103 protein-coding genes, 1 tRNA gene and 2 pseudogenes (1 of these 106 running past the window's edge) are annotated in these 111221 nt (G+C 66.4%); 30 read left to right on the forward strand and 76 right to left on the reverse strand.

The genetic code is table 11. The annotated features are described in order from the left end of the window. Positions 1-144 precede the first annotated feature (144 nt). From QSJ95_RS10810 to QSJ95_RS10825, 4 genes are all read right to left on the reverse strand, one after another. Positions 145-1059 carry a LysR substrate-binding domain-containing protein gene (locus QSJ95_RS10810; RefSeq protein ID WP_128709974.1) on the reverse strand — a complete coding sequence of 305 codons (915 nt, stop codon included), beginning with the start codon at positions 1057-1059 and terminating at the stop codon, positions 145-147. Between the two features lie 156 nt (positions 1060-1215). Further along, positions 1216-2208 (reverse strand): YagK/YfjJ domain-containing protein, encoded by a 993-nt coding sequence (locus QSJ95_RS10815; RefSeq protein WP_285642309.1) that lies wholly within the window; start codon positions 2206-2208, stop codon positions 1216-1218. Between the two features lie 598 nt (positions 2209-2806). After that, positions 2807-3034 (reverse strand): helix-turn-helix transcriptional regulator, encoded by a 228-nt coding sequence (locus tag QSJ95_RS10820; RefSeq protein ID WP_263115631.1) that lies wholly within the window; start codon positions 3032-3034, stop codon positions 2807-2809. A 69-nt stretch (positions 3035-3103) separates the two neighbouring features. After that, positions 3104-4396, reverse strand: coding sequence for a hypothetical protein (locus QSJ95_RS10825; protein WP_285642312.1), 1293 nt, complete (start codon positions 4394-4396; stop codon positions 3104-3106). A gap of 273 nt (positions 4397-4669) precedes the next feature. Here QSJ95_RS10825 and QSJ95_RS10830 point away from each other — a divergent pair, with 273 nt between their 5' ends. Then, positions 4670-5341, forward strand: a complete 672-nt coding sequence (locus tag QSJ95_RS10830; RefSeq protein ID WP_285642313.1) for a hypothetical protein — start codon at positions 4670-4672, stop codon at positions 5339-5341. A gap of 178 nt (positions 5342-5519) precedes the next feature. On the opposite strand, the gene QSJ95_RS10835 is transcribed toward QSJ95_RS10830, so the two are convergent. Beyond that, positions 5520-5882 (reverse strand): DDE-type integrase/transposase/recombinase, encoded by a 363-nt coding sequence (locus QSJ95_RS10835; protein WP_285642315.1) that lies wholly within the window; start codon positions 5880-5882, stop codon positions 5520-5522. 148 nt (positions 5883-6030) lie between these two features. Here QSJ95_RS10835 and QSJ95_RS10840 point away from each other — a divergent pair. Further along, positions 6031-6253 (forward strand): annotated as a pseudogene (locus QSJ95_RS10840) (transposase domain-containing protein); the annotation flags it as partial. 245 nt (positions 6254-6498) lie between these two features. Here the strand turns inward: QSJ95_RS10840 and QSJ95_RS10845 are convergent. The 5 genes from QSJ95_RS10845 to dapA form a co-directional block, all read right to left on the reverse strand. Further along, a tRNA-Ser gene (locus QSJ95_RS10845) sits at positions 6499-6588 on the reverse strand. A 95-nt stretch (positions 6589-6683) separates the two neighbouring features. Continuing rightward, positions 6684-7394, reverse strand: a complete 711-nt coding sequence (gene purC / locus QSJ95_RS10850) for a phosphoribosylaminoimidazolesuccinocarboxamide synthase (RefSeq protein ID WP_009620599.1) — start codon at positions 7392-7394, stop codon at positions 6684-6686. Positions 7395-7425: 31 nt separating this feature from the next. After that, on the reverse strand, positions 7426-8184 hold the full coding sequence (locus QSJ95_RS10855) for an MBL fold metallo-hydrolase (RefSeq protein ID WP_285642318.1): 759 nt from the start codon (positions 8182-8184) through the stop codon (positions 7426-7428). Next, positions 8123-9319 (reverse strand): NlpB/DapX family lipoprotein, encoded by a 1197-nt coding sequence (bamC, locus tag QSJ95_RS10860; protein WP_285642319.1) that lies wholly within the window; start codon positions 9317-9319, stop codon positions 8123-8125. Before bamC ends, QSJ95_RS10855 begins: the two co-directional genes overlap by 62 nt. 12 nt (positions 9320-9331) lie before the next feature. Next, positions 9332-10210 (reverse strand): 4-hydroxy-tetrahydrodipicolinate synthase, encoded by an 879-nt coding sequence (dapA, locus tag QSJ95_RS10865; protein ID WP_043271110.1) that lies wholly within the window; start codon positions 10208-10210, stop codon positions 9332-9334. A gap of 171 nt (positions 10211-10381) precedes the next feature. Here dapA and QSJ95_RS10870 point away from each other — a divergent pair, with 171 nt between their 5' ends. Together QSJ95_RS10870 and QSJ95_RS10875 are read left to right on the forward strand one after the other, a co-directional pair. Next, a complete protein-coding gene (locus QSJ95_RS10870; RefSeq protein WP_043271112.1) occupies positions 10382-10939 on the forward strand; it encodes a glycine cleavage system transcriptional repressor in 558 nt (185 codons plus the stop codon). Positions 10940-10981: 42 nt separating this feature from the next. Beyond that, positions 10982-11455 carry a peroxiredoxin gene (locus QSJ95_RS10875; protein WP_009620610.1) on the forward strand — a complete coding sequence of 158 codons (474 nt, stop codon included), beginning with the start codon at positions 10982-10984 and terminating at the stop codon, positions 11453-11455. Between the two features lie 180 nt (positions 11456-11635). Here the strand turns inward: QSJ95_RS10875 and QSJ95_RS10880 are convergent, their stop codons facing one another. Together QSJ95_RS10880 and QSJ95_RS10885 are read right to left on the reverse strand one after the other, a co-directional pair. After that, positions 11636-12715, reverse strand: coding sequence for an AI-2E family transporter (locus QSJ95_RS10880; protein WP_285642323.1), 1080 nt, complete (start codon positions 12713-12715; stop codon positions 11636-11638). A 50-nt stretch (positions 12716-12765) separates the two neighbouring features. Then, complete coding sequence (locus tag QSJ95_RS10885) at positions 12766-13017, reverse strand: sulfurtransferase TusA family protein (RefSeq protein WP_009620615.1); 252 nt, start codon at positions 13015-13017, stop codon at positions 12766-12768. Positions 13018-13233: 216 nt separating this feature from the next. On the opposite strand from QSJ95_RS10885, the gene QSJ95_RS10890 reads away from it, so the two are divergent. Further along, entirely contained in the window at positions 13234-14670 is a 1437-nt protein-coding gene (locus tag QSJ95_RS10890; RefSeq protein WP_009620617.1) for a M48 family metalloprotease, read from the forward strand. A 553-nt stretch (positions 14671-15223) separates the two neighbouring features. On the opposite strand, the gene nadA is transcribed toward QSJ95_RS10890, so the two are convergent. Continuing rightward, a complete protein-coding gene (nadA, locus tag QSJ95_RS10895; protein WP_009616958.1) occupies positions 15224-16282 on the reverse strand; it encodes a quinolinate synthase NadA in 1059 nt (352 codons plus the stop codon). 446 nt (positions 16283-16728) lie between these two features. Between nadA and QSJ95_RS10900 the strand changes: the two genes are divergently transcribed. Genes QSJ95_RS10900 through QSJ95_RS10910 form a run of 3 tightly spaced genes read left to right on the forward strand, consistent with a single transcriptional unit; the run spans position 16729 to position 18686 of the window. Beyond that, entirely contained in the window at positions 16729-17532 is an 804-nt protein-coding gene (locus QSJ95_RS10900; protein WP_009616957.1) for an energy transducer TonB, read from the forward strand. A 31-nt stretch (positions 17533-17563) separates the two neighbouring features. Beyond that, positions 17564-18283 carry a MotA/TolQ/ExbB proton channel family protein gene (locus QSJ95_RS10905; RefSeq protein WP_285642329.1) on the forward strand — a complete coding sequence of 240 codons (720 nt, stop codon included), beginning with the start codon at positions 17564-17566 and terminating at the stop codon, positions 18281-18283. A 1-nt stretch (position 18284) separates the two neighbouring features. Next, the gene (locus QSJ95_RS10910; RefSeq protein WP_009616955.1) at positions 18285-18686 is read left to right on the forward strand and encodes an ExbD/TolR family protein; all 402 of its coding nucleotides are present in this window, start codon (positions 18285-18287) and stop codon (positions 18684-18686) included. Between the two features lie 408 nt (positions 18687-19094). Here the strand turns inward: QSJ95_RS10910 and rpsA are convergent, their stop codons facing one another. The 8 genes from rpsA to mtnA all read right to left on the reverse strand — a co-directional run bounded on the left by rpsA (position 19095) and on the right by mtnA (position 31421). Next, entirely contained in the window at positions 19095-20777 is a 1683-nt protein-coding gene (gene rpsA / locus QSJ95_RS10915) for a 30S ribosomal protein S1 (RefSeq protein ID WP_043267558.1), read from the reverse strand. 253 nt (positions 20778-21030) lie between these two features. Continuing rightward, positions 21031-21738 carry a (d)CMP kinase gene (gene cmk / locus QSJ95_RS10920; protein ID WP_285642337.1) on the reverse strand — a complete coding sequence of 236 codons (708 nt, stop codon included), beginning with the start codon at positions 21736-21738 and terminating at the stop codon, positions 21031-21033. Then, positions 21738-23963 (reverse strand): bifunctional prephenate dehydrogenase/3-phosphoshikimate 1-carboxyvinyltransferase, encoded by a 2226-nt coding sequence (locus tag QSJ95_RS10925; protein WP_285642339.1) that lies wholly within the window; start codon positions 23961-23963, stop codon positions 21738-21740. The genes cmk and QSJ95_RS10925 overlap by 1 nt, the downstream gene beginning before the upstream one ends. Continuing rightward, positions 23956-25068 (reverse strand): histidinol-phosphate transaminase, encoded by a 1113-nt coding sequence (gene hisC, locus QSJ95_RS10930; RefSeq protein WP_285642341.1) that lies wholly within the window; start codon positions 25066-25068, stop codon positions 23956-23958. The genes QSJ95_RS10925 and hisC overlap by 8 nt, the downstream gene beginning before the upstream one ends. A gap of 106 nt (positions 25069-25174) precedes the next feature. Further along, positions 25175-26272, reverse strand: coding sequence for a prephenate dehydratase (gene pheA, locus QSJ95_RS10935; protein ID WP_009620954.1), 1098 nt, complete (start codon positions 26270-26272; stop codon positions 25175-25177). Then, positions 26272-27357: a 3-phosphoserine/phosphohydroxythreonine transaminase gene (gene serC, locus QSJ95_RS10940; RefSeq protein ID WP_285642349.1), complete on the reverse strand. Its 1086-nt coding sequence runs from the start codon at positions 27355-27357 to the stop codon at positions 26272-26274. Before serC ends, pheA begins: the two co-directional genes overlap by 1 nt. Before the next feature lie 15 nt (positions 27358-27372). Further along, entirely contained in the window at positions 27373-30132 is a 2760-nt protein-coding gene (gyrA, locus tag QSJ95_RS10945; RefSeq protein WP_043313489.1) for a DNA gyrase subunit A, read from the reverse strand. Between the two features lie 212 nt (positions 30133-30344). Then, positions 30345-31421 carry an S-methyl-5-thioribose-1-phosphate isomerase gene (mtnA, locus tag QSJ95_RS10950; protein WP_249919166.1) on the reverse strand — a complete coding sequence of 359 codons (1077 nt, stop codon included), beginning with the start codon at positions 31419-31421 and terminating at the stop codon, positions 30345-30347. A 157-nt stretch (positions 31422-31578) separates the two neighbouring features. Between mtnA and QSJ95_RS10955 the strand changes: the two genes are divergently transcribed. From QSJ95_RS10955 to QSJ95_RS10975, 5 genes are all read left to right on the forward strand, one after another. Beyond that, a complete protein-coding gene (locus tag QSJ95_RS10955) occupies positions 31579-32904 on the forward strand; it encodes a TRZ/ATZ family hydrolase (protein ID WP_009620950.1) in 1326 nt (441 codons plus the stop codon). A gap of 116 nt (positions 32905-33020) precedes the next feature. Beyond that, complete coding sequence (ubiG, locus tag QSJ95_RS10960) at positions 33021-33719, forward strand: bifunctional 2-polyprenyl-6-hydroxyphenol methylase/3-demethylubiquinol 3-O-methyltransferase UbiG (protein WP_285642358.1); 699 nt, start codon at positions 33021-33023, stop codon at positions 33717-33719. After that, positions 33716-34396, forward strand: a complete 681-nt coding sequence (mupP, locus tag QSJ95_RS10965) for an N-acetylmuramic acid 6-phosphate phosphatase MupP (RefSeq protein WP_285642360.1) — start codon at positions 33716-33718, stop codon at positions 34394-34396. Before ubiG ends, mupP begins: the two co-directional genes overlap by 4 nt. Before the next feature lie 90 nt (positions 34397-34486). Further along, positions 34487-35230, forward strand: a complete 744-nt coding sequence (locus tag QSJ95_RS10970; RefSeq protein WP_009620945.1) for a YciK family oxidoreductase — start codon at positions 34487-34489, stop codon at positions 35228-35230. A 245-nt stretch (positions 35231-35475) separates the two neighbouring features. Beyond that, on the forward strand, positions 35476-36405 hold the full coding sequence (locus QSJ95_RS10975; RefSeq protein ID WP_009620943.1) for a GGDEF domain-containing protein: 930 nt from the start codon (positions 35476-35478) through the stop codon (positions 36403-36405). A 309-nt stretch (positions 36406-36714) separates the two neighbouring features. Here QSJ95_RS10975 and rluB read toward each other — a convergent pair. After that, a pseudogene (rluB, locus tag QSJ95_RS10980) lies at positions 36715-37938 on the reverse strand (23S rRNA pseudouridine(2605) synthase RluB); the annotation flags it as partial. A gap of 137 nt (positions 37939-38075) precedes the next feature. On the opposite strand from rluB, the gene QSJ95_RS10985 reads away from it, so the two are divergent. Further along, positions 38076-38510: an NUDIX hydrolase gene (locus tag QSJ95_RS10985; protein WP_069861304.1), complete on the forward strand. Its 435-nt coding sequence runs from the start codon at positions 38076-38078 to the stop codon at positions 38508-38510. Positions 38511-38851: 341 nt separating this feature from the next. Here the strand turns inward: QSJ95_RS10985 and QSJ95_RS10990 are convergent, their stop codons facing one another. Genes QSJ95_RS10990 through zwf form a run of 3 tightly spaced genes read right to left on the reverse strand, consistent with a single transcriptional unit; the run spans position 38852 to position 41694 of the window. Beyond that, positions 38852-39502 (reverse strand): bifunctional 4-hydroxy-2-oxoglutarate aldolase/2-dehydro-3-deoxy-phosphogluconate aldolase, encoded by a 651-nt coding sequence (locus QSJ95_RS10990; protein WP_285642365.1) that lies wholly within the window; start codon positions 39500-39502, stop codon positions 38852-38854. A 19-nt stretch (positions 39503-39521) separates the two neighbouring features. Then, positions 39522-40238 (reverse strand): 6-phosphogluconolactonase, encoded by a 717-nt coding sequence (gene pgl, locus QSJ95_RS10995; RefSeq protein ID WP_285642367.1) that lies wholly within the window; start codon positions 40236-40238, stop codon positions 39522-39524. Next, a complete protein-coding gene (gene zwf, locus QSJ95_RS11000) occupies positions 40225-41694 on the reverse strand; it encodes a glucose-6-phosphate dehydrogenase (RefSeq protein WP_043267599.1) in 1470 nt (489 codons plus the stop codon). The genes pgl and zwf overlap by 14 nt, the downstream gene beginning before the upstream one ends. Positions 41695-41894: 200 nt before the next feature. Here zwf and QSJ95_RS11005 point away from each other — a divergent pair, with 200 nt between their 5' ends. Then, positions 41895-42752: a MurR/RpiR family transcriptional regulator gene (locus tag QSJ95_RS11005; protein ID WP_009620931.1), complete on the forward strand. Its 858-nt coding sequence runs from the start codon at positions 41895-41897 to the stop codon at positions 42750-42752. A gap of 247 nt (positions 42753-42999) precedes the next feature. Here QSJ95_RS11005 and QSJ95_RS11010 read toward each other — a convergent pair whose 3' ends face one another. The 11 genes from QSJ95_RS11010 to edd form a co-directional block, all read right to left on the reverse strand. Further along, positions 43000-43836 (reverse strand): D-hexose-6-phosphate mutarotase, encoded by an 837-nt coding sequence (locus tag QSJ95_RS11010; RefSeq protein WP_269963776.1) that lies wholly within the window; start codon positions 43834-43836, stop codon positions 43000-43002. 357 nt (positions 43837-44193) lie between these two features. After that, entirely contained in the window at positions 44194-45543 is a 1350-nt protein-coding gene (locus tag QSJ95_RS11015) for a carbohydrate porin (protein ID WP_285642373.1), read from the reverse strand. A 36-nt stretch (positions 45544-45579) separates the two neighbouring features. Continuing rightward, positions 45580-46737: an ABC transporter ATP-binding protein gene (locus QSJ95_RS11020; protein ID WP_285642374.1), complete on the reverse strand. Its 1158-nt coding sequence runs from the start codon at positions 46735-46737 to the stop codon at positions 45580-45582. A 6-nt stretch (positions 46738-46743) separates the two neighbouring features. Continuing rightward, positions 46744-47583 (reverse strand): carbohydrate ABC transporter permease, encoded by an 840-nt coding sequence (locus QSJ95_RS11025; protein ID WP_043319323.1) that lies wholly within the window; start codon positions 47581-47583, stop codon positions 46744-46746. Beyond that, positions 47576-48502 carry a carbohydrate ABC transporter permease gene (locus QSJ95_RS11030; protein ID WP_051878441.1) on the reverse strand — a complete coding sequence of 309 codons (927 nt, stop codon included), beginning with the start codon at positions 48500-48502 and terminating at the stop codon, positions 47576-47578. The genes QSJ95_RS11025 and QSJ95_RS11030 overlap by 8 nt, the downstream gene beginning before the upstream one ends. A 100-nt stretch (positions 48503-48602) precedes the next feature. Further along, positions 48603-49862, reverse strand: a complete 1260-nt coding sequence (locus QSJ95_RS11035) for an ABC transporter substrate-binding protein (RefSeq protein ID WP_285642379.1) — start codon at positions 49860-49862, stop codon at positions 48603-48605. 297 nt (positions 49863-50159) lie between these two features. After that, the gene (locus tag QSJ95_RS11040) at positions 50160-50522 is read right to left on the reverse strand and encodes an endonuclease domain-containing protein (protein ID WP_285642381.1); all 363 of its coding nucleotides are present in this window, start codon (positions 50520-50522) and stop codon (positions 50160-50162) included. Positions 50523-50679: 157 nt separating this feature from the next. After that, positions 50680-52128, reverse strand: coding sequence for an ATP-binding protein (locus QSJ95_RS11045; protein WP_285642383.1), 1449 nt, complete (start codon positions 52126-52128; stop codon positions 50680-50682). Beyond that, positions 52128-52856, reverse strand: a complete 729-nt coding sequence (locus QSJ95_RS11050) for a response regulator (protein WP_064582375.1) — start codon at positions 52854-52856, stop codon at positions 52128-52130. The genes QSJ95_RS11045 and QSJ95_RS11050 overlap by 1 nt, the downstream gene beginning before the upstream one ends. A gap of 42 nt (positions 52857-52898) precedes the next feature. Continuing rightward, positions 52899-53897 (reverse strand): glucokinase, encoded by a 999-nt coding sequence (locus tag QSJ95_RS11055; RefSeq protein WP_285642386.1) that lies wholly within the window; start codon positions 53895-53897, stop codon positions 52899-52901. 67 nt (positions 53898-53964) lie between these two features. Beyond that, entirely contained in the window at positions 53965-55791 is a 1827-nt protein-coding gene (edd, locus tag QSJ95_RS11060) for a phosphogluconate dehydratase (RefSeq protein WP_285642388.1), read from the reverse strand. A 128-nt stretch (positions 55792-55919) separates the two neighbouring features. Here edd and gap point away from each other — a divergent pair, with 128 nt between their 5' ends. Next, a complete protein-coding gene (gene gap / locus QSJ95_RS11065; protein WP_285642390.1) occupies positions 55920-56924 on the forward strand; it encodes a type I glyceraldehyde-3-phosphate dehydrogenase in 1005 nt (334 codons plus the stop codon). A gap of 244 nt (positions 56925-57168) precedes the next feature. On the opposite strand, the gene QSJ95_RS11070 is transcribed toward gap, so the two are convergent. The 7 genes from QSJ95_RS11070 to QSJ95_RS11100 all read right to left on the reverse strand — a co-directional run bounded on the left by QSJ95_RS11070 (position 57169) and on the right by QSJ95_RS11100 (position 65174). Continuing rightward, positions 57169-57351 carry a DUF1289 domain-containing protein gene (locus QSJ95_RS11070; protein ID WP_285642391.1) on the reverse strand — a complete coding sequence of 61 codons (183 nt, stop codon included), beginning with the start codon at positions 57349-57351 and terminating at the stop codon, positions 57169-57171. Positions 57352-57499: 148 nt separating this feature from the next. Then, positions 57500-59788 carry a beta-glucosidase BglX gene (gene bglX, locus QSJ95_RS11075; RefSeq protein ID WP_285642392.1) on the reverse strand — a complete coding sequence of 763 codons (2289 nt, stop codon included), beginning with the start codon at positions 59786-59788 and terminating at the stop codon, positions 57500-57502. A 215-nt stretch (positions 59789-60003) separates the two neighbouring features. Beyond that, positions 60004-60993: an SMC-Scp complex subunit ScpB gene (gene scpB / locus QSJ95_RS11080; protein ID WP_058488826.1), complete on the reverse strand. Its 990-nt coding sequence runs from the start codon at positions 60991-60993 to the stop codon at positions 60004-60006. An 83-nt stretch (positions 60994-61076) separates the two neighbouring features. Next, positions 61077-62054 (reverse strand): segregation and condensation protein A, encoded by a 978-nt coding sequence (locus tag QSJ95_RS11085; RefSeq protein WP_502945271.1) that lies wholly within the window; start codon positions 62052-62054, stop codon positions 61077-61079. A gap of 369 nt (positions 62055-62423) precedes the next feature. After that, on the reverse strand, positions 62424-63638 hold the full coding sequence (locus tag QSJ95_RS11090; protein WP_058072072.1) for a tryptophan--tRNA ligase: 1215 nt from the start codon (positions 63636-63638) through the stop codon (positions 62424-62426). A gap of 40 nt (positions 63639-63678) precedes the next feature. After that, on the reverse strand, positions 63679-64308 hold the full coding sequence (locus tag QSJ95_RS11095) for an L-threonylcarbamoyladenylate synthase (protein WP_043319341.1): 630 nt from the start codon (positions 64306-64308) through the stop codon (positions 63679-63681). Beyond that, complete coding sequence (locus QSJ95_RS11100) at positions 64305-65174, reverse strand: PHP domain-containing protein (RefSeq protein WP_058489737.1); 870 nt, start codon at positions 65172-65174, stop codon at positions 64305-64307. Before QSJ95_RS11100 ends, QSJ95_RS11095 begins: the two co-directional genes overlap by 4 nt. Before the next feature lie 147 nt (positions 65175-65321). Here QSJ95_RS11100 and QSJ95_RS11105 point away from each other — a divergent pair, with 147 nt between their 5' ends. From QSJ95_RS11105 to QSJ95_RS11135, 7 genes are all read left to right on the forward strand, one after another. Further along, complete coding sequence (locus tag QSJ95_RS11105) at positions 65322-65918, forward strand: septation protein A (protein ID WP_043267622.1); 597 nt, start codon at positions 65322-65324, stop codon at positions 65916-65918. Position 65919: 1 nt separating this feature from the next. Then, positions 65920-66219 (forward strand): YciI family protein, encoded by a 300-nt coding sequence (locus QSJ95_RS11110; RefSeq protein ID WP_009620898.1) that lies wholly within the window; start codon positions 65920-65922, stop codon positions 66217-66219. Positions 66220-66337: 118 nt separating this feature from the next. Continuing rightward, entirely contained in the window at positions 66338-66751 is a 414-nt protein-coding gene (locus tag QSJ95_RS11115; RefSeq protein ID WP_285642401.1) for an SH3 domain-containing protein, read from the forward strand. A 14-nt stretch (positions 66752-66765) separates the two neighbouring features. Beyond that, positions 66766-67443 (forward strand): response regulator transcription factor, encoded by a 678-nt coding sequence (locus tag QSJ95_RS11120; RefSeq protein WP_043267626.1) that lies wholly within the window; start codon positions 66766-66768, stop codon positions 67441-67443. 140 nt (positions 67444-67583) lie between these two features. Next, complete coding sequence (locus QSJ95_RS11125) at positions 67584-68045, forward strand: Spy/CpxP family protein refolding chaperone (RefSeq protein ID WP_009620895.1); 462 nt, start codon at positions 67584-67586, stop codon at positions 68043-68045. Between the two features lie 94 nt (positions 68046-68139). After that, the gene (locus QSJ95_RS11130) at positions 68140-69480 is read left to right on the forward strand and encodes a sensor histidine kinase (RefSeq protein WP_285642623.1); all 1341 of its coding nucleotides are present in this window, start codon (positions 68140-68142) and stop codon (positions 69478-69480) included. 15 nt (positions 69481-69495) lie between these two features. Further along, entirely contained in the window at positions 69496-69975 is a 480-nt protein-coding gene (locus tag QSJ95_RS11135; RefSeq protein ID WP_285642405.1) for a hypothetical protein, read from the forward strand. Here the strand turns inward: QSJ95_RS11135 and QSJ95_RS11140 are convergent. Beyond that, positions 69956-70516 (reverse strand): nitroreductase family protein, encoded by a 561-nt coding sequence (locus tag QSJ95_RS11140; protein ID WP_043267628.1) that lies wholly within the window; start codon positions 70514-70516, stop codon positions 69956-69958. The two genes, QSJ95_RS11135 and QSJ95_RS11140, sit on opposite strands and share 20 nt — an antisense overlap. A 405-nt stretch (positions 70517-70921) precedes the next feature. Next, positions 70922-71299 carry a YkgJ family cysteine cluster protein gene (locus QSJ95_RS11145; protein WP_043267630.1) on the reverse strand — a complete coding sequence of 126 codons (378 nt, stop codon included), beginning with the start codon at positions 71297-71299 and terminating at the stop codon, positions 70922-70924. Between the two features lie 152 nt (positions 71300-71451). Here QSJ95_RS11145 and QSJ95_RS11150 point away from each other — a divergent pair, with 152 nt between their 5' ends. Further along, complete coding sequence (locus tag QSJ95_RS11150) at positions 71452-72906, forward strand: TrkH family potassium uptake protein (protein ID WP_043267632.1); 1455 nt, start codon at positions 71452-71454, stop codon at positions 72904-72906. 6 nt (positions 72907-72912) lie between these two features. Here the strand turns inward: QSJ95_RS11150 and QSJ95_RS11155 are convergent, their stop codons facing one another. The 16 genes from QSJ95_RS11155 to QSJ95_RS11230 all read right to left on the reverse strand — a co-directional run bounded on the left by QSJ95_RS11155 (position 72913) and on the right by QSJ95_RS11230 (position 88521). Further along, positions 72913-73563, reverse strand: a complete 651-nt coding sequence (locus QSJ95_RS11155; protein ID WP_058488820.1) for a DUF1345 domain-containing protein — start codon at positions 73561-73563, stop codon at positions 72913-72915. Between the two features lie 39 nt (positions 73564-73602). Beyond that, on the reverse strand, positions 73603-74046 hold the full coding sequence (gene fliJ, locus QSJ95_RS11160; RefSeq protein ID WP_058488819.1) for a flagellar export protein FliJ: 444 nt from the start codon (positions 74044-74046) through the stop codon (positions 73603-73605). Positions 74047-74078: 32 nt separating this feature from the next. Continuing rightward, positions 74079-75434 carry a flagellar protein export ATPase FliI gene (gene fliI, locus QSJ95_RS11165; protein ID WP_043319354.1) on the reverse strand — a complete coding sequence of 452 codons (1356 nt, stop codon included), beginning with the start codon at positions 75432-75434 and terminating at the stop codon, positions 74079-74081. Continuing rightward, the gene (gene fliH, locus QSJ95_RS11170; protein WP_285642413.1) at positions 75424-76209 is read right to left on the reverse strand and encodes a flagellar assembly protein FliH; all 786 of its coding nucleotides are present in this window, start codon (positions 76207-76209) and stop codon (positions 75424-75426) included. The genes fliI and fliH overlap by 11 nt, the downstream gene beginning before the upstream one ends. Continuing rightward, complete coding sequence (gene fliG / locus QSJ95_RS11175; RefSeq protein WP_009620873.1) at positions 76210-77226, reverse strand: flagellar motor switch protein FliG; 1017 nt, start codon at positions 77224-77226, stop codon at positions 76210-76212. A gap of 6 nt (positions 77227-77232) precedes the next feature. Beyond that, on the reverse strand, positions 77233-79023 hold the full coding sequence (gene fliF / locus QSJ95_RS11180; protein WP_058072077.1) for a flagellar basal-body MS-ring/collar protein FliF: 1791 nt from the start codon (positions 79021-79023) through the stop codon (positions 77233-77235). Positions 79024-79046: 23 nt separating this feature from the next. After that, positions 79047-79382, reverse strand: a complete 336-nt coding sequence (gene fliE, locus QSJ95_RS11185) for a flagellar hook-basal body complex protein FliE (protein ID WP_009620871.1) — start codon at positions 79380-79382, stop codon at positions 79047-79049. Positions 79383-79682: 300 nt separating this feature from the next. Beyond that, positions 79683-80084, reverse strand: a complete 402-nt coding sequence (locus QSJ95_RS11190) for an endonuclease domain-containing protein (RefSeq protein ID WP_372241055.1) — start codon at positions 80082-80084, stop codon at positions 79683-79685. Positions 80085-80171: 87 nt separating this feature from the next. Continuing rightward, entirely contained in the window at positions 80172-81587 is a 1416-nt protein-coding gene (fleR, locus tag QSJ95_RS11195; RefSeq protein WP_285642414.1) for a sigma-54-dependent response regulator transcription factor FleR, read from the reverse strand. A 4-nt stretch (positions 81588-81591) separates the two neighbouring features. Then, positions 81592-82797: a sensor histidine kinase gene (locus tag QSJ95_RS11200; RefSeq protein ID WP_281688670.1), complete on the reverse strand. Its 1206-nt coding sequence runs from the start codon at positions 82795-82797 to the stop codon at positions 81592-81594. Positions 82798-82919: 122 nt separating this feature from the next. After that, a complete protein-coding gene (locus QSJ95_RS11205) occupies positions 82920-84395 on the reverse strand; it encodes a sigma-54 dependent transcriptional regulator (protein ID WP_043319360.1) in 1476 nt (491 codons plus the stop codon). A 222-nt stretch (positions 84396-84617) separates the two neighbouring features. Next, positions 84618-84914: a flagellar protein FliT gene (fliT, locus tag QSJ95_RS11210; RefSeq protein WP_043267646.1), complete on the reverse strand. Its 297-nt coding sequence runs from the start codon at positions 84912-84914 to the stop codon at positions 84618-84620. A gap of 26 nt (positions 84915-84940) precedes the next feature. After that, a complete protein-coding gene (gene fliS, locus QSJ95_RS11215) occupies positions 84941-85321 on the reverse strand; it encodes a flagellar export chaperone FliS (RefSeq protein ID WP_285642417.1) in 381 nt (126 codons plus the stop codon). Positions 85322-85450: 129 nt separating this feature from the next. Then, positions 85451-86857 (reverse strand): flagellar filament capping protein FliD, encoded by a 1407-nt coding sequence (fliD, locus tag QSJ95_RS11220; RefSeq protein ID WP_285642419.1) that lies wholly within the window; start codon positions 86855-86857, stop codon positions 85451-85453. A gap of 85 nt (positions 86858-86942) precedes the next feature. Further along, positions 86943-87287, reverse strand: coding sequence for a flagellar protein FlaG (locus QSJ95_RS11225; protein ID WP_285642421.1), 345 nt, complete (start codon positions 87285-87287; stop codon positions 86943-86945). Between the two features lie 76 nt (positions 87288-87363). Continuing rightward, complete coding sequence (locus QSJ95_RS11230) at positions 87364-88521, reverse strand: flagellin N-terminal helical domain-containing protein (protein ID WP_285642422.1); 1158 nt, start codon at positions 88519-88521, stop codon at positions 87364-87366. Between the two features lie 209 nt (positions 88522-88730). Between QSJ95_RS11230 and QSJ95_RS11235 the strand changes: the two genes are divergently transcribed. Continuing rightward, positions 88731-90368, forward strand: a complete 1638-nt coding sequence (locus QSJ95_RS11235) for a tetratricopeptide repeat protein (RefSeq protein ID WP_285642424.1) — start codon at positions 88731-88733, stop codon at positions 90366-90368. Positions 90369-90393: 25 nt separating this feature from the next. Next, positions 90394-92256: an FkbM family methyltransferase gene (locus QSJ95_RS11240; RefSeq protein WP_285642426.1), complete on the forward strand. Its 1863-nt coding sequence runs from the start codon at positions 90394-90396 to the stop codon at positions 92254-92256. A 66-nt stretch (positions 92257-92322) separates the two neighbouring features. Here the strand turns inward: QSJ95_RS11240 and QSJ95_RS11245 are convergent, their stop codons facing one another. The 13 genes from QSJ95_RS11245 to QSJ95_RS11305 all read right to left on the reverse strand — a co-directional run bounded on the left by QSJ95_RS11245 (position 92323) and on the right by QSJ95_RS11305 (position 106284). Then, positions 92323-93912 carry a flagellar hook-associated protein 3 gene (locus tag QSJ95_RS11245; protein WP_285642429.1) on the reverse strand — a complete coding sequence of 530 codons (1590 nt, stop codon included), beginning with the start codon at positions 93910-93912 and terminating at the stop codon, positions 92323-92325. A 10-nt stretch (positions 93913-93922) separates the two neighbouring features. Continuing rightward, a complete protein-coding gene (flgK, locus tag QSJ95_RS11250; protein ID WP_285642432.1) occupies positions 93923-95929 on the reverse strand; it encodes a flagellar hook-associated protein FlgK in 2007 nt (668 codons plus the stop codon). 26 nt (positions 95930-95955) lie between these two features. Beyond that, complete coding sequence (gene flgJ / locus QSJ95_RS11255) at positions 95956-97179, reverse strand: flagellar assembly peptidoglycan hydrolase FlgJ (RefSeq protein ID WP_285642433.1); 1224 nt, start codon at positions 97177-97179, stop codon at positions 95956-95958. A 10-nt stretch (positions 97180-97189) separates the two neighbouring features. Beyond that, positions 97190-98299, reverse strand: a complete 1110-nt coding sequence (locus QSJ95_RS11260; protein ID WP_009620845.1) for a flagellar basal body P-ring protein FlgI — start codon at positions 98297-98299, stop codon at positions 97190-97192. A gap of 14 nt (positions 98300-98313) precedes the next feature. After that, entirely contained in the window at positions 98314-99006 is a 693-nt protein-coding gene (flgH, locus tag QSJ95_RS11265; RefSeq protein WP_009620840.1) for a flagellar basal body L-ring protein FlgH, read from the reverse strand. A gap of 58 nt (positions 99007-99064) precedes the next feature. Next, positions 99065-99850, reverse strand: a complete 786-nt coding sequence (gene flgG, locus QSJ95_RS11270) for a flagellar basal-body rod protein FlgG (protein ID WP_009620838.1) — start codon at positions 99848-99850, stop codon at positions 99065-99067. 46 nt (positions 99851-99896) lie between these two features. Further along, entirely contained in the window at positions 99897-100640 is a 744-nt protein-coding gene (gene flgF / locus QSJ95_RS11275) for a flagellar basal-body rod protein FlgF (RefSeq protein ID WP_058072092.1), read from the reverse strand. Positions 100641-100833: 193 nt separating this feature from the next. Next, entirely contained in the window at positions 100834-102141 is a 1308-nt protein-coding gene (gene flgE, locus QSJ95_RS11280; RefSeq protein ID WP_285642440.1) for a flagellar hook protein FlgE, read from the reverse strand. Positions 102142-102168: 27 nt separating this feature from the next. Next, positions 102169-102870: a flagellar hook assembly protein FlgD gene (gene flgD, locus QSJ95_RS11285; RefSeq protein WP_043267665.1), complete on the reverse strand. Its 702-nt coding sequence runs from the start codon at positions 102868-102870 to the stop codon at positions 102169-102171. Between the two features lie 16 nt (positions 102871-102886). After that, the gene (gene flgC, locus QSJ95_RS11290) at positions 102887-103327 is read right to left on the reverse strand and encodes a flagellar basal body rod protein FlgC (RefSeq protein ID WP_009620831.1); all 441 of its coding nucleotides are present in this window, start codon (positions 103325-103327) and stop codon (positions 102887-102889) included. 5 nt (positions 103328-103332) lie between these two features. Next, positions 103333-103740, reverse strand: coding sequence for a flagellar basal body rod protein FlgB (gene flgB, locus QSJ95_RS11295; RefSeq protein WP_009620829.1), 408 nt, complete (start codon positions 103738-103740; stop codon positions 103333-103335). Positions 103741-104434: 694 nt separating this feature from the next. Further along, positions 104435-105241 carry a protein-glutamate O-methyltransferase CheR gene (cheR, locus tag QSJ95_RS11300; protein WP_232244795.1) on the reverse strand — a complete coding sequence of 269 codons (807 nt, stop codon included), beginning with the start codon at positions 105239-105241 and terminating at the stop codon, positions 104435-104437. Positions 105242-105351: 110 nt separating this feature from the next. Beyond that, positions 105352-106284 (reverse strand): chemotaxis protein CheV, encoded by a 933-nt coding sequence (locus tag QSJ95_RS11305; RefSeq protein WP_009620824.1) that lies wholly within the window; start codon positions 106282-106284, stop codon positions 105352-105354. Between the two features lie 138 nt (positions 106285-106422). On the opposite strand from QSJ95_RS11305, the gene flgA reads away from it, so the two are divergent. From flgA to QSJ95_RS11325, 4 genes are all read left to right on the forward strand, one after another. After that, positions 106423-107112 carry a flagellar basal body P-ring formation chaperone FlgA gene (flgA, locus tag QSJ95_RS11310; RefSeq protein WP_281687484.1) on the forward strand — a complete coding sequence of 230 codons (690 nt, stop codon included), beginning with the start codon at positions 106423-106425 and terminating at the stop codon, positions 107110-107112. Positions 107113-107245: 133 nt separating this feature from the next. Then, entirely contained in the window at positions 107246-107563 is a 318-nt protein-coding gene (gene flgM, locus QSJ95_RS11315) for a flagellar biosynthesis anti-sigma factor FlgM (protein ID WP_043319388.1), read from the forward strand. Positions 107564-107603: 40 nt separating this feature from the next. Then, positions 107604-108071, forward strand: coding sequence for a flagella synthesis protein FlgN (locus QSJ95_RS11320; RefSeq protein WP_285642445.1), 468 nt, complete (start codon positions 107604-107606; stop codon positions 108069-108071). A gap of 90 nt (positions 108072-108161) precedes the next feature. Further along, positions 108162-108911, forward strand: coding sequence for a flagellar brake protein (locus tag QSJ95_RS11325; protein WP_064582341.1), 750 nt, complete (start codon positions 108162-108164; stop codon positions 108909-108911). Positions 108912-108929: 18 nt separating this feature from the next. Here QSJ95_RS11325 and QSJ95_RS11330 read toward each other — a convergent pair whose 3' ends face one another. Both QSJ95_RS11330 and QSJ95_RS11335 read right to left on the reverse strand, forming a co-directional pair. Continuing rightward, the gene (locus QSJ95_RS11330; protein WP_285642448.1) at positions 108930-110261 is read right to left on the reverse strand and encodes an MFS transporter; all 1332 of its coding nucleotides are present in this window, start codon (positions 110259-110261) and stop codon (positions 108930-108932) included. Positions 110262-110454: 193 nt separating this feature from the next. Then, positions 110455-111221, reverse strand: partial view of a glutamine synthetase family protein gene (locus QSJ95_RS11335; protein WP_285642629.1) — the 3' portion only. The gene runs 472 nt beyond the window's last position; the window shows 767 of its 1239 coding nt (coding positions 473-1239); its start codon lies off the right edge, out of view; its stop codon occupies positions 110455-110457.

A 111221-nucleotide genomic window follows, 5' to 3' on the forward strand; every position in this document is an offset into this window, starting at 1 on the left:
GATTCGGGATATTCGACCGATGGCTTTTCTGACTGGAATGCGTTCATGGGAGCCCTCGCTGCAGCAACCTGCGTGTGCAGACGACTCTAAGGACTGGCCCTGCGCATGACGAACGATGATTTCTGTCGCACGATTAAGCCCTGCTTAACCATCATGACTGGACACCGGTGTCACCTGGGAACGAATCCAGTCGAAGGCCTCCCTGAGCAGTTCAGCCTTTCCGTTGTCAGGACGGAATACGAAGTAAGCGCTGAGTGGCGTCGTCAGCGGTGGCAACACTGCCACCAGGCGGGTGTCCGGCCAGTGTTTCGAAAACGGTGTCCCCGCCGGCAGGAAGCCCAGCGCGATCCCCAGACCCCGTTCCGCCGCATGCAGGGCAGCCAGGTCGGAATCCACCAGCAGGTCCCCTTTGCTCGGGACGGTGGGAACCTTGGCGAGACTCGCCAGAGACTCCCAGCCGAACTGCTCATGCCTGCGGCGGATCAACGTGTGGTCCTCCAGGTCTTCCAGCCGGTTCACCGGATGCCGCGCCAGCAGAGAGGGGACCGCGAGCAGCACTGCCTCGCATCCGCACAGCAGCCAGGATTCCAGTCCGGGCCATTGGCCGTGGCCGACGCGGATGGCAGCATCGACCGGCTCCTTTTCGAAATCGACCAACTCCATGCTGGCTTCGAGCGAAAGACTCACTCCCGGATGGCGGGCCTGGAAAACCTCGACGTGGGGAAGCAGGAACTCATGTGCAATGAGGGGCGTCATGCTCAACCGCAGCGTCGGCCTGTCGAAACGATGGGCGAATTCGGCGTGTCCCTGTCGATATATCGCCAGCGTCTGCGAGGCCACCCGGGCAAACTGGTGGCCCGCGTCCGTGAGTTCCAGGCGCCGAGTCAAGCGCCGGAACAGTGGCAGCCCCAGCTGATTTTCCAGCTGTTTGATCTGCTGGCTGATCGCCGAAGTCGTCAGGTGCAGTTCCTGGGCGGCCTTGCTGAAACTCAGAAGTCTGGCCGAGGCTTCAAATGCCGGAAGAAGTTGAAGCGGAGGCGGACGTCGCATCGATGTCATGGAAAGCTGCTTCAGAAGGTTCGGCTATGGAATGGATGCCTTGTTCCCGCGCATCGGAAACAAGGTCAGCCTACGTTGCCATCGGAACCGCAGGCAACCAGTCAAGACCATCAACGCTGGATTGAGACTGCTCTGGGTCGCAATCCATCACTACCGTTAACGGGCCCAACGAGATGGAGTCAGAGCATGGTCAGCACGTTCCGACAAGCTGGTCAGGCGCCCCAAGCGAAGACACCTGACTCCCACAGGCTTCACCCGCATCGATTGACCATCTTCGATCAGGTAGTGGCAGGCGTCGACGACGTTCTGCCTCCCCGTATCGTCGCGATGCTTGAACATCCCTACCCCACACCGCGCCTTGTACCGTGCCTTGTCATGGTTGCAACTGTGGAAGTACCCCCAGCCATCCGTGATCCTCTCCCACAGTTTGCCAATCGCTTTAGCCTTGACGATGTCCATGAGCACCTTCCGGCCATCGAAGAAGAAGGCTGCATGGATGTGGTAGCCCATGTCCTCCCCTTGCTCCACTGCACAGATGTAGCCCGTCTCGTGCTGGAAGACCGGATCGTATTCCCGAGCCCGGATCAGCCTGTCCAGGTCCTCGAAGACGTCCTCTACCTTCAGGCGACTACGTGCTGCCTCTCGGTAGTACAGATTCACCCTCACCACCACAGTACGTGAACGGCTAGCCATCACCCGCTCTACGTACTCGGTGACTGCTTGCCGATTGCGTTTCTCCCGGCATACACGGTCATGCTTCCCACGCTTGAACCACTTGGTCTGCACGTGCTCCCGGATCCTCTCCACGAGCCAGTTGTAGGTCTGGGCCTCTGACAGGAGCCCTCCCTCGCTCTCGTCCATGCACGTCATCCCGAACATCCCGAACTCGATGCCGATGTCGTAGCACGCCTCCTTGAACGCGATCAGGTGTTCACTCAGGGCATATGTCTCGTCATGTACCAGGTGATACATCTGCCGGACATGATCGAAGTACCGAGAGAGCCTGGTCCTCTTGATGACTTCATCCCCCTGTGCGTCGTAGCTGATCCTGAATGCAGGACCGTCGTTACGGATCACTGCCTTCACGAGTCGCTCGATCTGTATAGCGATGTCGGATTGGGAGAGGTGTTTCGCTGTTTGATTGGTCATGGTGTGTACCTGGTTGGTTTAAGGCATACCAAGTACGGAGTGGGTATTTTTAAACTGGAGAGGTGGGTAGCTAGGTTCCTGTGGTAGTTAGCTATGAGTGGAGAGAGGTGGATGGATTGGATAGATTGATAGAGATGGTTAGTAGCTATTTAGTAGCTATAGCTATATCAATAAACCCCACGCCCCTATTTGCAAAACACCAAGCGCCATCGAGCATCCAGACGAAGAATGTCAAGCGTAGTCGGGAGAAATCACAGAGCCGGGCACTGGGAGTTATCTGAGAGATAGCACCAGTCCAACAGGTGCTTGCCCCCCCTCGATGCCGTCCAGAGCCCCTACAGGAAGCTCTCGGCTACGCCGTGAGCGAAGGGTATTTTTCACCGGGAACACCGGGAAACTCTTCTCCGCATCTACTCCGGAAATAAACCATCGATCATCCATCTTGGTACAGCCAGCAATCAAACTGCTTACCCTCCCGATGGTCCCGGCAATGAGGAGCAGCATTGACGGTCCACCAGGAGGGTTAAGGCGCACTGCCGCCCATTCGGCATAAACGCCATGACCAGCCGCAGCCGGTCATGGCGCCGATGCTTAATGATTAGCCGGCTACACCCAAGCGGCCAAATCGGACGGGAGGCTCATTAACCGAATCGCGCTCCTCAATCCTAGCCAAGATCCAGTCATGCACTTCGCTGTCGACCCAGCCGACACAGCGGTCCCCCAGAGAGACGGGCTTCGGGAAGGTACCCTCCCCAATGTACTTGTAGATGGTCGACCGTGCCAGGCCGGTCGAATCGATAACTTCTTTCAGGCGGATGATCCTCATGAGCGGCTCCTCTGTTAGCTCAGAGGATTTGCGGAGGCAGTTAAAAAACACCCAGCGCCCCTGGCAGCGCTAGGTCTCGGTTAATAGCCCGGCTTCGCAGCGCACGGCTAAATCAAGATCAGCCTCACTCCCGTAGCGATCGACACTCCCCTGGAACGTATCCCAAACAACGAGGCAGGTTACGCGGCTCCGCGGAGCTGGATAGACAACTAAAGAGGTGATGCTGAGGCCATCACGCCTATGCGGAGCTGGGATAAGCCTTATCTGCTGCGGCTTATAGCTCTGCCAAACCTTCCATCGACGTAGCCTCTGATGGAGCATCCCTGCCCACTCACATACTGCAGAGTGGAAGTTTTCGTGTGTCTCAGCCCAGTAGAACCCCTCATCTTTCGGAGCATCGATCCAGAGCTTCTCCAACTCGTCAGCAATTTCAGCCGCTATCGCAGCCTTGAGCTCACTATGAGCTTCATCCGGCTCAGCCCAAATGGCTGACAGTAGTCGAGATGTATGACCTGAAAGCTTGTGATACATCATATTCAGAGCAGCTGGCCCTAATGCCATCAAAGCTTGTGTCGAGGGTACACCCGTTGCAAGCCTGTCGAACGCAGCGCCGTGGGTTACATACACGACGAGCCCACGCTCTCCTCGCGTAGGGCAGAGCTGCGGATGATCGAGGTTCAAGTAGTAAATCGTCGGAACCTTCGCCTTGAAAAAAATGCCGCTCGATACCCCTGACGCCAGGGACCGTATAAACCCAAGGCTGATTAGGCGTTTCACCTGATGCTTAAGCGAGAGAGCATTCAAGCCTGTCATCTCCCGCAATCTCGCTTCGCCAACTCCCGTCACAACGCCACAGTGGTCAGCAACGCTCAGAAGAGCCGTAAGTAACACGCGAGTTGACGCTGCCAAACGCCCCTTAGCTCCAGGAGCTGCTGGACGACCGTCCTTGCGCGTTAGTTTTCGAGCTGGCCTCTCCCCCCCCTTGTCGGCGTCTCCCTTATCTGCAGGGAACGGCCCGAGGGCGTAGATCTCAGGCTCGCTGAACAGCCGCACAATAAGATCTCGATGGACCGATTCGCTCTCGCCAATCTGAGCAATTCGATCACGCAGCAATTGCGACGCCTCATATTCCTGCACAGGGTGCCCTACCTTCCCCGCCCCTTTCCTGCTGACGAACAGGTCTGCCTCAACAAGTTCCTGCATCCCGTTTCTAACCAATCGCTCTGTCAAACAAAGCTTCTTAGCGAGCGTGTTTATCCTGAGAGAGCCTGCCAAGAATTCTGACGCCCGAAAGACCATAGACTGAAGTAGAAACCGTGCATCAGCTCCTACCTTTAAATCTTCCAATAAAATCAATTTCAACCTGACATCCTCCAAATCTGGGCCATAATTAAAATGACATTTTATAGACTATAAACGCAAATCTAGAACTTCATGTCACATGACTAGTAACACATCAATTAATTTATCATGAAATACATCATTGATCATTCACGTCACGAATATTGAAAATCACATGAATCGCTTCATGTCGTTATCCGGACAAAGATTTGACAGGCCGCAACAGGAGCGGCTATCCATACGGCAGCAGCCCCCTCCCTGCAGGAAGGGCTTACTTGGAGAGGAAGAACAAGAGTGAGTAAAACCGGAGTGCCCAGTTGGATCAGCGAGCTGAACGATGAGGAGCGGGTATGGGCAACGGACTACCTAGCTAAACGCTTGCCTTACGACACCATGAGGGGGCTTCGCTTTGAGGCACGTAAAAATCCAGACTTCTTGACGCAAAGCGTCCTCAAGCTTGATGCGACGGCTGAGGGGGTGAAGCTCATCATCCAAATGAGAGCCAGCCTCCGGCAAAAGCGGAGGCGGGCATTAGGGAAAGGGCGCGTTTCGTGCTCCTTCACCCTGCCGTGCAGTACTAAAGCCAAACTAAAAAGAATGGCTAAAAGCGCAGGAACCACCGAAACAGAAATCTTAGAAAGCCTGATAGAAGGAGCTCAGCAGGCGAAGGACGTTCAGAAAGAGGAGAAGCGGCGCGAAGCTCTGGAAAAAATGATCACCCGCAACTCAAACAAGCTTGCGCAAGAACTCAATAAAATCAGACTCGAAGCGACCACGAGACACCTAGACGCCTGCCTAAAACAGCTCTCAAGCTGGCAGGTGTATCTCAATGAGCAGGCACCTGAGCTATCCCTGGAGCAGCAGGACGAAGCTATCAAACTCAGTGAAAAGCGGATGCGCGAGATCAGAGAAGCAATCGGGGCCGCCGTAGCGAAGTATGAGATGATGAGCCCGAGGCTGATCTAAGGACCAGTACCAACCGAGAGGCTTAAGATGAAGCCAGGCCAACAGCCTGAAACCCTGGATTCAAATCCAGCCACTCGGTATTCAAATTGGTATTCCACAAAAATTTAACCGAATATTTTCTATTAATTTCAAATAGATAGAATCTTGATTCAGATTAACCCGGCGAAGGTGTGGTAGCTCAGGCGGGCCAGCACCCAGCGCTGCACAATCTGCCCCTCACTTCGGCTAGCGACTTGTCTTGGGGCTTGCGTGGCCGTGCCGGCAGGACAGTGAAACCATAGTGGTCAGCCAGCTCAGCGTATGCCCGGTTCAGTTGCAGTTGTTCGCGCTGCGACGTGATGACAGCGGCCTTGAGGTTGTCCGGTACGACAAAGCGCGGCACCCCGTTGAGATGTTCGAGGACCTGCACATGGCAGTGCAGCCAGTCACGCGTGGTTTGGCTTGTTACCGCGATAGCGTACAAGTACCCGGAGGAGCCCAGCGTGGCGACGAACACCTGCGCCTGGCTGATCTGCCCCGTCGTCTGGTCGACGATAGGCATGGTGCGCCCGCAGAAGTCGACGAACAGCTTGTCTCCCGGCAAATGCACTTAGCGCATGCTGAGCTTCTGCTTCTTCAACCAGGTGCGGTAGTGGCGAGTGAATTGGGCGTACGACACGCCACTTGGCCCTTGCTCACGAAACTCTTGCCAAAGCAGCTCCTGGATCTTGGGACGCTCCAGCCGGCTGTTTACCGGCTCGCTGCACAGTGGCCCGCAGGTCGCGGCGCTGATGACGCTGATCTAGTCAGCCCGCCTGAACGGGCATGATCCGCATGCCTACTTGAAGGACGTGCCCACTCGCCTGCCGACACAGAAAGCAGCCCCTGGCTGAGCCGCTACCGAACAGTCAGGTCCCCGTCAGCAAGGTGTGATCGCTACTCGCTTACGCCACATGGACCCATCGAGCAGTTGAAGCCCCCTCCATGCCTTCTACAGCTAGCCACTCAAATCAAACGCCAGAACAACGTAGGAGAGGCTTCTGCTTCAGAGCGGGAGTCGTTCCTGAGCAGATTTCGCATGGCACAGGATAGCGTCAACAAGACATGGGTAGAAACATGGGTACAAAATAGAGCACCCACAAAAAAGCCCCTAGAATCAGGGGCTTGTTTGTTTAATGTGGCGGAGAGATAGGGATTTGAACCCTAGGAGCCATTGCTGACTCAACGGATTTCGAATCCGTCCCGTTCGACCACTCCGGCATCTCTCCGTGCGGCGCGCATCATATCAGCTTGATTGGCGAACGCGAAGCCTTCTTTTGAGAAATTTTCGCGTGCTATCAGATGCTTGCGCGCCTGGAACAGGTCAGAGCGGTACGCCCAGGCGCTGCGCCACTTCCTCGTAGGCCTCGATCACGCCGCCCAGGCCCTGGCGGAAGCGGTCCTTGTCCATCTTCTTGCGGGTTTCCTTGTCCCACAGGCGGCAGCCGTCCGGGCTGAATTCGTCGCCGAGGACGATCTGGCCGTGGAACACGCCGAACTCCAGCTTGAAGTCCACCAGCAGCAGGCCGGCGTCGTCGAACAGCTTGCTCAGCACTTCGTTGACCTTGAAGGAGTAGGCCTTCATCTGCGCCAGCTGTTCCAGGGTCGCCCAGCCGAAGGCCTGGACGTGGGATTCGTTGATGAAGGGGTCGCCCAGGGCGTCGTTCTTCAGGAACAGCTCGAAGGTCGGCGGGTTGAGCTGCAGGCCCTCTTCCACGCCCAGGCGGCGCACCAGGCTGCCGGCGGCGTAGTTGCGCACCACGCACTCGACCGGGATCATCGCCAGCTTCTTCACCAGCACTTCGTTGTCGGCCAGCAGCTTGTCGAACTGAGTGGGAATGCCCGCCGCTTCCAGCTTCTGCATGATGAAGGCGTTGAACTTGTTGTTCACCATGCCCTTGCGGTCCAGCTGTTCGATGCGCTTGCCGTCGAACGCCGAGGTGTCGTTGCGGAACAGCAGGACGAGGCGGTCGGGGTCGTCGGTGGTGTAAACCGATTTGGCCTTGCCGCGATAGAGTTCTTCGCGTTTTTCCATGATGGGCTCCGCTTGCTAGGTTGGTAGGGGGTCAGGCGATTTCGCGCCAGTCCAGCCCCGAATGCTGATCGGCTACCTGCAGCCAGTCCGGGTCGCACCCGAGGGTGTCGACGAAACATTGCCGGGCCAGTTGCGGCGTGTTGTTCTTTTCGCTGAGGTGGGCCAGCACCAGGTGCTGCAGCCCTTCCCAGCCCAGTTCCGCGACGAATTGCGCGGACTGGCGGTTGTTCAGGTGTCCCCACTGGCCGCCCACGCGGACCTTCAGCGGGTAGGGATAGGGGCCGCGCGCCAGCATCTCGCTGTCGTGGTTGGCCTCCACTACCAGGGCATCCAGGCCACGATAGCATTCCAGCACCTCGGCGGTGACGCTGCCCAGGTCGGTGAGCTGGCCGAAACGCCGCCGGCCATCGGAAATCACGTATTGCAAGGGCTCGCGGGCATCGTGGGCCACGCCCACCGCGGTCACTTCCAGGCCCTTCAGCTCCAGGCGCTGGCCGGCCTTGAGCAGGCCCGCCGGCTGCAGCGGCTTGCGCAGCCCGCGCAGGGTGCCGTCGCTGAGGTACACGGGAATGCCGTAGTGCCGGGCCAGCAGCTCGACGCCATGGACATGATCGGCATGCTCGTGGGTCACCAGGACGGCGTCCAGCTCGCCGGGGTGCATACCCAGGCGAGCCAGACGCTTGATGGTTTCACGCAGCGCAAAGCCGCAATCGATCAGTACCCGGGTGTCAGAACTGCTCACCAAGGCCGAATTGCCCCGGCTTCCGCTCCCCAGTACCGCGAAACGCATTGCGCATGCTCTCTTGAAGTTTTTCCAGGACGCTCTGCGCGACGTCGGTCGGCGCGGAGGTGTTGATGTCCTTGTCGAGGGTGACCTGCACCGTGTTGCTCACGGTGGTCAGGCGCACCTGGTAGCGCTGCGCCTTGGCGTCTTCCTCGGCCTTGGCCTTCTCTTCGCTGGCGCCGAACAGGCGGCTGAAGAAGCCGGGCTTCTTCGCTTCCTCGAGCTTCTTCGCGCCCTCGGCGACGTTCACGTAGTAAACGCCCAGGCTGCGGTTGAGGTCGTCGACACGGATGTCGGCGCGCTCCAGGGCGCGGCCGACGCTGACCCAGGCGCGGTCGAAGTCGGAGTCGAGGGTCAGCATCGGGTTGCCGTTGCCGTCCTTCTCCAGGGTCACGCTGCCGGGGGTGTCGTAGGTGGAGTGCGCGGCCAGCAGCGACACCGAACCGCCCTTCTCGGCGCTGGAGGACATGTTGGCGAGCATTTCGTCGAGCAGCGCGGCGTCCAGCGCCGGGACCACCGGCTTGCCCGGCCAGTCGGCGCTGGCGCTGCTGCCGGCCGGGCGGGTTTCACTGAGGACGTAGACTTCGCTGGTGTTGGTCTGCACGCCCGGCTCGATGCGCACGCGCACGCGCGCCTCGCTGCTGGGGTCGACGCCGGCGACGCGGCTGCCCAGGCGGCGGGCCAGGGGCGCGGAGAGCTGCGTCAGCGGCTGCCAGTTGGTGGAGAACTCGCCGGTTTGCGGGCGCTCGTCGGCGAAGGAGAAGCCGTTGTCCTGGAAGAACTGGTGGGCCACCGGCCAGACTTCCGCCGGCGGGCGCTGGGCGATCAGCCAGCGCGAGTCGCCGCTCTTCTGCAGGCTGTAGTCGCTGGAGCTGCCGGCGTTGGCCAGGGGCAGCGGGCGCGGCACTTCGAACTCGCCGGCCTTCTCGTGGCTGTCGGCGATGTTCATGGGAATCGGCAGCAGCGGGTCGAGCTGCTTGCTCTGCAGCCCTTCGGGCACCTTCATCGGCCCGGTCTGCCGGGAATCCAGATAGTCGGTGCCGCGGTCACGGAAGTAGCCGTCCTTGCCCCACAGCCAGCCGCAGCCGGAGGTGTTGCCGATGACCAGGGCGAGCGCGGTCAGTCCTGCCAGTCGCTTCATGCGCGATGCTCCTCAGGCCAGCACGCCGGTCTGGCGCATGGCCTGACGCAGCGGCTCGTGGCAACGCGGGCTGAGCCAGGTCAGGGGCAGGCGGATGCCCTCGGGGATCAGGCCCATCTCGTGCAGGGCCCATTTCACCGGAATGGGGTTGGATTCGATGAACAGCGCCTTGTGCAGCGGCATCAGGCGGTCATTGATGGCGCGCGCGGCGGCGGCGTCACCGCGCATGGCGGCGGCGCACAGCTCGCTCATGGCGCGCGGGGCGACGTTGGCGGTCACCGAGATGTTGCCCTTGCCGCCCATCAGCATCAGCTCGACGGCGGTGGCGTCGTCACCGGAGTAGACCAGGAAGTCCTTGCCGACGCGCTCGAGCACTTCCTTGCCGCGCTGCAGGTCGCCGGTGGCTTCCTTGATGCCGATGATGTTCGGCACCTTGGACAGGCGCTCGATGGTCTCCGGCAGCATGTCGCAGGCGGTGCGGCCGGGAACGTTGTAGAGGATCTGCGGGATGGCCACGGCTTCGGCGATGTGGCGGAAGTGCTGGTACAGGCCTTCCTGGGTCGGCTTGTTGTAGTACGGGGTGACCAGCAGACAGGCGTCGGCGCCGCCGCTCTTGGCCGCCTCGGTCAGCTCGACCGCCTCGCGGGTGGAGTTGGCGCCGGTACCGGCGATCACCGGGATGCGGCCCTTGACCTGGTCGACCACGCGGCGGATGACTTCCAGGTGCTCGGCGACGTCGAGGGTCGCCGATTCACCGGTGGTGCCGACGGCGACTATGGCGTTGGTGCCTTCCTGCAGGTGGAAGTCCACCAGCTTGGCGAGGCTGTCCCAGTCCAGTCGACCCTGAGCATCGAAGGGGGTGACCAGCGCCACCATACTGCCCGCAATCATGCAACCGCTCCTGCCGGAAAAAGAAAGCCGTAATGGTACTGGTGCCACCTGCCTTGCACAAGCTGAGCGCGGCGCCCGACGCACGCCGGACATTCCCCTGGCGGCCGCTTTTCGCTACCCTTTCCCCTTTGTCGACGCGGCCCTCTTGGCCGCCCATCCCAGGAAAGCTGCATGTCCGCCTCACACCCCCGTGAACAATTCCTGCTGATCAGTGCCCTGGGGCCCAACCCCATGGAGCTGACCAGCGTGCTCTGCCGCACCTGCGTGGACAACCGCTGCTCGGTCGTCAGCAGCCGCCTGACCCGCCACGGCGAGTTCAGCGCGCTGGTGCTCCAGGTGTCCGGCAGCTGGGACGCCCTGGCCCGCCTCGAGGGCGGCCTGCCGGCGCTGGCCAAGCGCCATGCCTTCACCCTCAGCCTGACCCGCAGCAACGCCCACGTCACCCGCGCCCAGGCCCTGCCCTACGTGGCGTACGTCAGCGCGGTGTACCGTCCGGACATCCTCAACGAGCTGTGCCAGTTCTTCATCGACCACAACATCGAGCTGGAGAACCTGACCTGCGACACCTACCAGGCGCCGCACACCAACACCAGCATGCTCAACGCCACCATCACCGTGACGCTGCCGGCCGGCACCCAGATCAGCTGGCTGCGCGACCAGTTCCTCGATTTCGCCGACGCCCTGAACCTGGACGCGCTGATCGAACCCTGGCGCCCGCAGCACCCGTAAGTCGCCAGTATTTCCAAGGCCGATATTTCCAAGGAGAGCTCCATGGCCGTCGAACTCGACAAACCCGTCGCCGATTTCCAGGCCCCGGCCACCAGTGGCCAGCAGGTGCAACTCTCGGCCCTGAAGGGCCAGCAGGTGGTGCTGTACTTCTACCCCAAGGACAGCACCCCGGGCTGCACCACCGAAGGCCAGGGCTTCCGCGACAAGATCGAGGCCTTCGCCAAGGCCAACACCGTGATCTTCGGCGTCTCCCGCGATGGCCTGAAGTCCCATGAGAACTTCAAGGCCAAGCAGTGCTTCCCCTTCGAGCTGATCAGCGACAAGGACGAGGCGCTGTGCCAGCTGTTCGACGTGATCAAGCTGAAGAAGCTCTACGGCAAGGAATACATGGGCGTGGACCGCAGCACCTTCCTGATCGACGCCAAGGGCGTGCTGCGCCGCGAGTGGCGCGGGGTCAAGGTGCCTGGCCATGTCGACGAGGTGCTTGCCGCTGCCCAGGAGCTGGCCAAGGCCTGAGCCCGCTGCCAGGAAATCCCTCTCACAAGCTGTTCGTGCCACCGGGGCGGCCAGCACGGCCGGAGAATCCAATCGCGGACAAAGTCCGCTCCTACGCCCGCGCTTCCCTGTAACCGTAGGAGCGGACTCCGTCCGCGATGTGGGAGGGAGCGGCCTGGGCTCCCCCGCTCAGCCAAACGCTCACATCATCGGACTAACCTGAGGCTGCGCCTCCGGCTGCCGCGGCCAGGCATCGAGCACCGCCTTGACCAGGGTGGCCAGGGGAATGGCGAAGAACACCCCCCAGAACCCCCACAGCCCGCCGAACAGCAGCACCGCGCAAATGATCGCCACCGGGTGCAGGTTCACCGCCTCGGAGAACAGCAGCGGCACCAGCACGTTGCCATCCAGCGCCTGGATGACCGCGTGGGCGGCCATCAGGTAGATGAACTGGTCGCTCCAGCCCCACTGGAACAGCGCAATCAGCGCTACCGGCACGGTCACCACCACCGCGCCTATGTAGGGCACCACCACCGACAGGCCGACCAGCAGGGCCAGCAGCGCCGCGTAGTTCAGCCCCAGGGCGACGAAGGCCACGTAGGTGACGCCGCCGGTGATGATGATCTCGATCACCTTGCCGCGGATGTAGTTGGCGATCTGCTTGTCCATCTCCGCCCACACCTGCTTCATCAGCCCGCGCTCGCGCGGCAGGTAGCTGCGGAACCAGTTGTAGAAGCGCCGGCGGTCCTTGAGGAAGAAGAACACCAGGATCGGCACCAGCACCAGGTAGATCATCACGTTGACCAGCACCGGCAGGCCCGACAGGGAGAAGGTCAGCGCCCACTGGCCGAGCTGGCCGAGTTCGTTGCGCGCGGTCTCGATCAGGCGCAGCACCTGCTCTTCGGTGACCATCGCCGGGTAGCGCTCGGGCAGCATCAGCAGCACCGACTGCCATTCGCCGAACATCCGCGGCAGCTCGTTGAGCAGGGTGAACAGTTGCTTCCAGATCAGCGGCACCAGCACCAGCAGGAACAGCGCAAGCATGCCCAGGAACAGCGCGTAGACCAGCCACAGGGCGAACAGGCGCGGCACCCGCAGGCGCTCCAGGTGGCCCTGCAGGCCCTTGATCAGGAAGGCGATGACCATGGCCGCGAGCACCGGCGCGAGCATGCTGCCGAAGGCCAGGATGACGGTGAAGCCAAGGGCCAGGATGACCGCCAGCACCACTGCTTCCTCGTCGGAAAAGTAGCGCTGCATCCAGCCTTGCAGAACTTTGAGCATCGGGGTTCCTGCGATCGATGAGGACGCCGTCCCGGGCGTCCGGGGGCGGGTTACTTCTTGCGCAACCAGTAGCGGTACAGGCCGTCTTCGACCTCTTCATGCAGCAACTGGTGCCCGGCCAGCTGGGCGAAGGCGCGGAAATCGCGCTGCGAACCGGCATCGGTGGCCGTCACCTTGAGCACCTGGCCACTGGCCAGGCGGTTGAGCTCCAGCTTGGCCTTGAGCAGGGGCAAGGGACAATTGAGACCGCTGGCGTCCAGTTCCGCGTCACAAGGAATTTCGGCGGACGAGACAGGTGGCATGGCGACGCACTCCGAGATGGGCGCCCAAGAATACCGAATCCGTTGGAAAAGCCGCCAGGGGCCGGCGCGCACGCAGCCTTAAGCGATCCTTCAGGCGCGCGGCCTACAAGGGTTGGACGGCCTTCGCACAGACGGCCGCCGGGCGCCGCCCCGACCTAGGCATGGGCGACGACCTGCGGCTAAAGTAGAGCCTTTCCCGGAACGAGCTCCCTGTACATGAAAGTACTGCGCCCCGCCCTGCTGTCGCTTGCCTGCCTGTTGGCCATGCCCACCCTGGCCGACGACCTGCCCGCCCTGGGCGACGCCAGCTCGTCCATCGTCTCGCCGGAACAGGAGTTCCAGCTCGGCCGCGCCTGGCTGAGCATGCTGCGCAACCAGGTCGACTCGATCAACGACACCCAGCTCAAGGACTTCGTCGAAAGCAGCGTCTACCGCCTGGCGGAAACCAGCGACCTGCAGGACCACCGCCTGGCCTTCATCCTGATCAAGGACCCGCAGATCAACGCCTTCGCCGCCCCCGGCGGCGTCATCGGCGTCAACGGCGGCCTGTTCCTCTACGCCCAGACCGAAGGCGAGTACGCCGCGGTGCTGGCCCACGAACTCGGCCACCTGATCCAGCGCCACTTCGCCCGCGGCCTGGAAGCGCAGAAGCAGATGCAGCTGCCGGTGATGGCGGCGATGCTCGCCGGCATCGTGGCCGCGGCGGCGGGCGCCGGGGATGCCGGCATCGCCGCCATCGCCTCGACCCAGGCGGCGGCGATCCAGAACCAGCTGCGCTTCTCCCGGCAGAACGAACAGGAAGCCGACCGCGTCGGGGTGACCAACATGGTCCGCGCCGGCTACGACCCGCGCTCCATGCCGACCATGTTCGAGCGCCTGGCGCGGCAGTACCGCTACGACGCCAGGCCGCCGGAATTCCTGCTCACCCACCCGGTGACCGACTCGCGTATCGCCGACACCCGCAACCGCGCCGAGCAGTACCCGCAGGGCGGCAAGGAAGACTCGCTGCGCTACCAGCAGATGCGCGCCCGCGTACAGCTGCTCTTCGAGGAAACCCCGGGCATCGCCGGCAAGCGCTTCCGCGCCATGCTCGACGACAACCCCAAGCTCGACGCCGCGCGCTACGGCCTGGCGCTGTCGCAGATCCGCGTCGGCCAGCTCAACGACGCCCGCGCCACCCTCCAGCCGCTGCTGGCCAAGGCACCCAACGACGTGGCCTACAACCTGGCCCAGGTCGACCTGGACATCACCTCGAACAAGCTCGGCGACGCTCTCGCCCGGGTCCAGCGCCTGCTCGGCCAGTACCCCGGCAACTACCCGCTGGTCCAGGCCCAGGCCGACATCCTGCTCAAGCAGAACAAGGCCGCCGACGCCGAGAAGATCCTGATCAAGCTGACCCAGGACCGCCCGCTGGACCCGGACGTCTGGAGCCGCCTGGCCGACGCCCGCACCATCGACGGCAACGCCATCGGCGTGCACCAGGCCCGCGCCGAGTACCTGGCGCTGACCGGCGACTACCCCTCGGCCATCGAGCAGTTGGACTTCGCCAAGCGCCGCGCCGGCGGCAACTTCACCCTGGCCGCCAAGCTGGACGCGCGCCAGCAGGCGTTCCGCGAGCAGGAGAAGATCCTCAAGGAGATGATGCGCGGTTAACCGGCCTGGCGGCCGGATCGCGGTCGTAGAAGCGATTGCGGGCTCTTCGTAGGAGGACCTTGTCCGCGATAGCCGGACGTTCCGGCGCGATTCGCGGATGAGATCCGCTTACGCTGCCCCACCCATGCCGTAAGCGCGCCCTGCGCGCGAAATCGCGGGCAGGGCCCGCTCCTACAACTCACCATGAGGCATGGCGTCCCCCGTAGGAGCGGACCTTGTCCGCGATAACCGGACGTCCCGGCGCGATTCGCGGATGAGATCCGCTCCTACGCCGCCCCACCCGCGCCATTCCCCTGTAAGAGCGCGCCCTGCGCGCGAATCGCGGGCAGGGCCCTACAACTCACCATGAGGCATGGCGTCCCCCGTAGGAGCGGACCTTGTCCGCGATAACCGGACGTTCCGGCGCGATTCGCGGATGAGATCCGCTTACGCCGCCCCACCCGCGCCATTCCCCTGTAGGAGCGCGCCCTGCCCGCGAATCGCGGGCAGGGCCCGCTCTACAGTAAAAGAAAAGCCCGGCATCGCCGGGCTTTTTTCATCTCCGCTGGAAGGCTCAGGCGTTGCCCGCCACCTTCAGCCTCGCCGCCTGGGTGAACTCCAGCATGCGCTTGAGCGGGCGGATGGCCCGCGGGATCAGCGCCGGGTCGACGAAGATCTCGCCGCTGCCTTCCTTCAGGCAGGCCAGGGTGCGCTCCAGGGTGTTCATGGCCATCCACGGGCAGTGCGCGCAGCTGCGGCAGGCTGCGCCGTTGCCGGCGGTGGGGGCCTCGATGAATTCCTTGTCCGGGCACAGCTGCTGCATCTTGTAGAAGATGCCGCGGTCGGTGGCGACGATGAAGCGCTTGTTCGGCAGGGTCTGCGCGGCCTTGATCAACTGACTGGTGGAGCCCACCGCGTCGGCCAGCTCGACCACCGCCTCGGGCGATTCCGGGTGGACCAGGATGGCCGCGTCCGGGTACAGCGCCTTGAGGTCTTCCAGCTGCTTGGCCTTGAACTCCTCGTGGACGATGCAGGCGCCGTCCCAGAGCAGCATGTCGGCGCCGGTCTCGCGCTGGATGTAGCGGCCCAGGTGCTGGTCCGGAGCCCAGAGGATCGGCTCGCCGTTGTCCATCAGGTGCTCGACGATCTCCACCGCGCAGCTGGAGGTCACCACCCAGTCGGCGCGCGCCTTCACTGCCGCCGAGGTGTTCGCGTAGACCACCACGGTACGTTCCGGGTGCTGGTCGCAGAAGGCCGAGAACTCCTCCACCGGGCAGCCCAGGTCCAGCGAGCAGGTGGCCTCGAGGGTCGGCATCAGCACGCGCTTCTCGGGGTTGAGGATCTTCGCCGTCTCGCCCATGAAGCGCACCCCGGCCACCACCACGGTCTGCGCCGGGTGCTGGTTGCCGAAGCGGGCCATCTCCAGGGAGTCGGAGACGCAACCGCCGGTCTCCTCGGCCAGGGCCTGGATCACCGGGTCGCAATAGTAGTGCGCCACCAGCACGGCGTTCTGCGCCTTCAGCTCGGCGGCGATGGCCGCGCGGTACTCGGCCTCTTCCTGCGCGCTCAGCACACGGGGCTGCTTGGCGGCGAGGTGGGCCTGGACCAGGAGGCGTTCGGATATCTGCGTCATGTCTTCACTGCACCTGCGGGGGTACGACCAGCTGTGGGGGCGATTTTACATCGCCGCGAAAGCGAGCGCGCGATCTTGCGGGGAAAGCCGCCGGGAGGCAAGCGCCAGGCGGCCGCGGGCTGGCGCGGGCCTGGGTGTGGGACTCGGCAACGGCGATGGTTTCGGGGCACCTGGCGACGCCCTGTCGCGAAGGCTCTGGAACGGGCTCCGGCGCCCAGCCCTGCGGGCATATTTTTCATGCCGCAAAGGCATGAAGGCTTCCAGCGGATCGGCCAAGCCCTAGTGCCACGCCGCCTGCAGCGATCCGCGCGAATCACTTATTCCTTAAGGAAATTTAAATAAGGCAAACAATTACTTTAATAGCTAAGGCGCTCCCTCAATCATCCAGCCCGTACCCGGCGCCTCCACGGTGCCGCGCTTTCGCTAGAAACCCGAGGAGATCGTCCATGGCCAACCCCCAGCCCGCCGTCGCGCAGGACCCGCTCCTGCGCCACGCGCCCGGTGGCGATATGGTCGAGCTGGGCCGGCCGCTGCGCCCGCCCCTGCAGCTGGTGCGCCACGTGCCGGCGAAACACAGTGTGCTGGGCCGCCGCGAAGCGCTGCTGCTCGGCCTGCTGGTCCTGACCCTGCATGGCTCCGTGGCCTACTGGCTGAGCCAGCAGCCCACGCCCAGGCTGCCCGAGGTGCCGCCGCAGGTACCGCCCATGACCATCGAATTCAGCGCCCCCACCCCGCCGGTGGTGGAACCGCCGCCACCCGAGCCGACGCCGCCGGTGGTGGAGGAACCGCCGCCGCCCGTGGTGGACGAGAACGCGGTGAAACCGCCGCCGCCCAAGCCGATCCCCAAGCCCAAGCCGAAACCGGTGGCCAAGCCCAAACCCAAGCCGGTGGAACAGCCGCCCGCGCCGCCCAAGGCGGAAACCCCGCCGGCACCGCCCGCGCCCCCGGCTCCACCGGCGCCGGCCCCGGTCACGCCGCCCTCGGCCCACGCCGGCTACCTGCACAACCCGGCGCCGGAATACCCGGCCCTGGCGCAGCGCCGCGGCTGGGAAGGCACGGTGCTGCTGCGCGTCCACGTGCTGGCCAGCGGCGGCCCGAGCGAAATCCAGGTGCAGACCTCCAGCGGCCGCGAGGCCCTCGACCAGGCGGCGATCAAGGCCGTGCAGCGCTGGAAGTTCGTACCCGCCAAACGCGGCGACGTGGCCCAGGACGGCTGGGTCAGCGTGCCCATCGACTTCAAACTGAATTGATCTGCGACCCGTTCGCACAGGAGAGAACCCCATGAGTCTGCCCCTCAACCCCGTGGAATCCGTCGAAGGCGCGGTGATCTGGCTGCTGGCCGGCTTCTCCGTCCTCACCTGGAGCCTGGCCCTGGTCAAGGGCATCCAGTTCGGCCGGCAGAAATCCCAGGACCGCCGCTTCCAGAAGCAGTTCTGGGGCGCCACCAGCCTCGAATCGGCCGGCGAGCAGTCCGCCGGCCATCCCGGCGCCGGCGCCCGCGTGGCCCAGGCCGGCTTCGCCGCCATCCAGGTGCCGGACGGCAACCCGCATGACCTGGCCCAGTCGATCAACCACCAGGACCGCCTGGAGCGCGCCCTGCGCCAGCAGATCCAGCGCGAGCGCCGCTCCCTGGAATCGGGCCTGGCGGTGCTCGCCTCGATCGGCTCCACCTCGCCCTTCATCGGCCTGTTCGGCACCGTGTGGGGCATCATGGAAGCGCTCAAGGGCATCAGCGCCGCGGGCTCGGCGAGCCTGGAAACCGTGGCCGGCCCGATCGGCTCGGCACTGATCGCCACCGGCGTGGGCATCGCCGTCGCCGTGCCCGCGGTGCTGGTCTACAACTACTTCCTGCGCCGCCTGAAGCTCACCGCGGCCGACCTCGACGACTTCGCCCACGACTTCTACAGCCTCGCCCAGAAGAGCGCCTTCCGCGTCATCGTGCACCCCGCCACGGCCCGCAAGCCGGTGGCCGGCGGCAAAAGCGTGAAGGAGGCGAGCTGACATGGCCTTCTCGACCCAGGACAGCGACGAGGTTCTTTCCGAGATCAACGTCACCCCGCTGGTGGACGTGATGCTGGTGCTGCTGGTGGTGTTCATCGTCACCGCGCCGCTGCTGACCAACGCCATCCCGATCAACCTGCCCAAGACCGAATCGGTGGCCCCGCCGGAACAGAAGGATCCGCTGGTGGTGAGCATCGACGGCGCCGGCAAGTGGTTCATCAACAAGGACGAAATCCAGCCCGAGCTGCTGCAGGGCAGCCTGGAGGCCGCCAAGGCCAAGGAACCTGAACTGCGCGTGCAGCTGCAGGCCGACGAGGGCGTGAACTACGGCCAGGTGGCCAAGGCCATGGCCTCGATCGAGAAGGCCGGGATCACCAAGCTGTCGGTGATCACGGCGCGCTGAGAGGTTCCGCGCGGATCTTCATGTAATACCCCATCGAAACATCCGTTCTTCCAGGTCGCTTTCTTCAACTCAGGCAGGGGAAAGCGGCCTTTTTTTATCTTCGCGAAAGAGCCTTGGGTATGCCGCGTTTCCCCGTAGCGGACCTTGTCCGCGATAGCCGGGCATCCCGGCGCGATTCGCGGATAAGATCCGCTCCTACGCCCCCCGGCAAACACAAGACCCATAGGATGGCGTTGAGCGAAGCGATACCCATCACCACCACCGCATGGGTTTCGCCAAGGCTCAACCCATCCTACGAAGAGCACCTCGGCGCGGCCTGCAAGACACGATCGTGCTTCCTTGGTAAGGGCTTCCTGGAAAACGAAAAAGGGCGACCGAGGTCGCCCTTTTTCTTAGAGGAATCAGGACTTAGCCCTGATTCTCCATTTGCGCACGGATCAGATCACCAATGGTGGTCGGACCGGTGTTTTCTACTTCTTGCTTGCTACGCAGCTCTTTCATCGCATCCTTCTCGTCATCGACGTCCTTGGACTTGATGGAGAGGCTGATGACGCGGCTCTTGCGGTCGATACTGATGATCTTGGCTTCGACTTCTTCGCCTTCCTTCAGCACGTTGCGGGCGTCTTCGACGCGGTCGCGGCTGATTTCGGAAGCCTTCAGAACGCCTTCGATCTCGTCGCCCAGGCTGATGACGGCGCCTTTGGCGTCAACTTCCTTGACGATGCCGCGAACGATGCTGCCCTTCTCGTGCTGGCCGGCGTAGCTGGAGAACGGATCGTCTTCCAGTTGCTTGATGCCCAGGGAGATGCGCTCGCGCTCCGGATCGACGGAGAGGATGACGGTTTCCAGCTCGTCGCCCTTCTTGAAGCGACGTACGGCTTCTTCACCGGCTTCGTTCCAGGAGATATCGGACAGGTGAACCAGGCCGTCGATGCCGCCTTCCAGACCGATGAAGATACCGAAGTCGGTGATCGACTTGATGGTGCCGGAGATCTTGTCGCCCTTGTTGAAGCGGCCGGAGAAGTCTTCCCACGGGTTGGATTTGCACTGCTTGATGCCCAGGGAGATACGACGACGCTCTTCGTCGATGTCCAGAACCTGAACTTCCACTTCGTCGCCAACCTGAACGACTTTCGACGGGTGGATGTTCTTGTTGGTCCAGTCCATTTCGGAGACGTGTACCAGGCCTTCCACGCCCTCTTCCAGCTCGGCGAAGCAGCCGTAGTCGGTGAGGTTGGTGACGCGGGCCATGACGCGGGTGCCTTCCGGGTAACGAGCCTTGATGGCAACCCACGGGTCTTCGCCCAGTTGCTTCAGGCCCAGGGATACGCGGTTGCGCTCGCGGTCGAACTTCAGAACCTTGACATCGATCTCGTCGCCGACGTTGACGATTTCCGACGGGTGCTTGATGCGCTTCCAAGCCATGTCGGTGATGTGCAGCAGGCCGTCTACGCCGCCCAGGTCCACGAATGCGCCGTAGTCGGTGAGGTTCTTGACGATACCCTTGACTTGCTGGCCTTCCTGCAGGGATTCCAGCAGGGCTTCGCGCTCGGCGCTGTTCTCGGCTTCCAGGACGCTACGACGGGAAACGACAACGTTGTTGCGCTTCTGGTCCAGCTTGATGACCTTGAACTCGAGCTCTTTGCCTTCCAGGTGAGTGGTATCACGCACCGGACGGACATCGACCAGGGAACCCGGCAGGAACGCGCGGATGCCGCTGACGTCGACGGTGAAGCCGCCCTTGACCTTGCCGTTGATTACGCCCTTGACCACTTCATCAGCGTTGAAGGCAGCTTCCAGAACCAGCCAGGATTCGGCACGCTTGGCTTTCTCGCGGGACAGCTTGGTTTCACCGAAGCCATCTTCAACCGCGTCCAGCGCAACGTGGACTTCGTCACCCACCTTGATGGTCAGCTCGCCCTGTTCGTTGTAGAACTGCTCGACCGGGATGACGCCCTCGGACTTCAGGCCGGCATGCACGGTGACCCAGTCACCGTCGATGTCGACCACGATGCCGGTGATGATGGCACCCGGCTGCATGTCGAGGGATTTCAGACTTTCTTCAAAGAGTTCTGCGAAGCTTTCGCTCATGTTTATACCTGTAGTCAAAGGCCTGTAGGCCCGGCTCCGCGCCACCAGCGAACGCGGTCAAGTGATGAAAAAGAAGCCAGCAGGATCGAGACTGGTATCCTGCCGGCCCCTGGCCGCGCCAGGCCGAAGCCGGGCACTCCACATTCAATTTTTACGGGTTGCTTCGCCAGATATGGACGAAAGCCTCCCAATACAAGGTCTGGAATGTTAGCAACCGCCGCACCAGGCGTCAAACGCCGGCGGACGACCAGACTCAATCGACATCCAGCCCCAGGCGCACCATTTCGCCAAGAATGCTGTCCACCACCGCCTCGATGCTCATGCTGGTGGAATCCACCACGATGGCGCCTTCGGCTGGTTTCAGCGGGGCCACGCTGCGCTGGCTGTCGCGTTCGTCGCGGGCGCGGATTTCCTCGGTGAGCGCGGCCATGTCGCAGTCCACGCCCTTGCCCTTGAGCTGCAGGTAGCGGCGGCGGGCGCGCTCTTCGGCCGAAGCGGTGAGGAAGATCTTCAGCGGCGCGCCGGGGAACACCACGGTGCCCATGTCGCGGCCGTCGGCCACCAGGCCCGGGGCTTCGAGGAAGGCGCGCTGGCGTTGCAGCAGGGCGTCGCGCACCGCCGGCAGCGCGGCGACCTGGGAGGCGCCGGCGCCGACCTGTTCGGTGCGGATGGTGTCGGTGACGTCTTCGCCCTCGAGGATGATGTGCTGGCCCTCGCCGCCCTTGGCGTGGGTGAACTGCACGTCCAGGTGCGCGGCCAGGACCTTGAGGGCTTCCTCGTTGGTCAGGTCGATGCCGTGGTTGCCGGCGGCGAAGGCCAGCAGGCGGTACAGCGCGCCGGAGTCCAGCAGGTTCCAGCCCAGGCGCTTGGCCAGGATGCCGGCCACGGTGCCCTTGCCGGAGCCGCTGGGGCCGTCGATGGCGACCACCGGCCAGGCCGCGGCGAAGTCGGAGGCGGCCATCAGTTGCCCTCCTCCGCCACGCGGATGCCGGCGCCCGCGGCCAGGCCGAGGAAGTTCGGGAAGGAGGTGGCGACGTTGGCGCAGTCGTGGATGCGGATCGGCGCCGAGGCGCGCAGCGAGGCCACGCTGAAGGACATGGCGATGCGGTGGTCGCCGTGGCTCCAGACTTCGCCGCCGCCGTAGGGGCCGCCGTCGATGATGATGCCGTCCGGGGTCGGCTCGCACTTCACGCCCAGGGCCAGCAGACCGTCGGCCATGACCTGGATGCGGTCGGATTCCTTCACCCGCAGTTCTTCGGCACCGCGCAGCACGGTGCGGCCTTCGGCGTTGGCGGCGGCGACGAACAGCACGGGAAACTCGTCGATGGCCAGGGGCACCAGGTCCTCGGGGATGTCGATGCCCTTCAGCCTGGCCGAGCGCACGCGCAGGTCGGCCACCGGCTCGCCGCCCACTTCACGCTGGTTCTCCAGGGTGATGTCGGCGCCCATCAGCTTGAGGATGTCGATGACGCCGGTGCGGGTCGGGTTGATGCCGACGTGTTCGAGGACGATCTCCGAACCTTCGGCGATGCTAGCCGCGACCAGGAAGAAGGCCGCGGAGGAGATGTCCGCCGGGACTTCGATATTGGTGGCGCTGAGCTTGTGGCCGCTTTCGACCTTGGCGGTGCTGCCTTCCACCTCCACCGGGTAGCCGAAGCCGCGCAGCATGCGCTCGGTGTGGTCGCGGGTAGGGGCCGGCTCGGTCACCGAGGTTTCACCGGCGGCGTAGAGGCCGGCGAGCAGCAGGCAGGACTTCACCTGGGCGCTGGCCATGGGCATGTCGTAGTGCATGCCGGTCAGCTTCTGGCCGCCCTTGATGGTCAGTGGCGGGCGCCCTTCGGCGGCGGTCTCGATCACCGCGCCCATCTCGCGCAGCGGCTTGGCCACGCGGTTCATCGGGCGTTTGGTCAGCGAGGCGTCGCCGGTCAGGGTGCTGTCGAACGGCTGCGCCGCCAGCAGGCCGCTGAGCAGGCGCATGGAGGTGCCGGAGTTGCCCAGGTAGATGGGGCCCGGCGCCGGTTTCAGGCCGTGCAGGCCGACGCCGTGGACGGTCACACGGCCGTGGTGCGGGCCTTCGATGACCACGCCCATGTCGCGGAACGCCTGAATGGTGGCCAGGGCGTCCTCGCCCTCGAGGAAGCCTTCCACCTCGGTGGTGCCTTCGGCCAGGGAGCCGAGCATGATCGAGCGGTGGGAGATGGACTTGTCGCCCGGAACGCGTACGCGCCCGGACAGGCGGCCACCCGGCTGGGCCAGGTAAATCAGGTCGTTGTTGTGCATGGCGTCCACATAGGCCCGGCGGGCCAGGATTTTGCTGAAGTGTTCACGGGCGACGCGGGCGCGGGTGAAGACGCCCATCAGTTGCTGCCCGTCCCCTGCATCGACGGCCTCGCGCAGGGCGTCGAGGTCGTCGTGGAAAACGTCGAGGATGCGCAGCACCGCCTTGCGGTTGGCAAGGAAGATGTCGTGCCACATCGTCGGGTCGCTGCCGGCGATCCGCGTGAAGTCGCGGAAGCCGCCGGCGGCATAACGGAAGATTTCCAGATTTTCGCTGCGCTTGGCCAGCGAGTCGACCAGCGTGAAGGCCAGCAGGTGCGGCAGGTGGCTGGTGGCGGCGAGCACTTCGTCGTGGTGCTCGACTTCCATCAGCTCGACGTCCGCGCCCAGCTCGCGCCACAGTGCCTCGACGCACTGGACCGCGTCCGCGTCGGCATTATCCAGCGGCGTGAGGATGACTTTATGACGGCGGAACAGTTTGCCGTTGGCCGCTTCCACCCCGCTCTGCTCGGAGCCGGCGATGGGATGGCCGGGAACGAAGCGCGCCGGCATCTCGCCGAAGGCGACCCTGGCCGCGCGCACCACGTTGCCCTTGGCGCTGCCGACGTCGGTGAGCACGGCGTGGCCGAGGTCGAAGGTGGCCAGTTCGGCCAGCACCTTCTCCATGGCCAGGATGGGTACGGCGAGCTGGATCACGTCGGCGTCGCGGCAGCCTTCGCGCAGGCTCTCCTCGCAACGGTCGACCACGCCCAGCTGCACCGCCAGGCGGCGCGTCTGCGGGTCGCGGTCGACGCCGACCACTTCCTCGAACAGGCCCTTCTCGCGCAGCCCCTTGGCGAAGGAGCCGCCGATCAGGCCCAGCCCCACCACCACCAGGCGGCGGAGCTTGCGTGGCGTCACCTCAGGCACGGGCGAGCACCTTGGCCAGCGCTTCGAGGAAACGTGCGTTCTCTTCCGGCAGGCCGATGGAGATGCGCAGGTGCTGCGGCATGCCGTAGCCGCCCACCGGGCGCACGATCACGCCTTCCGCCAGCAGGGCCTGGTAGACCGGGCCGGCGTCGCGCTGCAGGTCGACGGCGAGGAAATTGCCTTTCGACGGGATCCAGGCCAGGCCCAGGGCGCGCAGGCCATCCTGCAGCTGTTGCATGCCGGCGTCGTTGATGCGCTTGCCTTCGGCCAGGTACTCGGCGTCGTCCAGCGCGGCGCAGGCGGCGGCCAGGGCCAGGCTGTTGACGTTGAACGGCTGGCGCACGCGGTTGAGCACGTCGGCGATCTGCGCCGAGGAGATGGCGTAGCCGACGCGCAGCGAAGCCAGGCCGTAGGCCTTGGAGAAGGTGCGCGAGACCAGCAGGTTCGGGTAGCGGGCCAGGTACGTCAGGCCGTCGGGCAGTTCGTCGCCCTCGGCGTACTCGATGTAGGCCTCGTCCAGCACCACCAGGACGTTTTCCGGTACACGGGAGAGGAATTGCTCCAGCGCGTCCGGGCCGAGCCAGGTGCCGGTGGGGTTGTTCGGGTTGGCGATGAAGACCACGCGGGTGCTGGCGTCGATGGCCGCCAGCATGGCTTCCAGGTCATGCCCCCAGTCTTTCGCCGGCACCGCCCTGCCCTCGGCGCCGACGGCCTGGGTGGAGATCGGGTAGACGGCGAAGGCGTACTGGCTGAACACGGCGTTCAGGCCAGGCGCCAGGTAGGCGCGGGCGACCAGGTCGAGGATGTCGTTGGAGCCGTTGCCGAGGGTCACCTCGGCGGTGGAAACGCCGCAGCGGGCAGCCAGCTTGCTTTTCAGCTCGAAGCCGTTGCCGTCGGGATAGCGGGTCATTTCCGCCAGTTCGCCGCGGATCGCTTCCAGCACCTTGGCGCTGGGGCCAAGCGGGTTCTCGTTGCTGGCCAGCTTCACGATCTTCGCCGGGTCCAGGTTCAGTTCGCGGGCCAGTTCGTCCACCGGCTTGCCCGGCACGTAGGGCGAGAGTTTCTGTACGCCCGGCTGGGCCAGGGCGAGGAAGTCGCAAGACATTTTTTCAGCTCCGCTGGAGCCGAAAGCCGAAAGCTGGAGGCTTGAAGCTGGAAGCGACCGCGCGACTCCAACTTCCAGCTTCGGGCTTCCGGCTTCCAGCCGCTTGTTAGAGTACCGCCTTGGGATAGGAGCCCAGCACCTTCAGCGCCACGGCTTCGCTGTTGATCTTCTCCAGCACGTCCTTGATCAGCGGGTCCTTGTGGTGGCCGACGAAGTCGATGAAGAACACGTAGGTCCACTTGCCGCTGCGCGACGGGCGGGTCTCGATGCGCGTCAGGTCGATGCCGTTGGTGTGGAACGGCACCAGCAGTTCGTGCAGCGCGCCGGGCTTGTTGCGCATGGAGACGATGATCGAGGTCTTGTCGTCGCCGGTCGGCGGCACTTCCTGGTTGCCGATGATGAGGAAGCGCGTGGAGTTGTCCGGGCGGTCCTCGATCTTCTCGTGCAGCTTGTCCAGGCCGTACAGGCTGGCCGCCATGTCGCCGGCGATGGCCGCGCTGTTCCACTCGCTCTTCACCCGCTTGGCGGCGTCGGCGTTGCTCGGCACCGCCACGCGCTCGACGTTCGGGTAGTGCGCGTCCAGCCACTTGCGGCACTGGGCCAGGGACTGGGCGTGGGAATAGATGCGGGTGATGCTGTCGGTCTTGGTGTTCTCGCCCACCAGCAGGTGGTGGTGGATGCGCAGCTCGACCTCGCCGCAGATCACCATGTCGTGTTCGAGGAAGCTGTCGAGGGTGTGGTTCACCGCGCCTTCGGTGGAGTTCTCCACCGGCACCACGCCGAAGTTCACCGCGCCGGCGGCCACTTCGCGGAACACTTCGTCGATGGCCGCCATCGGCGTGCTGATCACCGCATGGCCGAAGTGCTTGAGCGCCGCAGCCTGAGTGAAGGTGCCCTCGGGGCCGAGGTAGGCGACCTTGAGCGGCTGCTCCAGGGCCAGGCAGGAGGACATTATCTCGCGGAACAGCCGCGCCACTTCCTCGTTGCCCAGCGGGCCCTTGTTCAGCTCCATGATGTGCTTGAGCACCCAGGCCTCGCGCTCGGGCCGGTAGAACACCGGCTTCTCGCCCTCGGCCAGGGACTGCATCTTCACCCGCGCCACGTCGGTGGCGCAGCGGGCGCGCTCGCTGATCAGCTCGAGGATCTTCTCGTCGAGGCTGTCGATGCGTACGCGCAAAGCCTTGAGCTGGTCAGCGTCGCTCATCAGCCGTGCTCCTTCTCGAACTCGGCCATGTAGGCCACCAGGGCCTCGATGGCGTCCAGGCCCAGGGCGTTGTAGATGGAGGCGCGCATGCCGCCCACCGAACGGTGGCCCTTGAGGTTGAGCAGGCCACGGGCGTCGGCGCCGGCGAGGAAGGCCTTGTCGAGCTTCTCGTCGGCCAGGCGGAAGGGCACGTTCATCCAGGAACGGGCGCTGGGCTGGATCGGGTTGGTGTAGAAGTCGCTGGCGTCGATGAAGGAGTACAGCAGGTCCTTCTTCGCGCGGTTGCGCTTCTCCATGGCCTCGACGCCGCCCTGCTCCTTCAGCCACTGGAAGACCAGGCCGGAGAGGTACCAGGAATAGGTGGCCGGGGTGTTGTACATGGAGCCGTTGTCGGCGGCGACCTTGTAGTTGAGCATGGTCGGGCAGATGCTGCGGGCGCGGCCGAGCAGGTCTTCGCGGACGATGACCACCACCAGGCCGGACGGGCCGATGTTCTTCTGCGCGCCGGCGTAGATCAGGCCGAACTTCGACACGTCGACCGGGCGCGAGAGGATGTCCGAGGACATGTCCACCACCAGCGGCACGTCGCCGATCTGCGGAATCCAGTCGAACTCCAGGCCGCCGATGGTCTCGTTGGACGCGTAGTGCAGGTAGGCTGCGTTCGGCGTCAGGTTCCACTCGTTCTGCCCGGGAATGGCGAAGTAGTCGTACTTGGAGGCGCTGGCGACCACGTTGACGTTGCCGAAGCGGCGTGCTTCCTCGATGGCCTTCTTCGACCAGATGCCGGTTTCCACGTAGTCCGCCACGCCGTCTTCGGGCAGCAGGTTCAGCGGGATCTCGGCGAACTGCTGGCTGGCGCCGCCCTGCAGGAACAGCACCTTGTAGTTCGACGGCACGCCCATCAGGTCGCGCAGGTCCTGCTCGGCCTTCTCGGCGATGGCCACGTAGTCGTCGCTGCGGTGGCTCATCTCCATGACCGACAGGCCCTTGCCCTGCCAGTCGAGCAGCTCTTCGCGGGCGCGCTCCAGCACCTCGGTGGGAAGCGCAGCTGGACCTGCGCAGAAGTTATAGGCTCGCTTGCTCACATCCACTCTCGCTAATCAGTCTTCGCTGGCCTGCGGCGCTTCCTCGGCCGCGGCTTCGCCTGCTTCTTGATTCTCGTCGAACGCTTCGTCGTCCACGACTTCGCCCTCGACCACGGTCGGCTCCTGCACCCGCTCCAGGCCGACCAGGGTCTCGTCGGCGGCCAGCTTGATGAGGATCACGCCCTGGGTGTTGCGGCCCGCGCCGCGGACTTCGTCGACGCGGGTGCGGACCAGGGTGCCCTGGTCGGAAATCAGCATGATCTCCTCGCCGTCCAGCACCTGCACGGCGCCCACCAGCTTGCCGTTGCGCTCGTTGATGACCATGGCGATCACGCCCTGGCCGCCACGGCCGCGGCGCGGGTAGTCGGCCAGCGGCGTGCGCTTGCCGTAGCCGCGTTCGGAGGCGGTGAGGATCTGCGCCTCGCGGCATTCGGGGATCAGCATGGAGATGATGCGCTGGTCTTCGGCCAGGCGCATGCCGCGCACGCCACGGGCGTTGCGGCCCATGATGCGCACCTTGCTTTCCTTGAAGCGGATCACCTTGCCGGCGTCGGAGAACATCATCACGTCCTTCGAGCCGTCGGTGATGGCGGCGGCGATCAGCGAGTCGCCCTCCTCCAGCTTCAGCGCGATCAGGCCGTTGGAGCGCGGCTTGGTGAACTGGATCAGCGGGGTCTTCTTCACGGTGCCTTTCATGGTGGCCATGAAGATGTACGCGCCGGTCGGCTCGTCCTGGCTGAAGTCGGCGTCGTCGCCCTCTTCGGCCTCTTCGGCTTCCACCACTTCGGCGACCTGCTCGGCGACCACGTCGTCGTCATCGCCTTCCTCACCGGCGAACTGGGCGCGCACGGCTTCCAGGTCGATCTGCAGCATGGCGGTGATGCGCTCGCCTTCGTCCAGCGGCAGCAGGTTGACCAGCGGACGGCCGCGCGCGGTGCGCGAGGCTTCCGGGATCTCGAAGGTGCGCAGCCAGTAGACCTTGCCCTTGCTGGAGAACAGCAGCAGGGTGGCGTGGCTGTTGGCCACCAGCAGGTGTTCGATGTAGTCCTCGTCCTTCACTCCGCTCGCCGACTTGCCCTTGCCGCCGCGGCGCTGGGCCTCGTAGGCGGCCAGCGGCTGCGACTTGGCGTAGCCGCCGTGGGAGATGGTCACCACGCGCTCTTCCTCGGTGATGAGGTCGGCGATGGTCAGGTCCACCTGGGAGGCGACTATCTCGGTGCGGCGGGCGTCGCCGAACTCGGCCTTGACCTTCTCCAGCTCCTCGCGGATGACTTCCATCAGACGCTGCGGGTTGGTCAGGATGCGGATCAGCTCGCCGATCAGGGCGAGGATTTCCTGATATTCGGACAGGAGCTTCTCGTGCTCCAGGCCGGTCAGGCGGTGCAGGCGCAGTTCCAGGATGGCCTGGGCCTGCTCCGGCGACAGGTAGTACTTGCCCTCGCGCAGGCCGTACTGCGGGTCCAGGTCTTCCGGACGGCAGGCATCGGCGCCGGCGCGCTCGACCATGGCTTCCACCGCGCTGGATTCCCAGGGGGTGGCGATCAGGCGTTCCTTGGCCTCGGCCGGGGTCGGCGAGGTCTTGATCAGCTCGATCACCGGATCGATGTTCGACAGGGCGACCGCCTGGCCTTCGAGGATGTGGCCGCGCTCGCGGGCCTTGCGCAGCTCGTAGACGGTCCGCCGGGTCACCACTTCGCGGCGGTGGCGGATGAAGACTTCGAGCATGTCCTTGAGGTTCAGCGTGCGCGGCTGGCCGTCGACCAGGGCCACCACGTTGATGCCGAACACGCTCTGCAGCTGGGTCTGGGCGTAGAGGTTGTTCAGCACCACCTCGCCGACTTCGCCGCGGCGCAGCTCGATGACCACGCGCATGCCGTCCTTGTCGGACTCGTCGCGCAGCTCGGTGATGCCCTCGATCTTCTTCTCTTTCACCAGCTCGGCGATCTTCTCGATCAGCCGCGCCTTGTTCAGCTGGTAGGGCAGCTCGGTGATGATGATCTGCTGGCGATTGCCGCCCTTCTCCATGTCCTCGATATCGGCGCGGGCGCGGATGTAGATGCGCCCGCGGCCGGTACGATAGGCCTCGATGATGCCGGCGCGGCCGTTGATGATGCCGGCGGTCGGGAAGTCGGGACCGGGGATGTACTGCATCAGCTCGTCGACGGACAGCTCGGGGTTGTCCATCAGCGCCAGGCAGCCGTCGATCACCTCGCCCAGGTTGTGCGGCGGGATGTTGGTCGCCATGCCCACGGCGATGCCGCTGGAGCCGTTGACCAGCAGGTTGGGGATCTTGGTCGGCATGACCGCCGGGATCTGCTCGGTGCCGTCGTAGTTGGGCACCCAGTCGACGGTTTCCTTGTCCAGGTCCGCCAGCAGCTCGTGGGCCAGCTTGGCCATGCGCACTTCGGTGTAGCGCATGGCCGCGGCGTTGTCGCCGTCCACCGAACCGAAGTTGCCCTGGCCGTCCACCAGCATGTAGCGCAGCGAGAAGGGCTGGGCCATGCGCACGATGGTGTCGTACACCGCGGTGTCGCCGTGCGGGTGGTATTTACCGATCACGTCGCCGACCACACGGGCGGATTTCTTGTAGGGCTTGTTCCAGTCGTTGCCCAGTTCGCTCATGGCGTACAGGACGCGGCGGTGCACGGGCTTGAGGCCATCGCGTGCATCGGGCAGGGCACGACCGACGATCACGCTCATGGCGTAATCGAGGTAGGACTGTCGGAGTTCGTCTTCGATGTTGACCGGGAGGATTTCTTTGGCCAGTTCGCCCATGAGAAGCCTGGTTCCTTTTGCAGATGGAACTCCGCCTCGCCCGTCCCGAGCCCGGCGGAGTGCGACAGCGCCATCAGAACGCCATCGACTCACAACAAATCAACGACTTAGGTCAATGATCCGCGCAATCGACGGGGCCAGAAAAAGGCCCCACTGAGAACCGTCGGAGCTTACCACAAGCCCGGGGGAACACCTATCCCCGCCGGGCGCCCTCAATGCAGGCGCTTGCGGCTCATCAACTGGGCCATGCGCTCGGTGTCCGGACGCTCGACCACGCCGCGCTCGGTCACGATGGCATCGATCAGGTCGGCCGGGGTCACGTCGAACACCGGATTGTAGGCATCCACCTCGGCGGCTATCCGCTTGCCGCCGATTTCCAGGAGTTCGCGGCCGTCGCGCTCTTCGATGGGGATGTCCTCGCCGCTTTCCAGGTTCATGTCGATGGTCGAACTGGGCGCCACCACCATGAAGCGCACGCCGTGGTGCATGGCGTTGATCGCCAGCTGGTAGGTGCCGATCTTGTTCGCCACGTCGCCGTTGGCGGTGATGCGGTCGGCGCCGACGATGACCCAGGTGATGCTCTGGGTCTTCATCAGGTGCGCCGCCGCGGCGTCGACGTTGAGCGTCACCGGCACGCCCTCGTTGGCCAGTTCCCAGGCGGTCAGGCGCGCGCCCTGCAGCCAGGGACGCGTCTCGTCGGCGTAGATGCGCTCGACCAGGCCCTCCAGGTGCGCCGCGCGGATCACCCCCAGGGCGGTGCCGAAGCCGCCGGTGGCCAGGGCGCCGGTATTGCAGTGGGTGAGGATCTTCTGCGGGCCGGAGTGCTGCTTGCGGATCAGCTCGACGCCGAGCTGGGCCATGGTCAGGTTGGCCTCGCGGTCGCTCTCGTGGATGGCGATGGCCTCGGCTTCCAGCACCTGCAGCGGGTCGTCGCCCGGCTTCAGGCGTTCGAGGCGCTCGCGCATGCGGTTCAGCGCCCAGAACAGGTTGACCGCGGTGGGCCGCGATTCGGCCAGCACGCGGAAGTCGTCCTCCAGGGCCTCGCGCCAGGCGCCGCCGTTGTTCAGGCGGGCCTGCAGGCCCAGCACCAGGCCGTAGGCCGCGGCGATGCCGATGGCCGGGGCGCCGCGCACCACCATCTGGCGGATGGCCTCGGCGACGCCGGCGGCGCTGTCGTAGCTCAGCCAGGTTTCCTCCAGCGGCAACAGGCGCTGGTCGAGCAGACGAAGGGTGCCCTTGCGCCAATCAATGGCCGTGACCCGCTCGGCCGCCAACAGTCGCTCACGCATGGAACACCTCGTTCTTCTATCAGGTCCGGGCGCGCCGGGCGGCGCGCCGATATCGAGCCCGGCCAGGGCCGGGAAAACCCGCGAGTATAACGAGCCGCAGGCCAAGGTGCTCGGGTATACTGCCGGCCACCCGTTCCCGCGCCGCAGGAAGCGCCCCATGCCCGACGCCAAAGCCCCTCTCGACCTGCTTCTGCTGCCGACCTGGATAGTCCCGGTGGAACCCGCCGGCGTGGTCCTGCGCGACCATGCGCTGGGCATCCGCGACGGCCGCATCGCCCTGCTCGCCCCGCGCGCCGAAGCCCTGCGCCAGCCGGCGGCGGAAACCCGCGAGCTGCCGGGCATGCTGCTCGCCCCGGGCCTGGTCAACGCCCACGGCCACGCCGCCATGAGCCTGTTCCGCGGCCTGGCCGACGACCTGCCGCTGATGACCTGGCTGCAGGAGCACATCTGGCCGGCCGAGGCGAAGTGGGTGGACGAGGACTTCGTGCGCACCGGCAGCGAGCTGGCCATCGCCGAGCAGATCAAGGGCGGCATCAGCTGCTTCTCGGACATGTACTTCCACCCGCGGGTGACCTGCGAGGCGGTGCACGACAGCGGCATCCGCGCCCAGGTGTGCGTGCCGGTGCTGGACTTCCCCATGCCCGGCGCCCGCGACGCCCAGGAGGCGATCCGCCAGGGCGTGGCGCTGCACGACGACCTCAAGCACCACCCGCGCATCCGCGTGGCCTTCGGCCCGCACGCGCCCTACACGGTCGGCGACGACAAGCTGGAGAACGTGCTGATGCTGGCCGAGGAACTCGACGCCGGCATCCAGATGCACGTCCACGAGACCGCTTTCGAGGTCCAGCAGGCCCTGGAGAAGAGCGCCGAGCGCCCGCTGGCCCGGCTGCACCGCCTGGGCCTGCTGGGGCCGCGCTTCCAGGCCGTGCACATGACCCAGGTGAGCGACGAGGACCTGGAGCTGCTGGTGGAAACCAACAGCTCGGTGATCCACTGCCCGGAATCCAACCTCAAGCTGGCCAGCGGCTTCTGCCCGGTGGAACGCCTGTGGCAGGCCGGGGTCAACGTCGCCATAGGCACCGACGGCGCGGCCAGCAACAACGACCTCGACCTGCTCGGCGAAACCCGCACCGCCGCCCTGCTGGCCAAGGCAGTGGCCGGCCAGGCCACTGCCCTGGATGCCCACCGCGCGCTGCGCATGGCCACCCTGAACGGCGCTCGCGCCCTGGGCCTGGAGCAGGAAATCGGCTCGCTGGAGCTGGGCAAGTCCGCGGACCTGGTGGCCTTCGACCTTTCCGGGCTGGCCCAGCAGCCGGTCTACGAGCCGGTTTCGCAACTGATCTACGCCAGCGGCCGCGACTGCGTGCGCCACCTGTGGGTCAGCGGCAAGCAGCTGCTGGACGCCGGCCGCCTGACGCGCCTGGACGAGGGCCGCCTGGCCGCCGAGGTCGGCGCCTGGGGCCGGCGCATCGCTGGCGCCTGAACACTGCCGGGCGCGGCTGCGACAATCTGTCATGCCGCGCCCATCCGCCGCGCGAAGCTGGCATCATAGTCGGCCTGCGCGCCACGATTTCCCATGATTTGCAACGAAGGTACGCCATGAGCAACGTCGACCACGCCGAGATCGCCAAATTCGAGGCACTGGCCCATCGCTGGTGGGACCGCGAGAGCGAGTTCAAGCCGCTGCACGACATCAACCCGCTGCGCGTCAACTGGATCGACGAGCGCGCCAGCCTGGCCGGCAAGAAGGTGCTGGACGTCGGCTGCGGCGGCGGCATCCTCAGCGAGGCCATGGCCCAGCGCGGCGCCACCGTCCTGGGCATCGACATGGGCGAGGCGCCGCTGGCAGTGGCCCAGCTGCACCAGCTGGAATCCGGGGTGCCGGTGGAATACCGGCGCATCACCGCCGAACAGCTGGCCGAGGAAATGCCCGGGCAGTTCGACGTGGTCACCTGCCTGGAGATGCTCGAGCACGTGCCCGACCCGGCCTCGGTGATCCGCGCCTGCCACAAGATGGTCAAGCCCGGCGGCCAGGTGTTCTTCTCCACCATCAACCGCAACCCCAAGGCCTACCTGTTCGCCATCGTCGGCGCCGAGTACGTCATGCGCCTGCTGCCGCGCGGCACCCACGACTTCAAGAAGTTCATCCGCCCCTCCGAGCTGGGCGCCTGGTCGCGCGATGCGGGCCTGGCGGTCAAGGACATCGTCGGCCTGACCTACAACCCGCTGACCAGGCACTACAAGCTGGCCGACGACGTCGACGTCAACTACATGATCCAGACCCTGCGCGAGGAATGACGGCGATGCAGCTCAGAGCGGTTCTCTTCGACATGGACGGCACCCTGCTGGACACCGCGCCGGACTTCATCGCCGTCTGCCAGGCCATGCTCGCCGCCCACGGCCGCCCGCCGATCGACGCCCAGCGCATCGCCGACGTGGTCTCCGGCGGCGCCCGCGCCATGGTCGCCGCGACCTTCGACATGGACCCGGAAGCCGACGGCTTCGAGACGCTGCGCCAGGAATTCCTCGACCGCTACCAGGACCACTGCGCGGTCTACAGCCGCCTGTACGACGGCATGGCCGAGCTGCTGGAAAGCATCGAGCGGGCCAACCTGATCTGGGGCGTGGTGACCAACAAGCCGGTGCGCTTCGCCGAGCCGATCATGCAGCAGCTGGGCCTGGCCGAGCGCTCGGCGGTGCTGGTCTGCCCGGACCACGTGAGCAACAGCAAGCCCGACCCGGAGCCGCTGCTGCTGGCCTGCAGCCAACTGGGCATCGACCCGGCGCAGGTGCTGTTCATCGGCGACGACCTGCGCGACATCGAGTCCGGCCGCGCCGCCGGCACCAAGACCGCGGCGGTGCGCTACGGCTACATCCACCCCGAGGACAACCCCGCGCACTGGGGCGCCGACGTGATCGTCGACCACCCGCGCGACCTGCTGGCGGTGCTCGACCGCGCGCTTTGTTCCTGTTGAGCTTGAAGCTGGAAGCCTGAAGCCGGAAGCGCTCCGCCGCTCGACTTCAAGCTTCCGGCTTCAGGCTTCCAGCGCTCCCAAGGAGTTTCCATGTTCGACTATTCCGCCCGCCCCGACCTGCTCAAGGACCGGGTGATCCTGGTCACCGGCGCCGGCCGCGGCATCGGCGCCGCCGCCGCGCGGGCCTATGCCGCCCACGGCGCCACCGTGCTGCTGCTGGGCAAGAGCGAAGAAAACCTCAACCAGACCTACGACCAGATCGAGGCCGCCGGCCACCCGCAGCCGGTGGTCATCCCCTTCAACCTGGAAACCGCCCAGCCGCACCAGTACGACGAGCTGGCGGCAACCATCGAGAAGGAATGCGGCAAGCTCGACGGCCTGCTGCACAACGCCTCCATCCTCGGCCTGCGCTCGCCCATCGAGCAGATCTCCGGGGAAAACTTCATGCGCGTCATGCAGGTCAACGTCAACGCGGTGTTCATGCTGACCCACGCCATGCTGCCGCTACTCAAGCTGGCCAGCGACGCCTCGGTGATCTTCACCTCCAGCGGCGTCGGGCGTAAGGGCCGCGCCTACTGGGGCGCCTACGCGGTGTCCAAGTTCGCCACCGAGGGCCTGATGCAGGTGATGGCCGACGAGTGCGACGGCACCAACGCCGTCCGCGCCAACAGCGTCAACCCCGGCGCCACCCGCACCAGCATGCGCGCCATGGCCTACCCCGGCGAGAACCCGGCGAACAACCCGGCGCCGGACGAGATCATGCCGGTCTACCTGTACCTGATGGGCCCGGACAGCATCGGCGTCAACGGCCAGGCCTTCGACGCCCAGGCCTGACCGGCGCGGGGCGGCGCGACAGCCGCCCCGCCGGTTTTCCGACTACGCCCAGGGAAAGAGCCTACGGCTACCCCGGAAAATTCGCCATCATTTTGACATCCCACCCTCCGGGGCACTCCCAGCCTACGGAACCAAGCCCGCGCCAGACGGTCCCTTGAGCCGTCAGAACAGAACTTTTCGCGGGTTGGCACGAAAATAGCTCAGCCCTCACTGTCGCCGTTTTGCGCCAGAGGTCGCCACGCGTCATGGCCCCGCCCAAGCAGTCCAACACCATCGATTTCGATACCGCCAAGCTCCAGCGCCTGAGCCAGGTCGAGAGCGGCCGCCCGCGCGGCCGGCGCCCGGCCAGCCTGACGGACGTGCGCCGGCAGCTCGCCGTGCAGTTGCAGACCAGCCTCGAGATCGAACGCGTCCTGGGCCTGTTCTTCCAGGAGATCCAGGCGCTGCTGCCGCTGGACTACCTGAGCTACCAGAACGGCAGCGCCGACCTGCGCCTGGAGTTCGGCGAAGCCGCCAGCCACGGCGCCACCTACAACCTCAACCATGCCGGGGAATACCTGGGCGAGCTGGCCTTCCGCCGCCGCCGCCCCTTCGACGAAACCGAGCTGGGCCAGCTGGAAAGCCTGATCGCCAGCCTGCTCTACCCGCTGCGCAACGCCCTGCTCTACCGCGCGGCCATCCAGGCCGCCCTGCGCGACGCGCTGACCGGCACCGGCAACCGCATCGCCATGGACCAGGCCCTGGGCCGCGAGGTCGAGCTGGCGCGGCGCAGCCTGCAGCCGCTGTCGGTGCTGATGCTCGACCTGGATCACTTCAAGCGCATCAACGACCAGTACGGCCACAGCCACGGCGACGAGGCCCTGCGCTGCGTGGCCAGGGCGATCAAGGCCAGCCTGCGCAACGTCGACATGGTCTTCCGCTTCGGCGGCGAGGAGTTCCTCGTGCTGCTGTCCAACACGCCCAGCAGCAGCGCCGCCCAGGTCGGCGAAAGGCTGCGGCATGCCATCCAGGAGCTGGACTTTGCCGTCGATGGCAAGCCGGTGCCGCTGTCCGTCAGCCTCGGCTGCGCCACCCTGATCGCCGGCGAGCGCGTCGACGACCTGCTGCACCGGGCCGACGCCGCGCTCTACGCGGCCAAGCGCGACGGCCGCAACCGCCTGGCCTGCGCCGGCTGAGCGGACTTTCCGGAAGACGAAAAAAAGGGCTCCGCGGAGCCCTTTTTTCATGCCTGACGCTTAGCGCTTGAAGCCCGGGCGCATGCCGTCGCCGGCCGGCTGCGGGCGGCGCTTGTTCAACGGCTTGCGCGCCACCGGCTTGGACGGGCGCTCGTCACGCTCGGCGCTCGGCTTGGCCGGACGCGAACGCGGCGCTTCGCCGGCCGGGGCCTTGCCACGGCCTTCCGGACGCGGCGCGCGGGCCGGGCGCTCGGAATCCTGGCGCGGACCATGGGCCGGACGGTCGGAGTCCTTGCGCGGACCGCGGGCCGGACGATCCGAATCCTGGCGTGGAGCACGAGCCGGACGATCAGAGTCCTGGCGCGGACCACGGGCCGGGCGATCCGAATCCTGGCGCGGACCACGAGCCGGACGGTCCGAATCCTGGCGCGGACCACGAGCCGGACGATCCGAGTCCTGGCGCGGACCACGAGCCGGACGGTCGGCATCCTGACGCGGACCACGGGCCGGGCGGTCGGCATCCTGGCGCGGACCACGAACCGGACGGTCGGAGTCCTGACGCGGCCCTCGGGCGGGACGCTCGCCGGCCACCGGACGCGGACCACGGGCCGGGCGCTCGCCGCCGAAGGATTCCTTGCGCTGGCGGTTGCCGCGACCGGCATCCGGGCGCTCGCTGCGCGCCAGCGGCTTGGCCAGCTTGCGCTGCTGGCGTTCGAGCTTGTCCTTGGCCTTGGTGGTCATCTCCGGCAGTTTCACCGGCTTCAGGCCGACCTCCTCGCTGAGGATGTCCAGTTCGCGCTGGTCCATCTCGCGGTAGCGCCCCATGGTCAGCTCGGAGGTGAGGAACACCGGGCCGAAGCGCACGCGTTTCAGGCGGCTCACCACCACGCCCTGGGATTCCCACAGGCGGCGCACTTCGCGGTTGCGGCCTTCCATCACCACCACGTGGTACCAGTGGTTGAAGCCTTCCCCGCCCGGGGCCTGCTGGATGTCGCTGAACTTGGCCGGGCCGTCTTCGAGCATCACGCCGGCTTTCAGGCGCTCGATCATCTCTTCGTCGACTTCGCCGCGCACGCGCACGGCGTACTCGCGGTCCATCTCGTAGGACGGGTGCATCAGGCGGTTGGCCAGCTCGCCGTCGGTGGTGAACAGCAGCAGGCCGGTGGTGTTGATGTCCAGGCGGCCGACGTTGATCCAGCGGCCGCTGCGCAGGCGCGGCAGGCGGTCGAACACGGTCGGGCGGCCTTCCGGGTCGTCGCGGGTGCAGACCTCGCCCTCGGGCTTGTTGTAGATCAGCACGCGGCGCACGTGCTCTTCGGCCTGCTCGCGGCGGATCAGGTGCTCGTCGACGGCGATGGCGTCGTGGCCTTCCACGCGCTGGCCGAGGCTGGCGACCACGCCGTTGACCTTGACCCGGCCTTCCTCGATCCAGGCCTCGACGTCACGGCGCGAGCCGACGCCCAGACGGGCCAGGACCTTCTGCAGCTTCTCGCCGGCGGGGGAAATTTCGGTGGTTTCGTGCGTGTCGTTCATCTGGGCACCTCCCGGTGTGTCATGCAACGAAGAAAAAGGTCGCGCATCATACGCGCTTGGGCGCGGCAAAGCACCGTCCGTGATCGGGAAAGCCTAGCCGCTTTTGCCATTCGCGCCGCTTTCAGGGGGAAACCGAGTTGAGCGACGAATCCGCCTTCACCGGCGCCAAGCTGGCGCTGTTCCACGACGGTCACCTGGTGGTCTACCTGCGCGACGAGAAACCCGGCATCCCCTTCCCCGGCTGCTGGGACTTTCCCGGCGGCGGCCGCGAAGGCCAGGAAACCCCGGCCGAATGCGCGTTGCGCGAGCTGGAGGAGGAGTTCGCCATCCGCCTGGGCCAGGAGCGCATCGAATGGCAGCGCCGCTACCGCGCCACCCACGGCCCGGCGCCCTGGGCCTGGTTCCTGGTGGCGCGGCTGCGGGCGGCGGAGTTCGCGGCGATCCGCTTCGGCGACGAGGGGCAGTATTGGCGGTTGATGGCGGTGGAGGAGTACCTCGGGCTGGATGAGGGGGAGGCGGTGCCCTATCTGCAGGAGCGGTTGCGGGATTATCTGGAAGAGGGTCTTTCGTAGGAGCGAGCTTGCTCGCGAACGGCCGTTTGCCTGAGGCGCCGGAGTGTTATTTGAGTCCGCTCCCTCTCCCTAACCCTCTCCCTGAAGGGAGAGGGGACTGTCCTCTGCCTGCTGAGGTCCCCGAGTGGTCCTGCGGTTTCCGGCTGACGCCTGACTTCCCAAGCACGCCGAACGGCCCCCTCTCCCTTCAGGGAGAGGGCTGGGGAGAGGGTGCTCTTAAACCCAGCACCTGCGCCACCGGGAAACTCCGTTCGCGAGCAAGCTCGCTCCTACGAAGAGCAGCCGCCCGCCCCCATAAAAAAGCCCGGCACAAGGCCGGGCACGTCCGATCGTGGGACAGCTCAGTGTGATTCGAGCAGCGCCAGGGCCTCGCGCGACAGGCGCTCGACCGTGGCCCAGTCACCGCTGGCGACGGCAGCCCTGGGCAGCATCCAGGTGCCCCCCACGCACATCACGTTGTCCAGGCGGTAGTAGTCGTTCAGGTTGTCCGGTCCTACCCCGCCGGTGGGGCAGAAGCGCACTTCCGGGAAGGGGCCGGCGAAGGCCTTGAGCGCTTCCACGCCGCCGCACACCTTGGCCGGGAACAGCTTGAAGCGGCGCAGGCCGTGGCGGTAGGCGGCCATGATCTCGGAGGCGGTGGCCACGCCGGGCAGCAGCGGCACCGGGCGGCTCACCGCGTGCTGCAGCAGTTCCTCGGTGCAGCCGGGGGTGACGATGAACTGCGCGCCGGCCTCTTCCGCCTGGCGGAAGGTTTGCGGGTCCAGCACGGTGCCGGCGCCCACGCACAATTCTGGGCGCTGCTCGGCCAGGGTGCGGATGGCGGTCAGGCCCAGCGGGGTGCGCAGGGTCACTTCCAGCACGGTGATGCCGCCGGCGGCCAGGGCGTCGGCCATGGGCAGGATATCCTGCTCGCGATCGATGGTGATCACCGGCAGGATGCGGGCGCGCTCGGCGAGGGCGTCGATGCGCTGGATGTGGGAATCGAGACTCATGTTGCGGTAACTCCGTGCCTCAGGGGCACCAGTGGATCGACAGGGGAGCGCGGAGGAAGGCGCTCACCGGCATGCTTGCTTCGTCTTCGGCGGCCAGCGCGGCCCTCAGGGTGGCCAGCTTGGCCTCACCCTGGATCGCCAGCAGTTGCACCCGCGAGGCGGCCAGCAGCGCACGGCTGAGGGTCAGGCGCTGGTGCGGCACGCTCGGCGCCCAGGCCGGCAGGCAATGGCGCGCGCCGGCCGGGTCGAGGGCCTCGGCCAGGCCCGGGCTGGCCGGGAACAGCGAGGCGGTGTGGCCGTCGTCGCCCATGCCCAGCACCAGCACGTCGATGGGCAGGGCCAGCTCGGCGACCTGGCGGTCGGCGATGGTCGCCGCTTCCTCCAGGCTCGGCGCCGAGTGATACAGGCCGCAGAACAGCGCCTTGGCCGCCGCGCCCTTGAGCAGGTGGCGGCGCACCAGGCCGGCATTGCTGTCCGGATGGACCTCCGGCACCCAGCGCTCGTCGGCGAGGGTCACGGTCACCTTGCCCCAGTCGAGGACTTCGCCGCTCAGGGCTTCGAGGAAGGCCACCGGGCTGCGTCCGCCGGACACCGCCAGCAGCGCGCGGCCGCGCTCGGCGATGGCCCCGCGCAGTTGTTCGGCCACATTGGCGGCCAGGCCGCGGGCCTGCGCCACCGGGCTTTCCCAGGCCGTCCAGCGCACGCCGGCCGGCAGTTTCAGATCAATGGTCGCCATACCAGTCCTTCCCGTCTCTCGCGATCAGCGCCACGGCCGCCTGGGGTCCCCAGGTGCCGGCGGCGTAGGGTTTGGGGGCGTCGCCCAGGCGTTCCCAGCCGGCGATCAGGTGGTCGCACCACTTCCAGGCGAACTCCACTTCGTCCTTGCGCACGAACAGGTACTGGTTGCCCTGCATCACTTCCAGCAGCAGCCGCTCGTAGGCGTCCGGCACGCGCGCAGCCTGGTACGCCTCGGAGAAGCTCAGCTGCAGCGGCCCGGTGCGCAGTTGCATGCCCTTGCCCAGGCCCTGGTCCTTGGTCATCACCTGCAGGGAGATGCCCTCGTCCGGCTGCAGGCGGATGATCAGGCGGTTGCTGATCAGCGAGCGCTGCTCCGGAGCGAAGATGTAGTGCGGCGGGTTCTTGAAGTGGATGACGATCTGCGACAGCTTCTGCGGCATGCGCTTGCCGGTGCGCAGGTAGAAAGGCACGCCGGACCAGCGCCAGTTGCGGATGTCCACGCGCAGGGCGACGAAGGTCTCGGCGCCGCTCATGCGGTTGGCGTGTTCCTCTTCCAGATAGCCGGGCACCGCCTTGCCGTCGATGAAGCCGGCGGTGTACTGGCCGCGCACCACGCGGCCGGCCAGTTGCTCCGGCGGGATCGGCTCCAGGGCGCGCAGCACCTTGACCTTCTCGTCGCGGATGCTGTCGGCGGAGAGGTCGCTGGGCGGGTCCATGGCGATCAGGCATAGCAGCTGCAGCAGGTGGTTCTGCACCATGTCGCGCAGTTGGCCGGCCTGGTCGAAGTAGCCCCAGCGGCCCTCGATGCCGACCTTCTCGGCCACGGTGATCTCCACGTGGGAAATGTGGTTCTGGTTCCACTGCGTCTCGAACAGGCTGTTGGCGAAGCGCAGGGCGATGAGGTTCTGCACCGTTTCCTTGCCCAGGTAGTGGTCGATCCGGTAGATGCGGTTCTCCGGGAAGAACTTCGCCACCGCCTCGTTGACCTCGCGGGAGGACGCCAGGTCGTGGCCGATGGGCTTCTCCAGCACCACCCGGGTGCGTTCGGCCAGGCCGAGGGCGGCGAGGTTCTCGCAGATGCCGCCGTAGACCGCGGCCGGGGTGGCGAAATAGGCCACCAGCGGCAGGCCGGCGGGCACCGCGTCGCGCAACGCCGGGTAGGACGCGGCATCGAGGAAGTCCATGCTCAGGTAGCTCAGGCGCTGCTGGAAGCGCGCCCAGACGGCGTCGTCCCATTCGCGCGCCGGCACGGCCAGGCGCAGGCGCTTCTCGAGGGTGGCCAGGTGGGCGGCGGGGTCGCCCTCGTCGCGGGCCAGGGCGAGGATGCGGGTGTCGCCGTGGAGCAGGCCTTCACGGTCGAGCTGGTAGAGGGCGGGGATCAGCTTGCGCAGGGCGAGGTCGCCCAGCGCGCCGAACAGCGCCAGGGTGCAAGGCAGAACGCGGACATCAGGCATTTGTTGTTACCAAACAGATTTTGAGGAACATTTGCCGAATACACCGGGCTATTAAGGCAAAAATGTAGTAATTAAACAACATATTTTTCCCAAGACGCGGTCCTGTTGGTCGTCTGCCGACCTGACGTTAGGATAGCGCCGCTGGCCGCAGGTACGTCCCCGGCCGTCGATTGCCCCACAGGGGCCACCAAGGAGAACGGATGAAGAACCTGCTGGAGCAGATCCAGACGCGCCTGGAAGACTTGAACAAGGCCGAACGCAAGGTCGCCGAGGTGATACTGCAGAACCCGCAGCAGGCCACCCGCTTCAGCATCGCCGCGCTGGCCCAGGCCGCGAGCGTCAGCGAACCGACGGTGAACCGCTTCTGCCGCTCCTTCGGCATGAGCGGCTACCCGGAGCTGAAGATCCAGCTGGCGCAGAGCCTGGCCAGCGGCGCGGCCTTCGTCACCCAGGCAGTGGCCGAGGACGACGGCCCCGAAGCGTACACACGGAAAATCTTCGGCAGCACCATCGCCTCGCTGGACGCCGCCTACAAGCTGATCGACCCACGCGCGGTGGACCGCGCCGTGGACCTGCTGATCCAGGCCCGGCAGATCCACTTCTTCGGCCTAGGCGCCTCCAGCTCGGTGGCGCTGGATGCGCAGCACAAGTTCTTCCGCTTCAACCTGGCGGTGTCGGCGCAGAGCGACGTGCTGATGCAGCGGATGATCGCCTCGGTGGCGCACACCGGCGACCTGTTCGTGGTGATTTCCTACACCGGCCGCACCCGCGAGCTGGTGGAGGTGGCGCGCCTGGCGCGGGACAACGGCGCCTCGGTGCTCGGCCTGACCGCGGCCGACTCGCCGCTGGCCAAGGTCTGCACCCTGACCCTGGACATCCCGCTGCCGGAAGACACCGACATCTACATGCCGATGACCTCGCGGATCATCCAGCTGACGGTGCTCGACGTGCTGGCCACCGGCGTGACCCTGCGCCGCGGCGTGGACTTCCAGCCGCACCTGCGCAGGATCAAGGAGAGCCTGGTGCCGACGCGCTACCAGCTGGACGAGGAAGACTGACGCCCCGCCGCGGTGATTTCGCAGGCGCGGATTCATCCGCGATTTCGGCGCAGGGGATCGACCGATCGCGGACGGAGTCCGCTCCTACATGGCAGGAGGAGCACCGTCGTAGGATGGCGTTGAGCGAAGCGATACCCATCACCATGGTTCGATGGGTATCGCAAGCTCAACCCATCCTACGAAAAGCACCTTGGCGCAGTCGGCAAGACCGTTGTTCCTACGCTCAAGCCCCGCGCAGCGGAAACCGTCAGACCAACCCGGCCTTCAACCGCAGGCGCATGCGCTCGCCCTGGGCCAGGATCAGGCCGCCGGGGCGGTAGCCGGCGGCGCCTATGCACAGGAAGCGGTCGGCCTCGCCCGGCTCCACCTGCTCCACCGCGCGGCTGCCGGGGTGCCAGATGACGCTGCCGGCGGCGGCGTTCTTGTCGATGCGCAGGCGGCGCTGCCAGCCGGCGTCTTCCAGCACCAGCGCGCCGGTGTTGTACAGCACCTGCTTGACCGCGCCCCGCGGCGTCCAGGTGTTCGCCGCCGGGCGCTGGCCGCCCTCCAGCTCCATGCCGTGGACCACGCTGCGGCGCAGCGAGCCGATGCGCCAGTAGGGTTGCAGGGCGAAGCTGAACAGGCAGTCGCTGTCGTCCTCGTGGTAGCTGGACAGTTCCATCTCCAGCTCACGGCCCAGGCGCGCGTCCAGGCGCACGTGCCAGTCCTCGATGTCCAGCTGCCAGCTCACCTGCACCAGGCTCTCGTCGGCGTGGGCGTCGAGCAGGCGCCATTCGCGCTGGCGGGCCCAGCCGTGGGGCGGCCAGTCGGGCTCGCTGGGGTGGCTGCCGAACCACGGCCAGCACACCGGGATGCCGCCGCGGATGGGCGCCGTGCTCAACGCCGGCCACTGGCTGGAACACCACAGCATGGAGCGCTCGCCCTGGGGCCGGAAATGCAGCAGCTGCGCGCCCTGGCGGCTGAAGACTGCCTGGCACAGGGGATGATCGATCAGCAGCAGGTCGCGGCGCTGGAAGCGCACCCAGTCGAAGGGGCGCTTGGCACGCATGGAATGGAAGAAGCGCTGCAGCGGATGCTCGAGCATTGTCCGGAGGTCCTGAATCAATCCCTTCCCGGACGCTCCCGGGGCATGACATCTATGTAGTTTTACTACACGTTGGTGAAAAAAGCGCAGATTCTACCTGAAAAGCATAGAACCCCAGTCACATGTCCGGATTTTTTCGTCCCAGGCCGGTCACGTAGGGCGCATAACGCCTACGGCGTTATCCGCCGTCTAGCCTCGCTGCCCGGCGGCTCCCAGGTTGACCTGGGCGCTGGCCGTGGCCCCGGCGTATCGGCGGATAACCGCGAACGGTTATGCGCCCTACGAACAAAAAGCCCGCCCCGATATCGGCGGGCGGGCCAAGTACAGCAGCACCTCAGGAGCGTGTCGTTTGGCGCATCAGAAGCTGGACTGGATCTTCAGCCCGGCGACCAGGGCGTTGTCCACCTCGTAGACACCGCCGGGATGCTTGATGTACTGCAGGTTCGGCCGCACCGTCAGCCAGTTGGTCACGTGCACGCCGTAGTACAGCTCGGCGTCGTATTCGCTGTGCTGCAGCGGCTGGAACAGCGGGTTGTCGTAGTCGTCGATGCCGGAGACTTCGTTGATCTGCTTCTGGTGTTTGGTCACGTCATCGTTGATGTGGATGCGCGCCACCGCCAGGCCGATATCGTCTTTGGGCCGCGCGTCGAACAGGCCTTTGTAGACCATGCCGACCTGCTGGTAGTTGTCGATGCTGTTGGTCGCCTGGTCATGCACGGTGAAGTTGGCGAACAGGCTCAGGCCACGCGAGGCGTCGCCGGCGTGCGCGGTGACCTGCTGCTGCGCCACCACCCACCAGCCGTGCTTGCTGCCATGGGACTTGAAGGCGTTGCCGGTCAGCGCCTGGGGCTGGCCATTGACGTCCTCGTAGACGTCGTCGGCCTTGGCGGTGCTGTAGTAGTAGCCCAGGCGGTATTCGCCCGGCAGCCCGCCGACCTTGGGCGACCACACCAGCTCCACCGGCAGGATCGCGCCCTTGGTGCCGCTGCCGCTGAGCTTGAAGCCGTTGCCGGTCTCCAGGTTCGAAGGGTTCTGCTCGTAGGCGCCGACCTGCACGAAGAACTCGGGGCTCAGGTTGTACTTCACCCGCAGCGCCCACTGCGCCACCGGCCAGTTGTACCAGATGCCGCCGACCCAGTTGCCCACCTGCGAGCCGCAGAACGCCAGGTTCTGGAAATCACAGGGGAAGCTGTTGAAGTCCTCGCCCTCGCCGAACTGGCCGACCTTGATGTCCAGGGCGTCGTCGAGGAAGGTCTGCTTGTACCACATCTGCGTCAGCCGCCAGGTCTGGCCGCGGCCCCAGACTTCCTGCACCGAGCTGAGCTGGCCGGCGCGCGGGTCGCTGATACGGTCGTTGGACAGGTTGTTGCCGCTGCGCTCGGTCACCGTCAGCTGGAACTCGGCGCCATGCCAGCCGAGGATCTTCTGCAGGTCCAGGTGCGTGCCCAGCGCCCACTGGTCGGTGTAGCGCGCGGTCTTGTCGTCGTTGTAGCCGCCGTGCAGGTTGCCCGCGGCCTCGCCGACGTAGTCCAGCTTGAAGTCGTAGCCCTTCTCCAGCAGCTCGCTGCGGGTGCCGCCCCAATCCCCCAGGCCCCATTTCGAATCGGCGGAGAAGGCCTCGTCGGCGCAGGCCAGGCCATTCAGGCCGACGGCGCCCAGGGCGAGCAGGCAGCCCAGGGCGGGCCGAATCTTGTTGTTCTTATGCATTGCTGACGTCCTCGTTGGTGAAATGCCTTGCGGCGTTCAGTGCTTGTGCCGGGCCAGCGGGGTGACCTTGGCCTCCCCCGCCCCGCCCGGGGCCTTGCGCAGGCGCTCGCCGCTCTGCGCGTCGAACAGCAGTACCCGCGCCGGGTCCAGGCGCAGCCGCAGGGTGGCGCCGGGCGCGGGCGCGGCGTCCGGGGCCAGGCGGCAGCAGACCTTGGCGCCGTTGAGGGTGACGAAGGCCAGGGTGTCCGGGCCGGTGGGCTCCAGCACCTCGACCTCGGCGCGCAATTCGGCCGCGCCAGGCGCGCCGTCGTCGGCGATGCCGATCTGCTCCGGGCGCACGCCGAGGATCAGCTCGCGCCCCTCCCCCACTTCGGCCGCCAGATCCAGCGGCAGTTCGAAGCGATCCTGGCCACTGTCCAGCAGGCCGACGAGCTGGCCGCCCTGGCGCTGCACGCGCAGCGGGACGAAGTTCATCGGCGGCGAGCCGATGAAGCTGGCGACGAACAGGTTGGCCGGGTCGTTGTAGATCTGCTGCGGGGTGCCGAACTGCTGGACGATGCCGTCCTTCATCACCGCCACCTTGTCGCCCAGGGTCATGGCCTCGATCTGGTCGTGGGTGACGTAGACCGTGGTGGTCTTCAGGCGCTGGTGCATCAGCTTGATCTCGGTGCGCATCTCCACCCGCAGCTTGGCGTCGAGGTTCGACAGCGGTTCGTCGAACAGGTAGATCTTCGGCCGCCGCGCCAGCGCCCGGCCCATGGCCACGCGCTGCTGCTGGCCGCCGGAGAGCTGCGAGGGCTTGCGCTGCAGCAGGTGCTCGATCTGCAGCAGCTTGGCCACCCGCGCCACCTCTTCGTCGATGGCCGCCTGGGGCAGCTTGCGGATCTTCAGGCCGAAGGCGATGTTCTCGCGCACCGTCATGGTCGGGTACAGCGCGTAGGACTGGAACACCATGGCGATGTCGCGGTCCTTCGGGCTCATGCCGCTGATGTCGCGGCCATCCACCAGGATGGCGCCGCCGCTGATGGCTTCCAGGCCGGCGATGCAGTTCATCAGCGTCGACTTGCCGCAGCCGGAGGGGCCGACCAGGATCAGGAACTCGCCGGACTCGATCGCCAGGTCGATGGACTTCAGGGTGTCCGCCAGGCCGCTGCCGTAGGACTTGTGCAGGTTGCGCAGTTCGAGTGTTGCCATGTCCGATTACCCCTTGACCGCGCCGGCGGTCAGGCCGCGCACGAAATACTTTCCAGCCAGTACGTAGACGATCAGCGTCGGCAGCGCGGCGATCATCGCCGCGGCCATGTCGACGTTGTATTCCTTGACCCCGGTGCTGATGTTCACCAGGTTGTTCAGCGCCACCGTGATCGGCTGGGCGTCGCCGCTGGCGAACACCACGCCGAAGAGGAAGTCGTTCCAGATCTGGGTGAACTGCCAGATCAGGCAGACCATGACGATGGGCGTGGACATCGGCAGGAGGATGCGCGTGAAGATGGTGAAGAAGCCGGCGCCGTCGAGCCGCGCGGCCTTCACCAGGGCATCCGGGATGGCCACGAAGTAGTTGCGGAAGAACAGCGTGGTGAAGGCCAGGCCGTAGATGCAGTGGACCATCACCAGGCCCGTGGTGGTGTTGGCCAGGCCCAGCTTGCCGAGGGTGAAGGACATCGGCAGGAGGATCACCTGGAACGGCAGGAAGCAGCCGAACAGCAGCGCGCCGAAGAACAGCTGCGAGCCGCGGAAGCGCCACATGGACAGCACGTAGCCGTTCAGCGCGCCGATGAAGGTCGAGATGAGCACGCCGGGGACGGTGATCTTCACCGAGTTCCAGAAGAAGTCGCCCACCGCGCCCCAGGCTTTCACCCAGCCGATCAGGGTGAACACCTCCGGCAGCGCCAGCAGGTTGCTGTTGCGGATGTCCTCGGGGCTCTTGAAGCTGGTCAGCAGCATCACCAGCAGCGGGATCAGGTACAGCGCCACGGCGCCCCAGAGGGTGGCGTGGACTGCCAGGCGGCCGAGGCTCGGCTTGAAGGTCGCGTCACGCATGGCGCTTGCCTCGCAGTTCGGAATACAGGTAGGGCACGACTATGGCCAGCACGGCGCCGAGCATCAGCATCGCGCTCGCCGCGCCCAGGCCCATCTGGCCGCGGGTGAAGGTGTGGGCGTACATGAACATCGCCGGCAGGTCGGAGGAGTAGCCGGGGCCGCCGGCGGTCATGGCGGCGACCAGGTCGAAGCTCTTGATGGCGATGTGCGCGAGGATCATCAGCGCGCTGAAGAACACCGGGCGCAGGCTCGGCAGGACGATGCGCAGGTAGATGGTCGGCAGGCTCGCGCCGTCCACCTGGGCGGCGCGCACGATGGCCGGGTCGACGCCGCGCAGGCCGGCGAGGAACAGCGCCATGACGAAGCCCGAGGCCTGCCACACGGCGGCGATCACCAGGCAGTAGACGACGCGCTGCGGGTCCACCAGCCAGTCGAAGCGAAAGCCCGTCCAGCCCCAGTCGCGCAGCAGCTTGTCCAGGCCCAGGCCGGGGTTGAGCAGCCACTTCCAGGCGGTGCCGGTGACGATCATCGACAGCGCCATGGGGTACAGGTAGACGGTGCGGATGAAGCCCTCGCGGCGGATGCGCTGGTCCAGCAGCACGGCGAGGAACACCCCGAGCAGCAGGCAGATGACGATGAACAGGCCGCCGAACAGCAGCAGGTTGCGGCTGGCCACCCACCAGCGGTCGTTGTCCCACAGGCGCAGGTACTGCCCGAGCCCGGCCCAGCTGTAGCTGGGCATGAAGCGCGAGTTGGTGAAGGACAGCAGCAGCGTCCAGCCGATGTAGCCGTACACGCAGACCAGCACCACGAGCATGCTCGGGGCCAGCACCAGTTTCGGCAGCCAGCGCTGCAGGCCGTCGAGCAGCGAGGCGCGCGGGGCCGCCGCGGGGGTGAAGGTGGGGTTTTCTGTCGCCATGGGTCTTCCCGGGTGCGAGTGAAGCCGTCCGGGCCATGGCGATGGCCCGGAGTGGGTCGGCTGGGAGTGGGGTGGCGCCTGGCGGAAGGCGCCGCGCGGCTTACTGCGCCGCCGCCTCGATGGCCGCGTAGAGCTGCTGGGCAGCCTTCTGCGGGTCCGCGGCGGGGTCGTTGAAGAAGTTGGTCACCACGTCGAAGATGGCGCCCTGCACGTAGCTGGAGGCGGCCATGCTGTGGGCCATGCTCGGCACCAGGGTGCCGGCCGCGGAGGCCGCCTTGAAGTCCTTCATCGACTGCTGGGCGCAGGCGTCGAAGGGCGCCATGTCGGCGTCCAGGCGCACCGGGATGGAGCCCTTGGCCAGGTTGAAGTCCTTCTGGAACGCCGGGTCGAGCACCGCGCGGGCCAGGTCTTCCTGGGCCTTGCGGTTCTCGGCGTTGCTCAGCTTGAACATCACCAGGGAATCGATGTTGTAGTCGAAGTCCTTCTGCGTGCCGGGGAACGGCAGGCACTGGTAGTCCTTGCCGGCGACCTTGTTGGCCGCGGTGAACTCGCTCTTGGCCCAGTCGCCCATGATCTGCATGCCGGCCTTGCCGTTGATGACCATGCTGGTGGCGACATTCCACTCGCGCCCGGCGGCGTCGGCGTCGATGTAGCCGCGCAGTTTCTTCAGCGCGGTGAACACCTCGACCATCTGCGGCCCGGTGAGGGTGGCCTTGTCCTGCTCGACGAAGGCCTTGCGGTAGCCGTCCGGGCCCATCTTGCTGAGCACCAGGTTCTCGAACAGGGTGCCGTCCTGCCAGGGCTGGCTGCCATGGGCCAGGACCACGAAGCCGGCGGCCTTGAGCTTGTCGGCGGCGGCGAAGAACTCGTCGAGGGTGGTCGGCGGCGTGGCGCCGGCCTTCTTGAAGACCTCGGGGTTGATGTACAGCCAGTTGACCCGGTGCACGTTGACCGGCACGGCGACGTAGTCGCCCTGGTACTTCATGACCTGCGCCACCTGCGGCGGCAGCAGCTGGTCCCATTTGCCCTCGGCGGCGACCTGGTTGAGGTCGGCGAGCAGGCCGAGCTGGCCCCACTCCTGAATATCCGGCCCCTTGATCTGCGCGGCGGCCGGCGGGTTGCCGGACACGGCGCGGGTCTTCAGCACGGTCATGGCGGCCTCGCCACCGCCGCCGGCGACGGCGAAGTCCTTCCAGGTGTGGCCCTTGGCCTGGACGAGTTTCTTCAGGGTTTCGGCGGCGCGCGCCTCGCCGGGGGAAGTCCACCAGTGCAGGACTTCGACTTCGCCGGCGTGGGCCGGGGCGGCGAGATAGAGCGAGGAAAGACAGACAGCGGCGGAAAGGCGGCGGAGCGCATTCATGGGGAAGGACCTGTTCTTGTTATTCGGGGCAAGTCTGCGCTTGCGGTAGTCCGAGTCTATCCAAGGCATTTCCTGCTCCGGGTAACGAAGGGATGGGGGATTGTCACGGGGTGGTGACATTTGGGGGTTGGTTGGGTTGGGGTTGATTTGAAGAGCCAAGAGCCCCTCTCCCTAACCCTCTCCCTGAAGGGAGAGGGGACTGGTTCTGAGTGGCTGTATGTTCGGAGTCATCCTGATAGCCCGGTGTTGCCGGCTAACTCCATGATTGCAGCGCACATCGAACGGCCCCCTCTCCCTTCAGGGAGAGGGCTGGGGAGAGGGTTGCGGACTCGAATCGAGCGCCAGGCGTATCGCCTCCAGCACCGAGTCCATCCTCAGCAAAACGTCATGGTTCCAGAACCGTAGCACCTGGAAACCTCGGGCGCAGAGCCAGGCGTCCCGCTCCAGATCGGGAGCAGAGCCCAGGTGCTGGCCGCCGTCCAATTCGATCACCAGCATTCTTTCCAGGCAGATGAAGTCGACTATGTAGTGGCCTACCACTTTCTGGCGCTTGAACTTCAAATCCATGAAGCGGTGGCCGCGGAGTTGTTGCCAGAGGGCCCGCTCAGCGTCGGTCTGGTCCTTGCGGAGTTGGCGGGAGAAGTCTCGGTATGACGGCATCCTTGATCTCCTTTTTTGTGAGATCAGGGAAGTTACTCGGCCTTGGTTGAAGAGCCCCTCTCCCCAACCCTCTCCCTGAAGGGAGAGGGGGCTGTCCTCTGCAAGGCGCAATCATGGAGCACGCCGGAACCTTCTGAGCTGAGTAAAGGAAGCGTCTTTACTCGACCACCAACCTAGGCAACCGCAAGGTCACCCGCAGCCCCCCTTCCCGCCTGTTCTGCAAACTCACCTCCCCGCCATGGGTATGCGCGATATTCCTCGCGATCCCCAACCCCAACCCATACCCCTGCCCCCGCTGCGACAGGCGCACCCGCGGTTCGAACACCTGCTCCAGCCGCTGTTCCGGCACCCCGGGCCCCTCGTCGTCGACGTGCACGACCAGCGCTTCCAGGCCGTCCTCGACCTGCACCTGCGCGCGCTCGCCGTACTTCAGGGCGTTGTCCAGCAGGTTACCGATGCAGCGGCGCAGGGCCAGGGGCTTGCCGGGATAGGGTTCGCCCGCCTCCCCCAGCAGCTTCACGCGGCCGTCGGCCAGGTAGGGGCCGGCGACGTGCTGTAGCAGCTGGTTGACGTCCACCGGTTCGATGTTCTCGTGGATGTCGGTGTCCTTCACGCATTGCAGGGCGCCCTTGACCAGCAGTTCCAGCTCGTCGAGGTCCTGGTTGAGCTTGTCGCGCTGCGGCTCGTCGTCGAGCAGCTCGACGCGCAGGCGCAGGCGGGTGATGGGCGTGCGCAGGTCGTGGGAGATGGCGCTGAACAGCTGGCCGCGCTCGCTGAGGTAACGGTCGATGCTCTCGCGCATGGTGTTGAAGGCGCGGCTGACTTCCACCAGCTCGCGGGCGCCGCGCTCTTCCAGCGGCGCCGCCGGGCTGCCCAGGGCGACTTCGCGGGCGGCGCGGGCCAGGCGCTTCAGCGGGCGGCTCTGCTGGTGCACCAAGAGGCCGGCGAAGAGCAGCAACAACAGGCTGGTCAGGCCGATGGAGAGAATCTGCTGCGGCTGCAGCGCCTCCGGCTCCAGGCTGACGTAGGGCGCCGGCATCAGGCTGGCGATGTAGAGCCATTCGTTCTCGCCGATGCGGATCTGCGTCACCAGCACCGGCGGGTTCACCGGCTCCAGGGTCAGCGCGTAGTGGGCCCAGGAGCGCGGCAGTTCCTCCAGCTTCAGTTGGCTGTTGAACAGGCGCAGGTCGTCCGGGGCGACGAATTCCACTTCCAGCTCCACGTCCTTGCCCAGCTTCTGCTGCAGCACGTCGCGGACGATGTCCAGCACCGCCTGCTTGTTCGGCGTGTCCGGCAGGCTCTGCATCTGCAGCGGGCGCTCGTTGAGCGAGACGAAGAAGCGCGTGCCGCCCATGCTGCGCAGCTGGTCCAGCACCAGCGGGCGGTAGCCGATGGGCAGCGAGCGGAAGTAGCTGACGCTGGCGGCCATGGAATAGGCCAGGCTGCGCGAGCTGGTGAGCAGGCCCTCGCGCTGGCTGGAGCGCAGGTGCGAGAGCCAGAACAGGCTGGACAGGCCCTGGGCGACGAGGATCGCCAGCAGCGTCAGCAGCAGCATGCGCCCCAGCAGCGAACGCGGGACCAGCGGCCAACGCCGCCGCTCGCCCATCACAGCCCCAGGTGCGGGCGGACCTGCGCCGCCAGCAGGTAGCCGCTGCCGCGCACGGTCTGGATCAGCCGCGGCGCCTTGCCGGTGTCGCGCAGGCGCTGGCGCAGGCGGCTGACCGCCATGTCGACGATGCGCTCCAGGGGCATCACCTCGCGGCCACGGGTGGCGTTGGCGATGGTGTCGCGGTCGAGGATCTGCTGCGGGTGGTCGAGGAACAGCTTGAGCAGGGCGAAGTCGGCGCCGCTGAGGAAGAACTCCTCGCCGTCCTCGTGGAACAGCCGGTGGCTGACCGTATCCAGGCGCCAGTCGTCGAAGGCCAGCACCTCGCCGCCGCGCACCTGGGTGAACTGCGCGCGGCGCAGCAGGGCCTTGATCCGCGCCAGCAGCTCGCGCGGGCTGAACGGCTTGCCCAGGTAGTCGTCGGCGCCCAGTTCCAGGCCGATCACCCGGTCGGCTTCGTCGGAACTGGCGGTGAGCATGATCACCGGCATGCAGGCCAGGCGCTGGTGCGAACGAATCCAGCGACACAGGCTGAAGCCGTCCTCGTCGGGCAGCATCACGTCGAGGATGGCCAGGGCGGCCTCCTCTGCCAGCAACGCCTGGCGGAAGGCCGCGCCGTCGGCGGCGCTGCGCACCTGGAAGCCGGCGCGGCTCAGGTAGGTTTCCAGCAGCTCGCGGATTTCCTGGTCGTCATCCACCAGCAGGATGGATTTGGCGGGTGCGTTCACGGGGCATCCCTTGTTGTTGTTCCAGTGGTTGCCGTTGGTCGTTCAGGCTTTTGCCTGCAGCGCCTGCTCCAGGGCCACGCCGGCGCCGAACAGGCCCGGGTGGCTGGCGGTCATCACCCATACCGGCACCTGGCTCAGGTAGGGACCGCTGGTCTTGCCGCGGGTGCAGAAGGCCTCGGCGAAGCCGCTGCGCTGGAAGCGTTCGAGGAAGCGCGGGACGATGCCGCCGGTGATGTACACGCCGCCCAGGGCGCCGACCGTCATCACCGCGTTGCCGGCGACCCGCGCCAGCCACACGAAGAAGTGCTCCAGCACCGCGTCGCAGTAGGCGTCGCCGGCCAGGGCGCGTTCGCCGATCTGCGCCGCGGAGAGCGCCAGCGGCTCGATGCCGTCGACCTTGCAGCTGGCCTGGTAGATGTTCTCCAGGCCGCTGCCGGACAGCGCGCGCTCGGCCGAGACGTGGCCGTACTTCTCGCGTAGTTGCTGCCAGATGGCGAAGTCGCGCTCACCGGTCACCGGCAGGTCGACGTGGCCGCCCTCGCAGGGCAGCACGTCCCAGCCGCCGCCGGGCAGCGGCACCAGGCTGCCGACGCCCAGGCCGGTGCCGGGGCCGATGATCAGCTTGGCGCGGCCCGGCAAAGCCTGGCCGTCGCGCACCTGCACCAGGTCCTCGCCGCCCAGGCGCGAGGCGGCCCAGGCCATGGTGCTGAAGTCGTTGACCAGCAGCAGGTGGCTCAGGCCCAGCTCGGCGCGGAAGGCCTCGCGTTTGATGACCCAGTGGTTGTTGGTGAAGCGGAAGTCGGCATCGCCCACGGGCCCGGCGCAGGCCAGGCAGACGCTGTGGATGGCGCCGAGCGGCTGGCCGACGCGCTGCAGGTACTCCAGCACGGCGTCTTCCGGGCGCGGGTAGTCGGCGCAGGCCAGCACCTCGATGGCCTCCAGGCGCTGTTCGCGCCAGAGGGCGAAACGGGCGTTGGTCCCGCCGATGTCGCCGACCAGCGCGATACCGGTCGGTGCTTGGGATTTGTTGTTGGAATTCATCGCAAGCTCGGGCAACTGAAAGGTTTGAGCGGGTTCCGGGAGGCGAATGCTCCGCCAAGCATAGCCCCTACCGCAAGCGTTCCAGTTCGGCGGTGAAGGCGCAGGCGCCCTGCTCCGCGGAACTGAACGACTGGCGCATGAAGGCGAACAGCTCGCGGCCCATGCCGCTGCCGTCGTCCTCGGGCAGCGGCGCCAGCGGGCGGGCCTGCCACTCGGCGGCATCGACCAGCACGCGCAGCTCGCCGCTGGTGCCGTCGACGCGCACCACGTCGCCGTCGCGCAGGCGCGCCAGCGGGCCGCCGGCGCTGGCTTCCGGGGACACGTGGATGGCCGCCGGCACCTTGCCGGAGGCGCCGGACATGCGCCCGTCGGTGACCAGCGCCACCTTGAAGCCGCGGTCCTGCAGCACGCCGAGGAACGGAGTCAGCTTGTGCAGCTCGGGCATGCCGTTGAAGCGCGGGCCCTGGAAGCGCACCACGGCGACCAGGTCGCGCTCCAGCTCGCCGGCCTTGAAGGCCGCGGCCAGGCTGGCCTGGTCGTGGAAGATGCGCACCGGCGCCTCGACCACCTGGTGTTCGGCGGCCACGGCGGAAACCTTCATCACGCCGCGGCCGAGGTTGCCTTCCATCAGGCGCAGGCCGCCCTCGGCGGAGAACGGGCGCGACAGCGGGCGCAGGATGTCCTCGTCCAGGCTGTCGGCCGGGCCTTCGCGCCAGACCAGCTTGCCGCCGTCGAGGAAAGGCTCCTGCAGGTAGCGGCGCAGGCCCTTGCCGACCACGGTCTGCACGTCTTCGTGGAGCAGCCCGCCGTCGAGTAGTTGGCGGATCAGGAAGGACATGCCGCCGGCGGCCTGGAAGTGGTTGATGTCGGCCTGGCCGTTGGGATAGATGCGCGCCAGCAGCGGCACTATCTCGGAGAGTTCGGCCATGTCCTGCCAGCTCAGCTGGATGCCGGCGGCCTGGGCGATGGCCAGCAGGTGCAGGGTGTGGTTGGTGGAGCCGCCGGTGGCCAGCAGGGCCACCACCGAATTGACGATGGCGCGCTCGTCGATGACCTCGGCCATGGGCACGTACTGGCCGTTCTCCGGGGTCAGGCGGCTGGCCTGGCGCGCGGCCTCGCGGGTCAGCTCGTCGCGCAGCGGGGTATTCGGGTTGACGAAGGAGGCGCCCGGCAGGTGCAGGCCCATCACTTCAACCAGCAGTTGGTTGGTGTTGGCGGTGCCATAGAAGGTGCAGGTGCCCGGCGCGTGGTAGGAGGCCATCTCCGAGGCCAGCAACTGCTCGCGGCTGGCCTTGCCCTCGGCGTAGAGCTGGCGCACCGCGGCCTTCTCCTTGTTGGAGATGCCGGTGGGCATGGGCCCGGCGGGGACGAACACCACCGGCAGGTGGCCGAAGCGCAGCGCGCCGATCAGCAGGCCGGGGACGATCTTGTCGCACACGCCCAGGCACAGCGCGGCGTCGAACATGTTGTGGGACAGCGCGATGGCGGTGCCCATGGCGATCACGTCGCGGCTGGCCAGGGACAGCTCCATGCCCGGCTCGCCCTGGGTCACGCCGTCGCACATGGCCGGCACGCCGCCGGCGAACTGGCCCACCGAGCCGATCTCGCGCAGGGCGTCCTTGATCAGCGCCGGGAAGCGCTCCAGCGGCTGGTGCGCCGAGAGCATATCGTTATAGGCAGAGACGATACCGACGTTGGCCTGGTTCATCAGGCGCAGCGCCTGCTTGTCGTGCTCGCCGCAGGCGGCCACGCCGTGGGCCAGGTTGCCGCAGGGCAGCGTGCCGCGGTGCGGGCCCTTGGTAGCGGCGGCCTTGACCATGGCGAGGTAGCGCTGGCGGGTGGCGGCGCTGCGTTCCTGGATGCGACGGGTGACTTCGAGCACGCGCGGGTGCATGGCAGCATTCTCCTGCAGACTAACGATTGTTGTTTTTACAACATAATCATCGGTTAAAGGATATTTACTTTTGTTTGACGAAAAAATTTAATGGTTTTTACCACAAAAACACAAAAGAGACGACCTCCATGACCATTCGCCTGGCGATCAACGGGTTCGGCCGCATCGGCCGCAACGTCCTCCGCGCCTTTTATACTGCCGACTACCGCCAACAGCTCGAAGTGGTGGCCATCAACGACCTCGGCGACGCCGCCATCAACGCCCACCTGCTGCAGTACGACAGCGTCCACGGGCGCTTCCCCGGGCAGGTCGAGCACGATGACGAGAGCCTGACGGTGAACGGCGACCGCATCGCCGTCACGGCCCTGCGCGACCCGGCGCAATTGCCCTGGAAAGGTTTGGACGTCGATATCGTCCTGGAGTGCAGCGGACATTTCACCCAGCGCGACAAGGCCGCCGCGCACCTGGCCGCCGGCGCGCGCAAGGTGATCGTCTCGGCGCCGGGGGCCGGCGTCGACGCCACCATCGTCCATGGCGTCAACCACGAGCTGCTGCGCGCCTCGCACCAGATCATCTCCAATGCCTCCTGCACCACCAACTGCCTGGCCCCGGTGGCCCAGGTGCTGCACCGCGAGCTGGGCATCGAACAGGGCCTGATGACCACCATACACGCCTACACCAACGACCAGAGCCTGTCCGACGTGTACCACGGCGACCTCTACCGCGCGCGCTCGGCCACCCAGTCGATGATCCCCACGCGCACCGGCGCCGCCGAGGCGGTGGGCCTGGTGCTGCCGGAGCTGGCCGGCAAGCTCACCGGCCTTGCGGTGCGGGTGCCGGTGATCAACGTCTCGCTGGTGGACCTGACCGTGCAGGTCGGCCGCGACACCACGGTCGAGGAGGTCAACCAGTTGTTCAGGATAGCCAGCCAGGGTTCGCCCATCCTCGGCTACAACAGCCAGCCTCTGGTCTCGGTGGACTTCAACCACGACTCGCGCTCGGCCATCTTCGACGCCAACCACACCAAGGTCAGCGGCCGGCTGCTGAAGGTCATGGCCTGGTACGACAACGAATGGGGCTTCTCCAACCGCATGCTGGACAACGCCCTGGCGCTGTGGCGGGCACCGGCCTGAGGCGCGGCGGTGAACGCGGTTATCCGCCGTTGGCCCGGAACACCGTTGCGACGGCCAACGACGGGGCCCCTGTAGGAGCGGGCCCTGCCCGCGATTCGCGCGCAGGGCGCGCTCCTACAAATGGGTCCGGAGGTGGGCATGACGTAAGCGGATCTTATCCGCGAACCGCGCCGATATGCCCGGCTATCGCGGACAAGGTCCGCTCCTACGCCCGAGCATCCCCGTAGGGCAGATAACCGCTGGCCTAGCGGTATTTGCGCCGCCCCTGCGCCTGCAGCACCAGCAGGCGCATGTCGGCCTCGGCCAGCACCGCCAGGCGTTCGGGCTTGTCGAGTTTCTTCCAGGCCTTGATCTCGGCGCGGCTGCGGCCGCAGCCGCGGCAGATGCCGTCGTCGAATTCGCAGACCTTGATGCAGGGATCTTTCACAGGGCCTCCCGGTGCGTTCCGCACACCTCCACCATGGGGGTGCGCCGGGCCTACTTGAAGGCACAGGCGACGAAAGGTCCAACGCAGAAAAGACATCGCCCCGATTGGCCGGGCCAATCGGGGCGATGTCGCGGTTCGGCACGCCGGCTCAGAGCAGGGTGAACTGGCTTTCCTTCACGTCGTCCGAGTCCAGGCCGATCATCACCTTGAACTCGCCCGGTTCCGAGGCGTAGCGCAGGTTGCTGTCGTAGAAGCGCAGGTCTTCCTCGCGGATCGGGAATTCCACCACCTTCGACTCGCCCGGCTGCAGCATGACCTTGCGGAAGCCCTTGAGCTCCTTCACCGGGCGGCTGATGGAGGCCACCTCGTCGCGCAGGTACAGCTGCACCACGGTCTCGCCGGCGCGCTTGCCGGTATTTTTCACCGTCACCCGCGCCTTGAGGGTGTCGCCCTTGTGCATCCGCGGGCTGGACATCTGCACGTCGGAAACGCTGAAGCGGGTGTAGCTCAGGCCGTAGCCGAAGGGGTACAGCGGGCCGTTCTGCGAGTCGAAGTAGCGCGAGGTGTACTTGTTCGGATGCTCGTGGTCGAACGGGCGGCCGGTGTTGAGGTGGTTGTAGTAGATCGGGATCTGCCCCACCGAGCGCGGGAAGGTCATCGGCAGCTTGCCCGAGGGGTTGTAGTCGCCGAACAGCACGTCGGCGATGGCGTTGCCGCCCTCGGTGCCGCTGAACCAGGTTTCCAGCACGGCGTCGGCGTTCGCGGTTTCCCAGCGCAGGTCCAGCGGGCGGCCGTTCATCAGCACCAGCACCAGCGGCTTGCCGGTGGCCTTCAGCGCCTTGAGCAGGTCGTACTGGCTCTGGGCGATGTGCAGGTTGGTCTTGCTCGACGCCTCGTGGGCCATGCCCTGGGCCTCGCCGATCGCCGCCACGATGACGTCGGCCTGCCTGGCCTTGGCCACCGCCTCGTCGATCATTGCCTGCGGGCTGCGCGGGTCGATCTTCACGTCCTCGTTGTATTCGTTGAGGTACTTGATGATCTCTTCGTCGTTGGTGACGTTGGCGCCCTTGGCGTAGAGCAGCGCGGCCTTGCCGCGGGTGGCGTGGCCCATGCCTTCGAGCAGGGTCACCGCCTGGAAGGCCTTGCCGGCGGCGGACCAGCTGCCCATGACGTCGCGCTTGCTGTCGGCCAGCGGGCCGACCAGGGCGATGGTGCCGCCGCGCTTGAGCGGCAGCACGTCACCTTCGTTCTTCAGCAGCACCATGCCGCGGCGCGCCACGTCGCGGGCCTCGGCGCGGTGCAGGCGGCTCTCGGCGTCGGTGTCGAGCGGGTCGGCGCCCTGCAGGTAGCGGTACGGGTCCTTGAACAGGCCCATGTCCCACTTGGCCGCCAGCACGTCGCGGCAGGCGCGGTCGATGTCGGCCTGGGTGATGGCCCCGGTCTTGAGCAGCTCGGGCAACTCCTTGCCGTAGAGGTCGTCGTTCATGTTCATCTCGACGCCCGCGGTCATCGCCAGGCGCGCGGCCTCGCGCGGCTCGCCGGCGACGCCGTGCTTGATCAGCTCCATGACCGCGCCGTGGTCGCTGAGCAGCACGCCCTTGTAGCCCCACTGCTTGCGCAGCACGTCCTGCAGCAGCCACTTGTTGGCGGTGGCCGGCACGCCGTTGACGCTGTTCAGCGAGACCATCACCGCGCCGGCGCCGGCGTCGATGGCCGCGCGGTACGGCGGCAGGTAGTCCTGGAACATGCGCGGCAGGCTCATGTCCACGGTGTTGTAGTCGCGCCCGCCCTCGCCGGCGCCGTACAGGGCGAAGTGCTTGACCCCGGCCATGATGGTGCCGGGCTGGTCCAGGCCCTTGCCCTGGTAGGCCTTGACCACGGTTTCGGCGATGCGGCTGACCAGGTAGGTGTCCTCGCCGAAGCCTTCGGACACGCGCCCCCAGCGCGGGTCGCGGGCGATGTCGACGGTGGGCGAGTAGGTCAGGTTGAGGCCGTCGGCGCTGGCCTCCAGGGCGGCGATGCGCGCGCTGGTGGCGACCGCGTCCATGTCCCAGCTGGCGGCCAGGCCCAGGCCGATGGGGAACACGGTGCGATGGCCATGGACCACGTCGTAGGCGAAGAACAGCGGGATCTTCAGGCGGCTGTGCATGGCCGCGTCCTGCAGGTCGCGGATGCCCGGGCGGACCACGGTGTTGAAGATGGCGCCGGTGGTGCCGGCCTTGATCTCTTCCAGCAACACCGGCTTGGGATGGTCGGGGCCGACGCTGACCAGGCGCAGCTGGCCGATCTTCTCGTCCTGCGTCATCTGCTGCATCAGCTGGCTGATGAAGGCGTCCTTGGACTGCCCCGGCAGCGGAACCGCCGGCCCCTCGGCAGCGAGCAGGGAAACGCTGTTCAACCCCAGCAGGAGGCCGAGGCAGAGGTGTGTTCTCTTCATTATGTGTGCGCACTCAGTGGCCCGCGCCAGGGCGGCGGCCGACTGTTGAATGTTGGAAGGTTCGATGATGGCCATGCCCGGCGCTGTTCCGGCGGCTCCCCCAGGTGCTGCCGCCGGCGCCCGTGCGGCGCGGCACATAAGGTCGTCCCGCGCGCGATGGAAGTCAACGGTTGAAAGCTTTCAGGGGCGGCGCCCCCGACTTTCGGACGCGCGGATCAGTGGTCGCGTTCCCTGGCCATGGCCTCGAGTTCCTCGCGCATGGCCTCGGCCAGGGCGCGCTCCTCGTCGTACTCCTCGGCCTCGGGCGCCGGCGCGGCGGGCTCTGCGGCGGGTTCCGGGGCTGCCTCGACGGCGTCGTCGGACGCTGTCGGCAAGGCTTCTTCGGCTGCTGCGGGGTCGTCCGCGGCCTCGTCTTCGGCGACCGGCGGCGGTTCGATCAGGTCGTCGAAGTCGGTCTTCAGGCCCTGCTCCATCTCGTCCAGTTCGGCCAGCAGGCTGCGGAAGCTGGTTTCCTCGGGCTTCCCCTCCGGCGCCGCGGCTTCCGGCTCTTCGCCGGCTTCGCGCAGCGCCTGGTCGGCCAGGGCCTGGATCGACGCCGGCACGTAGTCTTCGTCGAGGATCGGGCTGGGCAGGTGGACCGGCACCAGTTGCACGTCTTCCGGCTCGGCTTCCATCTCGCGCAGCTCGGCCAGCGGCGGCAGTTCTTCCAGGCTCTTGAGGTTGAAGTAGTCGAGGAAGGTGCGGGTGGTGGCGAGCATCGCCGGGCGCCCCGGCACCTCGCGGTAGCCGACGATGCGGATCCACTCGCGTTCCATCAGCGTCTTGATGATCTGGGTGTTCACCGCCACGCCGCGGATTTCCTCGATCTCGCCGCGGGTGATGGGCTGGCGGTAGGCGATCAGAGCCAGGGTTTCCAGCAGCGCGCGGGAGTAGCGCTGCGGGCGCTCCTCCCACAGCCGGCCGACCCAGGGCGAGAGCGGCTCGCGGATCTGCAGGCGGTAGCCGCTGGCCACTTCCTTGAGCTCGAAGGCGCGGCCGGCGCAGGACAGCGACAGGATCGCCAGGGCATCGCGGAACTGCTGCGGCTCCGGGCGCTCGGCCTCCTCGAACAGCTCGCCGAGGCGTTCCAGCGACAGCGGCCGGCCGGCGGCCAGCAGGATGCCTTCGAGCAGGGTCGCCAGTTCGTGGGGGTCGGAGAGATTCATCGGGTCGCTCGGTTCGGGTTGCGGGAATCGCCGGTCTGGCGGGAAAACTACTCAATGCGCGGCGCCAGGGCAACGCCGGGGGCTCAGAGCGGCTCCTCGTCGAAGTCCTCGGCGTCCGCCGTCTCGTCGAAGCCGCCGTCCTCGAAGGTCGGCTCCGGCGCCGGTGCCTCGGTCTCCTCGAACACGCCTTCGTCGCCCTCCTCCAGGGCCTCGACCGGCGCAGCGCCCTCCTCCACCTCGATGCGGGCGCGCACGTGGATGGGCGCGAAGGCCTGATTCTGCACCAGCTCCACCAGCTGTTCCTTGACCAGCTCCAGCACTGCCATGAAGGTCACCACCACGCCCAGGCGGCCTTCCTCGATGCGGAACAGCTCGATGAAGGGCACGAAGCCGGCGTCCTTCAGGCGTTCGAGGATTTCGCTCATGCGCTCACGGGTGGAGAGCATCTCGCGGGTCACCTGGTGGCTCTCGAACAGGTCGGCGCGGCGCAGCACCTCGGCCATGCACAGCATCAGCTCCTGCATGTCCACCTGCGGCAGCAGCTTGCGCGCCTTGGCCTGCGGCGCCGCCACGGTCGGCACCACGTAGTCGCGGCCCTGGCGCGGCAGGCCGTCGAGGTCCTCGGCGGCCTGCTTGAAGCGCTCGTATTCCTGCAGGCGGCGGATCAGTTCGGCGCGCGGGTCTTCCTCGTCCTCCTCGGTCTCGGCCGAGCGCGGCAGCAGCATGCGCGACTTGATCTCGGCGAGCATGGCGGCCATCACCAGGTATTCGGCGGCCAGCTCCAGGCGCACCGACTTCATCAGCTCGACGTAGGTCATGTACTGGCGGGTGATTTCCGCCACCGGGATGTCGAGGACGTCGATGTTCTGCTTGCGGATCAGGTACAGCAGCAGGTCGAGCGGCCCCTCGAAGGCTTCGAGGAAGACCTCCAGGGCATCCGGCGGGATGTACAGATCCTGGGGCAGCTCGGTGACCGCTTCGCCATAGACGAGCGCCAGCTGCACCGGTTCGCGATATTCGGCGGGGCTGGGCGGGGTTTGCGGCTCGTTCAGGTCGCTCATCGGCCTCTCGTCGGGCGGGGCGGGCTCAGGGCGGCATTATCCCTGCTTTTCAGCGGCGATGGTGAGGGAATTGGACGGAATGGCGCCCACCCACGATATCCCTGTAGGAGCGCGCCCTGCGCGCGAATCGCGGGCAGGGCCCGCTCCTACAGGTTTCCGAGAGGCATGGCATTCTCCCCCGTAGGACCTTGTCCGCGATAGCCGGAACCTCCGGCGCGATTCGCGGATGAGATCCGCTCCTACGCGGCCCCACCCAGGCCATTCCCCTGTAGGAGCAAGCTTGCTCGCGAACCGCATGGCACCGCGTTTGTTCGCGAGCAAGCTCGCTCCTACGAAAAGCCATGCTCGCCTGCAACGCAGCCGGGCGGCCTAGCGGTACACCAACCCCATGGCCTGGCGCACTTCCACCAGGGTTTCCCGCGCCGCTTCGCGGGCGTGTTCGGCGCCCTCGGCGAGGATGCTGCGCACCAGTTCGGGGTTGTCCTCGTAGTCCAGGCCGCGCTCGCGGATCGGCGCCAGTTCCTGGTTGATCGACTCGATCAGCGGCCGTTTGCAGTCCAGGCAGCCGATGCCGGCGCTGCTGCAGCCCTCCTGCACCCACTGGCGGCAGGCGTCGTCGGAGTAGATCAGGTGCCACTGCCACACCGGGCAGCGCTGCGGGTCGCCCGGATCGTTACGCCGCACCCGCGCCGGGTCGGTGGGCATGCGCGCGATCTTCTCCTCCACCTCCGCCGGGCTTTCGCGCAGGCCGATGGTGTTGTCGTGGGACTTGGACATCTTCTGCCCGTCCAGCCCCGGCATGCGCGAGGCGCTGCCGACCAGCGTCTGCGGTTCGGGCAGCAGCACGCGGCTGCTGCCTTCAAGGTAGCCGAACAGCCGCTCGCGGTCGCCGAGGGTCAGGTTCTGCTGCTCCTTGAGCAGTGCCCGCGCGGTTTCCAGGGCATCTTCGTCGCCCTGCTCCTGCCAGGCCTTGCGCAGGCTGCCGTAGAGCTTCGAGGTCTTCTTGCCCAGGCGCGCGACGGCGGCCTGGGCCTTGTCCTCGAAGTCCACCTCGCCGCCGTAGAGGTGGTTGAAGCGCCGCGCCACCTCGCGGGCGAACTCGACGTGGGCCAACTGGTCCGAGCCCACCGGCACCAAGCCGGCGCGGTAGACCAGGATGTCCGCCGCCTGCAGCAGCGGGTAGCCGAGGAAGCCGTAGGTCGACAGGTCCTTGTGGCCGAGCTTTTCCTGCAGCTCCTTGTAGGTCGGCACCCGCTCCAGCCAGGGCAGCGGGCAGATCATCGACAGCAGCAGGTGCAGCTCGGCGTGCTCGGGCACCTGGGACTGGATGAAGAGGGTCGAGGCGCTGGGGCTGACGCCCACCGCCAGCCAGTCCACGGCCATGTCGCGGACGTGCTGGCGGATCGGCCCGACATCGTCGTATTCGGTGGTCAGGGCATGCCAGTCGACGATGGAGAAGAAGCATTCGTACTCGTGCTGCAGGCGCACCCAGTTCCGCAGCACGCCGTGCAGGTGGCCCAGGTGCAGGCGCCCGGTAGGGCGCATGCCGGACAGCACACGGCGCTGGGATTCGACATTGCTCAAGCGCGGGACCTCGGCAAGGGCGGCAGTATGGAAGAGCGCTTCAGGCGTAGGCCTCGAAGGGGGCCGGGTCGCCGCAGCCGACGCGGATCACCTCCGGCTCCTCGCCGGTGAGGTTGATCACCGTGGAAGCCTCGACGCCGCCGTGGCCGCCGTCCAGCACCAGGTCCACCTGGTGCTCCAGCGCGCCGCGCATCTCATAGGGGTCGCTCATCGGCTCGGTCTCGCCGGGCATGATCAGGCTCACGCTCATCAGCGGCTCGCCCAGCTCCTGCAGCAGCGCCTGGGCGATCGGGCAGGCCGGCACGCGCAGGCCGATGGTGCGGCGCTTGGGGTGCAGCAGCATGCGCGGCACCTCGCGGGTGGCGTCGAGGATGAAGGTGTAGGGCCCCGGCGTGTGGGCCTTGAGCAGGCGGAACAGGCGGGTGTCGACCTTGGCGTACAGACCCAGCTCGGACAGGTCGCGGCACACCAGGGTGAAGTTGTGCTTGTCGTCGAGCTTGCGCAGCCGGCGGATGCGCTCCACCGCGCCCTTCTCGCCCAGGCGGCAGCCCAGGGCGTAGGAGGAATCGGTGGGATAGGCGATCACCCCGCCCTGGCGGACGATCTCCACCGCCTGCTTGATCAGGCGTGGCTGGGGGTTTTCAGGATGGACCTGGAAGAACTGGCTCATGAAGTCTCCTCGAGGGCCCGGGCCGCGCCGGCGAAGCGCGTCCACAAGGGCGGAAGGTCGTCCGGCACGGGCCGGTACAGCCCTAGCTCCGACCAGTCGCTGGGGCCGTGGAAATCGCTGCCGGCGCTGACCAGCAGGCCGAATTCGCGGGCCAGGATGCTCAGCACGCCGACCTGCTCGGCCGGCTGCAGGCCGTTGACCACTTCGATGGCGTGGCCGCCGGCGTCGATGAAGTCGGCGATCAGCTTGCGCCGCTTGGTGCGGGTGAAATCGTACTGGTAGGGATGCGCCAGGCTGACCCAGGCCCCCGCCGCGCGCAGGGTGCCGACCGCCTCGGCGAGGCTCGGCCAGTGCTGCTTGACGTCGCCCAGCTTGCCGGCGCCCAGCCACTTGCGGAAGGCTTCGGCGCGCTCGGCGACATGGCCGGCGCGCACCAGGAACTCGGCGAAGTGCGGCCGCGCCGGGGCGTTTTCGCTGTCGCCCAGCTCGCGCTGGACGGCCCGCGCGCCCTCGAAGGCCCCGGGCATGCCCTTGGCTTCCAGGCGCCGGCCGATCTCCTCGGCGCGCGCCCAGCGCCCGCGGTGCAGGTCGTCCAGGGCGCGAACCAGCGGCTCGGCGGCACTGTCGAAGGCGTAACCCAGGACGTGGATGGTCGCCCCGCCCCAGGTGCAGGACAGCTCCACGCCGTTGACCAGGGTCACCCCCAGTTCCTCGGCGGCGGCGCGCGCCTCGGGCAGGCCCTCCAGGGTGTCGTGGTCGCTCAGGGCGAGCAGGCGCACGCCGCGCTGGTGCGCGCGGGCCACCACGGCGGCGGGCGGCAGCTGGCCGTCGGAGGCGGTGCTATGGCAATGCAGGTCGACACGCATGGGCATACCGGGACGGGTTTTACTTCTGTATAGACGCTGCGCGGCGGCGATTCACGGCGTGCGAGCGCAACGGCACGAGACGGGTGACTATTTCAGTTCTTCCGCAGGTTGGTATTATGCCGCCACAACTGGGCTCTGGCTGCCGTAATGAAGCAATTCATCGATTTCATCCCCCTCATCCTGTTCTTCATCGTCTACAAGCTGGACCCGCGCACGGTCGAACTCGCCGGACACTCCTTCAGCCTGGGCGGCATCTACAGCGCCACCGCGGTGCTGATCGCCTCCTCGGTGGTGGTCTACGGCGCGCTGCTGATCAAGCAGCGCAAGCTGGACAAAGGCCAGTGGCTGACCCTGGCCGCCTGCCTGGTGTTCGGCGGCATGACCCTGGCCTTCCACAGCGAGACCTTCCTCAAGTGGAAGGCCCCGGTGGTCAACTGGCTGTTCGCCCTGGGCTTCCTCGGCAGCACCCTGGTGGGCGACCGCCGGCCGCTGATCCAGCGCATCATGGGCCATGCCGTGCACCTGCCGGAACCGATCTGGCAGCGCCTGAACCTGGCCTGGGTGCTGTTCTTCGTGTTCTGCGGCTGCATCCAGCTGTTCGTCGCCTTCACCTTCGAGCGTTTCTGGGTGGACTTCAAGGTCTTCGGCAGCCTGGGCATGACCCTGCTCTTCCTGATCGGCCAGGGCGTGTTCCTGGCCCGCCACATGCACGACGCCCCAACCGGCGAAAAGCCCAAGGACTGACATGCTCTACGCAATCATCGCCCGCGACATCACCGCTTCCCAAGAACGCCGCCTGGCCGCGCGGCCGGCGCACCTGGCCCGCCTCGAGCTGCTCAAGGACGAGGGCCGCCTGGTCCTGGCCGGGCCGCACCCGGCCATCGACAGCCCCGACCCGGGCGCGGCCGGCTTCACCGGCAGCCTGATCGTCGCCGAGTTCGAGTCGCTGGCCGCCGCCCAGGCCTGGGCCGATGCCGACCCGTACCGCGCCGCCGGCGTCTACGCCGAAGTCGTGGTCAAGCCGTTCAAGAAAGTCCTGCCGTAAACCGGCGAGCGGCGGCGGACGGACGACGCCGCATGGCCGGACACCCAGGCCCGGCCCCGCGACCGGACAGCGCCCGGAGCGCGGTGCCCGGCGGCTCATCAGCGTACAAGGAGTTCCGATGTCCCGACGTCATCTGCTGCCCCTGCTGTTCTGCCTGAGCCTGCCGCTCGCCGCCCTCGGCGAGGAGCCCACCACCGACGACCCCGGCGCCATGCCGGCCCCCACTGCCGCGCCGGCCCCGGCCAGCGACGACCTCGCCCAACTGCAACAGCGCCTGGACGAGAGCGAGAAGCAGCGCACCGACCTCGCCGCCCAGCTGCAAGAGGCGGAAAGCGCCGTGGTGGGCCGCCTGCGCCAGGAAAACCAGCGCCTGAAGCTGCAATTGCGCGAGCTGCAGGCCCAACAACCGCCGCGCCTGCTCAGCGACGAGCAGACCTGGTTCGCGACCGGCGGCGCCGTCGCCCTGGTCGCCTTCGTCCTCGGCGCCCTGAGCCGCGGCCGTCGCCGCCGGCGCCGTGAATGGATCAACTGAAAGAAGCCCGAGCAATGAGTGAGCTGCTGCTGATCGACGACGACCGTGAACTGTGCGAACTGCTGTGCACCTGGCTGACCCAGGAAGGCTTCAGCGTGCGCGCCAGCCACGATGGCGGCGCGGCCCGTAGCGCCCTGGCCAGCCGCACGCCGGACGCCGTGGTGCTGGACGTGATGCTGCCCGACGGCAGCGGCCTGGAGCTGCTCAAGCAGTTGCGCAGCGAACACCCCGACCTGCCGGTGCTGATGCTCTCCGCCCGCGGCGAGCCGCTGGACCGCATCCTCGGCCTGGAACTGGGCGCCGACGACTACCTGGCCAAGCCGTGCGATCCGCGCGAGCTGACCGCGCGCCTGCGCGCCGTGCTGCGCCGCAGCCACCCGGCGCAGCCCAGCGCCCAGGTCGACCTCGGCGACCTGAGCCTGAACCTGGCCCGCGGCGTGGCCAGCGTCGCCAGCCAGGAGGTCAGCCTGACGCTGTCCGAGAGCCGCATCCTCGAAGCGCTACTGCGCCAGCCCGGCGAGCCGCTGGACAAGCAGGCCCTGGCGCAGATCGCCCTGGGCCGCAAGCTGACGCTCTACGACCGCAGCCTGGACATGCACGTCAGCAACCTGCGCAAGAAGCTCGGCGCGCACCCGGACGGGCGTCCACGCATCCTCGCCCTGCGCGGGCGCGGCTACTTCTACGCGCCCTGAGCGGACGGCCGGGAACCCCGCCCCAGAGCGGTAGACGCAATCTTTACCGAAGCTTTACCCGGCCCTGACCGCCCTTGACCTTGCCATCCCTAGACTGGGCACATCCGGTTCAGAAACCGGTCCACGAAAGGAGAAGATTCATGCGCAAGACCCTCACCGCCCTGATGTTCGCCGCCGCCCTGCCGACCCTGGCCATGGCTGCCACGCCGGTCCCGACCGATACTCCGCCGCCACCCGCCCATATGATGGGCGGCCACATGAAGGACGGCCACGGCCCGCGCGGCGGCTGGAACGGCCCCTTCAAGGCCCTGAACCTGAGCCCCGAGCAGCGCCAGCAGGTCGGCAAGCTGATGGGCGACTCGATGAAGAGCCGCCACGACATAACCGACAAATACCTGAGCAAGCTCTCGGCCGCCGACCAGAAGGCCATGCAGGACGAACTCAAGGCCAGCCACGACAAGACGCAGAAGGACATCCGCGCGCTCCTGACGCCCGAACAGCAGAAGAAGTTCGACGAGCTGAAGAAAGAGCGCGAGCAGCGCAAGGCCGAATGGGCCGAGTTCCAGCAATGGAAAGCGCAGAAGGATGGCAAGACCAACTGATAGCGCCAGCCACCCAGGCGCCGGGCTCACCCCCGGCGCCTCGGCGTGCCCGCGCCCCTGACCCGAAACGGACATGCGACTGAACCGAAAGACCATGCGCTCGCTCTTCTGGCGAATCCTCGCCGCCTTCTGGCTCGCCCTGCTGCTGGTCGCCGGCCTGTCCATCCTGCTCGGTCGCGCGCTGAACCAGGACACCTGGATCATCGCCCGCTACCCCGGCATGCACGACCTCGCCCAGCAATGGACGCGGCTCTACGAAAACCAGGGCCCCGCCGCCGCCCAGCAGTTGCTGGAGCAACGCCGCCGCGACTACGACCTGTCGGTGCAGGTGCTCGACGAAAGCGGCCAGCGCCTGGTCGACGGCACCTACCTGCCGCGCCCGCCACGGCGCAACAACGACGAAGGTTTCGACCGCCGGAACCTGCCGCGCTTCCCCTGGCGCCAGCTCAGCCAGGAATACACCAGCGCGGAAAGCGACCACACCTACCTGTTCATCTACCGGATTCCCCACGGCGCGCTGGAAGCCTGGCACCGCGGCAGCCTGCTGTGGCCGCTCAGTGCGCTGGGCATCGCCCTGGTGGTGCTGACCATCTTCAGCCTGCTGGTGACGCTTTCCATCACCCGCCCGCTCAACCGCCTGCGCCGCGCCGTGCACGACCTCGGGCAGACCGCCTACCAGCAGGACAGCCTGGCGCGCCTGGCCCGCCGCGGCGACGAGCTGGGCGTGCTGGCCCGCGACTTCAACCGCATGGGCGCGCGCCTGCAACGGCTGATCAGCAGCCAGCGCCAGCTGCTGCGCGACGTTTCCCACGAACTGCGTTCGCCGCTGGCGCGCCTGCGCATCGCCCTGGCCCTGGCCGAGCGCGCCAGCCCCGAACAGCGCGCCAGCATGTGGCCACGCCTGGAGCAGGAGTGCGACCGCCTGGAAGCGCTGATCGCCGAAATCCTCGCCCTCGCCCGCCTGGACGCCGAGCCCGGGCCGACCAGCCGCGTCGAACTGCTGCCGCTGCTCGAACGCCTGCGCGAGGACGCCCAGCTGCTTTCCCCGGAACAGCACATCCAGCTGCGGGTTCCCGCCGACCTGGCCCTGGACGGCTGGCCCGACATGCTCGAACGGGCGCTGGACAACCTGCTGCGCAACGCCCTGCGCTTCAACCCGGCGGACAAGCCGCTGGAAGTCGAAGCCGACAGCGACGGCGCCGTGCTGCGCGTGCGCGTTCGCGACCATGGCCCGGGGGCCGATGCCGAGCACCTGGCGCAACTGGGCGAACCCTTCTTCCGCGCGCCCAACCAGGACAGCCCCGGCCACGGCCTGGGCCTGGCCATCGCCCGCCGCGCGGTGGAGCGCCACGCCGGCCGCCTGCGCCTGGCCAATCACCCCGACGGCGGTTTCGTCGCCACCCTGGAAATACCGCTGGCGCGCCACGCTGCCTGACCTCGGAGCCCGATCATGAACCTAGCCGCCGAATACCTGCCGTCCCCCACTCCGGCCCTGCCGTTGGCGGCCGCCGGCCTGCCGCGGGAGCGCCCGCGGGACGAGCCGCAGAGCCTGGTGCTGGCGGTGGAACTGGGGCTGCTGGCGCAGCGCTGGCGGCGCCGCTGGCCGGAACTGCGCCTGAGCCTGCCGCGCGGCGGCACCTGGCCGCTGCACAGCTGGCCGCAGGCGCTGCACGAAGCCCTGGATGAATTGCTGGATACCGCGGTGGAATGGCAGCAGGACGCCACCATCGTGCTGGAACCGCGCCTGGAGCGCGGCCTGCTGCGCCTGGACCTCGGCGGCACCGACGAACAGGCCCGGCGCTGGCTGCCCCGGGCCCTGCGCGCCGCCCAGCGCCTGGCCGCCTGGCAGGGCGGCCGGCTGCTCTGGCGGGCCGGCGGGGCGCGCTGGAAAGTGCGCCTGAGCCTGCCGCTCAGCCCCGCCAGGCGCTGACGAAGGCCGCCGGGTCCAGCGGCGCCGGCTGGCGCAGCTCACCCATGGGCGTGCCCAGGTAGATGAAGCCGACGATGCGCTCGTTGGCCGCCAGGCCCAGGCCCTGGTGCACGACTGGATCGAAAGCCATGGCGCCGGTGCGCCACATGGCCCCCAGCCCCTCGACGAACGCCGCCTGGACGATGCCGTAGGCGGCACAGCCAGCGGCCAGCATCTGCTCGATCTCCGGCACCTTGGGGTGCTCCTGCAGGCGCGCGATGGCCACCACCAGGGTCGGCGCGCGCAACGGCATGGCGCGGGCCTTGGCCAGCGCCTCGGGGCTGGCGTCGGGTTGTTCGGCATTCAGCGCACGGGCGAACAACTCACCCAGTTGCTGCCGCGCCTCGCCTTCCACCGTGAGGAAGCGCCACGGGCGCAACTGCCCATGGTCCGGCGCGCGCAGGGCGACGCGGAACAGCCGCTCGAGCTGCCCGGCAGTGGGCGCCGGCTCGCCCAGGCGGGCATGGGATACACGGTTGACCAGCGCTTCGTAGGCCTCCATGGGCTACCTCCTGTACACACAAGGACGGCCATTGTAGTCGCAAAGGCTTCTCATCTGCCTGCTCACCTGCAGCCAGGGTGCTTCGTATCCGTGTAGGAGCGAGCTTGCTCGCGAAGGGGGCTTGCCGGCGACTCCCGTGTTTCGGATTGACGCCCTTCCCTCTCCCCAACCCTCTCCCTGAAGGGAGAGGGGGCTTGTCCGTGCCGAGAGAAGGAATGGTTTCAGCCGGAGGCCTTCGGAATTGCCGGCTGACTCAGGACTGTCAAAACGCACCGAACGGTCCCCTCTCCCTTCAGGGAGAGGGTTAGGGAGAGGGGCTCTCGGGATAAACACCAGCGCTCGCCGATGAGCCCCCTTCGCGAGCAAGCTCGCTCCTACAGGGAGCCCAAAGCCATGCGCCCACAGTCAAGCCACCCGCTCCGGCGACGGCGTGACGATCGGCTGCAACGGCGGCGTCAGCGGCGGCAGGCCGTAGGCGGCGCGGGCCGCGTCGCAGTTGGGGTTGTGCTGGCCGTCGACCCAGGAGGCCTCGAACTCCCGGCAGGTGCTGGAGCGCTGCTCGTAGACCGTGCAGCGCACGCCGCAGCCGACCTCGCCCAGCAACCCCACGCAGCGCACCGGCTTGGCCTCGGTGCCGCGCATGGCGGCATGGTACGGGCCGACCTGCACCACCAGATCGTCGGGTACGCTGCCGCCGGCGGAACGGCACTCGCCCCAGTAGAAGGACACACGGAAATGCGCGCAGCAGGCGCCACAGTTCAAACACGGATTGTCGATGGACATGATGTGCGAATGCACCAGAAGAAACCGGCGAGCGCCGGCGGGCAGCGCAGAATTCTAGCGATTGCGCAGCCGTTGTGAAGAGCCCTCCGGCGCGCTGCGCATCGCGCCGAGGGCAGGTACAATGGAGGGTTCATGTCCATCGAGTCCGCTTCATGGCGCTGCCGACACTACGCACCCTCGGATACATCATCGGCCTGTTCCTGATCACCCTGGCGGTGGCCATGCTGGTGCCCATGGCCACCCTGCTCTACTACCACCGCCCGCAGGAACTCTCGCCCTACATCTGGTCGAGCCTGATCACCTTCAGCGCCGGCCTCGGCCTGGTCCTGCCCGGCCGCCCTGAGCAGGCCCACCTGCGCCCGCGGGACATGTACATGCTCACGGTGTCGAGCTGGGTGATCGTCTGCTTCTTCTCCGCCCTGCCCTTCATCATCGCCCGCCACATGAGCGTCACCGACGCCTTCTTCGAGAGCATGTCGGGCATCACCGCCACCGGCTCCACGGTGCTTTCCGGGCTGGACAACATGTCGCCGGGCATCCTCATCTGGCGCTCGATGCTGCACTGGCTGGGCGGCATCGGCTTCATCGGCATGGCGGTGGCGATCCTGCCGATGCTGCGCATCGGCGGCATGCGCCTGTTCCAGACCGAATCCTCGGACCGCAGCGACAAGGTCATGCCGCGCTCGCACATGGTCGCCAAGTACATAGTCGCGGTGTACGTCGGCATCACCATCCTCGGCACCCTGGGCCTGTGGTGGGCCGGCATGGGCCTGTTCGATTCGCTCAACCATGCCATGTCGGCGATCTCCACCGGCGGTTTCTCCACCTCCGACCAGTCCCTGGCCAAGTGGCACCAGCCGGCGGTGCACTGGGTGGCGGTGGTGATCATGATCCTCGGCAGCCTGCCCTTCGCCCTCTACGTCGCCACCCTGCGCGGCCATCGCAAGGCGCTGCTCAAGGACAGCCAGGTGCACGGCTTCATCGGCCTGCTGGTATTCACCTGGCTGGTGATGGGCACCTGGTACGCCTTCAATTCCGACCTGTCCTGGCAGGACGCCTTGCGCATCGTCGCGGTGAACGTCACCTCGGTGGTCACCACCACCGGCTTCGCCCTGGGCGACTACAGCCTGTGGGGCCACTTCTCGATCATGGTGTTCTTCTACCTGGGCTTCATCGGCGGCTGCTCCGGCTCCACCGCCGGCGGTTTGAAGATCTTCCGCTTCCAGGTCGCCTACATCCTGCTCAAGGCCAGCCTGTACCAGCTCATCCACCCGCGCGCGGTGCTGCGCCAGAGCTACAACGGCCACCGCCTGGACGAGGAGATCGTGCGTTCGATCCTGACCTTCTCGTTCTTCTTCGGCGCCACCGTCGGCGGCCTGGGCCTGGCCCTGACCTTCCTCGGCCTGGACTGGATGACCGCGCTGACCGGCGCCGCCAGCACCGTCTCCGGCGTCGGCCCGGGCATGGGCCCGGTGATCGGCCCCTCGGGCAACTTCTCGTCCCTGCCGGATGCCGCCAAGTGGCTGCTGTGCGCCGGCATGCTCGCCGGGCGCCTGGAGATCCTCACCGTGCTGGTGCTGTTCACCCCGGCCTTCTGGCGCCACTGAGGCGCGTCAGCCGAGGATGCCGGCGGCGATGTTGATGCTCAGGCCGAGGATCGCCGTGTTGTACAGGAAGCAGATGATCGACTGCGCCAGCGCTACCCGGCGCAGCGCCGGCGAGGCGATGGCCACGTCCGAGGTCTGCACGGCGACGCTGAGGGTGAAGGAGAAGTAGGCGAAGTCCCAGTAGTCCGGCTGCCGCCCGCGATCGGGGAACTGCAGCGGCGCCTCGCCGTCCGCCGCCGTGTAGAACATGCGCGCGTAGTGCATGGCGAAGATGGTCCCGATGAGGAACCAGGAACCCAAAACCGTGCTGCCGGTGAAGGCGTAGCGCAGCAGCCGCTCGCTCCCCGGCAGCTGGCGCGCGCCGGCCAGCTCGTAGACGATCGCCACCAGGCTGGCGATGGCCGCGGCGCTGACCAGCACCAGCACCGCCTGGGCGTTCTCGTCCTCGATGGCGGCCAGGCGCTGCACCTGGTCCGCCCCGGCACGCAGGGCGAGCACGGTGATCAGCAGCACATAGCCCCAGGCGGCGACGTTCCAGCCGACCAGCGTGCGCATCAGCGGCGGCAGGTGGTAGCAGGCCAGCCCCAGCGCCAGGCCGGCGGCGCAGGCGAGGAGCAGGCGCGGATGGGTGTGCAGCAGGGTACGGCTGAGCAGCATGCGTGGCGTTCCAGGCGGCGGACCTGGGCTGAGCCTAGCTCAGTAGACCGGCGGCCGCAGGCGCTGGGCGAATTCGTCGAGCTGCTTCTGTTCCTGTTTGTCGGCCAGCAGCCGCGCTTCCTCGCGGTAGCGTTCCACCAGCTTGCGCAGGCCCTCCAGGCGGGCGTACTTCTCCGACCAGGCGACACGCGCCTTCTCCACCACGTCCTGGTGCCAGGCCAGGCTGCGGTTCTGCTGCTCCACGGCGGTTTCCAGCTGCGCCAGGAAGCGCTGGTAGTCCAGCAGCCACTGGCCGCTGACGCCCTGGCGGCCGCGGTCGATCCACTGTTGCTGGTAGTCGGCGCGGAAGCGCTCCAGCTCGGCCAGCTTGCGCTGCGCCTGGAGCAGTTGGTTCTGCGCCTGGCCGAGCTGGCGCGCGGCCTCGCGTTCGGCCTTCAGGGCCATCTCCACGACAGGAGCCAAGCGGTCGGCGCGGCGGTTCATGGCAGGCGGGCCTCAGGCATGATGCGGCAACCTCAGCCGGCCTTGCCGGACAGCACGGCGTCCAGCAGCTGGGCGCTGTCTTCCAGGCTCTGGCTTTCGTTCAGGCCCTGGCGGAGGAACTGGCGCATCACCGGGAAGCGCTGGATGGCCAGGTCGGTTTCCGCATCGCCGCCAGCGACGTAGGCGCCGACGCTGATCAGGTCGCGGCTCTGCTGGTAGCGCGACCATAGCTGCTTGAAGCGCTGGGCGTGCTGCAATTGCTCGGGGCTGACCACCTGGGGCATCACCCGGCTGATCGAGGCCTCGATGTCGATGGCCGGGTAATGGCCTTCCTCGGCCAGCCGGCGCGACAGCACGAAGTGGCCGTCGAGCACGCCGCGGGCGGAGTCGGCGATCGGGTCCTGCTGGTCGTCGCCCTCGCTGAGCACGGTGTAGAAGGCGGTGATCGAACCGCCACCCTTCTCGCCGTTGCCGGCGCGCTCCACCAGGCGCGGCAGGCGGGCGAACACCGATGGCGGGTAGCCCTTGGTCGCCGGCGGCTCGCCGATGGCCAGGGCGATCTCGCGCTGGGCCTGGGCGAAGCGCGTCAGCGAGTCCATCAGCAGCAGCACGTTCTTGCCCTTGTCGCGGAAGTATTCGGCGATGCGCGTGCAGTACATGGCCGCGCGCAGGCGCATCAGCGGCGCGTCGTCGGCGGGGGATGCGACCACCACCGAACGCTTGAGGCCTTCCTCGCCGAGGATGTGCTCGATGAATTCCTTCACCTCGCGGCCCCGTTCGCCGATCAGCCCGACCACGATGATGTCGGCCTTGGTGTACTTGGTCATCATGCCCAGCAGCACCGACTTGCCCACGCCGGTGCCGGCGAACAGGCCCAGGCGCTGGCCGCGGCCGACGGTGAGCAGCGAGTTGATCGAGCGGATGCCGACGTCCATGGGTTCGTGGATCGGCTCGCGCTTGAGCGGGTTGATGGTCGGGCCGTCCATCGGCACCCAGTCCTCGGCGCGCATCCCGCCCTTGCCGTCCAGGGCGCGGCCGACACCGTCGAGCACCCGGCCGAGCATGGACATGCCCATGGGCAGGCGGCCGCTGTCGGGCAGCGGCACCACGCGGGCGCCGGGGGCGATGCCGGCGAGGCTGCCGACCGGCATGAGGAAGATCTTGCTGCCGGAGAAGCCCATGACCTCGGCTTCCACCTGCACCGAGTGGTAGCCGCTGTCGTTGATCACCATGCAGCGGCTGCCCACCGCAGCCTGCAGGCCCTCGGCCTCCAGGGTCAGGCCGACCATGCGCAGCAGGCGGCCTTCCACCACCGGCTGCGCCGGCAGTTTGGCGGCGTCCAGGTAGCCTTCCAGGCGCTTGGCGAAACTCACCCGGTCAAGGCGCATCGGGCTGGTCCAGGTCGATGTGCAGGTCCGGCTCCAGGGCGTGGGTGGCCTGCTCGCGCTGCTGTTCGAAGAGTTGCTTGGTGATCTGCGCCAGGCGCGTCTCGATGCTGGCGTCGATGCGCGAATGCTCGGTCTCGATGCGGCAGCCGCCGGGCAGCAGCTGCTCGTCCTCGAGGATGCGCCAGCTTTCCTCGTGGCGGTCGCGCAGCGCCTTGACCAGTTCGAAGTCCTGCGGGTTGACGTGGATGCGCACGTTGTCGCTGCCCATCGGCAGTTGCTTGAGCGCCTCGCGCAATACCTGGCGCAGCTGGCTGGAGTCGCCCTCCAGCTCGCGCTGGATGACCTGGCGCGCCACCTGGCCGACCAGGTTGACCAGCATCTGCTCGATCAGCAGGTCCTGCTCGGCGATGGGCTCGAACAGCTGGCCCATCAACGTCTCCAGGCCGGCCAGGCGCTCCTGCAGCGCCACCTCGGCCTCCTGTCGGGCCTTGAGCTGGCCGGCGTGGAAGCCGTCCTTCTCGCCGGTGGCGAAGCCTTCGTTGTAGGCGTCCTGGCGGATCGCTTCCAGCTCTTCGAGCGTCAGCGGCTTGACGTCCTCGACGGGGACTTCCTCCACCGCCGGGGTTTCCGGCGCCTGCGGCTCGGGCGCAGGCTCCGGCGGCCGTTCCACCACCGGGTCGAAGCTGGGCAACGCCCAGCGGTCGAAGCCGGCGACGTCGCGCGCGCGGATCAGGCCATCGTGTTCCTCGCCCTTGGGTTTCGCGGGACCACTCACTTAGATCATCTCCTCGCCACCCTTGCCGCCGAGGACGATCTCGCCGGAGTCGGCCATGCGCCGGGCGATGGTGAGGATTTCCTTCTGCGCGCCCTCCACTTCGCTGACGCGCACCGGGCCGCGGGCCTCCAGGTCGTCGCGCAGCAGTTCGGCGGCGCGCTTGGACATGTTGCGGAAGATCTTCTCGCGGATGCCCTCGTCCGAGCCCTTGAGGGCCAGCACCAGCACGTCCGAGGAGACTTCGCGCAGCAGCGCCTGGATGCCGCGGTCGTCGACGTCGGCGAGGTTGTCGAAGACGAACATGAGGTCCTCGATCTGCCCGGAGAGGTCTTCGTCGACGTCGCGGATGGCGTCCATCAGGGCGCCTTCCACCGAGCTGTCGAGGTAGTTCATGATGTCCGCCGCGCGCTTCACCCCGCCCATGGTGGTGCGGGTGGCGTTGGCGTTGCCGGCGAACTGCTTCTCGAGGATCAGGTTGAGTTCCTTCAGCGCCGAGGGCTGCACGGTGTTCAGCGAGGACACGCGCAGGACGATGTCCAGGCGCACCTTGTGGTCGAAGTGGCTGAGCACTTCGGCGGCCTGGTCCGGGTCCAGGTAGGCGACGACGATGGCCTGGATCTGCGGGTGCTCGTAGCGGATGACGTCGGCCACCGCGCGCGGCTCCATCCACTTCAGGCTGTCCAGGCCGCTGGTGTTGCCGCCCAGCAGGATGCGGTCGATGAGGTTGTTGGCCTTGTCCTCGCCCAGGGCCTGGGTGAGCATCTTGCGGATGTAGCCGTCGGCGCCGACGCCCAGGCTGGTCTGGTCGCCGACTACCTCGACGAACTCGCTCATCACCTGCTCGACCTGCTCGCGATGCACGTTGCGCATCTGCGCCATGGCCACGCCGACCCTCTGCACTTCCTTCGGGCCCATGTGCCGCAGCACCTGGGCCGCGTCGGTCTCGCCGAGGGACAGCAGGAGAATCGCAGCCTTGTCGACCTTGGTCAGTTTGGCGTTCAACCGGGTCTCGCTCATACCGCATCACTCATCGGAGTTGATCCAATCCTTCACTACCTGGGCCACGCGGCCCGGGTCCTGAGCCACCAGGCTCTTGATCGCGTTCAGCTGCGCATCGTACCCCTCGCTGGGGCTGGGCAACAGGATGCTCGGCGGGCCGCCCAGGCTGACGCGGTCCTCGGCCAGCTCGCCTTCCAGGCCGCCCATCTCGCCCAGGGCCATGTCGCCGCCGGCGCCGGCCACCAGGGCCTTGTTCTTGTTGCCGGCGAGGTTGTTCAGCACCGGGCGCAGCACGCCGAACACCAGCACCAGGATGAAGACGATGCCCAGCACCTGCTTGACGATGTCCCAGAACCAGGGCTGCGAGTAGAACGGCGGCGAGGCGATCTCCAGGTTCTGCTCCGGGGCGAAGGGCGCGTTGATCACGCTGACGCTATCGCCGCGGCTGGCGTCGTAGCCCACCGCGTCCTGCACCAGGCGGGTGAAGCGCGCCAGTTCGTCGGCGCTCCAGGGCTTGTGGCTGACCTCGCCGGTCTTGGCGTCGGCGACCATGTGGTCGTCCAGCACCACCGCGACGGAAAGCCGGCGCAGACGGCCCTGTTGCTGCTTGGTGTAGCTGATGGAGCGGTCCAGCTCGTAGTTGCGGGTGTTCTGCTCGCGCTTGTCGGTGGGGTACGGTGCCAGCACCGGACGGCCGGTCTTCGGGTCGATGATGGTCTGGCCGTTGGCGTCCTTCAGCGGCTGGCCCGGGGCGACGAAATCGCCGCCGGCGCTCTTGCCGGTCTGCTGCGGCGCGCTGGCCGGGCCCGGCGGCTGGTTCGACAGCGCACCCGGCACGCCCTGCGGGCCGTTGCTGTTCTGGCGTTCCTCGTTGTTCACCTGCTCGCTGCGCAGGGCCGGCTGGTCCGGGTTGTAGGACTCGGCGGTGGATTCCACGGCGCTGAAGTCGACGTCGGCGGACACCTCGGCCTTGTAGCGGCCGTCGCCCAGCACCGGCTGCAGGATGCTGTGCACGCGCTGGGTGAACATGCTTTCCATGCGCCGGGAATAGTCGAACTGCTTGCCGGCCATGGTCAGCTCGGACAGCTCCTGCTGGTCGGAGAGCAGGTTGCCCTTCTGGTCGACCACGGTGACCTGGGACTTGTCCAGTTCCGGCACGCTGGTGGCCACCAGGTTGACGATCGCCAGCACCTGGCTGGGCTCCAGGCTGCGCCCCGGGTACAGCTCGACCAGCACCGAGGCGGTGGGCTTGCGCTCGTCGCGGACGAACACCGAACTCTTCGGGATGGCCAGGTGCACGCGGGCAGCCTTGACGTTGTTCAGGCTGGAGATGGTGCGCGCCAGCTCGCCTTCCAGGCCGCGACGGTAGTTGGTCGCCTCCATGAACTGGCTGGTGCCCAGGGCCTGTTCCTTGTCGAGGATCTCGAAGCCGACGTTGCTGTCGGTGGGCGTCAGGCCGGCGCCGGCCACCTTGATGCGGGCGCGGCCGAGGTCGTCGGCCTTGACCAGCAGGGCGCCGGAGTTGGGGTCGACCTTGTAGCCGATGTCGGCGGCGTTCAGCGTCTCGATCACCTTGTTGGCGTCGACGCCGTTGAGGCTGCCGTACAGCGGCTTGTAGTCCGGCTGCTGCGACCACAGCACCATGCCGAAGCCGATGGCGATGCTCGCCGCCAGCCCGACCAGCAGGCCGACCTGGCGCAGCACCGGCATCTCGGCGAGGTTTTCGAGGAACTGCAGGCCCATCAGCGGCTTCTTCAGCATTTCGGCTGCGCCGGCTTTGGCGGGGACCTGGTTGTCTACAGTGGCTTCGGCCATGAACTATCTACCTACCCCGTGGCTCAGATGGGCATCTGCATGATGTCCTGGTAGGCCTGGACCAGTTTGTTGCGCACCTGGGTCATGGCCTGGAAGGACACGCTGGCCTTCTGCGAAGCGATCATCACGTCGGTCAGGTCGACGTTGCTCTGGCCCACCTCGAAGGCATTGGCCAGCGCGCTGGCGGCCTGCTGGGTGGAGTTCACCTTGTTCACCGCCTGGCCGAGCATGTCCGAGAAGCTCGGCGCGCCCTCCACGGCAGCCGGCGCCGAAGCGGCCGGCTTGGCCTTGGCCATGGCGTCCATCTGCATGGAGCGCATTTCCAGCAGCAGGCGGTTGAACTCGATACCCTGACTCATTGGCTTTCCCTCTGACTACGGGCCGCGGCTTTTTTGACGCCGCGGCGCTTTGGCATAGGGGATTGCAACAAGGGTGCCAGGTTTCAGGGGGGCTTGTAGGATGTGGCTATTGGGAGGCAAGAGCCCCTCACCCCAGCCCTCTCCCGGAGGGAGAGGGAGCCCCTCCTCTGCCGTGCGCAGGAAGGTGTGCAGCCGGGAACATTGGTGTCGGCCACACCTATATGCCAGGAGAAATCCATTACTTGTCGCCGCGCCGAACGGCCCCCTCTCCCTCTGGGAGAGGGCTGGGGTGAGGGTGCTCTATCCAGACTCCAATGCCAACAGAATCGCCTCCAACACCCCCTCCGTCCGCACCAGCACGTCGTGGTTCCAGAACCGCAACACCCGCAGCCCCTGGCCCCTCAACCAGGCATCCCGCTCGACATCCGCGGCACTTCCCAGGTGCTGCCCGCCGTCCAGTTCCACCACCAGTTGCCGCTCATGGCAATAGAAATCCACCACATACGGCCCCAGCGGCACCTGGCGCCTGAATTTCCAGCCGAGTAGCCGGCGATCCCGCAGGCGACTCCACAACAACCGCTCCGCGTCGGTTTGCCGACGCCGCAGCTCCCGGGCGAATTCCGTTGGCCTCGACATGCCCTGCCCTTCCTCCATGGAAAAGCAGAACCCTGCGCCACCCACCGCCGTCACGACTGCCGGCAAGCGCTGAAACCACCACGGGAAACGCCCCTCACCAGACAAAGAAAAGGCCCGCGAACAGCGGGCCCGAACAGGGGAAACCGGCACCACTCAACTGGCGTACAAGTAGGCCTCCACATCCATCCCCGCGTCACGCATCTGTGCCAGCTTGTAGCGTAGGGTGCGCGGGCTGATGCCCAGGCGTTCGGCGGCCTCCTTGCGGCGGCCGCGTTCGCTGCGCAGGGTGTCGATGATCATCTGGAACTCGCGGCGGCGCAGGTCTTCGCCGAGGCCGCCGGCGTTGTCCGCGGGCGCCGACGGAATTCCGGCACTGGCGGCGGCCGCCACCGGGGCGGGCTGCACCAGGGGGATCACGGGCGCTGCGGGCGCCATGCCGATGGGGGCGTTCAGGCACAGGTCCAGGGCGCGGACCTGGCCGCCCTGCTGCAGGATCAGCGCGCGCTGGATGGCGTTGTCCAGCTCGCGCACGTTGCCCGGCCAGGGGTGCGTCAGCAGGGCGTCGCGGGCGTCGGCGGCCAGGCTCACCGCGCCCAGGTTCATCTTCTTCACGTACTTGGCCAGCAGGCGCTCGGCCAGCGGCAGGATGTCCGCCGGGCGCTCGCGCAGGGCGCGCCAGGCCAGGGGGAAGACCGACAGGCGATAGTACAGGTCCTCGCGGAAGCGCCCCGCCGCCACCTCGCCGAGCAGGTCGCGGTTGGTGGTGGCCAGCACGCGGATGTCCAGCTCGATCGGCTTGCGCGCGCCCACGCGCTCCACCTCGCGCTCCTGCAGCACGCGCAGCAGCTTGGCCTGCAGCGCCAGGGGCATCTCGGAAATCTCGTCGAGGAGAATGGTGCCGCCGTCGGCCAGCTCGAACTTGCCCGGCTGCGCGGCGATGGCGCCGGTGAAGGCGCCCTTCTCGTGGCCGAACAGGGTGGCCTCGAGCATGTTGTCGGGGATAGCCGCGCAGTTGATGGCGATGAAGGGCTTGTTGGCGCGCGGCGACTGCTGGTGGATGTAGCGCGCCAGCACTTCCTTGCCGGTGCCGGACTCGCCGGAGATCAGCACGGTGGAATCGCTGCGCGCCACCCGCGCGGCCAGTTCCAGCAACTGGCGGCTGGCCGGCTCCATGGCCACCGGGCCCTCGCCTTCGGCGGCGACCGCCTGGCCCTGGGCATGGCGGGCCACCAGTTCCAGCAGCACCTTGGGCTCGAAGGGCTTCACCAAGTAGTCGGCGGCGCCCTGGCGCATGGCGTCGACGGCGCGCTCGACGGCGCCGAAGGCGGTCATCAGCAGCACCGGCAGCTGCGGGTAGCGGGCGCGGATCAGGCCGAGCAACTGGTGGCCGTCCATACCGGGCATGTTGACGTCGCTTACCACCAGGCCGAAGGCCTCGCGCTGCAGGGCGACCAGGGCCGCCTCGGCGCTGTCCACGGCGGTGAACTCGCAGCCGCCGATCAGCAGGGTATCGGAGAGGGCTTCGCGCAGGGCGCGGTCGTCTTCGACGAGCAGGATTCTGGCGGGCATGGGGTTATTCCTTGTGTTCACGGACGGGGGCCGCGATCAGCGGCAGGACCAGGCTGGCGCAGGTGCCACGGCCCGGTCGCGATTGCAGGCGCAGTTCGCCGTGGTGCGCCTTGGCCACCGCCTTGACCACCGCAAGGCCGAGGCCGGTGCCGGTGGTCTTGGTGGTGAAGAAGGGCTCGCCCAGGCGCGCCAGGGTGGCGGCGTCCATGCCCGGGCCGCTGTCGCTGATGGCCAGGCGCAGGCTGTCGCCGCGAGCGTAGAGGTGGACTTTTAGGCGCACGTCCTGGCCGCCGGCCTGGATGGCGTTGTGCAGCAGGTTGAGGACGCTGCCGACCAGGGTGTCGCGGTTGCACAGCAGCTCGCCGCCGCGCACGTCGCATTGCCAGCGCAGCTGCAGGCCGGCGACATGGGACTCGGCGGCGGCGCGTAGGCCGGAGAACAGCTCCGCCGGGCTCAGGCGGTCCGGCAGCGGCAGGTCGCCGCGGGCGAACACCAGCATGTCGCGCACCTGGTTCTCCAGTTCCTGCAGGCGCTCCTTGAGGCGCCCGGCGAAGCGCTGCTGCTGCTCCAGCGGCAGCGCCTGCTCGCTCAGGTGGCCGGCATAGAGCATGGCCGCGGACAGCGGCGTGCGGATCTGGTGGGCCAGGGACGCGACCATCCGGCCCAGGGCCGACAGGCGCTCGTGGCGGGCCAGTTGGTCCTGCAGGCGGCGGGTCTCGGTGAGGTCGTTGAGCAGTACCAGTTGCCCCGGCTCGCCGTTCAGCGAGCGGGTGGCGATGGACAGGCGGCGCCCGTCGCGCAGGGAAATCTCGTGGCCGTCATCCTTGCGCGGCGCGAAGCAGCGGGCGATGACCTGGCGCCACAGCATGCCCACCAGGGGCTGGCCGAGCAGGCCGCGCGCCGCCGGGTTGGCCTCGCGCACCACGCCCTGGCCGTCGATGACGATGACGCCGCCGGGCAGCAGGTCCAGCAGGCTCTGCAGGCGGTTGGCCAGGCGTTCCTTCTCCGCCAGCTCCTGCATGCGCTGGGCGCTGACCAGGGCCAGTTGTCCCTTCAGTTCGCTGACCCGCGCCTCCAGCATGCTGTACGACTGGTTCAGCTGGGTGGACATCTGGTTGAACAGGGCGAAGGCCTGGTCCAGGCCGGCGCGGCCGTTCTCCTCCGGAGCATCGCTGGAGGTCGGCTGGGACTGCTGGGGTACGGCTGGCATCATGCTGTCTCTCTTCCATCCGACGTCGTGAAAGCGTCGGCTGGCAGAGTCTTAGCAATCTGCGTGCCTAAAAATTAGTCCTTTATTTTCAGACACTTATTGAAACGCAAAGGCAAGCGGCGTCAATCCTCCGCCACTTCCTCCTCGCGGCGGCTCATGCCGTACTTGCGCATCTTCTCCACCAGGGTGGTGCGGCGGATGCGCAGGCGCTCGGCGGCGCGGGCGACCACGCCGTTGGCGTCGTCCAGGGCCTGCTGGATCAGCCCCTGTTCGAGGTTGGCCAGGTAGTCCTTGAGGTCGATGCCCTCGGCCGGCAGCATCGCCGGCGAGTCCAGGCCCGGCAGCCCGGCGGTGATGGCGGCGCGTTCTTCCAGCTCCTCGCGCAGGCTGCTGGCGAGTTGCTCATCCTCGTCGTCGACGTGGCGGAATTTCTTCGGCAGCTCGCCCACGCCGATCACCCCGTAGGGGTGCATGATCGCCAGACGTTCCACCAGGTTGGCCAGCTCGCGCACGTTGCCCGGCCAGTCGTGGCGGCACAGCGACATGATGGCGGCGGAGTTGAAGCGGATGGAGCCGCGCTTCTCGTGCTCCATCCGCGAGATGAGTTCGTTCATCAGCAGCGGGATGTCTTCCACCCGCTCGCGCAGCGGCGCCATCTCGATGGGGAAGACGTTGAGGCGGTAGTACAGGTCCTCGCGGAAGCTGCCGCCCTCGATCATCTTCTCCAGGTTCTTGTGGGTCGCGGCGATGATGCGCACGTCGACGTTCTGCGTCTTGTTGCTGCCGACGCGCTCGAAGGTGCGCTCCTGCAGCACGCGCAGCAGCTTGACCTGCATCGGCAGCGGCATGTCGCCGATCTCGTCGAGGAACAGGGTGCCGCCGTTGGCCAGCTCGAAGCGCCCGGCGCGGCTGGTGATGGCGCCGGTGAAGGCGCCCTTCTCGTGGCCGAACAGTTCGCTTTCCAGCAGCTCGGCGGGAATGGCCCCGCAGTTAACCGGCACGAAGGGCGCTTCGCGGCGCTTGGAGTGGTAGTGCAGGTTGCGCGCCACCACTTCCTTGCCGGTGCCGGACTCGCCGAGGATGAGCACGCTGGCGTCGGTGTCGGCCACCTGCTGCATCATCTGCCGTACCTGCTGGATGGCCCGGCTGGTGCCGACCAGGCTGCGGAACAGGTTGGGCTCGCGCTGGCGGCCGCGTTCACGGGCCTGGTCGTACATCTCGCGGTAGACCTGGGCGCGGTGCAGGGAATCGAGCAGCTTGTTGTAGCTGGGCGGCATCTCCAGGCTGGCCAGCACGCGGCGGCGCAGCTCTTCCGGCCAGTCGGTCGGCGCCGAGTCGCCGATCAGCAGCACCGGCAGGAATTCGTCCCAGGCCGAAAGCTGCTTGAGCAGCTCCAGGGCGCCGCCCTTGTGCTCGACGCTGCCGAGCAGCACGCAGAGCACGCCGCGGCTGCCGTTGGACAGGTCGTCGACCGCCAGGCGCCATTCGCGGCTGCGGCAGGACAACTGGTCCTCGCCGAGGAAGTTGAGGATGGTGGAGAGTTCGCGGCAACGCTCCAGGTCGTCGTCAATCAGCAGAATCTTGGTTTCACGCCACATCTTGCTCTTGTCTTCCGAAGGCATGTGGGCCGGCGAACGGCAACGGGAAAGAGGCGGAAACAATCCGCCATCATTTAGCCACCAAGTAAAGTCAAAAATGTGGCAGGAGTCAAATTTATGGCGTGATTTATTCGTTGTTTCCGACGGAAGAACTTACCTGCTGGCACGAACGGCGGCAACGGAGAAAACGAGGGGCCGCGCCGAACGGGCGACCCGCGGGGCTCAGCCGAAAAGCTGATAGACCTTGGCGCCCTTGTGCGACCGATTGACGCGGATGATCTCCTCGGCCACGCCCTGGCGCTGGCGGGTAACTTCCTGGACCAGTTCGCGGTACAGCACGAGCAGGCCTTCGAGGCTGCGCTTGAGGTCGCTGTCGTCGTCCAGCGGCTCGTGCATGGCGGCATCCACGTGCTGGCGGCACTCCAGGTCCAGCCGGGCGATGGCTTCCCAGTCCTGCTCCGCCAGGGCGGTGCCCAGGGCGCTGCGGGTTTGTTCGATACGCTCGACGGCGAGGGTCATGCTTCGTGTCTCCTGGAGGGACGGTATTACTGCGGGATACCGTCCCAGCCTTCCTTGATGGTACGCAGCAGGCCCGACACCTCATCGAGGATTTCCGCCTCGTTGCTGCGGTTGGCGTCGCTCAGGCGACGGCTCATGTAGTCATAGAGGTTGGCATAGTTCTGCGCCAACTCACCACCAGCTTCGAAGTTCAGCGCTTCGCGCAGGCCGGCAATGATAGCCGCTGCCTTGGCGATCAGCATGCCCTTCTGGGCGAATTGCTCGCGCTCCATGGAGCCCTTGGCCTGGGCGATACGGCTCAGGCCACCCTCCATCAGCATCTGGATCAGGCGATGGGGAGAAGCGTCGTGTACCTGGGACTGGGTGTTGACGTTCTGGTACTGGCGCAGCGCGGCCATGGCGTTCATGCGATATCCCCTTGAATCCTTGAACGATCACATCGTTGGTATTCAGGGTATCGGCGAACGCGGGAATTTCTTTAGACCAGGATCGCCGCCAATCGCCCGCCCCGGAGCAGGCCGGGGCGCGGTTCAGGCTCAACTGCTCGAACTGTTCTTGTTGTTCAGCGCGTTGAGCGTGGTCAGCACGCTGCTGCTGGTGGCGTTGAGCTGGGCGACCAGGGAGTCCATGGCGTTGTATTTGGCCATCAGGGTCGTGGTCAGCTTGTCCATGCGGTTGTCCAGCGCGGTCTGCTGGGTGGCCAGGTCGCTAAGGGTGTCGTTCAGCGAAGCCTTGCGCTGGTCGAGCAGGCCATTGCTCTGGGTATACACGTCGAGGCTGCTGCTCATCCGGTCGAGCAAACCACCAGTGCCGGTGAAGAAGCCCTGCACAGAAGCGAAGTTCTTTTCCAGCGCGGCATCCAGCTTGTCGCTATCGACTTCAAGGGTGCCATCGTTCTGGGTCGAGACCCCCAGTTGCGAAAGCAGCTTGATGGTGCCGCCATTGCTCGAGGAGCCGACCAGTTCACTGCGCAGGGTGTTGAGCAACGAGCGGGTCATCGAGTCGCTGGCCAACGCGGCGGAAGAGGTGGTTGGATTGCCGTCGCTGTCGGTGGTGGTGGTGACCTTGGTCAGCGAGTTGATCGAGGTCATCAGCGTATTGTAGGCATCGACGAAGGATTGCACCGAACTCTTCAGGCCATCGGTGTTGGTGTCGACGGTAATGGTCGATTTGCCCTCGGCCACTAGGTCGAACTCGACGCCGCTGATGGCGCTCTTGATGCTGTTGGTCGAGCTGCTCATCTCCAGGCCGTCGATGGTGTACTCGGCATTTGCCGCAGGCGCGGAAATGTAGCCGCCAGCGGTGGCAGACGCCTGGGTATTGGCACCATCGATATTGAGCACCGACAGGCTGCTATCCCCCGAGGCGGTGACACTGATATCGCTGCCAGCGCCGGTCACGCTGGAGCTCAGAACCAGGCGCGGGCCATTGGCGTCGGTGATGATGTTCGCGGTGATGCCGTTGGACTTCAGCTGGGTATTGATGCTGTCACGAATGTCCGACAGGCTCGCCCCGGAGCTGACATTGACCTTGTAGCTGCTGCTGCCCTGCGTAAGGGTCAGGCTGCCAGTGCCGAAAGTGGCGGACTTGTCGATGTACTGGGTGGCGACCTTGGAGCTGGTGGCCAGGCTCTTCACTTCGATCTTGTAGGTGCCAGCGGCGGCCCCTGTGCCTAGCTTGGCGGTCAACGCATCGGTATTGGACGACTTGACCGCAAGGCCGGCGAACGCACTGGAAGAGGAGTCGTTCAGCTTCTCAAGGGCGCTCTGGAAAGTCTCCAGGGCGTTCTTCAGCGTCCCCACCGCGGACAGCTGGGTATTGGCGGTGCTCTTCTGGTTGGTGATCTGGTTCTGCTTCGGCGTCTTCTGCGCATTCACCAGCGAGGTCACGATGGAGTCGATGTCGATCCCCGAACCTACGCCATTGATCGAAGTCCCAGCCATTTGCCCACCCTCCTGTCCAAATTTCTGGCGGTTTCGGTTTCCGCCTTGCGTCTAGGACGCTTCAATTCAAGAATCGCGCCAAGCCTCAGGCGCGCTCGCTGAATAACAGATTGCCAGCGTCCTTGAAGCTCTCCGCCAGCCTTAGGGCGACCTCCGACGGAATCTGCCGGATCACTTCGCCCGTGTCGGCGGCGACCACCTTCACCACGGTTTCGCCACTGGCCTCATCCACCGAGAAATCTAGGTTGCGCTGCACCGATTGGGCCTGTTCGCGCAGCCGGCTGACGGCATCGTTCAGGCTGCGGCGGCTATTGGTAGCCGGTGAATCCTTGGCGCCTTGCGGCAACGCATTGCCACCCGCCGGCTTGGCTCCGGGCGTGGCGCCGCTGTCCACGGGGCGCAAGGTGTTGATTCCGAGGCTGGTATCCATCTGGGTTTACCCTCCACACGCAAAGCAAGAAAGGGCGCAGGGCGCCCTTCCTCGGTTTTCGCCTTCCGGCGAGCCCTTACTGCAGCAGCTTCAGGACAGCGGACGGCAGCTGGTTGGCCTGGGCCAGGACCGCGGTGGCGGCCTGTTGCAGGGTCTGCTGCTTGGTCATCTCGGCAGTCTCCGAGGCGAAGTCCACGTCCTGGATGGTGCTACGTGCAGCGGTGGCGTTCTCGGCCACGTTCTGCAGGTTGGAGATAGTGCTGTCCAGACGGTTCTGGATGGCGCCCAGGGCAGAACGTTGGGTGTCGATCTGCTTCAGAGCGGCGTCGATGACCTGGGTAGCGGACTGTGCTCCCTTGGCGCTGGTGATGTCCAGTTGCTGGACGGTGAACGCCGAACTGGTAGCGTTGGCGGCACTACCTGCACCGGCGCTCACCAGGCCAGCGCTAGCAACTTTACCTGCGTGGAAATCAGCACTGGAGGTCAGGGTGATTACAGGAGTGGCGCCTGCACTGGCCGCGCTGTTGACTGCAGCGACACCACTGACGTTGGTGTTGATCGCGCCAACGATGTCGTTGACGCTCGCACCCGCCTCATAACTCACAGCGGTACCATTGATCGAGATAATCCCCGCACTAGCCACAAGACCGGCGCTGTCAAAGGTAATACCGGTCAGGTTGGCCGAAGCCAGTTGCGACGTGCCTTTCAGGGCCTGGGCGCTCATGTCGCTAAGAGTGAAGCTCACGGTCTCGTTGGCATTGGCACCGACCTGGAAAGTCAGAGTACCGTTGCTGCCGGCGGAGCCGTCGAGCAGCTTGATGCCGGAGGTTCCGCCACCGAAGGTGGTGGTCTTGGAAATACGGGTCAGTTCGGCGGTCAGCGACTTGAACTCCTGGTTCAGGGAGGTCTGGTCTTCGGTACTGTTGCTGCCGTTGGCCGACTGCAGGGACAGTTCACGCATGCGCTGCAGGATGTTGGTGGACTCCTGCAGGGCACCTTCGGCGGCCTGGGCGATGGAGTTGGCGTCCTGGGCGTTCTTCACGGCGACGTTCAGGCCGTTGACCTGGCTGGTCAGACGGTTGGAAATCTGCGAACCGGCGGCGTCGTCCTTGGCGCTGTTGATGCGCAGGCCGGTGGACAGACGGGTCATCGACGTGTTCAGGGCATTGGAGGCCTTGGTCAGGTTCTTTTGAACCGACAGCGAGGCGATGTTGGTATTGACGGTAAGAGCCATGACGAAATCCTCGTGTTTGGGCTTTTTGGCCTCCCTGCCGTGATCAGATTTGAGATGGCGTGGAGAACCTTCGTTAGGGTTATCGTCCAGCCCGCCAGGCGCTTTAATTTTTTTTCGTAGATTCTTCAGAAGGGCTACCCCATGGGATGCTGGCCCCATTCTTGCTGTCCCCCCGTATCGCGCCAAACTACCGCCACACGGAATCCCACATGTCAGCATCCCAAGACCGGGCCGAGATTCAGCACATTGCCCAAGCCTTGCAGCTAGCCGAGCATGCAGATGACCTGCCGCAACAGATTGAGTTGTACGAGCGACTACTGGACATCACGCCACAGGTCGCCCTGATCCACGCGAAGATCGCCCACCTTCACCTGCGTCTGAAGCAAGTGGACTCGGCGCAACCCTATATCCATCAGGCACTCTCCATGCCCGGTGACGACCAGGTAGACGCCGAACTCTTCGAGCACATGGCCGAATGCCCCGAACTCGCAGCGGATCTGGAGCAGGCGCGAGCTTGGTATCGACAGCGTCCCAACCTATGGCGCTTCAAGCTCTATTCCTCTGCACTCACAAACGCTCAGTTGCATGCAGAAGCCGAACGACTCTATCTGGACGTGCTGCAGACTCCCCTGGCCGTCAGCCAGCAGGTGTGGATACTCTGCGCGCTCTCGAAGCTGTATTACGACACCGGCCGTTATCACGATTGTATCGCTTGTTGCCAGTTGGGCCTGGAAGGTTCACCGGACGACCCCCGCCTGCATTTCAACATGGCCACTTCGCTGGAACAGGTCGCGCGTTACGAAGAAGCCTTCCAGCACTACGCCATAGTCCTGCGGAGCGATCCGCAACATATAGGCACGCATAACAATCTCGGCCTACTGATGCTGCGGCTGAAACAGTTCGAGGTCGGATGGTCCCACTACGAATGGCGTTGGCTGGCCAGCCAGCAGAACCAGCAGCAGTACTTCAACACCCCGCAATGGCAAGGCGAATCGCTCAAAGGCAAAAGCCTGTTGATCTGGGCCGAACAAGGCATTGGCGACCACATCATGTTCGCCAGTATGCTGCCAGACCTACTTGAGCTCGAAGGCAAGGTGCACTTCGAGACCTACGCCCGGCTGGACCCGATTCTCGAGCGTAGCTTCCCTGAAGTCGCTTTCATTCGCCGCGAGCAGACCGGTAACGTGCTGGATGGCGTACAGATGCTCTATCGACAGAGTTGGCCACAAAGCGATTACCAGATACCCATGGGCAGCCTGGGCCGACTACTGCGCCCCGACCTCGGCTCCTTTGCCGGGCCAGGCAAATTCCTGCGGGCCGATGAGGAGGCAAGCCGCTGCAAGCGTGAAGAATACACACGGCTATTCCCTGGCAAAAAGCTGATTGGCCTTGCCTGGAAAGGAGGCTCCAACATCTCCAACGACATACAGAGCCGCCGCATCGCCATGAACGAACTGGCTCGACTTGCGTCGCAGAACCACGTGCAATTCATCAACCTCCAGTATGGCGATACCTCGGCTGAGCGCGCCGAGGCAAAGGCCTTGGGGCTGTATATCCATCACGATGAAAACGTCAATCCGCTCGTCAACATGGATGCCCAAGCCAGCCAGCTCGCAGCACTGGATGCCGTGCTCAGCATCGACAACACCGCGGTCCACCTCGCCGGTGCGTTGGGGGTACCGACGTACGTGTTGCTGCAGCTGAATCCCAACTGGCGCTGGGGACTGGAAGAAGGTCCCAGCTACTGGTACCCCAGCGTCTACCTCATCCGCAATCGCGAGATCGGTCGCTGGGAAATGGCATTGGACAGAGCCGTCGCCGCCATGCGCGACAACGGCCATCTCTGATCCTCTTGAAACACAGGACAAGACTATGAAGTGCTGCGTAATCATCCCTGTCGGCCCCGGACACAAAGAGCTGTCCCAACGCGTGATCAGCTCCATTGAACAAGCCATCGCCAACGGTATTGGCGGCTTCAGCGAAGTGGAAATCCTTCCCCAGGACGATACTTTGGGCCAAGGGCGCTCGCGGGCCAGGAACCTTGGTGTGGCAGAAGCAGGCAGGCGGGGCGCGGAATGGATCTTCTTCATCGATGCGGATGAACTGATGGTCCCCACCGCGTTCGACGATGTCCAGCATCTGCTGAATGACTACGACGCCATCTGGGGGGCCATCTACGAGGCCAACCTGTCCACCCAGCAGGCAAGCCGCAGAGCCAATGACATCGCTCCCATCACCACCCTGGAACAGGTACTGATAAACCACCCGTTTCTGACCCTGCACAATGGCCATTTCGTGCGCCGCAAGGTAGCCGAGGCGCATCCGTTCCATACTGAAATGGATTGTGGTGAAGACTTCGAATATTACCTTCGGGTATGGCGCGACGCCAGGTGCATCAAGATCGAGAAGCCACTGTTCCTCAATGTCCGGGGCCAGCACTCGACCGGCCCCCGCGCCGCAACGGGCAAGGACTGGAACGAAGCCATGCCTCATGTGTTCACGAACTTCTGCCGTGAGAACGAAGTCGTTGCCAGCGTTCCGTTCGGCGACAAGCAGGTCAAGTTCCGCCTGAGTAATACTCTGGATCTCATCCAGAATCATCTTGCCCGCGAACGGTTCTTCGAGAGCAATGAACTCACCGAAACGCTGCTCGTGCTTCCGCGCAACCCGGTGATATTCGACGTGGGGGCAAATATCGGCAACCACGCCTTGTTCTTCACCTGTATCGGCGACGCCTCGCAGATACATTGCTTCGAACCCACCGATGCCGCCGCCGACTTGCTCCAGGAAAACTTCCGTCTCAACGAGATCGATCCCGCGCGCGCACACATTCACCGCATAGGCATAGGCGCCACCGCCGGCAAGGCCAGCTTCGACCACATCGAAGCCACAAACCTCGGGGCCACGAGTATCAAGACCGATGACACCGGCGATATCGTCATCGACTCCCTGGACAATCTCTACCCTGACACAAGCGTGGACCTGCTCAAGATCGACGTGGAAGGCATGGAGTTGGATGTCTTGCAAGGTGCCGAATACCTTATCGGGCACTCCCGTCCTATCATCCTGATCGAAGTGGCCAACGCCAACAAAGGGCGCTTCCTTGCCTGGGCAGGCTTGCACCATTACCGAGTCCACCGCGCCTTCGAACTGGTGCACGCCTCCAACTACCTTCTCCTTCCCCAGACAACGCGCCCAGGCTTCTACGACAACGGGCTAGCCGCCACTCGCAACTGGACGTCTCGTACTCCCTTGGCACCACAACAGGCTCCGTGTGGCTGGTCGATCCGCGACTTCCTGCAGACCTATCTTGATGGGAGGCCAGCCCTTGAGCTACTGGTGAGGGACGGCCGCCTGATAGCTCTTGACCTCGCCGGCGACCAGGAGATAGCACTGGGCGACAACGCCCTGGCGGACCTCTCTCAACGCTTCAGTGGGGCGAACGTCATTCTGGGGGAGATTCTCGGCACGCTGAACGACGAACAGTTCAGCCTGATCCTCAGTGGCCTGGCGCAACACCGTGGCGAGGTTCTGCTGCTGGATCTCATGGATGCCCGTTGGAACAATGCCTTCAACCTGAATAGCCGCTATCACGACGCCGAGTGGTACCTGGCCGCGGCCAACCAGCGCGGCTTCGCCCTAAAGCACTATCAGAAGCTACCGCACAAGGCCGCGCTGGGTGCCCATGAGCAGCTCGACAGCCGCCTTACCCTCCTCCATCTGAACCGCGCCTGATCTAGGCGCGGCAAAAAAGGGGATGTCCATGACATCCCTTTTTTCATCGCGCAGCGTAGGACAGCGCTAGAGCTTGTTGAACAAACTCAACTGACTGATCCGCGCAAACGCCGCCTGCGCCGCTTCGAGCATGGTCTGCTGCAGCACCAGCTGCGACGTCGCCGCGGCCATGTCGGTGTCGCGGATCGACGATTGGGTGGTGGTGTTGGTCAGGCTCAGGCTCTGGTTTTCCTGGTTGAGCACCTCGATGGTGTTCAGGCGTGCGCCTATCGACGACTGGGTCGTCAGCACCTGGTTGGTGGCTTTGTCGAGGTTGGTCACCGCGCTGGCCACCATGTTGCGGATGTTCAGCTGCGCCTGCGGATCGTTGGCGGTGGAGGTATCCAGCGCCGCGCGGAGGTCGCCCAGGGTATTGAGGATGTTCTGCCGCTCCGGTGAGCTGGCGGTGACGCTGAACTGGTCGCCGGCCGCCGGCGCCGAACTGATGGCCATGTCGATACCGGCGACGCTGATGGTCTGCGGGAAGGTCGCGCCCAGGGTACCGCTGGCCATCGGCGTAGCACCCTGGACTGCCGGCAGCGCGTAGACCTCGTAGTCGGTGGCGCTGGTGAATTTCAGCTGCACGCCGTTGCTCGGGAACTGGGTGGTGTAGGTGTTCGCGTTGCTCACCGTGGCCGAAGTGACCTGGGCCGACGAGGTGTTGGCGGCGCTGCGCTTCACCGAGAGGGTATCCGGGGCGGTACCGAAGCTGAAGCTGTAGCCATCGACCAGGCTGTCCATATTGCTGGCGTCGTCGGTCTTGGGCAGGGAGACGTCGAGCTGGAATTGCGCACCACGGAAGATGATGGCGTTGCTGTCGGTGGAGGTGGCGTCGTAGGTGCCGTTGGTATTGGCCTCGCTGGTGACGTCGTTGCCGTCCTTGTCGAGGATCTGGTACTGGGTGCCGCTGAGCACCTTCAAGGTGTAGGGCGCGCCATCGCGGAAGCTGCCGTTGTAACTCTTGTCGTTGGTCACCGTGCCCTGGGACAGGAAGGCCCGCTGTACGCCATCGGCGTTCGGCTCACTGGTCAGCGAGCTGACGGTGCGGCTGGCGTTGGCTGCCATCTCGAAGATGCTCCAGCCATTGTCGTTGGTGGAGATCAGCAGGTTGTCCGAGACTTGCAAATTCAGCGAGCTCTGGTCGCCCTGGTAGCTGTAGCTGCCATCGGCGTTCTGGATGAACGGCTGCACTGTGCTCTTGCTGCCGGAGAACAGGTAATTGCCGCTGGCATCCTTGCTGTTCATCAGCGTCAGCAGCTGTTTCTGGATCTGGCCCAGCTCCTCGCTGATGGCGCCCCGGTCGTCATCGCTCAGGGAGCCGTCGCCAGCACGGAGGGTCAACTCGCGGGCGCGCTGCAGCGCGGTATTGATCGAGTCGAGGACGCTCTGCTCCTGGTTCAGGCTGTTGGTGGCTGTGGTCATGTTGCCGCTGTACTGGCCCAACAATGCCTGCTGTTGCTCGAGTTGCAGCAGGCGCGCGGCGCCGACGGGGTCGTCGGCGGGGGTCTGGATGCGCACACCGCTGGAGATCTGCTCCTGGGTCTTGGCCAGGCTGGCGTAGCCGCGGTTGTAGTTGTCGATGTTGGAACTGAAGATCTGCGGGGTGGAAATACGCATCACGGCCGCCTCAGATGTTGTTGATCAGGGTGTCGAAGAGCGTCTGCGCGGTCTTGATGATCTGCGCGGAGGCCGTGTAGTACTGCTGGAACTTCACCAGGTTGGCCGCTTCCTCGTCGAGGTTGACCGCCGACAGCGAGTCGCGGGTGTTCTGCGCCTGGGTCAGCACCGCGTCGGTGGCGGTGGCGTCCAGCTTGGCCTGGTTGGCCTGGGCGCCGACGGTCTCGGTCAGGCTGCTGTAGGCGCCGGTCAGGCTCATGCCGCTGCCACTGCCGGTGCCGCTGCCCACGGTCTTGGCGCTCTGCAGGTCGATGAGCTTCTGCGCGTTGCCGTTGTCGGCATCGCCATCGGAATTGAAGGCGACGGTGAAGCTGTCGCCCTTGCCCGGGTAGCCGCCGATGCTGGTCTGGAAGCTGAACGACGGCGTGCCGGGCACGGTGACGCTGATGTCGTTGCTCTGCCCCGGCACTATGCTGCCGGTGCCCAGCGAGTTGCCGGCGGAATCGTAGATCGTGTAGCCCTGGGTGCCGTCGCCGGCAGCGGCGTCGAACACCAGCTTGACCGGCATGCCGGCCTTGATCGCCGCCGCCAGGTCGGCGCTGTTGCTGGCGTCGAGCTCGGTGGTCAGGCTGGTGCCGCTGATGGTGCCGCTGCCGATGTTGCCGGTGGTGGTGGTGGAGACCAGCGGCGAGGCCAGCGCCAGGCGATTGGCGTCGGTCATGGCCACGGAGATGTCCGCCGCCGCGGTACGCGTCGGGATCACCGTAAAGCGGTCGCCGGCCTGGATGGTGCCGACGCTCTGCTGGCTGAGGCTGAAGCCGTCGAATTCCTTGGGCGGATCGTCGCTGAGGTCGCCGCTGCCCAGCACCTCGCCATCGGACAGGCGTCGGACGCTGTAGCCGGTGGCCGAGGTGAAGGTCACCTCGTAGTCGCTGGTGGTCAGCGCGCCACTGTCGTCGATGCTGACGTTGAGGTTGCCGGTGCCGCCGTTGAGGCCGTTGGCCAGGCTGCGGTTGCCGATCACGCTGGCGTCGTTGATGTCCTTGAACAGCTGGGCGCCGAAGTTGCCGTTGAGGTCCAGGCCCTGGGCCAGTTGGCTGTTGAAGGTGTCGGCGAGGACGATGGCCATGCGCCCCAGTTCGTTCTGGGTGGTGTTCAGCACCTCGCTGCGGTAGCGCAGCAGGCCGCCCATCTGGCCGCCGGTGACCACCGAGGTGACATCCACGGTCACGCCGCTGGAGCTGGAGTTCAGCGACAGGCTGTACTGCGACGGGTTGCTGGCGCTGGGCGCGGCGCTCAGGGTCGAGGCGTTGCTGCCCACCACCAGCGGCTGGCCGGAGCCCAGGTAGAGGTTGTAGCTGCTGCCCTGCTTGACCACGCTGACGCCGATCATGTCCGACAGCTGCACCACCGCCTGGTCGCGCTTGTCCTGCAGGTCGTTGGCGCTGGCGCCGGCGGATTCGGCGGCGGTGATCGCCTGGTTGTACTGGGCGATGGTCTTGGCCAGGTCGCTGACCTGCCCGGCCAGGCTGCTCATCTGGGTGTTGACGTAGCTGTTCTGGGTGCCCAACTGGGTGGAGATGGAATTGAAGCGTTGCGCCAGGTTCTTCGCCTGGGTCAGCACCAGTTGCCGCGAGGCGGCGTCGGTCGGGGTGCCGGCCGCGGTCTGCAGCGAGGCGAAGAAGTTCTGCATCACCGAGGACAGGCCGGTGGTGCTGTCCGACAGCAGCGAGTCGACCTGGTTGACCTGGCTCAGGTAGGTCTGCGCATCGCTGTTCACCGCCGTCGCGCCGCGCAGCTGGTTGGCCAGGAACTCGCTGTACATCCGGCGCACGTCCTGCACCGTGGTGCCGGTGCCGACGTAGTAGCGCCCGGAGAACTGCGCGGCCGAGCTGACCTGCATCGATTGCTGGCGGGTATAGCCGGCGGTGTCGACGTTGGTGATGTTGTTGCCGGTGGTGCTCAGCGCCGTTTGCGAAGCGTTGAGGCCGGACAGTCCTATGGATAACAGGCTCATGGGCTTTCCTTAGAGCGTTCCATTCTTCAAAGCGTACGGGTCGGGGCGTCGGCCATGGCCACGGTCTGGTAGACCTGCACCTGCCTGGCGATCTGCGAGACCTTGCGCGCATATTGCGGGTCGGTGGCATAACCGGCGCGCTGCAGTTCCTTCATGAACTGCTCGGGGCGCGCGGCGGAGTCCAGGGCGCCCTGGTAGCGGTCGTTGTTCTGCAGGAAGCTGACGTAGTCCTGGAAGCTCTGCTCGAAGGAGTTGTAGGCGCGGAACGAGGCCACTTCCTTCACCTGCTTGCCGTTCTCGTACTCGCTGGTGAGCGCGCGCGCCGAGTCGCCCCTCCAGCTCGAACCGCTCTTGATGCCGAACAGGTTGTGGCTGCTGCTGCCGTCGCGCTGGGCGATCATCTTCTTGCCCCAGCCGGTTTCCAGCGCGGCCTGGGCCACCAGGTAGCGCGGGTCGACGCCGATGCGCTTGGCCGCGCGTTCGGCCATGGGCAGCATGGTGGCGACGAAGTCGTCGGCCGAGGCGAACATGGACTTGCCCGGCTTGGTCGAGATGGCCGAGGTATCGGCGACGGCGGCGCTGCCGGCGGTATCGTCCTGGCGGGTGTAGCCCCTGCCGTTGCGCCAGTCGCTGCTGGCCAACTGCGCCGGCTGGCTGGTGCCGGCGGCATTGGCGTCCGGCACTATGCCGGCGGCGATGCGCTTGGCCAGCGTGCCCGGCAGGGCCAGGCGCCGCGCGTTCAGCGCCTGGCGGTCGTCGCGGCCGGGCTCGGGCTGCGTCAGCGGCTTGCCGCTGGCGGACCACAGGCTCTTCGCCCGCTGCCGGTCCTGCCCCGCCACCGCCTGGGTAGCCTGGGTATCGGATTGCGCCTGCACCTGGGCGAAGGGGTTGTTGCCGGTGTGGCGCACGCCCTGCATCTTCTCCATCTGCTTGACCAGCACGTCGGCCAGGCCGATGCCGTGCCCCTCGCGCGCCAGGGACACCGACAGCTGGTGGTCGTACATGTCCTGGTACTGCTTGGCGGTCTCGCTGTTGAGTGGGTTGTCCTTGGCGAACACCTCGTTGGCCGAGCGCATCGACTTGAGCATCTCGTTGAGGAACAGCGACTCGAACTCCTGGGCCACCTTGCGGATGTTGCCCTGGCTGTTGCGGTCGCCGCTCTTCAGCTGGCTCAAGCGGTTGAGGTCGGTGTAGGCCTGGCTGTCGCTGGCGCTGGCGCTGACGCCGGAGTTGAGCAGTCGTGCGTCCATGGCGGCGTCCTCAGATGACGATCAGCTCGGCCTGCAACGCGCCGGCCTGCTTGAGGGCTTCGAGAATGGCCATCAGGTCGCTGGGCGCCGCGCCCACCTGATTCACCGCGCGGACGATCTCGTCCAGGGTGGTGCCCGGGCCGAACTTGAACATCGGCTTGGCTTCCTGCTCGGCGTTCACCCGCGAGCGCGGCACCACCGCGGTCTCGCCGTTGGAGAAGGGGCCGGGCTGGCTGACGATCGGGTCCTCGGTGATGGTCACGGTGAGGCTGCCGTGGGTCACGGCGGCCGGCGATACGCGCACGTTCTGGCCGATGACGATGGTGCCGGTGCGCGAGTTGATGATGACCTTGGCCACCGCCTCGCCGGACTGGATCTCCAGGTTCTCCAGCACCGACATGTAGTCCACCCGCTGGTTCGGGTCCAGCGGCGCGCTGACGCGCACCGAGCCGCCGTCGATGGCCTGGGCCACGCCCGGGCCGAGCATGTCGTTGATGCGGTCGACGATATGCTTGGCGGTGGTGAAGTCGGGGCGGTTGAGGTTCAGCGTCAGGCTGTTGCCCTGGTCGAAGCCGCTCGGCACCGCGCGTTCGACGGTGGCGCCGGAGGGAATGCGCCCGGCCGACGGCACGTTGACGGTGATCTTCGAGCCGTCGCGACCCTCGGCGTCGAAGCCGCCCACCACCAGGTTGCCCTGGGCGATGGCGTAGGTCTGGCCGTCGATGCCCTTGAGCTGGGTCATCAGCAGGCTGCCGCCGCGCAGGCTCTTGGCGTTGCCGATGGAGGAGATGGTCACGTCGATGGTCTGGCCCGGCTTGGCGAACGCCGGCAGGTCGGCGTGCACCGACACCGCGGCGACGTTCTTCAGCTGCACGTTGCCGCTGCCGGCCGGCACCTTGATGCCGAACTGCGCCAGCATGTTGTTGAAGGTCTGCAGGGTGAAGGGCGTCTGCGTGGTCTGGTCGCCGGAGCCGTTGAGGCCGACCACCAGGCCGTAGCCGATCAGCTGGTTGCTGCGCACGCCCTGGATGCTGGCGATGTCCTTCAGGCGCTCGGCGTGGGCGGCGAGCGTCAGGCAGGACAGGCCGAGTACTAAGAGCAGGCGGGAGAACATCGACATCTCAGGTCACCTGCTCAGAACGGCCACAGCGGGCTGAGGAAGAAGCGGTCCAGCCAGCCCGGCTGGCTGGCGTCGGCGAAGGCGCCGGTGCCCGAGTAGGTGATGCGCGCATCCGCCACGCGGGTCGAGGACACGGTGTTGTCGGTGGCGATATCGTCGGCGCGGATCAGCCCGGCGATGCGCACCAGCTCGTTGCCGGTGTTCAGCGTCATCCACTTCTCGCCGCGTACGGCGAGGATGCCGTTGGGCATGACTTCGGCCACGGTCACGGTGATCGAGCCGGTCAGGCTGTTGCTCTGCCCCGCCGCGCTGTCGCCCTTGGTCTCGCGGTTGCCGCTGTACTCGGCGCTGAGGCTCAGGTCGCCGCTGCCGAAGGGGTTGTTGGTGGTGGCCTTGCTGCCGAACAGCGAGGTCAGCCCCATCTTGTTGCTGCTGTCCTTGGAGATGTCCGAGTTGGCCTTCTTGCTCGCCTGGGTCTTCTCGTTGAGGGTGATGGTGATGATGTCACCGATGCGGAAGGCCTTGCGGTCGCCGTAGAGGTTGTTTTCGAACCCGGCCTGGTAGATGGAACCGTTGTTCTGCGCCGCGGGCATGGGCGTACGTGGCATGACCGGCGCGTAGTACGGGTCGTCCGGCTTCGGCGGAGGACTGACGCAACCGGCCAGCGCGGCGAGCGCCAGCAGCGGGAGAAGATGGGAACGGTTCATTGCAACTACCTCTCGGGGAGAGCCACTAACTGGCGGGCCGCGGGGCCCGCGTCATGCATCAAAGGTTCTGGGTGACGAAGGACAGCATCTGGTCGGCGGTGGAGATCACCTTGGAGTTCATCTCGTAGGCGCGCTGGGTGGTGATCATGTTGACCATCTCCTCCACCACGCTGACGTTGGAGTTCTCCAGGGTGTTCTGCTGCACGGTGCCCAGGCCGTTCAGGCCCGGGGTGCCGACCTGCGGCGCGCCGCTGGCGGCGGTTTCCAGGAACAGGTTGTTGCCGGTCGCCTGCAGGCCCGCCGGGTTGATGAAGTCGGCGGTCTGGATGTTGCCGATGATCTGCGGCTGCGAGTTGCCGGCCACGGTCACCGAGACGGTGCCGTCGTTGCCGACGGTGAAGGTCTGGGTTTCCGCCGGGACCACGATGGCCGGCTCCAGGGCGTTGCCGTTGGAGGTGACGATCTGGCCGTCGGAATTCAGGTGGAAGCTGCCGTCGCGGGTGTAGGCGACGGTGCCGTCCGGGGTCAGCACCTGGAAGAAGCCGCGGCCGTTGACCGCCATGTCCAGCGGGTTGTCGGTGGTCTGCAGGCTGCCGGCGGTGAAGTTCTTCTGGGTGCCGACGATGCGCACGCCGGTACCCAGCTGCAGGCCCGAGGGCAGTTGGCTGTCCTGGGTCGACTGGGCGCCGGGCTGGCGCTTGATCTGGTACAGCAGGTCCTGGAACTCGGCGCGGTCGCGCTTGAAGCCGGTGGTCGAGACGTTCGCCAGGTTGTTGGAAATGGTGGTCAGGTTCATGTCCTGGGCGGACAGGCCGGTCTTGCTGACCCACAGTGCCGGAAGCATATGTCTTCTCCTCGGGCGTCGGATTCATGACGCCTCGATCTGGTGATTAGCTAAATTGCAAAACCCGCGCCATGGCCTGGGAATCGTCCTCGGCGGTACGCATCATCTTCACGTGCAGCTCGAACTGGCGGGACAGCGCCAGGATCGAGGTCATCTCTTCCACCGCGTTGACGTTGCTCGCCTCGAGGAAGCCGGACTGCACGCTGGCGTTGGCGTCGGGCTGCGGCGCCGGCTGGCCCTGCTTCATGCGGATCATGCCGTCGGTGCCCTTCTCCAGCTGCTTCGGGTCCGGGGTGACCAGCTTGATGCGGTCGACGGTGGCCAGCGCGTTGGGATTGTTGCCCTGGCCGCGGACGGTGATGGTGCCGTCCTCGCCGATCTCGATCTTCTCTTCCGGCGGAATGGCGATCGGCCCGCCGTTGCCGAGCACCGGCAAACCGTCGCCGGTGCGCAGCTGGCCGAGGGCGTCGATTTCCAGGCTGCCGGTGCGCACGTAGGCTTCGCCGCCATCCGGGGCCTGCACGGCGATCCAGGCGTCGCCCTTGGCGGCGACGTCCAGGTCACGCCCGGTTTCCTGCAGGGCGCCGGCGGTGAAGTCGGTGGCCGGGCGTTCGCTCATGGCGAACACGCGCGCCGGAAAGCTGTCGCCGAAGACCGGCATCGCGCGCGCCTGTTCGAAGTCGCGACGGAAACCGGTCGTGGAAATGTTCGCCAGGTTGTTGGCGTGAGCCTGCATGGCCTGCGTGTTCTGGCTCGCGCCGCTCATGGCGACATACAGCATTCTGTCCAAGGCATTCCTCCAGTGCCGGGTCGGATTCCCGGCGGTGCTGGAGGTGTCTCAGCAAGGGCTGTGCCAGAATTGAAAAATCAGCGCAAGCCGCTGATTCGAAAGGACGAATGAAAAAGAAAAGGCTCCCGAAGGAGCCTGAGGGGCCGTCAGGCGGCGAGGGGCTGCCGCCTGCGGCAAGAGCGCTTTGCCGCCATCAACGCAGGTTGATGATGGTGTCGGAGATAGTGCTCTCGGTCTGCACGGTCTTGGCGTTGGCCTGGTAGTTGCGCTGCGCGACTATCAGGTTGACCAGTTGCGCGGTGAGGTCGACGTTGGACTCTTCCAGCGAGCCGGAGCCCACCGAGCCCAGGGTGCCGGAGGTCGGCGTGCCGATCACCGCCTCGCCCGAGGCCAGCGACTGTTTCCAGGCGGTGCTGCCGACCGGGGTCAGGCCCTGGGTGTTGGCGAAGTTGGCCAGCACCAGTTGGCCGATCACCTTGGACTGGCCGTTGGTGTAGGTGGCGTACATCTGCCCGTCCACGTCCACCGACAGGCCGGACATCTGGCCGGTGGCGTAGCCGTCCTGGGTCACCGCGGTGACCGCGAAGGCGGCGTTGGTCTGGGTGGTCTTGGTCAGGTCGAGGCTGATGCCGCCGGTGGCCCCGGCGGCGCCGTTGGCGCCCCAGGTCACCGGGTCAGTGGTGGAATCGGTGATCGCCGCCGGCACCCAGCCGGTGAGGGTCATGGTCTTGTCCGCATTGACGGTCATGCCGGTGGAGGTGACGCCGGTCAGCTGGCCGGAGCTGTTGAAGCTCAGCTGGCTGGTCAGCGGCGTGGTGCTGGTCGGGTCGGTCGGCGAGCGGCCGTCCACCAGGGTGTGCATGGTCCAGTTGTTGCTGCTGTCCTTGACGAAGTAGTTCGTCATGGTGTGCGAGTTGCCCTGGGAGTCGTAGATGTCCACCGAGGTCGACCAGTTGTAGCTGTCGGAATCGGCCGGGTCGAAGGTGGCGTTGGTCGGCGTGCTGGCCGCCGAGTTCAGGCTCAGCGTCGAGGTGATCTTCGAGGTCGGGCTCGGCGGCTGGTTGGCGGTGTCCACCTTCAGGTCGGTGATCACGCCGTTGACGACCGCGCCGCTGCCGTTGACGCCATAGCCCTGCAGGCGGTTGCCGGAGCCGTCGACGATGTAGCCGTTGGCATCGGTGTTGAAGGAGCCGTTGCGGGTGTACAGGCGGCTGCCGTTGTCGCTGACCATGAAGAAGCCGTTGCCGCTGATGGCCAGGTCCAGGCTGCGGCCGGTGGAGGTCAGGTTGCCTTGGGTGAACTGCTGCGACACCGACTGGGTGATCACGCCGCTGCCCACGGCGTTGCGCCCGGTGCCGAGCATCGAGGCGGCATAAAGGTCGGCGAACTCGGTGCGCGAGGACTTGAAGCCGGTGGTCCCGACGTTGGCGATGTTGTTGCCGGTCACGTTCAGGTCCGTGCTAGCGGCGTTCAAACCACTCAGGGCGGTATTGAAAGACATGGTCAGCTCCCGTGCCGAAGGACGGCGTTATTTTCCGATGGTCTGAATGCTGGAGGCGGAGACACTGCCGATGCCAGCGAGATTGAGGGTCATTTCCCCGCCGCTCTGGCCCAGCGTGACGCTGTTGACCGTGGCCGGCAGGTAGGTGGTCAGGGCGGTGCTGGTGCCGTCCAGCGAGGCCGTGGCCTTGATGGTGTAGGTGCCGGAGGCCACCTGCTCGCCGCTGTCGTCCTTGCCGTCCCAGGTGAAGTCGATGTTGCCGCTCTTCTGGCTGCCCATATCGATGGTGCGCACCAGCTCGCCGTCGTCGTCATAGATTTTCAGGGTCACGCCATCGCCGTTGGACGGCATCACCAGCGAGCCCTGCACGCCGGCGCTGGGGTCGTCGACCTGGACCTTGCTGGAGTTGACGATCACCGAGCGGCCGACCAGGGACGAGGCCTGCAGCGCCTGGGACGACTGGAACGAGGAATAGAAGTTGCCCAGGGTGGTATCCAGGTTCTCCATGCTCTCCAGGCTGCTGAACTGGGCGAGCTGGGAGACGAACTGGGTATTGTCCTGCGGGTCCAGCGGGTTCTGGTTGTTCAGCTGGGTGACCAGCAGTTGCAGGAACGAATCCTTGCCCAGCGCACTGGTGCCGGTTTCCGAGGTGGAAGACGAGGAACTCGACCCGGCGTTCAGCGACGAGAGGATCGAGTTCGAAGTGCTACTGGTGTTGTCGATGCTCATGGGGCGTCCTCTGCGCTTACTGACCCAGGGTCAGGACCTTCTGCATCATCTGCTTGGCGGTGTTCATCATTTCCGCGTTGCTCTGGAAGGAGCGGCTGGCGGACATCATGTCGGCCATTTCCTCCACCACGTTGACGTTGGGGTAGTACACGTAGCCGTTGGCGTCGGCGGCCGGATGGTTCGGCTCGTAGCGCGGCACCAGCGGGCTCTGGTCCTCGACCACGCCCAGCACCTGCACGCCGGTGCCGGCCTGGTCGGTGTCCTGGAACAGCGAGCCCTGGCCGCTCTGCGCCTGCTGGAACATGGCGGAGAACACCGGGTGGCGGGCGCGGTAGGTCTGGTCGATGCTCGAGGACACGCTCTCGGCGTTGGCGATGTTCGAGGCGGTGGTGTTCAGACGGGTGGTCTGGGCACTCATGCCGCTACCGGCGATGTTGAAGACACTGGCAAGGGACATGGCTATCACTCTCCGCGCAGGGCGCCCATCAGGCCTTTGAACTTGCTGTTGAGGAAGGTGAAGCTGGCCTGGAACTGCACGGCGTTCTGCGCGTAGTTGGCCTGCTCGACCTGCTCGTCGACGGTGTTCTGGTCGATGGAGGGGTTGGTCGGGATGCGGTATTTCAGCGAGTCGTCGCCCATGGCCACGCCGTCGGCCTCGATGTGCCGGGCGTTGGTGACGGCGGTGCTGAAGGTGCCGCTCTTGGCCTTGTCGGCCTGGGCCGCGAGCACGGAAGCGAAGTCCAGGTCGCGCGCCTTGTAGTTGGGGGTGTCGGCGTTGGCCAGGTTGTTGGCCAGCACTTCGGCGCGCTGCGAGCGGAAGCTGAGCGCTTGTGCGTGGATGCCGAGGGCGGAGTCGAAGCTGATGCTCATGGTCACGAACCTGTTTGCCGGTGTGGGCTTGCCAGCACTTCAGCAAGGTGCGTGCCAAAACGTTAAAGCCTTATTAATCAATGAATTGCCGATGATCCGCAAGCGGCAAGGGGCGGCAAACCGCGGCAAGCGGCAAGGCCTTACCGCCCGGCGGCAATGCGTTCTGCCCATTCGAAGGGGTTACCCTCACCCCGGCCCTCTCCCGCAAGCGGGAGAGGGGGCTGCCCGAGCCACCGGGGCGTCCGGTGTGGGCGGTGAGTCCAATCGCGGACAAGGTCCGCTCCTACGCGCCCGTGCTTCCCTGGAACCGTAGGATGGGTTGAGCCTGCGAAACCCATGCGGTGGTGGCGATGGGTATCGCTTCGCTCAACCCATCCTACGGGGCGTGGTGTTTGCCGGAAGCGTAGGAGCAACTGTCTTGCCGGCCGCGCCGAGACGCGCCTCAACGGATGGGTTGAGCCTTGGCGAAACCCATGCGGTTGCGGTGATGGGTATCGCTTCGCTCAACACCATCCTACGAAAGCCATGCTCGCTCATGCGGTAGGAGGACCTTGTCCGCGATTGGACTCACCGCACACGCCGAAACGCCCCTTCAATCCATCCTACGAAAAGCCCCCAGGCACAGCCGGCAAGACGGCGAACGGCTCGTGCGGATAGGCGAAGGGCGCCCTTCCGTGATCGGCATAATGCCCGGCTACTTGGCCTTGTAGATGATCCCCGGGTTGCACTGGACCATCTGGTAATGCTCCGGCAGCCCATTGAGCGCCTCGGAGGCGCCGAGGAACAGGTAGCCGCCGGGCTTGAGCGCCGCGTGCATGCGCAGCAGGATGTCGCGCTTGACCTCGGCGGAGAAGTAGATGAGCACGTTGCGGCAGAAGATCAGGTCGAACTTGCCGAGGGTGGCGTAGCTCTCCAGCAGGTTCAGCGCGCGGAACTCGACGCGGCCCTTGATCGCCGGCTTCACCGCCCAGCGCCCCGGCCCCTTGGTGTCGAAGTAGCGCTGCAGGCGCTCCTGGGACAGCCCGCGGCCGATGGCCAGGCTGTCGTACTCGCCGGCCTTCGCCGCGTTGAGCATGGAACCGGAGAGGTCGGTGGCGACGATCTGCACGCCGGCCTTGAGCTGGCCGAGGTTGGTCTTCTCGAACTCGTCGATGGTCATCGACAGCGAATAGGGTTCCTGCCCCGAGGAGCAGGCCGCCGACCAAATGCGCAGGCGCTGGCCCGGGTTGGCCTTGATCAGCTCGGCGAGGATGCGGTTCTTCAGTACCTCGAAGGGATAGGTGTCGCGAAACCAGAGGGTCTCGTTGGTGGTCATGGCATCCACCACCTGCTCGCGCAGCTGGCTGCGGACCTGGATCTTCTGCACCAGCTCGCCCAGGCTCCTGATGCCCTGCTGCTCCATCAGCTTGTTCAGGCGGCTGGCGACCAGGTACTGCTTGTTGGCACCCAGGACGATGCCGCAGGCCTTTTCCAGGAAGTCCCGGAACAGCTCGAATTCCATGTTGGTCGATGTCACCGATCACGCCTCTTTCCAGTTGGCCGGGCGTCGATCCCGACGCCAGGCGGCCGGGGTCGCCCCCGGCCGTTGCAGACTACCCCGAAGTGCCCTCCTCAGCGTGCGTCCGCCGCCTTGATGCGCTCGACGACACGCGCCGCCAGATCATCGGGCCGGAACTTGGCGAGGAAGTCGTTGGCGCCGACCTTCCGCACCATCGCCTGGTTGAACACCCCGGACAGCGAAGTATGCAGGAGAATGTGCAGGTCCTGCAGCCGCGGATCGTGGCGAATCTCCGCGGTCAGGGTGTAGCCATCCATTTCCGGCATCTCGATGTCGGAGATCACCATCAGCAATTCCTGGCCCGGATTGCCACCGGCGGCCAGCATCTGTTGAAGGTAGTCCAGCGCCTGGCGTCCGTCATTGAGCGCGAGCACTTCCACCCCGACGGTCTCCAGGCAGCGGATCAACTGCTTGCGCGCCACCGAGGAGTCGTCCACCACCAGCACCCGCTTGGTCACCGCCTGGGCCTGGGTGTCGGCGTCGATCACGCCTTCGGAGATGTCCTCGCTGGTGGGCGCGACCTCGGCGAGGATCTTCTCCACGTCGATGATCTCCACCAGTTGCTTGTCCACCCGCGTCACCGCCGTCAGGTAGTGGTCGCGGCCGGTGCCCTTGGGTGGCGGATGGATCTCCTCCCAGTTCATGTTGACGATGCGTTCCACCGAATGCACCAGGAAGCCCTGCACCTTGGTGTTGTACTCGGTGATGATCACGAAGCTGTTGTCGATCTCGCGCAGGCCGCGACGGCCGGTGGCCATCGACAGGTCGAGGATCGGGATGGTGCCGCCACGGATGTTCGCCACCCCGCGCACCACCGGACTGGACTTGGGCATCACGGTCAGGCGCGGGCACTGCAGTACCTCCTTCACCTTGAACACGTTGATGCCGTACAACTGGCTGCCATCCAGCCGGAACAGCAGCAGTTCGAGACGATTCTGCCCAACCAGCTGCGTTCGCTGGTTGACCGAATCCATGACTCCGGCCATTGCGCCCCCTTCGTATCCGCCGTGCCGCCCAGGGCGGCAATCGGCACGAGCCTTGCTTGAAGTCGTGGCATGAAACTGCCAACGACGTTTTTCCGACGGTCCCGAGCCCATGCCCTGTCACTCTGCGGAGTGCTCGGCATGCTGGGCGCGTTCGCCCCGGGTCCGACCTGGGCCGACGACTTCACCGCGCCCGAGATTCTTATCGGCTCCACCCAGGGCTTTCTTGAGTTCAAGGTGGAAGATTATCTGCAACGCAGCGGCATCGAAGCACGCTACGAGATAGAAGTGGCGCGCATCGACCCGCGCCTGCGCCTGGCGGCCTGCGACAAGGACCTGACGCAATCCCTGGAAAGCCCCGCGCAGCCCGTGGGGCGCGTCTCGGTGCTGGTGCGCTGCGAAGGCTCCTCGCCCTGGTCGGTATACGTGCCGGCCCAGGTCAAGCTGTTCCGCCAGGTAGTGGTGACCACCCAGCCGCTCAAGCGCGACCACGTGCTGGAGTCGGGCGACATCAGCCTGATGGAGCGCGACATCGGCCTGCTCAGCCAGGGCTACCTGACCGACCCGCAGCAGGCCGTGGGGCAGAAGCTCAAGCGACCGACGGTCAGCGACCAGATCCTCGCCCCGGTGTTCCTCGAACAGGCCGCGGCGGTGCGCAAGGGCGACCAGGTGGTGATCCGCGCGCAAACCGGCGCGGTCAACGTGGTGATGCCCGGCGAGGCCATGGCCGACGGGGTGCCCGGCGAGCAGATTCGCGTGCGCAATCTGCGTTCGCAGCGCATCATCAAGGCCCGGGTGGTGGAGCCAGGCGCGGTGCAGGTCACGCTCTAGCGGCGGAAGTCTGGCGCTTGCGCGCCAGCCTTCACTAAACTGTGCGAAGGCGCACGAAAAACCGCCCTAAAGTTTTATGGATGTCAGCCGAAACCTACAGGCAAGCGTCCTAAACCCGCAGAGGTTCACTACCATGGTCATCGACTTCAACCGGCTGAACAATGCCAGCGCGCCGGTCTCCACCGGCAGCACCGGCAAGCCCCAGGCCGGCCGCAGCGAAGCCGCCGGCAGCGAAAGCGCCGGCAGCGCGTCGGCCACTGGCAGCGGTGAGTCCGTGCAACTGAGCAGCACCGCCCAGCAATTGCAGAAAGCCAGCGACCAGCTGAAAGACCAACCCGTCGTCGACTCGGAAAAGGTCGCGCGGCTGAAGCAGGCCATCGCCGATGGCAGCTACCAGGTCGACAGCCAGAAAGTCGCCGGCAAACTGCTCGACTTCGAATCCCAGCGCTGAGCGCGGGGTTCCCCAAGGACGCCCTGAACGCCGAGCCGCCATGCCAAACGCCAGCCTGCTCCATCTGATCACCGAGGATATCGGCGCCGCCGAGGCTCTTCTGCAGCTGATCGAGGACGAATTCCACGCCCTCGACGCGCGTGACCTGGAGCGCCTGCAGGGCCTGCTCGACAGCAAGCTGCCGCTGCTCCAGCAGCTGGAGCGCAATGGCCGCCAGCGCAGCGAGACGCTGCGCCAGGCCGGCGTCGGCAGCGACCGCACCGGCCTCGCCGCGCTGGCCGCGCAGGGCAAGGTGGAGCCGGGCACCGTGGAACTCAGCGAGCGCCTGGCGGCGCTGCTGGAACAATGCCAGCAGGCCAACCTGCGCAACGGCCGCATCATCCGCAACAACCAGCACGCCACCGGCCGCCTGCTGGACATCCTCCGCGGCCAGGACACCCCCAGCCTCTACGATCGCCGTGGCGGCGCGACCCAGGGCAGCCGCCAGCGTCCCCTCAGCCAGGCCTGAACCCTGGCGTCCGGCAGGGCGATGCGGCAGAATGCCATCGCCTTGCAAAAGAAAATTCCCACAATAAATACATCTGGAGATCGTAGGACAGTGGCAAGCCCGTTCGCCGAGGAAAATGGCCCGCAACCGCCGAAAACGCTCAAGGCGGCCGTGGAGATCCAGGCCAACCTGCGAATCCTGATGGATAGCCATGACCCGCTGGTGATCAGCTTCGCCGAGCGCAACCAGCGCTTCCAGAGCTTCGTCGTCGCGGTGGACCGCGAACGCAACCGGGTGGCCCTGGACGAACTGATCCCCAATGACGGCGAGCGTTTCCTGCAGAATGGCGAGAACTTCCGCATCGAAGCCTTCCATGAAGGCGTGCGGATCGCCTGGGAATGCCAGCAGGCCGCGCAGTTCAGCGAACTCGACGGCGCCCGCTGCTACTGGCTGCCGATGCCCGCCGAGATGCTCTACCACCAGCGCCGCAACGCCTACCGCGCCGCCCTCAAGCAGACCCAGCCGGTCGCCGTGGAACTGGCCGGCGACAAGCTCAAGGCCGCGCTGAGCGGCAACCTGCTGGACATCTCCGCCACCGGCTGCAAGGTGCGCTTCGCCGGCGACGTGCACGAGCGCCTGCAACCCGGCCAGCTCTACGAGCGCTTCACCGCCCGCCTGCCGTTCGGCGCCATCACCGTGGAAGTGGAACTGCGCCACGTGCACTTCGACGAGAAGGTCAACGCCAGCTTCGCCGGCCTGCGCTTCAACCGCCTGAGCGGCCTGGAGCAGCGCCACATCGAGCGCTTCGTCTACCAGCTGCAGCGCGAAGCGCGTCGCTTCGAGAAGGACGAGCTGTTCTAGCGCCCGTCCTTCCCCGCCCTACCCCGGCCGGCTTTCCTCTTCCGCCTCGGGCACGCCGGGTGCCTCCGGCACCGCGGGCGCTGGCGCCGGGGTGGTCTTCATCTGTTCTTCCACCGTTTCGTCGGCCACCCGCGGGTCGAGCGCCGCCGACAGCGGCGAGCTGGCCAGGCTGTCGGCCATGGGCACGTGCTTCACCGGCGCCTCGTCGACACGGTGCAGACCGGTGACCTTCTCCGGGCGCACGCGCCAGATGACGATCAGCGCGCAGGTCGCGGCGAAGGCGTAGAGCATGTTCGGGCCGAAGGCACGCATCAGCGCTCCGGTCGCCAGCGGGCCGACGCAGGCGCCAACGCCGAAGGTGACCAGCAGCATGGCGGTCAGCGATACCCGCCGCTCGCCCTCGACGTGGTCGTTGGAGAAGGCCACCGCCAGCGGGTAGAGGGTGAACTGCACCAGGCAGACCATGAAGCCCATCGGCACCATGGCCTCCATCGGCAGCGACGGCAGCACCGCCAGCGGCAAGGCGAACACCAGCAGCAGGATGCCGGCGCTGCGGATCAGCAGCGCGCGGTCGTAGCGGTCCGACAGCCAGCCCAGCGGCCACTGCACCAGCAAGCCGGCGAAGATGCACACGCCCATGAACACGCCGATCTGCTCGACGCTCAGGCCCTGCTCGGTGGCGTACAGCGGCGCCAGGCCGTAGAAGGAACCGATCACCAGCCCGGAGACCAGCACCGTGGTCAACGACTGCGGCACCCGCTGGATGAAGAAGCGCGGCTCCAGCGGAGCCGGATGCAGCGGCGCGGGGTGGACCTTGTGGGTGATGGACACCGGGATCAGCGACAGGGCGAAGGCCAGCGCGATCATCATCGGCAGGTCCGGGCCCAACCCCGGGTGCGCCACCAGGATCAGCTGGCCGGCCACCAGGCCCAGGTAGGAGGCCACCATGTAGCCGGCGAACACCGCGCCGCGCTGGCGCGCCTCGGCCTGCTCGTTGAGCCAGCTCTCGATGACCATGTACTGGCACATCATGCCCAGGCCGATGAGCGTGCGCAGCAGCAGCCAGATCGCCGGCCAGCTGGTCAGGCCGATGCCCAGCACCGCCGCCACCACCAGGCCGCCGCAGGCGACGTAGGCGCGGATGTGGCCGACGCGTGCGATCAGCCGGTGGCCGATCTTGCCGCCCAGCACCAGGCCCAGGTAATAGGCCGCCATCATGGCGCCGATCCACAGGCCGTCGACCTTCTCGGCGGCCAGGCGCAGGCCCAGGTAGGTGCTCAGCAGGCCGGAGCCGGTGAGCAGGGTGAGGGTGGCGAAGTAAAGCGCACGGAAGGCAGTGAAAATCCGCATCGGACCTCCGGTCCAAGACGGGCGGCAGGACGCCGCCGTACTACACGAAGCACGCCCGCGCGAAGGCGGGCGTTCGCTACCAGCCTAGAGCCTGCCGCAAGGCGCGTCGAGCCCTTTGACGGGTACGCAAAGAAAGGCGTCGTCCATGGCAAAGCCGGAGGTCGGAACCCGCCGTGGCGGGCTCCGCTCGGCCTCAGGCCTGGGCGGCCAGCACCCGGCGCTCCCAGGGGGTGATTTCGTCGAAGAAGCTGGTCAGTTCCAGCTCCTTGCTAGCCACGTAGCCGTCGACGAATTCGGCGCCGAACATCCGCCGCGCCAGCTCGCTGCGCTTCAGGCGGCGCAAGGCGTCGTACATGGTGCAGGGCAGCAGCAGTTCGTCCGGCACCTCGAACTCGCCCTGGATGGCCGCGCTGGGTTCCAGCTCGTTGTCGATGCCGTGCAGGCCGGCAGCCAGGCTGGCGGCGATGGCCAGGTAGGGATTGGCGTCGGCGCCCGCCAGGCGGTTCTCCACCCGCCGCGCCACCGGCGGGCTGGCCGGGATGCGCAGGCCGGCGGCGCGGTTGTCGTGGGACCAGCAGGCGTTGTTCGGCGAGGCGTAGGGGTGGCACAGGCGCTGGAACGAGTTGACGTTGGGCGCGAACAGCAGGGTGAAGTCGGCCAGGCAGGCCTGCAGGCCGCCGATGAAATGCCGGAAGGCCGGCGTGGCCTCGCCCTCGGCGTCGCTGAAGATGTTGCGGCCCTCGCCGTCTACCACGCTCTGGTGGATGTGCATGGAGCTGCCCGGGGTGTGCGCCAGCGGCTTGGCCATGCACACGACGAGCAGGCCGTGCTTGAGCGCCACTTCCTTGAGCAGGTGCTTGAACAGGAAGGTCTGGTCGGCCAGCAGCACCGGGTCGCCGTGCAGGAAGTTGATCTCGAACTGGCTGGTGCCCATCTCGTGCATGAAGGTGTCGCGCTCCA

The sequence above is a fragment of the Pseudomonas sp. NBRC 100443 genome (assembly GCF_030268185.1).
Taxonomy (GTDB): domain Bacteria; phylum Pseudomonadota; class Gammaproteobacteria; order Pseudomonadales; family Pseudomonadaceae; genus Pseudomonas; species Pseudomonas citronellolis.

Excerpts from the sequence above, each read along its gene's own strand:
- QSJ95_RS11020 (WP_285642374.1), bottom strand. The coding sequence starts at position 46,737 with ATGGCAACACTCGAACTGCGCAACCTGCACAAGTCCTACGGCAGCGGC.
- QSJ95_RS11005 (WP_009620931.1), top strand. The coding sequence starts at position 41,895 with ATGAAGAACCTGCTGGAGCAGATCCAGACGCGCCTGGAAGACTTGAAC.
- edd (WP_285642388.1), bottom strand. The coding sequence starts at position 55,791 with ATGCACCCGCGCGTGCTCGAAGTCACCCGTCGCATCCAGGAACGCAGC.
- QSJ95_RS11040 (WP_285642381.1), bottom strand. The coding sequence starts at position 50,522 with ATGCCGTCATACCGAGACTTCTCCCGCCAACTCCGCAAGGACCAGACC.
- QSJ95_RS10885 (WP_009620615.1), bottom strand. The coding sequence starts at position 13,017 with ATGCCACCTGTCTCGTCCGCCGAAATTCCTTGTGACGCGGAACTGGAC.
- QSJ95_RS11010 (WP_269963776.1), bottom strand. The coding sequence starts at position 43,836 with ATGCTCGAGCATCCGCTGCAGCGCTTCTTCCATTCCATGCGTGCCAAG.
- fliD (WP_285642419.1), bottom strand. The coding sequence starts at position 86,857 with ATGGCTGGGACTTCGATCAATGGCGTAGGTTCGGGGATCGACATCGAC.
- QSJ95_RS10875 (WP_009620610.1), top strand. The coding sequence starts at position 10,982 with ATGGCCGTCGAACTCGACAAACCCGTCGCCGATTTCCAGGCCCCGGCC.
- QSJ95_RS11135 (WP_285642405.1), top strand. The coding sequence starts at position 69,496 with ATGAACCTAGCCGCCGAATACCTGCCGTCCCCCACTCCGGCCCTGCCG.
- QSJ95_RS11045 (WP_285642383.1), bottom strand. The coding sequence starts at position 52,128 with ATGGGCGAGCGGCGGCGTTGGCCGCTGGTCCCGCGTTCGCTGCTGGGG.
- pgl (WP_285642367.1), bottom strand. The coding sequence starts at position 40,238 with ATGGCGACCATTGATCTGAAACTGCCGGCCGGCGTGCGCTGGACGGCC.
- mtnA (WP_249919166.1), bottom strand. The coding sequence starts at position 31,421 with ATGCGTGAGCGACTGTTGGCGGCCGAGCGGGTCACGGCCATTGATTGG.
- hisC (WP_285642341.1), bottom strand. The coding sequence starts at position 25,068 with ATGTCTTGCGACTTCCTCGCCCTGGCCCAGCCGGGCGTACAGAAACTC.
- fleR (WP_285642414.1), bottom strand. The coding sequence starts at position 81,587 with ATGCCCGCCAGAATCCTGCTCGTCGAAGACGACCGCGCCCTGCGCGAA.
- QSJ95_RS10870 (WP_043271112.1), top strand. The coding sequence starts at position 10,382 with ATGTCCGCCTCACACCCCCGTGAACAATTCCTGCTGATCAGTGCCCTG.
- QSJ95_RS11015 (WP_285642373.1), bottom strand. The coding sequence starts at position 45,543 with ATGCATAAGAACAACAAGATTCGGCCCGCCCTGGGCTGCCTGCTCGCC.
- QSJ95_RS11095 (WP_043319341.1), bottom strand. The coding sequence starts at position 64,308 with ATGAGCCAGTTCTTCCAGGTCCATCCTGAAAACCCCCAGCCACGCCTG.
- nadA (WP_009616958.1), bottom strand. The coding sequence starts at position 16,282 with ATGACGCAGATATCCGAACGCCTCCTGGTCCAGGCCCACCTCGCCGCC.
- QSJ95_RS11230 (WP_285642422.1), bottom strand. The coding sequence starts at position 88,521 with ATGGCTCTTACCGTCAATACCAACATCGCCTCGCTGTCGGTTCAAAAG.
- QSJ95_RS11130 (WP_285642623.1), top strand. The coding sequence starts at position 68,140 with ATGCGCTCGCTCTTCTGGCGAATCCTCGCCGCCTTCTGGCTCGCCCTG.
- QSJ95_RS11240 (WP_285642426.1), top strand. The coding sequence starts at position 90,394 with ATGAAGTGCTGCGTAATCATCCCTGTCGGCCCCGGACACAAAGAGCTG.
- rpsA (WP_043267558.1), bottom strand. The coding sequence starts at position 20,777 with ATGAGCGAAAGCTTCGCAGAACTCTTTGAAGAAAGTCTGAAATCCCTC.
- flgC (WP_009620831.1), bottom strand. The coding sequence starts at position 103,327 with ATGTCCCTTGCCAGTGTCTTCAACATCGCCGGTAGCGGCATGAGTGCC.
- QSJ95_RS11025 (WP_043319323.1), bottom strand. The coding sequence starts at position 47,583 with ATGCGTGACGCGACCTTCAAGCCGAGCCTCGGCCGCCTGGCAGTCCAC.
- QSJ95_RS10890 (WP_009620617.1), top strand. The coding sequence starts at position 13,234 with ATGAAAGTACTGCGCCCCGCCCTGCTGTCGCTTGCCTGCCTGTTGGCC.
- QSJ95_RS11155 (WP_058488820.1), bottom strand. The coding sequence starts at position 73,563 with ATGCTGCTCAGCCGTACCCTGCTGCACACCCATCCGCGCCTGCTCCTC.
- cmk (WP_285642337.1), bottom strand. The coding sequence starts at position 21,738 with ATGGCCGCCTCCGACTTCGCCGCGGCCTGGCCGGTGGTCGCCATCGAC.
- zwf (WP_043267599.1), bottom strand. The coding sequence starts at position 41,694 with ATGCCTGATGTCCGCGTTCTGCCTTGCACCCTGGCGCTGTTCGGCGCG.
- QSJ95_RS10955 (WP_009620950.1), top strand. The coding sequence starts at position 31,579 with ATGCCCGACGCCAAAGCCCCTCTCGACCTGCTTCTGCTGCCGACCTGG.
- QSJ95_RS10910 (WP_009616955.1), top strand. The coding sequence starts at position 18,285 with ATGGCCTTCTCGACCCAGGACAGCGACGAGGTTCTTTCCGAGATCAAC.
- fliJ (WP_058488819.1), bottom strand. The coding sequence starts at position 74,046 with ATGAACCGCCGCGCCGACCGCTTGGCTCCTGTCGTGGAGATGGCCCTG.
- QSJ95_RS10975 (WP_009620943.1), top strand. The coding sequence starts at position 35,476 with ATGGCCCCGCCCAAGCAGTCCAACACCATCGATTTCGATACCGCCAAG.
- QSJ95_RS10970 (WP_009620945.1), top strand. The coding sequence starts at position 34,487 with ATGTTCGACTATTCCGCCCGCCCCGACCTGCTCAAGGACCGGGTGATC.
- flgG (WP_009620838.1), bottom strand. The coding sequence starts at position 99,850 with ATGCTTCCGGCACTGTGGGTCAGCAAGACCGGCCTGTCCGCCCAGGAC.
- cheR (WP_232244795.1), bottom strand. The coding sequence starts at position 105,241 with ATGGAATTCGAGCTGTTCCGGGACTTCCTGGAAAAGGCCTGCGGCATC.
- gyrA (WP_043313489.1), bottom strand. The coding sequence starts at position 30,132 with ATGGGCGAACTGGCCAAAGAAATCCTCCCGGTCAACATCGAAGACGAA.
- QSJ95_RS10815 (WP_285642309.1), bottom strand. The coding sequence starts at position 2,208 with ATGACCAATCAAACAGCGAAACACCTCTCCCAATCCGACATCGCTATA.
- QSJ95_RS11110 (WP_009620898.1), top strand. The coding sequence starts at position 65,920 with ATGCTCTACGCAATCATCGCCCGCGACATCACCGCTTCCCAAGAACGC.
- purC (WP_009620599.1), bottom strand. The coding sequence starts at position 7,394 with ATGGAAAAACGCGAAGAACTCTATCGCGGCAAGGCCAAATCGGTTTAC.
- bglX (WP_285642392.1), bottom strand. The coding sequence starts at position 59,788 with ATGAAGAGAACACACCTCTGCCTCGGCCTCCTGCTGGGGTTGAACAGC.
- QSJ95_RS11150 (WP_043267632.1), top strand. The coding sequence starts at position 71,452 with ATGGCGCTGCCGACACTACGCACCCTCGGATACATCATCGGCCTGTTC.
- QSJ95_RS10810 (WP_128709974.1), bottom strand. The coding sequence starts at position 1,059 with ATGACATCGATGCGACGTCCGCCTCCGCTTCAACTTCTTCCGGCATTT.
- dapA (WP_043271110.1), bottom strand. The coding sequence starts at position 10,210 with ATGATTGCGGGCAGTATGGTGGCGCTGGTCACCCCCTTCGATGCTCAG.
- QSJ95_RS10905 (WP_285642329.1), top strand. The coding sequence starts at position 17,564 with ATGAGTCTGCCCCTCAACCCCGTGGAATCCGTCGAAGGCGCGGTGATC.
- QSJ95_RS11030 (WP_051878441.1), bottom strand. The coding sequence starts at position 48,502 with ATGGCGACAGAAAACCCCACCTTCACCCCCGCGGCGGCCCCGCGCGCC.
- QSJ95_RS10855 (WP_285642318.1), bottom strand. The coding sequence starts at position 8,184 with ATGCGTTTCGCGGTACTGGGGAGCGGAAGCCGGGGCAATTCGGCCTTG.
- QSJ95_RS11145 (WP_043267630.1), bottom strand. The coding sequence starts at position 71,299 with ATGTCCATCGACAATCCGTGTTTGAACTGTGGCGCCTGCTGCGCGCAT.
- QSJ95_RS10835 (WP_285642315.1), bottom strand. The coding sequence starts at position 5,882 with ATGCCTATCGTCGACCAGACGACGGGGCAGATCAGCCAGGCGCAGGTG.
- QSJ95_RS11205 (WP_043319360.1), bottom strand. The coding sequence starts at position 84,395 with ATGTGGCGTGAAACCAAGATTCTGCTGATTGACGACGACCTGGAGCGT.
- QSJ95_RS11125 (WP_009620895.1), top strand. The coding sequence starts at position 67,584 with ATGCGCAAGACCCTCACCGCCCTGATGTTCGCCGCCGCCCTGCCGACC.
- flgB (WP_009620829.1), bottom strand. The coding sequence starts at position 103,740 with ATGAGCATCAGCTTCGACTCCGCCCTCGGCATCCACGCACAAGCGCTC.
- QSJ95_RS11115 (WP_285642401.1), top strand. The coding sequence starts at position 66,338 with ATGTCCCGACGTCATCTGCTGCCCCTGCTGTTCTGCCTGAGCCTGCCG.
- fliT (WP_043267646.1), bottom strand. The coding sequence starts at position 84,914 with ATGACCCTCGCCGTCGAGCGTATCGAACAAACCCGCAGCGCCCTGGGC.
- QSJ95_RS10820 (WP_263115631.1), bottom strand. The coding sequence starts at position 3,034 with ATGAGGATCATCCGCCTGAAAGAAGTTATCGATTCGACCGGCCTGGCA.
- QSJ95_RS10880 (WP_285642323.1), bottom strand. The coding sequence starts at position 12,715 with ATGCTCAAAGTTCTGCAAGGCTGGATGCAGCGCTACTTTTCCGACGAG.
- flgE (WP_285642440.1), bottom strand. The coding sequence starts at position 102,141 with ATGTCTTTCAATACCGCCCTGAGTGGTTTGAACGCCGCTAGCACGGAC.
- flgM (WP_043319388.1), top strand. The coding sequence starts at position 107,246 with ATGGTCATCGACTTCAACCGGCTGAACAATGCCAGCGCGCCGGTCTCC.
- QSJ95_RS11320 (WP_285642445.1), top strand. The coding sequence starts at position 107,604 with ATGCCAAACGCCAGCCTGCTCCATCTGATCACCGAGGATATCGGCGCC.
- flgJ (WP_285642433.1), bottom strand. The coding sequence starts at position 97,179 with ATGGACGCACGACTGCTCAACTCCGGCGTCAGCGCCAGCGCCAGCGAC.
- flgH (WP_009620840.1), bottom strand. The coding sequence starts at position 99,006 with ATGAACCGTTCCCATCTTCTCCCGCTGCTGGCGCTCGCCGCGCTGGCC.
- fliE (WP_009620871.1), bottom strand. The coding sequence starts at position 79,382 with ATGAGTCAGGGTATCGAGTTCAACCGCCTGCTGCTGGAAATGCGCTCC.
- pheA (WP_009620954.1), bottom strand. The coding sequence starts at position 26,272 with ATGAGCGACGCTGACCAGCTCAAGGCTTTGCGCGTACGCATCGACAGC.
- QSJ95_RS11100 (WP_058489737.1), bottom strand. The coding sequence starts at position 65,174 with ATGCGTGTCGACCTGCATTGCCATAGCACCGCCTCCGACGGCCAGCTG.
- QSJ95_RS11085 (WP_502945271.1), bottom strand. The coding sequence starts at position 62,054 with ATGAGCGACCTGAACGAGCCGCAAACCCCGCCCAGCCCCGCCGAATAT.
- QSJ95_RS11035 (WP_285642379.1), bottom strand. The coding sequence starts at position 49,862 with ATGAATGCGCTCCGCCGCCTTTCCGCCGCTGTCTGTCTTTCCTCGCTC.
- QSJ95_RS11330 (WP_285642448.1), bottom strand. The coding sequence starts at position 110,261 with ATGCGGATTTTCACTGCCTTCCGTGCGCTTTACTTCGCCACCCTCACC.
- fliF (WP_058072077.1), bottom strand. The coding sequence starts at position 79,023 with ATGGCCGAAGCCACTGTAGACAACCAGGTCCCCGCCAAAGCCGGCGCA.
- fliG (WP_009620873.1), bottom strand. The coding sequence starts at position 77,226 with ATGAGCGAGACCCGGTTGAACGCCAAACTGACCAAGGTCGACAAGGCT.
- gap (WP_285642390.1), top strand. The coding sequence starts at position 55,920 with ATGACCATTCGCCTGGCGATCAACGGGTTCGGCCGCATCGGCCGCAAC.
- QSJ95_RS11225 (WP_285642421.1), bottom strand. The coding sequence starts at position 87,287 with ATGGATACCAGCCTCGGAATCAACACCTTGCGCCCCGTGGACAGCGGC.
- QSJ95_RS11055 (WP_285642386.1), bottom strand. The coding sequence starts at position 53,897 with ATGAATTCCAACAACAAATCCCAAGCACCGACCGGTATCGCGCTGGTC.
- QSJ95_RS11260 (WP_009620845.1), bottom strand. The coding sequence starts at position 98,299 with ATGTCGATGTTCTCCCGCCTGCTCTTAGTACTCGGCCTGTCCTGCCTG.
- QSJ95_RS10990 (WP_285642365.1), bottom strand. The coding sequence starts at position 39,502 with ATGAGTCTCGATTCCCACATCCAGCGCATCGACGCCCTCGCCGAGCGC.
- fliS (WP_285642417.1), bottom strand. The coding sequence starts at position 85,321 with ATGAACGCCATGGCCGCGCTGCGCCAGTACCAGAACGTCAACACCCAG.
- QSJ95_RS11235 (WP_285642424.1), top strand. The coding sequence starts at position 88,731 with ATGTCAGCATCCCAAGACCGGGCCGAGATTCAGCACATTGCCCAAGCC.
- flgA (WP_281687484.1), top strand. The coding sequence starts at position 106,423 with ATGCTGGGCGCGTTCGCCCCGGGTCCGACCTGGGCCGACGACTTCACC.
- ubiG (WP_285642358.1), top strand. The coding sequence starts at position 33,021 with ATGAGCAACGTCGACCACGCCGAGATCGCCAAATTCGAGGCACTGGCC.
- QSJ95_RS11200 (WP_281688670.1), bottom strand. The coding sequence starts at position 82,797 with ATGCCAGCCGTACCCCAGCAGTCCCAGCCGACCTCCAGCGATGCTCCG.
- QSJ95_RS10900 (WP_009616957.1), top strand. The coding sequence starts at position 16,729 with ATGGCCAACCCCCAGCCCGCCGTCGCGCAGGACCCGCTCCTGCGCCAC.
- QSJ95_RS11140 (WP_043267628.1), bottom strand. The coding sequence starts at position 70,516 with ATGGAGGCCTACGAAGCGCTGGTCAACCGTGTATCCCATGCCCGCCTG.
- mupP (WP_285642360.1), top strand. The coding sequence starts at position 33,716 with ATGACGGCGATGCAGCTCAGAGCGGTTCTCTTCGACATGGACGGCACC.
- bamC (WP_285642319.1), bottom strand. The coding sequence starts at position 9,319 with ATGAAGCGACTGGCAGGACTGACCGCGCTCGCCCTGGTCATCGGCAAC.
- QSJ95_RS11120 (WP_043267626.1), top strand. The coding sequence starts at position 66,766 with ATGAGTGAGCTGCTGCTGATCGACGACGACCGTGAACTGTGCGAACTG.
- QSJ95_RS11305 (WP_009620824.1), bottom strand. The coding sequence starts at position 106,284 with ATGGCCGGAGTCATGGATTCGGTCAACCAGCGAACGCAGCTGGTTGGG.
- flgK (WP_285642432.1), bottom strand. The coding sequence starts at position 95,929 with ATGAGCCTGTTATCCATAGGACTGTCCGGCCTCAACGCTTCGCAAACG.
- QSJ95_RS11245 (WP_285642429.1), bottom strand. The coding sequence starts at position 93,912 with ATGCGTATTTCCACCCCGCAGATCTTCAGTTCCAACATCGACAACTAC.
- scpB (WP_058488826.1), bottom strand. The coding sequence starts at position 60,993 with ATGAATCTCTCCGACCCCCACGAACTGGCGACCCTGCTCGAAGGCATC.
- fliI (WP_043319354.1), bottom strand. The coding sequence starts at position 75,434 with ATGCGCCTTGACCGGGTGAGTTTCGCCAAGCGCCTGGAAGGCTACCTG.
- flgD (WP_043267665.1), bottom strand. The coding sequence starts at position 102,870 with ATGAGCATCGACAACACCAGTAGCACTTCGAACTCGATCCTCTCGTCG.
- QSJ95_RS11105 (WP_043267622.1), top strand. The coding sequence starts at position 65,322 with ATGAAGCAATTCATCGATTTCATCCCCCTCATCCTGTTCTTCATCGTC.